At 43.0% G+C, this 115343-nt stretch carries 115 protein-coding genes, 1 tRNA gene and 1 riboswitch (1 of these 117 running past the window's edge); of the genes, 65 read left to right on the top strand and 51 right to left on the bottom strand.

All coding sequences use genetic code 11. From position 1 onward, the window contains the following. The 5 genes from L884_RS0105280 to L884_RS0105260 form a co-directional block, all read right to left on the bottom strand. Positions 1-558, bottom strand: partial view of an aromatic aminobenezylarsenical efflux permease ArsG family transporter gene (locus L884_RS0105280; RefSeq protein ID WP_245603074.1) — the 5' portion only. It extends 123 nt beyond the left edge of the window; only the first 558 of its 681 coding nucleotides appear in the window; its start codon is at positions 556-558; its stop codon lies off the left edge, out of view. A 4-nt stretch (positions 559-562) separates the two neighbouring features. Then, entirely contained in the window at positions 563-1066 is a 504-nt protein-coding gene (locus L884_RS22600; protein ID WP_051435549.1) for a nitrophenyl compound nitroreductase subunit ArsF family protein, read from the bottom strand. Positions 1067-1120: 54 nt separating this feature from the next. Continuing rightward, positions 1121-1357 (bottom strand): thioredoxin family protein, encoded by a 237-nt coding sequence (locus L884_RS0105270; protein ID WP_028766506.1) that lies wholly within the window; start codon positions 1355-1357, stop codon positions 1121-1123. 118 nt (positions 1358-1475) lie between these two features. Continuing rightward, a complete protein-coding gene (locus tag L884_RS0105265; protein WP_028766505.1) occupies positions 1476-1799 on the bottom strand; it encodes an ArsR/SmtB family transcription factor in 324 nt (107 codons plus the stop codon). Positions 1800-2111: 312 nt separating this feature from the next. Beyond that, entirely contained in the window at positions 2112-2366 is a 255-nt protein-coding gene (locus tag L884_RS0105260; protein ID WP_028766504.1) for a DUF2999 family protein, read from the bottom strand. 273 nt (positions 2367-2639) lie between these two features. Between L884_RS0105260 and L884_RS0105255 the strand changes: the two genes are divergently transcribed. After that, positions 2640-3314, top strand: coding sequence for a Bax inhibitor-1 family protein (locus L884_RS0105255; RefSeq protein WP_028766503.1), 675 nt, complete (start codon positions 2640-2642; stop codon positions 3312-3314). Between the two features lie 61 nt (positions 3315-3375). On the opposite strand, the gene L884_RS0105250 is transcribed toward L884_RS0105255, so the two are convergent. Together L884_RS0105250 and L884_RS0105245 are read right to left on the bottom strand one after the other, a co-directional pair. After that, the gene (locus L884_RS0105250; protein WP_028766502.1) at positions 3376-4407 is read right to left on the bottom strand and encodes an HlyD family secretion protein; all 1032 of its coding nucleotides are present in this window, start codon (positions 4405-4407) and stop codon (positions 3376-3378) included. Beyond that, positions 4404-4715: a hypothetical protein gene (locus L884_RS0105245; protein ID WP_028766501.1), complete on the bottom strand. Its 312-nt coding sequence runs from the start codon at positions 4713-4715 to the stop codon at positions 4404-4406. Before L884_RS0105245 ends, L884_RS0105250 begins: the two co-directional genes overlap by 4 nt. A 429-nt stretch (positions 4716-5144) precedes the next feature. After that, positions 5145-5228: riboswitch (cyclic di-GMP riboswitch) on the top strand. Positions 5229-5298: 70 nt separating this feature from the next. Here L884_RS0105245 and L884_RS23385 point away from each other — a divergent pair. From L884_RS23385 to L884_RS0105205, 7 genes are all read left to right on the top strand, one after another. Further along, positions 5299-7479, top strand: coding sequence for an immunoglobulin-like domain-containing protein (locus L884_RS23385; protein ID WP_028766500.1), 2181 nt, complete (start codon positions 5299-5301; stop codon positions 7477-7479). Between the two features lie 291 nt (positions 7480-7770). Then, a complete protein-coding gene (locus L884_RS0105230; RefSeq protein ID WP_028766499.1) occupies positions 7771-8940 on the top strand; it encodes a pyridoxal phosphate-dependent aminotransferase in 1170 nt (389 codons plus the stop codon). Positions 8941-9045: 105 nt separating this feature from the next. Beyond that, positions 9046-10134, top strand: coding sequence for a cysteine synthase A (locus tag L884_RS0105225; protein ID WP_051435548.1), 1089 nt, complete (start codon positions 9046-9048; stop codon positions 10132-10134). Positions 10135-10277: 143 nt separating this feature from the next. Further along, the gene (locus tag L884_RS0105220) at positions 10278-11156 is read left to right on the top strand and encodes an AraC family transcriptional regulator (protein WP_028766497.1); all 879 of its coding nucleotides are present in this window, start codon (positions 10278-10280) and stop codon (positions 11154-11156) included. A 339-nt stretch (positions 11157-11495) separates the two neighbouring features. Continuing rightward, entirely contained in the window at positions 11496-13043 is a 1548-nt protein-coding gene (locus L884_RS0105215) for an Ig-like domain-containing protein (protein ID WP_028766496.1), read from the top strand. 469 nt (positions 13044-13512) lie between these two features. Then, the gene (locus L884_RS0105210; RefSeq protein WP_245603073.1) at positions 13513-14370 is read left to right on the top strand and encodes a transporter substrate-binding domain-containing protein; all 858 of its coding nucleotides are present in this window, start codon (positions 13513-13515) and stop codon (positions 14368-14370) included. A gap of 4 nt (positions 14371-14374) precedes the next feature. Then, a complete protein-coding gene (locus tag L884_RS0105205) occupies positions 14375-16717 on the top strand; it encodes a putative bifunctional diguanylate cyclase/phosphodiesterase (protein WP_028766494.1) in 2343 nt (780 codons plus the stop codon). Positions 16718-16771: 54 nt separating this feature from the next. Here L884_RS0105205 and L884_RS0105200 read toward each other — a convergent pair whose 3' ends face one another. Then, entirely contained in the window at positions 16772-18172 is a 1401-nt protein-coding gene (locus L884_RS0105200; RefSeq protein WP_037410441.1) for an aminotransferase class V-fold PLP-dependent enzyme, read from the bottom strand. Positions 18173-18537: 365 nt separating this feature from the next. Between L884_RS0105200 and L884_RS0105195 the strand changes: the two genes are divergently transcribed. Then, positions 18538-19032: a peptidylprolyl isomerase gene (locus tag L884_RS0105195; protein WP_028766492.1), complete on the top strand. Its 495-nt coding sequence runs from the start codon at positions 18538-18540 to the stop codon at positions 19030-19032. 12 nt (positions 19033-19044) lie between these two features. Here L884_RS0105195 and L884_RS0105190 read toward each other — a convergent pair whose 3' ends face one another. Both L884_RS0105190 and L884_RS0105185 read right to left on the bottom strand, forming a co-directional pair. After that, a complete protein-coding gene (locus tag L884_RS0105190) occupies positions 19045-19725 on the bottom strand; it encodes a YoaK family protein (protein WP_028766491.1) in 681 nt (226 codons plus the stop codon). Between the two features lie 207 nt (positions 19726-19932). Then, a complete protein-coding gene (locus L884_RS0105185) occupies positions 19933-21087 on the bottom strand; it encodes a multidrug effflux MFS transporter (RefSeq protein ID WP_028766490.1) in 1155 nt (384 codons plus the stop codon). Between the two features lie 111 nt (positions 21088-21198). Between L884_RS0105185 and L884_RS0105180 the strand changes: the two genes are divergently transcribed. The 4 genes from L884_RS0105180 (at position 21199) to L884_RS0105165 (ending at position 23524) form a co-directional block, all read left to right on the top strand. Then, positions 21199-21990 (top strand): AraC family transcriptional regulator, encoded by a 792-nt coding sequence (locus tag L884_RS0105180; protein ID WP_028766489.1) that lies wholly within the window; start codon positions 21199-21201, stop codon positions 21988-21990. 263 nt (positions 21991-22253) lie between these two features. Next, positions 22254-22544, top strand: coding sequence for a DUF134 domain-containing protein (locus L884_RS0105175; RefSeq protein WP_028766488.1), 291 nt, complete (start codon positions 22254-22256; stop codon positions 22542-22544). A gap of 2 nt (positions 22545-22546) precedes the next feature. Beyond that, a complete protein-coding gene (locus tag L884_RS0105170; RefSeq protein ID WP_028766487.1) occupies positions 22547-23086 on the top strand; it encodes a NifB/NifX family molybdenum-iron cluster-binding protein in 540 nt (179 codons plus the stop codon). Positions 23087-23197: 111 nt separating this feature from the next. Next, positions 23198-23524, top strand: a complete 327-nt coding sequence (locus L884_RS0105165; protein ID WP_028766486.1) for a hypothetical protein — start codon at positions 23198-23200, stop codon at positions 23522-23524. A 69-nt stretch (positions 23525-23593) separates the two neighbouring features. Here the strand turns inward: L884_RS0105165 and L884_RS0105160 are convergent, their stop codons facing one another. The 4 genes from L884_RS0105160 to L884_RS0105140 form a co-directional block, all read right to left on the bottom strand. Continuing rightward, a complete protein-coding gene (locus tag L884_RS0105160) occupies positions 23594-23803 on the bottom strand; it encodes a TOBE domain-containing protein (protein WP_028766485.1) in 210 nt (69 codons plus the stop codon). 269 nt (positions 23804-24072) lie between these two features. Further along, positions 24073-25209, bottom strand: a complete 1137-nt coding sequence (gene rlmC / locus L884_RS0105155) for a 23S rRNA (uracil(747)-C(5))-methyltransferase RlmC (protein ID WP_028766484.1) — start codon at positions 25207-25209, stop codon at positions 24073-24075. Positions 25210-25664: 455 nt separating this feature from the next. After that, positions 25665-26834: an MFS transporter gene (locus L884_RS0105145; protein WP_028766483.1), complete on the bottom strand. Its 1170-nt coding sequence runs from the start codon at positions 26832-26834 to the stop codon at positions 25665-25667. 347 nt (positions 26835-27181) lie between these two features. Continuing rightward, positions 27182-28219, bottom strand: a complete 1038-nt coding sequence (locus L884_RS0105140; RefSeq protein WP_051435547.1) for a class I SAM-dependent rRNA methyltransferase — start codon at positions 28217-28219, stop codon at positions 27182-27184. Between the two features lie 164 nt (positions 28220-28383). On the opposite strand from L884_RS0105140, the gene L884_RS0105135 reads away from it, so the two are divergent. Next, entirely contained in the window at positions 28384-28977 is a 594-nt protein-coding gene (locus L884_RS0105135; protein WP_028766481.1) for an esterase/lipase family protein, read from the top strand. Positions 28978-29010: 33 nt separating this feature from the next. On the opposite strand, the gene L884_RS0105130 is transcribed toward L884_RS0105135, so the two are convergent. From L884_RS0105130 to L884_RS0105120, 3 genes are all read right to left on the bottom strand, one after another. After that, complete coding sequence (locus L884_RS0105130; RefSeq protein ID WP_028766480.1) at positions 29011-29586, bottom strand: GAF domain-containing protein; 576 nt, start codon at positions 29584-29586, stop codon at positions 29011-29013. A 167-nt stretch (positions 29587-29753) separates the two neighbouring features. Beyond that, positions 29754-31115 (bottom strand): sensor histidine kinase, encoded by a 1362-nt coding sequence (locus tag L884_RS0105125; RefSeq protein ID WP_028766479.1) that lies wholly within the window; start codon positions 31113-31115, stop codon positions 29754-29756. Next, positions 31109-31798, bottom strand: coding sequence for a response regulator transcription factor (locus L884_RS0105120; RefSeq protein WP_028766478.1), 690 nt, complete (start codon positions 31796-31798; stop codon positions 31109-31111). Before L884_RS0105120 ends, L884_RS0105125 begins: the two co-directional genes overlap by 7 nt. Before the next feature lie 130 nt (positions 31799-31928). Here L884_RS0105120 and L884_RS0105115 point away from each other — a divergent pair, with 130 nt between their 5' ends. The 4 genes from L884_RS0105115 (at position 31929) to L884_RS0105100 (ending at position 36620) form a co-directional block, all read left to right on the top strand. After that, positions 31929-32984: a glycosyltransferase family 2 protein gene (locus L884_RS0105115; protein ID WP_028766477.1), complete on the top strand. Its 1056-nt coding sequence runs from the start codon at positions 31929-31931 to the stop codon at positions 32982-32984. Further along, complete coding sequence (locus tag L884_RS0105110; RefSeq protein WP_028766476.1) at positions 32984-34402, top strand: ArnT family glycosyltransferase; 1419 nt, start codon at positions 32984-32986, stop codon at positions 34400-34402. The genes L884_RS0105115 and L884_RS0105110 overlap by 1 nt, the downstream gene beginning before the upstream one ends. After that, a complete protein-coding gene (locus tag L884_RS21790; protein WP_051435546.1) occupies positions 34387-34890 on the top strand; it encodes a GtrA family protein in 504 nt (167 codons plus the stop codon). The genes L884_RS0105110 and L884_RS21790 overlap by 16 nt, the downstream gene beginning before the upstream one ends. 209 nt (positions 34891-35099) lie before the next feature. Continuing rightward, on the top strand, positions 35100-36620 hold the full coding sequence (locus L884_RS0105100) for an FG-GAP repeat domain-containing protein (protein WP_028766475.1): 1521 nt from the start codon (positions 35100-35102) through the stop codon (positions 36618-36620). Positions 36621-36750: 130 nt separating this feature from the next. Here the strand turns inward: L884_RS0105100 and L884_RS0105095 are convergent, their stop codons facing one another. Beyond that, positions 36751-36960 (bottom strand): hypothetical protein, encoded by a 210-nt coding sequence (locus tag L884_RS0105095; protein WP_037410438.1) that lies wholly within the window; start codon positions 36958-36960, stop codon positions 36751-36753. 435 nt (positions 36961-37395) lie between these two features. On the opposite strand from L884_RS0105095, the gene L884_RS0105085 reads away from it, so the two are divergent. Further along, positions 37396-38070: a YiaD family glycine zipper/OmpA-like lipoprotein gene (locus tag L884_RS0105085; protein ID WP_028766473.1), complete on the top strand. Its 675-nt coding sequence runs from the start codon at positions 37396-37398 to the stop codon at positions 38068-38070. 236 nt (positions 38071-38306) lie between these two features. Continuing rightward, a complete protein-coding gene (locus tag L884_RS0105080) occupies positions 38307-39098 on the top strand; it encodes a molybdate ABC transporter substrate-binding protein (protein WP_028766472.1) in 792 nt (263 codons plus the stop codon). Positions 39099-39134: 36 nt separating this feature from the next. Here L884_RS0105080 and mgtE read toward each other — a convergent pair whose 3' ends face one another. The 12 genes from mgtE to L884_RS0105020 form a co-directional block, all read right to left on the bottom strand. Continuing rightward, positions 39135-40499 carry a magnesium transporter gene (gene mgtE, locus L884_RS0105075; protein WP_028766471.1) on the bottom strand — a complete coding sequence of 455 codons (1365 nt, stop codon included), beginning with the start codon at positions 40497-40499 and terminating at the stop codon, positions 39135-39137. A gap of 95 nt (positions 40500-40594) precedes the next feature. Next, a complete protein-coding gene (locus L884_RS0105070) occupies positions 40595-40870 on the bottom strand; it encodes an HPr family phosphocarrier protein (RefSeq protein ID WP_028766470.1) in 276 nt (91 codons plus the stop codon). Further along, positions 40857-41711, bottom strand: coding sequence for an RNase adapter RapZ (gene rapZ / locus L884_RS0105065; protein ID WP_028766469.1), 855 nt, complete (start codon positions 41709-41711; stop codon positions 40857-40859). The genes L884_RS0105070 and rapZ overlap by 14 nt, the downstream gene beginning before the upstream one ends. 167 nt (positions 41712-41878) lie before the next feature. Beyond that, complete coding sequence (gene ptsN, locus L884_RS0105060) at positions 41879-42322, bottom strand: PTS IIA-like nitrogen regulatory protein PtsN (RefSeq protein ID WP_028766468.1); 444 nt, start codon at positions 42320-42322, stop codon at positions 41879-41881. Between the two features lie 2 nt (positions 42323-42324). Next, positions 42325-42612: a ribosome hibernation promoting factor gene (gene hpf / locus L884_RS0105055; RefSeq protein WP_028766467.1), complete on the bottom strand. Its 288-nt coding sequence runs from the start codon at positions 42610-42612 to the stop codon at positions 42325-42327. Between the two features lie 30 nt (positions 42613-42642). Next, complete coding sequence (locus L884_RS0105050) at positions 42643-44097, bottom strand: RNA polymerase factor sigma-54 (protein ID WP_028766466.1); 1455 nt, start codon at positions 44095-44097, stop codon at positions 42643-42645. A 136-nt stretch (positions 44098-44233) separates the two neighbouring features. After that, positions 44234-44965 carry an LPS export ABC transporter ATP-binding protein gene (gene lptB, locus L884_RS0105045; RefSeq protein ID WP_028766465.1) on the bottom strand — a complete coding sequence of 244 codons (732 nt, stop codon included), beginning with the start codon at positions 44963-44965 and terminating at the stop codon, positions 44234-44236. Then, positions 44965-45498 (bottom strand): lipopolysaccharide transport periplasmic protein LptA, encoded by a 534-nt coding sequence (gene lptA / locus L884_RS0105040; RefSeq protein ID WP_028766464.1) that lies wholly within the window; start codon positions 45496-45498, stop codon positions 44965-44967. Before lptA ends, lptB begins: the two co-directional genes overlap by 1 nt. Before the next feature lie 64 nt (positions 45499-45562). Beyond that, positions 45563-46120, bottom strand: coding sequence for an LPS export ABC transporter periplasmic protein LptC (gene lptC / locus L884_RS0105035; RefSeq protein WP_028766463.1), 558 nt, complete (start codon positions 46118-46120; stop codon positions 45563-45565). After that, on the bottom strand, positions 46117-46668 hold the full coding sequence (gene kdsC, locus L884_RS0105030) for a 3-deoxy-manno-octulosonate-8-phosphatase KdsC (protein ID WP_028766462.1): 552 nt from the start codon (positions 46666-46668) through the stop codon (positions 46117-46119). Before kdsC ends, lptC begins: the two co-directional genes overlap by 4 nt. Before the next feature lie 2 nt (positions 46669-46670). Beyond that, on the bottom strand, positions 46671-47648 hold the full coding sequence (locus tag L884_RS0105025) for a KpsF/GutQ family sugar-phosphate isomerase (protein WP_028766461.1): 978 nt from the start codon (positions 47646-47648) through the stop codon (positions 46671-46673). Positions 47649-47689: 41 nt separating this feature from the next. Then, complete coding sequence (locus L884_RS0105020) at positions 47690-48649, bottom strand: calcium/sodium antiporter (protein ID WP_028766460.1); 960 nt, start codon at positions 48647-48649, stop codon at positions 47690-47692. Between the two features lie 178 nt (positions 48650-48827). On the opposite strand from L884_RS0105020, the gene mlaF reads away from it, so the two are divergent. The 11 genes from mlaF (at position 48828) to L884_RS23155 (ending at position 57880) form a co-directional block, all read left to right on the top strand. After that, entirely contained in the window at positions 48828-49640 is an 813-nt protein-coding gene (mlaF, locus tag L884_RS0105015) for a phospholipid ABC transporter ATP-binding protein MlaF (RefSeq protein ID WP_028766459.1), read from the top strand. Continuing rightward, on the top strand, positions 49627-50412 hold the full coding sequence (mlaE, locus tag L884_RS0105010) for a lipid asymmetry maintenance ABC transporter permease subunit MlaE (protein ID WP_028766458.1): 786 nt from the start codon (positions 49627-49629) through the stop codon (positions 50410-50412). The genes mlaF and mlaE overlap by 14 nt, the downstream gene beginning before the upstream one ends. A gap of 72 nt (positions 50413-50484) precedes the next feature. Beyond that, positions 50485-50955 (top strand): outer membrane lipid asymmetry maintenance protein MlaD, encoded by a 471-nt coding sequence (gene mlaD / locus L884_RS0105005; protein WP_028766457.1) that lies wholly within the window; start codon positions 50485-50487, stop codon positions 50953-50955. A 32-nt stretch (positions 50956-50987) separates the two neighbouring features. Continuing rightward, entirely contained in the window at positions 50988-51638 is a 651-nt protein-coding gene (locus L884_RS0105000) for an MlaC/ttg2D family ABC transporter substrate-binding protein (RefSeq protein WP_028766456.1), read from the top strand. 5 nt (positions 51639-51643) lie between these two features. Next, complete coding sequence (locus L884_RS0104995; RefSeq protein ID WP_028766455.1) at positions 51644-51937, top strand: STAS domain-containing protein; 294 nt, start codon at positions 51644-51646, stop codon at positions 51935-51937. A gap of 13 nt (positions 51938-51950) precedes the next feature. Further along, positions 51951-52202, top strand: a complete 252-nt coding sequence (locus tag L884_RS0104990; RefSeq protein WP_028766454.1) for a BolA family protein — start codon at positions 51951-51953, stop codon at positions 52200-52202. 21 nt (positions 52203-52223) lie between these two features. Continuing rightward, on the top strand, positions 52224-53486 hold the full coding sequence (gene murA / locus L884_RS0104985; RefSeq protein ID WP_028766453.1) for a UDP-N-acetylglucosamine 1-carboxyvinyltransferase: 1263 nt from the start codon (positions 52224-52226) through the stop codon (positions 53484-53486). 228 nt (positions 53487-53714) lie between these two features. Next, complete coding sequence (locus L884_RS0104980) at positions 53715-55037, top strand: sensor histidine kinase (protein ID WP_245603072.1); 1323 nt, start codon at positions 53715-53717, stop codon at positions 55035-55037. Beyond that, complete coding sequence (locus tag L884_RS0104975) at positions 55037-55675, top strand: response regulator (protein ID WP_028766451.1); 639 nt, start codon at positions 55037-55039, stop codon at positions 55673-55675. The genes L884_RS0104980 and L884_RS0104975 overlap by 1 nt, the downstream gene beginning before the upstream one ends. Positions 55676-55865: 190 nt before the next feature. Then, positions 55866-57533: an Ig-like domain-containing protein gene (locus L884_RS0104970; RefSeq protein ID WP_028766450.1), complete on the top strand. Its 1668-nt coding sequence runs from the start codon at positions 55866-55868 to the stop codon at positions 57531-57533. Positions 57534-57712: 179 nt separating this feature from the next. Continuing rightward, positions 57713-57880 (top strand): hypothetical protein, encoded by a 168-nt coding sequence (locus L884_RS23155; RefSeq protein WP_169731778.1) that lies wholly within the window; start codon positions 57713-57715, stop codon positions 57878-57880. Positions 57881-57976: 96 nt separating this feature from the next. On the opposite strand, the gene degS is transcribed toward L884_RS23155, so the two are convergent. The 3 genes from degS to L884_RS21780 form a co-directional block, all read right to left on the bottom strand. Beyond that, positions 57977-59059, bottom strand: a complete 1083-nt coding sequence (gene degS, locus L884_RS0104960) for an outer membrane-stress sensor serine endopeptidase DegS (RefSeq protein ID WP_028766449.1) — start codon at positions 59057-59059, stop codon at positions 57977-57979. A 117-nt stretch (positions 59060-59176) separates the two neighbouring features. Next, positions 59177-60529 (bottom strand): Do family serine endopeptidase DegQ, encoded by a 1353-nt coding sequence (gene degQ / locus L884_RS0104955; RefSeq protein WP_028766448.1) that lies wholly within the window; start codon positions 60527-60529, stop codon positions 59177-59179. A gap of 165 nt (positions 60530-60694) precedes the next feature. Then, entirely contained in the window at positions 60695-61078 is a 384-nt protein-coding gene (locus tag L884_RS21780) for a ZapG family protein (RefSeq protein WP_084221401.1), read from the bottom strand. Between the two features lie 283 nt (positions 61079-61361). On the opposite strand from L884_RS21780, the gene zapE reads away from it, so the two are divergent. From zapE to L884_RS0104910, 8 genes are all read left to right on the top strand, one after another. After that, entirely contained in the window at positions 61362-62471 is a 1110-nt protein-coding gene (gene zapE, locus L884_RS0104945; RefSeq protein WP_028766447.1) for a cell division protein ZapE, read from the top strand. 364 nt (positions 62472-62835) lie between these two features. Then, positions 62836-63267: a 50S ribosomal protein L13 gene (gene rplM, locus L884_RS0104940; RefSeq protein WP_028766446.1), complete on the top strand. Its 432-nt coding sequence runs from the start codon at positions 62836-62838 to the stop codon at positions 63265-63267. 14 nt (positions 63268-63281) lie between these two features. Beyond that, positions 63282-63674: a 30S ribosomal protein S9 gene (gene rpsI, locus L884_RS0104935; RefSeq protein ID WP_028766445.1), complete on the top strand. Its 393-nt coding sequence runs from the start codon at positions 63282-63284 to the stop codon at positions 63672-63674. 728 nt (positions 63675-64402) lie between these two features. Then, on the top strand, positions 64403-65698 hold the full coding sequence (locus tag L884_RS0104930; protein ID WP_028766444.1) for an adenylosuccinate synthase: 1296 nt from the start codon (positions 64403-64405) through the stop codon (positions 65696-65698). 184 nt (positions 65699-65882) lie between these two features. Then, entirely contained in the window at positions 65883-66506 is a 624-nt protein-coding gene (locus L884_RS0104925; protein WP_028766443.1) for a tetratricopeptide repeat protein, read from the top strand. A 40-nt stretch (positions 66507-66546) separates the two neighbouring features. Continuing rightward, entirely contained in the window at positions 66547-69036 is a 2490-nt protein-coding gene (gene rnr / locus L884_RS0104920; RefSeq protein WP_028766442.1) for a ribonuclease R, read from the top strand. Beyond that, positions 69037-69777 (top strand): 23S rRNA (guanosine(2251)-2'-O)-methyltransferase RlmB, encoded by a 741-nt coding sequence (gene rlmB, locus L884_RS0104915; protein ID WP_028766441.1) that lies wholly within the window; start codon positions 69037-69039, stop codon positions 69775-69777. A 190-nt stretch (positions 69778-69967) separates the two neighbouring features. Further along, on the top strand, positions 69968-72055 hold the full coding sequence (locus L884_RS0104910) for a prolyl oligopeptidase family serine peptidase (RefSeq protein WP_028766440.1): 2088 nt from the start codon (positions 69968-69970) through the stop codon (positions 72053-72055). Positions 72056-72120: 65 nt separating this feature from the next. Here L884_RS0104910 and L884_RS0104905 read toward each other — a convergent pair whose 3' ends face one another. Further along, positions 72121-72864, bottom strand: coding sequence for a DUF481 domain-containing protein (locus tag L884_RS0104905; protein WP_028766439.1), 744 nt, complete (start codon positions 72862-72864; stop codon positions 72121-72123). Positions 72865-73176: 312 nt separating this feature from the next. Here L884_RS0104905 and rpsF point away from each other — a divergent pair, with 312 nt between their 5' ends. From rpsF to rplI, 4 genes are read left to right on the top strand one after another with little or no spacing between them, the layout of a single operon-like run. Further along, positions 73177-73590, top strand: a complete 414-nt coding sequence (gene rpsF, locus L884_RS0104900; RefSeq protein WP_028766438.1) for a 30S ribosomal protein S6 — start codon at positions 73177-73179, stop codon at positions 73588-73590. A gap of 6 nt (positions 73591-73596) precedes the next feature. Then, positions 73597-73902, top strand: coding sequence for a primosomal replication protein N (gene priB, locus L884_RS0104895; RefSeq protein WP_028766437.1), 306 nt, complete (start codon positions 73597-73599; stop codon positions 73900-73902). A gap of 11 nt (positions 73903-73913) precedes the next feature. Continuing rightward, positions 73914-74141, top strand: a complete 228-nt coding sequence (gene rpsR, locus L884_RS0104890; RefSeq protein WP_005497284.1) for a 30S ribosomal protein S18 — start codon at positions 73914-73916, stop codon at positions 74139-74141. A 27-nt stretch (positions 74142-74168) separates the two neighbouring features. Beyond that, on the top strand, positions 74169-74621 hold the full coding sequence (rplI, locus tag L884_RS0104885) for a 50S ribosomal protein L9 (RefSeq protein ID WP_028766436.1): 453 nt from the start codon (positions 74169-74171) through the stop codon (positions 74619-74621). A gap of 148 nt (positions 74622-74769) precedes the next feature. Here rplI and L884_RS0104880 read toward each other — a convergent pair whose 3' ends face one another. Further along, entirely contained in the window at positions 74770-76989 is a 2220-nt protein-coding gene (locus L884_RS0104880) for a S46 family peptidase (protein WP_028766435.1), read from the bottom strand. Positions 76990-77112: 123 nt separating this feature from the next. Here L884_RS0104880 and dnaB point away from each other — a divergent pair, with 123 nt between their 5' ends. The 3 genes from dnaB to L884_RS0104865 all read left to right on the top strand — a co-directional run bounded on the left by dnaB (position 77113) and on the right by L884_RS0104865 (position 81062). After that, positions 77113-78519, top strand: a complete 1407-nt coding sequence (gene dnaB, locus L884_RS0104875) for a replicative DNA helicase (protein WP_028766434.1) — start codon at positions 77113-77115, stop codon at positions 78517-78519. 94 nt (positions 78520-78613) lie between these two features. Further along, positions 78614-79690 carry an alanine racemase gene (alr, locus tag L884_RS0104870; protein ID WP_028766433.1) on the top strand — a complete coding sequence of 359 codons (1077 nt, stop codon included), beginning with the start codon at positions 78614-78616 and terminating at the stop codon, positions 79688-79690. A gap of 70 nt (positions 79691-79760) precedes the next feature. Beyond that, positions 79761-81062, top strand: a complete 1302-nt coding sequence (locus tag L884_RS0104865; RefSeq protein ID WP_245603071.1) for a BamA/TamA family outer membrane protein — start codon at positions 79761-79763, stop codon at positions 81060-81062. Between the two features lie 129 nt (positions 81063-81191). Here L884_RS0104865 and L884_RS0104860 read toward each other — a convergent pair whose 3' ends face one another. Then, positions 81192-83369 carry an OmcA/MtrC family decaheme c-type cytochrome gene (locus L884_RS0104860; protein WP_028766431.1) on the bottom strand — a complete coding sequence of 726 codons (2178 nt, stop codon included), beginning with the start codon at positions 83367-83369 and terminating at the stop codon, positions 81192-81194. 428 nt (positions 83370-83797) lie between these two features. Here L884_RS0104860 and L884_RS0104855 point away from each other — a divergent pair, with 428 nt between their 5' ends. Both L884_RS0104855 and L884_RS0104850 read left to right on the top strand, forming a co-directional pair. After that, a complete protein-coding gene (locus L884_RS0104855) occupies positions 83798-84763 on the top strand; it encodes a LysR family transcriptional regulator (protein WP_028766430.1) in 966 nt (321 codons plus the stop codon). Continuing rightward, a complete protein-coding gene (locus L884_RS0104850; protein WP_028766429.1) occupies positions 84760-85707 on the top strand; it encodes a LysR family transcriptional regulator in 948 nt (315 codons plus the stop codon). The genes L884_RS0104855 and L884_RS0104850 overlap by 4 nt, the downstream gene beginning before the upstream one ends. Positions 85708-85756: 49 nt before the next feature. Here L884_RS0104850 and L884_RS0104845 read toward each other — a convergent pair whose 3' ends face one another. The 5 genes from L884_RS0104845 to L884_RS0104825 are packed head-to-tail and all read right to left on the bottom strand — an operon-like array spanning position 85757 to position 89516. Continuing rightward, on the bottom strand, positions 85757-87826 hold the full coding sequence (locus L884_RS0104845; RefSeq protein WP_028766428.1) for a heavy metal translocating P-type ATPase: 2070 nt from the start codon (positions 87824-87826) through the stop codon (positions 85757-85759). Further along, entirely contained in the window at positions 87826-88110 is a 285-nt protein-coding gene (locus L884_RS0104840) for a hypothetical protein (protein WP_037410428.1), read from the bottom strand. Before L884_RS0104840 ends, L884_RS0104845 begins: the two co-directional genes overlap by 1 nt. Further along, entirely contained in the window at positions 88103-88408 is a 306-nt protein-coding gene (locus tag L884_RS0104835) for a magnetosome protein MamC family protein (protein WP_028766426.1), read from the bottom strand. The genes L884_RS0104840 and L884_RS0104835 overlap by 8 nt, the downstream gene beginning before the upstream one ends. Then, the gene (locus L884_RS23210; RefSeq protein ID WP_211239193.1) at positions 88405-89217 is read right to left on the bottom strand and encodes a YtxH domain-containing protein; all 813 of its coding nucleotides are present in this window, start codon (positions 89215-89217) and stop codon (positions 88405-88407) included. The genes L884_RS0104835 and L884_RS23210 overlap by 4 nt, the downstream gene beginning before the upstream one ends. Beyond that, on the bottom strand, positions 89214-89516 hold the full coding sequence (locus tag L884_RS0104825) for an HMA2 domain-containing protein (RefSeq protein ID WP_156925655.1): 303 nt from the start codon (positions 89514-89516) through the stop codon (positions 89214-89216). Before L884_RS0104825 ends, L884_RS23210 begins: the two co-directional genes overlap by 4 nt. A gap of 294 nt (positions 89517-89810) precedes the next feature. Here L884_RS0104825 and L884_RS0104820 point away from each other — a divergent pair, with 294 nt between their 5' ends. Continuing rightward, positions 89811-90170 carry an HMA2 domain-containing protein gene (locus L884_RS0104820; protein WP_028766424.1) on the top strand — a complete coding sequence of 120 codons (360 nt, stop codon included), beginning with the start codon at positions 89811-89813 and terminating at the stop codon, positions 90168-90170. Between the two features lie 28 nt (positions 90171-90198). On the opposite strand, the gene L884_RS0104815 is transcribed toward L884_RS0104820, so the two are convergent. After that, entirely contained in the window at positions 90199-90588 is a 390-nt protein-coding gene (locus tag L884_RS0104815; protein ID WP_156925654.1) for a hypothetical protein, read from the bottom strand. Between the two features lie 391 nt (positions 90589-90979). On the opposite strand from L884_RS0104815, the gene dusA reads away from it, so the two are divergent. From dusA to L884_RS0104795, 3 genes are all read left to right on the top strand, one after another. Next, on the top strand, positions 90980-91996 hold the full coding sequence (gene dusA, locus L884_RS0104810; protein ID WP_028766422.1) for a tRNA dihydrouridine(20/20a) synthase DusA: 1017 nt from the start codon (positions 90980-90982) through the stop codon (positions 91994-91996). 257 nt (positions 91997-92253) lie between these two features. Further along, entirely contained in the window at positions 92254-92562 is a 309-nt protein-coding gene (locus L884_RS0104805; RefSeq protein ID WP_028766421.1) for a hypothetical protein, read from the top strand. Between the two features lie 126 nt (positions 92563-92688). Continuing rightward, entirely contained in the window at positions 92689-92889 is a 201-nt protein-coding gene (locus L884_RS0104795; protein WP_028766420.1) for a PspC domain-containing protein, read from the top strand. A gap of 169 nt (positions 92890-93058) precedes the next feature. Here L884_RS0104795 and L884_RS0104790 read toward each other — a convergent pair whose 3' ends face one another. Further along, positions 93059-93796, bottom strand: coding sequence for an enoyl-CoA hydratase-related protein (locus tag L884_RS0104790; RefSeq protein ID WP_028766419.1), 738 nt, complete (start codon positions 93794-93796; stop codon positions 93059-93061). A 33-nt stretch (positions 93797-93829) separates the two neighbouring features. Here L884_RS0104790 and L884_RS0104785 point away from each other — a divergent pair, with 33 nt between their 5' ends. Genes L884_RS0104785 through L884_RS0104775 form a run of 3 tightly spaced genes read left to right on the top strand, consistent with a single transcriptional unit; the run spans position 93830 to position 96039 of the window. Further along, positions 93830-94315 (top strand): copper chaperone PCu(A)C, encoded by a 486-nt coding sequence (locus tag L884_RS0104785; protein ID WP_028766418.1) that lies wholly within the window; start codon positions 93830-93832, stop codon positions 94313-94315. A gap of 12 nt (positions 94316-94327) precedes the next feature. Further along, entirely contained in the window at positions 94328-95299 is a 972-nt protein-coding gene (locus L884_RS0104780; RefSeq protein ID WP_028766417.1) for a DUF2333 family protein, read from the top strand. Positions 95300-95301: 2 nt separating this feature from the next. Beyond that, on the top strand, positions 95302-96039 hold the full coding sequence (locus L884_RS0104775; protein WP_028766416.1) for a TIGR04219 family outer membrane beta-barrel protein: 738 nt from the start codon (positions 95302-95304) through the stop codon (positions 96037-96039). A 66-nt stretch (positions 96040-96105) separates the two neighbouring features. Here L884_RS0104775 and tolC read toward each other — a convergent pair whose 3' ends face one another. Then, positions 96106-97422 (bottom strand): outer membrane channel protein TolC, encoded by a 1317-nt coding sequence (gene tolC / locus L884_RS0104770; protein ID WP_028766415.1) that lies wholly within the window; start codon positions 97420-97422, stop codon positions 96106-96108. A gap of 289 nt (positions 97423-97711) precedes the next feature. On the opposite strand from tolC, the gene nudF reads away from it, so the two are divergent. The 7 genes from nudF (at position 97712) to parC (ending at position 105661) form a co-directional block, all read left to right on the top strand. Then, positions 97712-98323, top strand: a complete 612-nt coding sequence (nudF, locus tag L884_RS0104765) for an ADP-ribose diphosphatase (protein ID WP_028766414.1) — start codon at positions 97712-97714, stop codon at positions 98321-98323. Between the two features lie 130 nt (positions 98324-98453). Further along, on the top strand, positions 98454-98807 hold the full coding sequence (locus L884_RS0104760) for a DUF1249 domain-containing protein (protein ID WP_371411738.1): 354 nt from the start codon (positions 98454-98456) through the stop codon (positions 98805-98807). A gap of 21 nt (positions 98808-98828) precedes the next feature. Next, positions 98829-99668 carry a 3',5'-cyclic-AMP phosphodiesterase gene (cpdA, locus tag L884_RS0104755; protein ID WP_028766412.1) on the top strand — a complete coding sequence of 280 codons (840 nt, stop codon included), beginning with the start codon at positions 98829-98831 and terminating at the stop codon, positions 99666-99668. A 28-nt stretch (positions 99669-99696) separates the two neighbouring features. Continuing rightward, positions 99697-100269, top strand: coding sequence for a YqiA/YcfP family alpha/beta fold hydrolase (locus L884_RS0104750; protein WP_028766411.1), 573 nt, complete (start codon positions 99697-99699; stop codon positions 100267-100269). Between the two features lie 55 nt (positions 100270-100324). Beyond that, positions 100325-102211 carry a DNA topoisomerase IV subunit B gene (gene parE, locus L884_RS0104745; RefSeq protein ID WP_028766410.1) on the top strand — a complete coding sequence of 629 codons (1887 nt, stop codon included), beginning with the start codon at positions 100325-100327 and terminating at the stop codon, positions 102209-102211. A gap of 40 nt (positions 102212-102251) precedes the next feature. Next, complete coding sequence (locus L884_RS0104740) at positions 102252-103394, top strand: PQQ-dependent sugar dehydrogenase (protein WP_028766409.1); 1143 nt, start codon at positions 102252-102254, stop codon at positions 103392-103394. Then, positions 103394-105661 carry a DNA topoisomerase IV subunit A gene (parC, locus tag L884_RS0104735; protein ID WP_028766408.1) on the top strand — a complete coding sequence of 756 codons (2268 nt, stop codon included), beginning with the start codon at positions 103394-103396 and terminating at the stop codon, positions 105659-105661. The genes L884_RS0104740 and parC overlap by 1 nt, the downstream gene beginning before the upstream one ends. Positions 105662-105733: 72 nt before the next feature. Here parC and L884_RS0104730 read toward each other — a convergent pair whose 3' ends face one another. Both L884_RS0104730 and L884_RS0104725 read right to left on the bottom strand, forming a co-directional pair. Continuing rightward, complete coding sequence (locus tag L884_RS0104730; RefSeq protein WP_028766407.1) at positions 105734-105925, bottom strand: bacterioferritin-associated ferredoxin; 192 nt, start codon at positions 105923-105925, stop codon at positions 105734-105736. Between the two features lie 222 nt (positions 105926-106147). Then, the gene (locus tag L884_RS0104725; RefSeq protein WP_028766406.1) at positions 106148-107074 is read right to left on the bottom strand and encodes a D-2-hydroxyacid dehydrogenase; all 927 of its coding nucleotides are present in this window, start codon (positions 107072-107074) and stop codon (positions 106148-106150) included. Positions 107075-107122: 48 nt separating this feature from the next. Between L884_RS0104725 and L884_RS0104720 the strand changes: the two genes are divergently transcribed. Further along, a complete protein-coding gene (locus L884_RS0104720) occupies positions 107123-107467 on the top strand; it encodes a DUF3392 domain-containing protein (RefSeq protein WP_037410425.1) in 345 nt (114 codons plus the stop codon). A gap of 115 nt (positions 107468-107582) precedes the next feature. Here L884_RS0104720 and L884_RS0104715 read toward each other — a convergent pair whose 3' ends face one another. The 5 genes from L884_RS0104715 to rsgA all read right to left on the bottom strand — a co-directional run bounded on the left by L884_RS0104715 (position 107583) and on the right by rsgA (position 114492). Beyond that, positions 107583-108272 (bottom strand): glycerophosphodiester phosphodiesterase, encoded by a 690-nt coding sequence (locus L884_RS0104715; protein ID WP_028766404.1) that lies wholly within the window; start codon positions 108270-108272, stop codon positions 107583-107585. 16 nt (positions 108273-108288) lie between these two features. Continuing rightward, positions 108289-111474, bottom strand: coding sequence for a mechanosensitive ion channel domain-containing protein (locus L884_RS0104710; RefSeq protein WP_028766403.1), 3186 nt, complete (start codon positions 111472-111474; stop codon positions 108289-108291). A gap of 68 nt (positions 111475-111542) precedes the next feature. Further along, a complete protein-coding gene (locus L884_RS0104705) occupies positions 111543-112421 on the bottom strand; it encodes a DMT family transporter (protein WP_028766402.1) in 879 nt (292 codons plus the stop codon). A 15-nt stretch (positions 112422-112436) separates the two neighbouring features. Next, the gene (asd, locus tag L884_RS0104700) at positions 112437-113300 is read right to left on the bottom strand and encodes an archaetidylserine decarboxylase (RefSeq protein WP_028766401.1); all 864 of its coding nucleotides are present in this window, start codon (positions 113298-113300) and stop codon (positions 112437-112439) included. Positions 113301-113427: 127 nt separating this feature from the next. Further along, the gene (rsgA, locus tag L884_RS0104695) at positions 113428-114492 is read right to left on the bottom strand and encodes a small ribosomal subunit biogenesis GTPase RsgA (protein WP_028766400.1); all 1065 of its coding nucleotides are present in this window, start codon (positions 114490-114492) and stop codon (positions 113428-113430) included. Between the two features lie 112 nt (positions 114493-114604). Between rsgA and orn the strand changes: the two genes are divergently transcribed. Beyond that, complete coding sequence (gene orn, locus L884_RS0104690) at positions 114605-115150, top strand: oligoribonuclease (protein ID WP_028766399.1); 546 nt, start codon at positions 114605-114607, stop codon at positions 115148-115150. A 116-nt stretch (positions 115151-115266) separates the two neighbouring features. Then, a tRNA-Gly gene (locus tag L884_RS0104685) sits at positions 115267-115342 on the top strand. Position 115343 lies beyond the last annotated feature (1 nt).

Here is a 115343-nt window from a genome sequence, read left to right as displayed (position 1 = left end):
TTGTACTGTGCCCACTGCCAGTAATAGGCTGACGAGTAATACAGGCATGGCTGTTCCTATGCCGTAAGCTGCTGGGATCCAAAAGCTAGATTGCTGCGCAACAGCAAGTGGCAATAACGAGGCAAAAAACAGCGCTGCGGAGGTGGGGCAAAATGACAAGGCAAATAAGGCCCCTAACGCCAACGCACCGAGTTGACCCTTTTTAGCTAACTTTTGCTGTAGCTGGTTTGAGATAGACCACTTGCTACTTGGCAAGCGGATCCAGCCGAGCAAACAAGCACCAACAAATAGCAGTACAGGCCCTAGTAACATGTTCATTTGCGTCTGCAAAAAGTTAGACAACTTAGGCGCAGACATGGCGCTATGAAGTAGCAAGGCTGCCAGTAAAATGTAACTCAGCATGCGGCCAAGGCTATATGCAGCCCCCATCATTAGCGACTTTGATGGTTTATCAACTTGTTTGCTAAGAAACGATACCGCAGCAACATTGGTTGCTAAAGGGCAGGGCGAAATGGAGGTGAGCACACCAAACCATAACGCACTGGACAGTATCAACATCCACTCAACCATGACGAGCAGACTCTATTGCTGGCAGTAAAGCCACTTGCTTGTGAGTGATCTCGCCAATTTCACGATAAATATAATTGGTGAACTTCTGCTCATCAGTAAACAACTGCCAGACAGCGTCTAAGCGGCGATAATCAACGACCTTGCCATTTTGCTCAATTGCTAATACCACTGAGCGGGTAATGAGTTGAAAATCATCAATGTAGTGATCGTTTCCTTTAGACTCTAGGTTGACCATTTGTAGCTCGACGACACCTTGTTGTAGTGACTGCTGATAACCTTGTTCAATGGCTGCTTTGGTGTATTTTTCGATCAACTTGCACGAGGTGCAACGGGCATTACCATGAAAGTAGTACACTTTTAACACTTGGTTATCGCTAAGCTTCACTGCGGGTGGTGGCAGGGCAAGTTCGCTGGCGGCTTGCGATGGCACTGACGCTAAACAGAGTAATACGGCAAGTGGCATCAGCCACTTAGAAACACGATTAACGATATTCACTGGAAATTCCTTCTCTTGAGTACGCTGAATTAAATTTGGATTCTTGGGTAATGGTTACTTGTCGTTAAGTAGCTGTTGGATTTCGGCTTTAGAAGGCACATTGCCGGCAGTGATCACAGTGCCGTCAATCACGATTGCTGGAGTCGACATCACGCCATAATCGAGAATTGCCGCCATATCGGTGACTTTCTCGATGCTAAAATCAAGCGCCATGTCCGTTGCTACTTGCTCGACATCTGCAGCAAGATTGGTGCACTTTTTACACCCACTGCCTAGGATTTCAATTTTCATTTTGTTACCTCATTAATTGTTTGATGGTTTAACACTGCTGTTTCGTTCAAGACTTTTATTTCGTTCAAGACTTTTATTTCGTTCAAGACTGTTGGTTCTACTTAGCTCAAGACAGTTGCTACGCTTTATACAAGCGCGGCTTGCTCTGGGCGTTGTTGTCGATGACGCTTTCAACGCAAGTTAATGTTTTTAATAAACAAGGCGTTTCTAAGCGGTAGTAGATCTGTTTGCCGTCGCGTCGGCTATTTACGATGCCTGCTTGGCGCAATAGTGATAAGTGCTTAGACACTGTGGAAATATCTGCATTGACCCCATCAGTGAGTTCACAGACACAACGCTCTTGTTGCTGTAATTGCTCGACTAGCCATAGGCGAGTTGGGTGAGCGAGCGCTTTTAAAACCGTTGCCCGAGCCTTGAATTTTTGTTGCTCTTGTTCATTCATCTTTTTATCTAAAAAAATGCATATATAAAAAAGTGTATATTTGGCAAAATAGCCAAATGTCATCTGCTGAACAAGTTTTTTGCTTATTAGCTATTCAGTTTCGTGATCTATGAGTCAATTTGCTTAGGCTTTGTGAGTGGCAAACTCATTGAGCAAAGTACTTAACTGAGTATTGAGTAGCCTTGCTTGGAGAGGGTGCTTAATGAAAGACATAAAAAAAACGCCTTGTAAATAGACAAGGCGTTTTACAGCGAGGTACTTGCGTAGCTGTTACTTTGGCAACAGTTACTTTTGCAACTATTACTTTTGCAGTTATTGCTTTTGCAATTGGGCTTTTGCAGCTTCAACTTTGCTAAAGTCTAAGCCTAGCTCTTCAACCGCTTCTTTAATCAACGCTGGGTTTTGCATTACCAGCCCCATCAGCTGTTGTAGCTTTTCTGGTGGGATCCCTAGTTGACCAATCACTGCCATAGCCATCATTGGGTTTTCTGTCAGGGTTTGGAACAGCTCTTTAGCTTGTTCGTCACTGACATTATGCTCTTTTAAGATCGCAAGGATCGGGTTCATTGCATTACCTTTGTGAGTATGAAAATTTAAATAGTGGCTAATTCTAACACTCATCTTTGCTTAAGGTGGAGCGTGTTTTATTGCTCTATGTTGAATGTATGTATATAGCAATGAGCAATGAGTTGAGTTTTGCATCAATTTTAATCGATTAAATCACAGTTTATTGATGTGTTTTGCAAAGTTAGATAATGATTATATTGCTAATTTTCAACCTTAGTTAAGCTGCGCAGTCGTTGGCGTATAACGTCGTATTATTGCTAGGAAATAGCTTACATGGAAAACTCACAAGCAGGCCTGAGTCATTATTTATCTGGGCTGTTTTTAAAAGATAGAAGCGTTAGCAAACGGGTGTTCAACTTAGTGATTGGTTTGGTGCTAATTTGGGGCTTTACCACTAACTACCTGACGGTTGTTTACTTTCCGACAGAGTGGATTAGTAGCATTAACCCTTGGGTTATATTGATCGGCTTTTTGGTTTTTTCGACGTTAGGCTTCCTGATAATGTTTCGTTATGAGGCGCCACTATATAGCTTTTTAGGCTATAACATACTCACGTTAAGTGTCGGTTTATTGCTTAACTTGGCTTTACAAGAATTCTCCTACAGTGAGATTTTAACCGCGATTCAATATACCGCGACGATTACCTTGTTAATGATTATTACAGCGACGCTGATGCCGAATTTATTTATTCATTTTGGTAAGGTGCTGCTAGTGATCACTGGCTGGATTTTGGTGATTGAGTTGAGTTGGTTAGTTATTTTTGGCCATAGCCATGAGACTATTCACTGGATTGTAGCAGCTTGCATGTGTGGCTATATTGGCTATTTCTGGGCGGCAGCTTGCAAGTACGGTGATACATTAGATCAAGCGATTGATTTCGGTGGCATGCTTTACATGGAGATCATTAACCTGTTCTTACGCATATTAGAGCTGATCTCAAAGAAATAAGTAGGCTTATCGCGCTAAAAGCACAGCTTAAGCTGTGCTTTTTTGTTTAGGTATTAAGCCACTATAATGGATTAAGGTAGGCTTTCACTGCGGTTAATCGTACCGTTGCCCCGCCAATAATATCGAGAAAACCTAATATTGATAGTGGTTTATCAGCACTTATCCAAGCTGAGCCGGTTGCGCCAATGGGGAGCATAGCCATGGTGGCGTCATCCACTTCTAACACAACAGTGCGGCCAACAGGCATAGAGCCTAAGTTAATATGGCGTGACACCATCTGTTCCCGTGGCAAAATATCGCCTTGAGCTTCGCCTGTGGCTTCAACCTTGCTGTGTACTTTCGCTCTGAATATTTGCCCTGGATAAGCATCAATATAAAACTCGGCAAACTGCCCTGGCTGAATGTAAGCAAATGATTGATCTGGAATGCGCATCTCGACAAACTTTCTGCCTGTATCCCACAGATGCATAGCGCCAACTCGTGAGCCATCGGCAATATAAACATGGGTCACCATGCCATCGAACGGCGCTCTAACTTCTAAACGCTTCAGCTCAAATTGCTGTTTTCGTAGCTGGGCAAATTGCACTTCTAGCTGAGCATGTTGCACCTTAAGCTCAGCTTTTATTATCTCAACATTGTCCTGTGCATTTTCTAAATCACGCTCACTAACATGCTCGCCAAGTTCTGCTTTACGCTGGTAGGTACGCTTAGCTTGGGCAAGCTTAACTTCAGTGGCTTCGATGCTGCGCTCAACCTCGGTGATTCTGGCATTTATTTCATCGATTGCGCTGCTTACCTTGTCATCGACTAAGGTGTAGAGTAATTCACCTTTCGCCACATGTTGGTTGTGGTCAATGGCAATGGTATCGATTTGTTGACCAATCGCCGGTGACAAAATGGCATGGGGCGCTCTCACAGTGGTGGAGTTGGTTAAATCGGCTGGCGAATAAAAACGGTGAGCTAAAAACAAGCTTAACGCTATGATGCAGCCAACTAAAACGCTGATAAAGTAGTTACGTGGCCTAGTTTTTATCACTTTGAACTTAAACAGTAACCAAACAATAAAAATATACGGCAGCATTATCTCTTTCATGCGCGAGTCCCTCTAATCCACTCTTGTGCTCTATCCCAGTCGGTGACGATAGCGATAACTGCAAGTACCCATAAAGGCTTCCAAAATAGACCTAACATACATAGCCAAAAAATCAGCTTGGCTTGCTGCATACCGCGTTCTTTGGCGAGGTATTTAGGCAGTGAATGTAAGTGCCAAAGTTTAAGGGCTATCCAACTAAAAATACCTAGGGTGACCAAGGTGACAAACCACATAAAAGCAACGGAGTCGAGCAGTGTCATTACACTGGGGAGGTTTTCATAAACTAGGTTGGTTTCATGGATTCTCATTCAGCCCTCTTAATCAAGTCTTGTGCCTAAATTGGAGGTCAATATTAGCGTTTGCTAGCTGAACCCAAGTTGAACTCTAGTTGGTTTTTAGAGGGGAAAGGTGTCAATAAAATCACAGGGCGAGTATTCACAGCAATAAAATGACATTTCTAATAAGAGTGATGTTTTGTTGGCACTATTTGACAAAATAAATTTAGTGGCGACTTATTAAATAACTTAATCCTATTTAATGCAGTTTTTCGTGGTGTTTATATGTATTTGTGCTGAGTTGTTTTTATTTTTAATCAGTAATTTACGTGTCAATAAATCGTCTTTTAACGGTTGTTATGTTTTTTAATTTCTAATGTGTTGATTCCCTGTGTATTAGGCTCTAAAAAATGCCAGTTGCAGATATTAATTTGCGCAATTTGCAGGTGCACTGGTTGCACTTGATGACAAAGGCAAAGCCTGTGAAAGCGGGTGACGCAAAGCTTCCAGCCTAAAGGTTATGCCTATGGCAGTGGCGCTACCACAAGTGACACAGGCTGCACATTTTGCTCGCCTGCTTGTTACTTTTCGAAAGCTAAAGAAAAGGGATAAATTGATGAAATCATTAAAACTAAACATACTCGGTGCAAGCATCGCATTAGCAATGGGCATGACTGCTACTTCAGCGGTTGCCAATGGCAACGAGATGGTAAATCCACAAGCGGGTGTGGTTGTGGGTTACTGGCACAATTGGTGTGACGGTACGGGTTATAAAGGAGGGATAGCTCCCTGCGTAACCTTAACCGATATTGATCCACAATATAATGTCATTGATGTGTCATTCATGAAGGTTTATGGCGCGGTTGGCAGCATTCCAACGTTTCAGCTTGCGCCTGAAGTCGGCTTGTCCGAGGCGCAATATATTGAGCAGATCAGTGAGTTGAATAGTCAGGGGCGCTCTGTATTAATTGCACTAGGTGGTGCGGATGCTCATATCGAATTAACTATTGGCCAAGAGCAAGCACTTGCTGATGAAATTATTCGTTTGGTTGAACGCTATGGTTTTGATGGTTTAGATATCGATTTGGAACAAGCTGCGATTACTGCTGCAGACAACCAAACTGTGATCCCTGCGGCACTGCGTATTGTTAAAGATTATTATCGTGAACAGGGTAAAAACTTTCTGATCACTATGGCGCCTGAGTTTCCATATTTAACCTCAAGTGGTAAGTATGTACCCTACATTACTGCGCTTGAAGGCTATTATGATTGGATTAATCCGCAGTTTTATAACCAAGGTGGAGATGGGATCTACATTGATGGTATAGGTTGGATTGCGCAAAACAACGATAGTCTTAAGCAAGAGTTTATCTACCATATTGCTAATGCGTTATCGAATGGCAGTAACGGCTTTACTAAGATCCCCCATGACAAACTGGTATTTGGTCTTCCAACAAATATTGACGCCGCAGCAACCGGCTATGTTCAAGAGCCTCAAAATCTATACTCGGCATTTGAACAGCTAAAAGCACAAGGTCAGCCACTGCGTGGCGTGATGACGTGGTCTGTTAACTGGGATATGGGGCGCAATGCAGCGGGTCAAGCCTATAACGAATCGTTCATTAAAGCCTATGGTCCATTTATCCATGGTCAAGAGATTTTGCCGCCAGATCCTGATAACAGTAAGCCGGTTTTTTCAGGTCTTGCTAACGCTCGCGTAAAGTTAGGCGAGCAGTTTGATGCCTTAGCAGGCGTGAGCGCCAATGACATGGAAGATGGTGATTTAACATCGTCAATTGAAGTTGAAGGTAACGTAAACACTGCCGCACAGGGTTTGTATGCACTAACTTACCGTGTATCTGATAGCGATGGTAATTTGACTGAGCAGCTTCGTAGCGTAGAAGTGTATAACACTAGACCTGAAATTAAAGGTGCTGCCAGTACGACGATTGTGCTTGGAACTGTGTTTAACCCTATGTCTGGTGTTAGCGCGATAGATGCTGAAGATGGTGATTTAACGTCGCAAATAACGGTTGAAGGCGAAGTGAATGTTAATGCTGTTGGTGAGTACTTGTTAACTTACTCGGTAACGGATAGTGCTGCGGTAGAAACTGAGGTTGTACGCAAGGTTATCGTGAATGAGCTCGGGGCTGAATGTGAAAACAGTTGGGATAGCAATCGTGTTTATCGCTATGGCGATATCGTTAATCATGCAGGGCAGATCTGGTTAGCTGGCTGGGAAACTCGAGGTGATGAACCGGGTACCACTGGCAAGTGGGGAGTATGGCGAGCCCAAGGTGATAGCGAATGTGACGCTGGTACACCGCCTGTGGTTAAGCCAACTATTGAACTTAGTGGGATCTCACCTCGGTATGTGCTTGAGCAAGGCAGTGTCACTATCGAATTTAACGCAAGCGTTAATCAAGCTATGGTGATTGAAGCTAGTCTAATACAAGGCAATAGCGTATTTGTAAACACTGAAGTTAATATCGCAAATACTGCAGTATTAACCTTGTCTGCAACGGGTTTAACAGCGGGTAGCTATGAAGTGGTGGTTAATGCGCCTGAACAAGAGTTGACGCGCCGTACGAGCGTCAACTTAACAGAAGAAGTTGAAGGTGGTGATTACCCAGCGTATGCAGCAGGCACTCAATACCAAGCGGGTGATGTAGTGACTAATGCTGGCGGTGTTTATGAGTGTCGACCATGGCCAAACAGCGGTTGGTGTAGTGGCGCAGCAAGTCATTATGCACCGGGTGTGGGGAGTGCTTGGGCTGATGCGTGGTTTGCGCATTAAGTTTACTTTTGTCTGTGCCCTTCTAAATGGCAATCACAATAAAATGAGCTAACTGTAACTCCTATTGTGTTAGTTCATCTTAGCTAAGCCCTATCCATTGATAGGGCTTTTTATATAAGTTGTTCACTGTTTAAACACATATAGATTGCAAAGCTAATTAATTGTTTATTTATATATAGTTAACTGCGATTTTAAATGTGATCTAGCTGGCAAATTAGCTTTGAAACACTGGCGATAGTGAGCAATTAATATGAATATCTATTCATATTAATTCAATAACTATAAATAAATATGCAATCAAATTCTGTTGAATCAAACTCTTTCAAATTAAGCCGTCGTCAATTTCTTTATGCAGGTGCTGCAGCATCTAGCTTAGCGACGTTAGGTTGTAGCTCAAGCTCTGTTTCTACGCAAACTCCATCCGCTGCAACAGTGAATACCGCTGAGGCGATACCGCTTAACTTTAACGAAAACCCATTAGGGTTAGCACCGAAAGCGCAACAAGCTGTACTTGAAGCGTTACCAAATGCTTGGCGATATCCTGATGCGGCACGTAGCGAACTGATGGCAACGATTGCTAGCAATCTATCATTAGATACCTCGCAGTTAATCTACGGTAATGGTTCATCTGAAGTGCTAAAAATGGCATTAGATGCACTGGTGCAAACTAATACCCAGTTAGTGATGCCAGATCCAAGCTACGGTGTGATTATTGATTACGCTATGGCCCGTGGTGTACCCGTTATGAAGGTAAAGCTTGATGGTAATTGGCAAACTGACCTTGCCACTATGAAAGCTAAAGTTGCAGCGCATAACGGCCCATCGATTGTGTACCTATGTAACCCAAATAATCCGACGGGGTTATTGCTACCGCAAAGTGAGCTAAACCAGTGGCTAGATCAAGCATCAAGCAAACTGAGTTTTATTGTGGATGAAGCTTATGTGGAATATGTGGCACAAGCTGACTTTGTTTCTGCTATCGAGCGAGTTAAGCAAGGGCAAAAACATATTGTAGTGTGCCGTACCTTTTCAAAAATCTATGCCTTAGCGGGTTTACGTGTCGGTTATGGTGTGGCTCATGCTGAGCTAATTAAGCAGATGCAGGCGCAAGCGAGTATTGATAACGCCAACTTAATTGGTTGTGTAGCGGCCAAGGCCAGTCTTGAAAGCCAGCAATGGCTCGAGTTGAGTATCAAATCAAATCGTCAGGCTAAAGAGCTGGTGTATCAGCAGCTAACTGCATTGGGTTTAGATTACCTACCAAGTGAAACCAACTTCATCTTCCATAAAGTGAACGGTGATAGTGAAAAGTATATGCAGCATATGCAACAGGCAGGGATTTTAGTGGGGCGACCATTTAACCATGGCGATGGCTGGAACCGTCTTTCAATTGGCACACCTGCACAGATGCAGTATTTCTGTAAAACCTTAGCTAAATTCCGTGAGTTAGGTTGGGTGTAAACTAAGTTTGTATGGCCAAGTTCAGCAGTTTGATGAACTTGGCTTTAGGCATATCTATGGCTAGTATGGTAATAACAAAAATTAAGACCATAAAGAGTCCGCCCTATGCCTACAGAACTTAAACCAGCCTCAAGTTTTGCAACTAGCAAAGCAGCTATTGCCAACAATGTCACCGATCTTATTGGTAATACGGATCTGCTTAGGATCAATAGTTTAAGTGAATTGACTGGCTGCGAGATCTTACTTAAGTGCGAGCAACAAAACCCAGGTGGTTCCATTAAAGATCGCGCAGCATTGCAGATGGTGAAAGATGGGATCGCCTCAGGCAAATTAACACCCGGAATGACTATCGTTGAGGGCACGGCGGGTAATACAGGAATTGGTTTAGCTTTAGTTGCCAAAGCGTTAGGTTTTAAGATGCAAGTGGTGATGCCTAAAGGCCAGGCGCCTGAAAAAGAGCAAATGGTTAACCTGTATGATGCCAAGCTTAAACTTGTCGATCCATGTCCGTTTGCTAATCCTGATCATTTCTATCACACCGCGAGAAGAATCGCTGAGGCAAATAGTGATTGCTGGTGGGCGGATCAATTTGAGAACACCAGTAATTTTAGGGCTCATTATCTCAATACAGCTCCTGAGATCTGGCGGCAAACTCAGGGCAAGATCGATGCGCTAGTCTCTGTTGCTGGTACTGGTGGTACTATAGCGGGAAACTCACGTTATTTATCTGAGCAAAACCCACAGTTACAGACTTGGCTGGTGGATCCTGATGGTTCTGGGATCTACGCATATTTGAAAACAGGCCAGTACCAATCAAGCGGTAGTTCATTCACTGAAGGTATTGGTATCATGCGCTTAGTTGAGAACTTCCGCCAAGCTAAGGTAAATAAAGCGATTACTTTGCCAGATCGTGATCTGATCGCCATCGCGCGTCATGTCAGAGAGTATGACGGTATTACACTTGGCAGTAGTGCTGCCCTCAATGTTGCTGGAGCGCTTTATGCGGCAGCAAAAATGGGAGCGGGTAAGACTATCGTGACTTTTTGGTGTGATATTGCTGAGCGCTCCTCATCTAAATTATATAATAAACAGTTTCTTGCTGATAAAGGCTATAGTGAAACTAGTGAGCCGATAACCGAGATGTTTCACCGTTATCAATCTCAGTCAGATCCAGCTGTGGTGACGGTAAAATAGAGTGAGAGCTGGGTTCTAGTTTTTAGTTAACTTTATTGATTAATACTCTACTGCATTCCATAGTTCGCTAAAGTAGGTTTATCGCCTGTATTCATGAAAAGGGGGCGGGTAGGCTGTGGTTTTAGTAACTTGGCGTGTAGCTGATGCAAAGTGTTCCCAATGTAGATTTTAGAGCGCCGAATATTAATAAGTCTGGCGTTGAAATATTAGATTTAGAGCATTTTTATAGCAAATTGGCTAGATGCAAATTCTGTCCCTCTAAACCTCATCGGATCAATTACTTCTGTTTTATCTATATCACTGAAGGACAGGGGGGACATTTTGTTGACTTCAAATATCACCCTTTTCAAAGTGGCAGCTTTATATTTATCAATAAACATCAGGTGCATGCTTTTGATTTAGAGAGTCGGCCTAAAGGTAAGATGATTAATATTACCGAAGACTTTTTAAATACGATTTTAACCAATATCCGTATTCCATTTTTTACCCCAACCCATTTAGTGAGTTCGCAGCAGCCTTTAATGAGTTTAAGCGGGGCGTTAATCGAAACCTGTGAGCATTTACTATACGAAATTAATAAGGCGCAGGAAGCTGAAGTTAGCTCTAACTTATTAGTACAATTGTTATTTTCTTCATTACTGGTCGCTTTAGCAACGGAGAGGAAAACCGAGAGTTTGCACTTAAGTGAGGCTCAAGCTTATCGTTTTCAGCAGTTTTTATTACTCATTGAAAGTAAGGCCGCTAGCACCCGCGAGGCTTCTGAATATGCGCAAATGCTGCATGTTTCATACAAGTCTTTAAATTTGTTGTGTAAACAAGCTTGCGGGCAAACGGCGAAACAATTAATCGATGCCCATGCGATTTTAGAGATCAAGCGACGCCTGATTATTGGTAGCGCTAAGATCCAAGAGATCGCTTTTGATCTTGGTTTTGATGATGTGACCTACTTTGTAAAATTTTTTAAGCGTCATACTCAACTCACTCCCTCACAATTTAAAGAGTCACGTGGGTTAAGCTGTTAATTTGGTCGTGACGTTAAAATGCCTTTGAGTTCACATTGTGATTACTCGGTACGAAAATCACCATTTTTGGGATGATAAATCCATTACCTCTGCTCGGCTTATTGTCTATTTTCTGCTTTGACATAAATCGCCCGCAATCAACTGGCCTGTTGGCTTTTAAGCATATCAATTCATCTGATGAGCTGCTTTTGTGCACCTTAAATTTAGCAGTGATGAATTTTTTATATCGATTGCAAGGGGCTATCTAAGGCTCGACTTATTGGTCAATAAGAGCCATGGCTAGTGAATAGCCAATATAAAAATCTAACGATAAAGAATGATGACTTTGCAGGGAATATCATGATGAACAATAAAAATGCGCCATATAAAAAAGCGCTGATCGCCAGTATGGCTGCGTTATTGGTTGCTTGTGGATCTGACAATGATGAGGTCTCTCCACCACCAAGTGACAATAAGCCTCCTATTGCTAACCCTAACACTGTGACAGCGATTGTTGGTACAGAGTTACTAATCGATGCTCTTGCCAACGATAGCGATCCCGACGGTGACGAATTAACTTTAAGCCAGATTGAGTTAATTCAGGGCAAAGGTGATGGCAAGATCAAAGACAATCAGTTGCAGTTTACTCCAACTCATACAGGGACTGTGATATTTAGCTATACCATTGCCGATCCTGATGGGGCAACGGCCAAATCGACAGTGACAATTAAAGTGAATGCTCAAGCTGAGACTGGGAATTATGTGGGCACCCAAACCTGTTTGAGCTGTCATAGCGACAAAGACACCTTTTTAGAAACGGGTCATAACTTTAAGTTGAGCAAAGTTGAAAATGGTGAGGCGCCTAAGTTCCCATTTACTTCGATAGAGGGTTCAGTTGAGCTGTTATATGGTGCTGATAATAGTGCTGGTACGCCTAATAGCTGGGAAGAGGTCAGTTATGTGATTGGCGGTTATTATCGTACAGCAATGTACTTAGATAAGAATGGTTATATTTTATCGGGCACAGGAGTGCGGGCAATTTTGCCTGAAAATGGTGAAGACTTTAGCATTGACCATATTGCTGCTTATGCACCGGGTGGCGAGCCTGACTCACATCTGTTTGATTGTGGTCACTGTCATACAACAGGCTGGAAGGATTACACGCCTGGCTCAGATCTAAACCCGAACCATCAAGATGGTCTTGTTGGTATCGACGGTACATTTGAGATGACAGGTATTCAATGTGAAGCTTGCCATGGCGCAGGTGGTAAACATATTAAGAGCCAGTCTGCGGACGATATCGATCGTATTGCCAAAGGACGTTACACCTCAGATTTAATGCAAGCAGATATGGGCTTTGGAAAAGCGATTACCTGTAGTGAATGTCACAGTAAAAAGACTAACCGTAAGTTCCCAACTTTTGTGAGTGAGCATAACCAAGACTTTGGTGGCGATAGCATTGGTGGCCGTACTATTCCTTATGATATTGGTGGCCGTGTAGCGGGCGACGCATTATTAGGTATGGATGCCAATACTGGTGAAATTACAGGGAAGAAAGCAGATATGGCTTGTCACACTTGCCATAACCCACATCAGTCAAAGATTAATAGTGATAAGCCGGGCCATGAAAATGCCATGATAAAAGCGTGTGTAGACTGTCATGGTGACAAAGAGTTTGTGGACGATTTAGCCATGCATAGTTTTGTCGCTAAGTGTGAGACCTGCCATATGCCTAAAGATAAACACTTCTTTAGAATTAACTTAGATTATGCGGCAGATAGCCCAGAGAATTTCTCAAAAGATGGTAAGTATGTACAGCCTTGGAATACTTCGAAAGATAGCTGTTCAAGCTGTCATGAGAAGGACTATGACGAGCGCGCATCTTGGGTGAAGAAGATGCACCGCTAGTGTGATGCTAACTTTTCATAGATTAAAGCCCCTTTTAGGGGCTTTTTTTTATGCTATTTGAATATTTAATTGAGCTCAGATTGCTTTGCTTGCTGCACATAGTTTGCGACCCCTTTATTAACTGCAAAGGGAGCTTAAAATAGCCTTGGTCTATTTGTTGACATTAGCCATTTTATTGGCGTTTTTAATGTGTTTTTTGTGAATTTATAGTTGTTTTAAGGTTTGTATCTTGCTGTTTTTATGAGCTTATTTGTTTTTAATCATGATACATGCTGAAATATTATCATGATTACTTAAAGTGCTGTCTAAGTCGTGGATTTTGCCGCTACTGTGAGTATACTTCTCGACCTCATACCCTACCTAAACCATGCTAAATACGCAGGGCATTATCAAGAGGCTTATTGTGAAAGTAAGGCTTATATTGCAATTTACCCTATTGCTACTCTGTGGCATCTCAAGCACTAATCTGATGGCAAGGGATCTGGCTGAGATCCAAGCCGAAGGTGTACTACGTCATTTAGGCGTGCCCTATGCTAATTTTGTGTCGCAATACGTCGAGGGCAATAAAGTTAATCATAGCGGCCTCGATATTGAGCTGATGCAGAACTTTGCTGAATATATTGGCGTGAAATATGAGTTTGTTCCAGCACAGTGGACCAGTGTATTTGGTATGCTGACAGGTCGAAACGGCCAGTTTATCGATAATAAGGTGGTGTATTCACCGCCAGAGCCCATTGTTGGCGATATCATTGCAAATGGCTTGACCATTTTAGACTGGCGTCGAGAGTTAGTAGACTTTTCTGACGACTATTTTCCTTCAGCTGTTTGGTTGGTTGCACGTACTGAATCTGAACTGAGTCCTATTAAGCCAAGCGATTCACTGTTTGATGATATTAGAATGGTGAGGGAGCTATTAAAAGATCGTGACATTTTGGCGATGAAGCAATCCTGTTTAGATCCCGATCTTTACGATCTTGAAGGTGCCCAAGCCAATGTGATTTTACCTGCCAAACAGTTACAACTTAATGAAATGGTTCCATTTTTACTAAATATAGAAGCTGAAGCTACCTTACTGGATGTGGCTGACTCTTTAATTGCTATCGAAAAATGGCCGAATAAGATTAAAGTGATTGGGCCGATCTCTGAAGATCAAAAAATGGCAATAGGTTTTAGAAAAGATTCACCACAGCTGCGTGCGGCCTTTAATGAATATCTTAAACAGATCCGCGCAGATGGCAGTTATAACCGCTTAGTTAAAAAATACTACCCTACAGTGTTCCATTACTACCAAGACTATTTTGAAACTACGGCGGTAGGCAGTAATTAGGAATATGAAGTACTTAAAATGGTTTAACAGTAAGACTGCAATTATCATTGCTGGTGTACTCCTCAGCGCCTATCTAATCTTGATCCTTACTGTCACTAATTTAGGCCAGAGTCGCCTAAAAGAGTCACAAAATAGCGCTTTGGATCTAAGGGTGACTAATTACACTGAGAACTTGAGCTTCTTTATCGCTGCGAATGAAAAAAATGTCGCTAATTTAAGCCAAAAAAGAGACGTTAATACTTACTTTTCTAATTTAGCGGCAGGGATGTCGTTACGATATGGTTTGAGCTCGAGTCTATTTAGTTTAACTCGGACTATTGAGCAGTTTAGTTTATCTAATAAGATGGATAACCAGCAGATCTACTCTCGAGTGCTGATTGTTGGACTTGGTGAAAGCATAATTGTCGATTCTCAGCCTGGTGCTAGCTTTGATGTGAGCCAATTGCCGATAAAGCAGATGGAAACCTTGGGGCAAAAGGTGCACTTAGTCAAAGGCGCCCAAGGCATTGAGGTACAGTTATTACAGACTATCTATCATCAAAATAAAGCGGTTGCTGTGCTAGTTGCTAGTCTAAATACAGCCGTTATTACTCGGTTGTTGTCGACTCAAGAGCGACCTGATAGTGGCAGTTATCTTGCCTTAGAGTCACGACTTGGCGACATTTTGGTTTGGAATTCGCTGCCAAGTAGTATGGTCAGTGCTAAGTTTGGCAGTGTTAACTACGCTAAGGCGAGTCCAAAAACTATTCATTTCGAAAATGATGTTCAAGGGACACCTTTTATCCTAAAAAGTTGGTTTGAACCTGTCAGTGAAGAAGATATTTTTACTTCTGCGTGGTTCATTGCAGGGATCTCACTGCTTGCTTTACCGGTATTTTTAGGTTTGATTTACTTGATGCGGGTGAACAATAAAAACTTAGTTTTAATAACCCAAGTGGCATTATCTTCTGAGCAGCAACAAAAGTTAGCTAAACAAAACGGCCTACTACAGCAAGAGATCGCTAAGCGTATAGAATCTGAAAGTAAGCTCGCTTATCAAGCAACCCATGATGAGCTAACTAATTTAGCTAACCGAACTCATGGAATGACCAAACTTCAAGCAGCAATTCGTAATGCTCAGGCTAAAGATAGTCAAGTGTTATTACTGTTTATCGACTTAGATAACTTCAAGCAAATCAATGACACTATCGGACATCATGCTGGTGATGAGCTGCTGAAACAAACCAGTGATAGGCTACTTAACTCTGTACGAAGTACTGATATTGTTGCTCGTCTTGGTGGAGATGAGTTTTTAGTTATTGTGCCAGATATTCAACATCAAGACGCGGCTAAGTTAGTTGCCACTAGTATCTTGTCGTTGTTTGAGTTGCCGTTTTATATTGAACAACAAGAGTTTTTTGTTTCTACCAGTATCGGTATGTCGATGTATCCAAAGGATGGTGATAATGCGGCAACCTTGCTCAAGCGGGCGGATACTGCTCTGTATAGAGTGAAGGATATGGGACGTAACGGCTTTGGTTTTTACGACTCGAGCATGAACTCAGATGTACAGCGAAACTTAATGTTAAATATGCGCTTACATCAAGCCATTCAGCAAGGTGATATTGAGATCTATTATCAACCTATTTTGGATCTGCAAAGCCGCAAGATAGTTGCAGCTGAAGCGTTGATGCGTTGGTTTGATCCTGAGCTAGGCTTTATTTCACCTGAGGACTTTATACCATTAGCTGAAAAGAATGGCTTAATCCACAAGCTTGGCGACATGGTACTACTTGAAGCTTGTACACAAGCTGCGAGTTGGCAAAGCATTAGTCCGATTACGGTAGCAGTTAACTTCTCTAGCGTACAGTTTAGATACTGTGAGCAGTTGCAGGAGACCATAGTTGATGTGTTACTGAAAACGGGTTTGCCAGCCAATCAACTTGATATGGAAGTGACTGAGAGCTTGTTGATAGATCAAGGCCACAGTCTGATGAAGATGCTAGCTTACTTAAAGCAACTTGGGGTTGGGTTATCGATTGATGATTTTGGTACAGGTTACTCGGCATTAAGCTATTTACAGAAGTTTCCATTTTCGAAATTAAAAATTGACCGTGCTTTTATCAATAAGATGGCCACGAGTTCGTCAGATGAATCCTTGGTATCGGCTATTTTAGCTATGGCGAAATCCTTAGGGCTAAAGGTGGTTGCAGAAGGCATTGAAACTGAACAACAAGCAAGGTTTTTACAGCAACATAATTGCGAATTTGGCCAAGGTTACCTGTTTAGCAAACCTATACCAGCTAAAGAGTTCATGTCGTTATTGCAGCGGGAGAGAGACAGGAAAAGACTGTTACTGACGTCATAGTGAGAAATTAAAAAGACCGACTTTGTAGTCGGTCTTTTGCTTTAGTTTCGCTGTTTATCTCATTTCACGGTAAAGTTGTTTCATCGCTTTGACTAAGCCTTTTACATCTTCGTTGTCATGGAATAGATGAGTTGAGATGCGTAAAGCTACAGTTTTGACCGTGTCATTCGGATCAAGGTAGAAAGAGGTGGTTCGCACTATATAACCATATTCTTGATGCAAGCGATCGCGGAACTCGGTTAACAAGGCGCTGTCAGTTAGATCATCAAAAGGGTTAAAGGTCGTGAGGCCACTTGATAGCTTGCGCACGTTTGGCGCAAATATCATGGCATCAGGGAATTTCTTCGCTAATTCATGTTTACACAAAGCACTTAGATCTAAAATGCGATCTTCAATTGCATCGCGACCAATTTCATCCCACATTTCGCACGCTTTAGCTAATGCACGTTTAGCTGGATAGTTATCTTGACCCACAGACTGTAGTTTAGTTTGTACAGCTTCTGCAGTTGAAGAGGTGTTGATAAACCAAAGTGGGGTTGCGCGATCGCTCCAGAATTCAAATAATCGACTGGCATTGTCACGCACATATAAGAAGCCTGTAGCACCCGGGCCACACTGCCATTTATGGCCTGCTCCAGAGTAAAAGTCACAATCAATGTCGTGGAAGTTAAGGTTAAACATGCCTGGCGTATGAGCGCCATCGACAATAGTGACAATACCATTTGGGATAGCCACTTTTTTGCAGATCTGTTTTGCTGGTAACGTCGTACCTGTGGTAAAGGTTACGTGAGAAAATACCATCAGACGCACGCGATTTCCGTAGAGGTTTACCGCATCGCTAAATACTTGCACAAAGTCATTTACGCTAACGTCATTGCCGGGAGTATAAACAGGTAGAGCAAGCTCAATGACTTCTGCACCATAACGCTCAGCGACATGCTTTAACGGTGTGGTGACGCCATGATGTTCATGATTAGTGGTAAGAATAATATCGCCATATTCAAGTTGCAGACCGTTAATAATGGTACAAAGGCCATCGGTGGTGTTACGACATAGTACTAGCTCATGAGGATCGGCACCGAAGCTTGGCGCAATCTGTTTAGCATAATCTAAGGTTGGAATATTACTGTTCCATGGGTTTATCGAAATTTGCTCATTGGCATGATGATAATCTTGCAAGACACGCTTAGGCATAGTGCCCGCGGTACCAATGTTCATGTAAGTAGTGCGCTTATTTAAGATGAACTCTTTACGTACTTTGTTCCAAAAGCCATGTTCAGAGCGGCGGCCTGTAAGTGGTTCATTAAACTCTGTAGCAGATGCTTGGGCACTCACTGGAAGCAAACTTGCTCCTGCGGCGGTAACGGCTAAGCCTGTAGTTGTTTTTAAGAACCGGCGACGTTGACTATCTTGTAATGGATTATTTATCGATGAGTGTTTTTGTTGATTATTCATGATTGATTCTCAAGTAAAGTTTACTTTTTGCTGTCTATGTTTATACATTTAATTAAGCTGAGGTATTCTATTGCTTAAGTTATTGTTTAAACGTGATTTACGCCGCATAAGTCTGTTGCTTGTAGTGACATAAAATCTTTTAAATCAATGGGTAAGTCATTTTATTGGCGTTATATGTTGCTAGGATGTTTTTTGCCGTTGTAATTGAGGTATTTCAAGGTTTATATCGGTGGTTTAAACCTGATTGGCGCTGAAGATTTGATATCGTCTATATTGTAAACTGAACATGATAATTGGCTATTATGGATAGGCTTTAGTTGGCAAAGGTGGTACCTTCGCGGCCAATTCTGATTAGGGGACGAGTGATGATAATTTTTACAACTAATTTGGGTGATATCGAGATAACACTCAATTTTGACAAAGCACCGGTAAGTTCGAAGAATTTTTTGAAGTATTGCCAAGATGGCTTTTTTGAAGGCACGATTTTTCACCGCGTGATTAAAGGATTTATGATCCAAGGTGGCGGCTTTACTGTGGATATGGATGAGAAGCCGACTCGAGCGGCGATCGTCAATGAGGCTAATCGTGGTTTGAAAAATGTCCGTGGCAGCATTGCTATGGCGCGCACCGACGCACCACATTCCGCAACAGCTCAATTTTTTATTAATTTGGCGGACAATGACTTTTTAGATCACACGGCAACGACCAACGCAGGCTGGGGTTATGCGGTATTTGGTCAGGTGACTAATGGTATGGATGTGGTTACCAAAATTGGCCGTGCAAAAACAACCTCAGTTGACGAGCATGATGATGTGCCAAGAGAAGCGATTGTTATCGAAAAAGTCACCATCAATCTATAGTGAGTTAACTGGCTATCTGTCTATTTGATTTTTGGGGCGGGTGTAGATTTTATAGAAGCGGTAGCTAATGGCTAGCGCAATACAAATTGCTGCTGGTGCCAGCAGAGCGAAAAATTGCAACTTGGCAAATAGCAAAGCGCCTAAGGCACCGCCAGAGACAAAGCCTGCGATAATCAGCATAAATAAAATGGCTTTACGCTTATCAAATTTTTCACCTTTGAATGTGCCACCTAGCATAATGCCGAGATCGGTAAAGATCCCTGTAACATGTGTGGTGCGCACAATAGCACCGCTGTAGGTTGTAGCCAGGGCATTTTGTAAACCACAGGCGGCAGAGGCCATGTAATGGCCGTAATAAGTGCCACCTTGCAGTAGGTATATTGCCAATAATAAAAAGCCAGCTTCAATCAGCAGTAAAGTGTCGTAATGACGACCTAATTTGACGCTGCTGCCTGATAGGAATGCCCCCGAGAGGGTCGCACCAAGCATAAAGCTGACTAAAATACCGAGCAGGTGAAACAGTACCGTGGGTGACGAGCTAAATAACTGAGTACCAACTAAGGTTGCTGTGCCTGATAGGTGAGAAACAGATTGATGCTCAAAACCGAGCAATCCGATAGCATTTACGCTACCAGCAGTAAAAGCCAGAATGAACGCACCATATTCAACCCATCGAGGTAGTTTAGAAATCACGGTTTTGCCTTAGTTGCTCTCAATGATTAGCGCCACTGACAAGGAGAAAGCGTGCCAATCATTGAGTGTGTTGTTGGTGGATATGTAGCTGCAAAAACTTAATGTATAAGCGCTATATTTTGCCTCCGTTTAACATACTAAACTGCCATCTAGATCGCAAAAGTACTGGGTTTTATCTGGTTCACTCACCTTTGACTAGAAGTTAAATTAGCCGTTATTAAAATGAGTTACTGCTCTGGATGACTGCTTTTTTAGTGCCAGCAAGGTACTCAGTAACGCTGTGACCAAAAGTAAATTGGCTAGGTTGTGACTGATAGCGGCAAGCGCTAACCCCGCACCTAGTAGCAAATAGTAGGCTAAGCCAAACAGTGCTCCTGCAGTACCTGATGCTTGCCTATAGTCGGCTAAAGCTAAGCTTAAAATATTAGGTATGCCGATACCAAATCCGCAGACGACCAACATCATAGGCAGTAAGAAAAGCCAACTAGACTGAGTTAGGTATACTCCAACAGCACCGACTAATGCGATCATGCAGGCAATGGAGATTAAGGTCTCTGCTAGTAACCCTTTACTGAGTAGATGTTTATTAGTCGCGCTACCAATTAGCACCCCTAACGCGAGTACTATACCGCTGGCGCCAAAATGCTTTTCACTCAGTCCAATTTGGTTAAACATAAAGGGCGCAAGGGCATAGTAGCCAAATAACATCAGGTTAAAGTTCGCCACTAACAGCGCATTGCGCCATAGCATGCTGTCTCGGCACATTTTTAGTACTAGAGGCTTAAGCTTGCTGTGTTGTACATTTGCTGGTTGGGTTTCTGGCAATCGCCAACTACAGGCGAAAATTAACAGTGCAGCGATAACAGCAAGGGTTAGAAATACACCATTATGGCCAAATTCACTGGCAAGTAAGCTGCCTAAAATCAGTCCCAGTGCTGGGCTTACACCTATCCCCATCCCCACTACTGAGAATATTTTGCTTAATGCCGCCCCTTCAAAGCCATCTCTGAGTATGGTTTGTGTCACAATTGACCCCGCCGCTGCACCAAATGCACTTAAGCTGCGAGCAAGCAACAGGTATTGAAACTCTGTACTTGCAAGAGCAATCAATGAGCCTGCTGCATAGCAAGTCAGACCAAGTAACATCGCAGGTCTGCGACCTAGCTTATCGGCCAAGTAGCCCCAGGTTATAACGCCTAACGCAAATGCGACAAAGTAAATGGATAGCGTTTGTGAAGCGGCCTGCGGGCTAACGCTAAACGCCATTGCTATCTCTGGAAGTACTGGGCTGTAGATGGTTTCTACGATTTGTGGAAACATCATCAAACTGATGATCAGCCAGATATTGGGTTTATTTTTCATGATAATTGCCATTGTTTAGTTTGGTCTCTGATGCGGCAGAGTGTAGAGATTTTGTTTTTGGACTATTACAATGATAAAGACTAAAAACTGCTGAAATCGGACAACCAATTAATGGCAATCATTGATCATACAACGGGCTTTGACGCAGACAGTATTCCCGCAAGTGTTGTTGGTATTGCTGCCGATGTGGGTCAACATGACTCAGGAATGCACCAACATCAAAAGGCGCAGCTTTTGTATGCGCCGCGTGGATGTATGTCTATTACCGTCAATGATGCTAAGTCCGGTTTGCTTGAGTGTGTTTTGCCACCCACTAAGGCTGCGTGGATCCCAGCTGGAGTAGAGCACTGTGCAAAGATGCGTAATGTAGTGGCTTATCGATCAATCTATTTTGATACCGAGCTGTTCACCGATCTTCCGTGTTCGCTAAAACTAGTCGGGGTTAACCCTTTACTCGCTGCACTGATTGAGCGCATGGCTATGTGGCCATGGACTATGCCGAGCCATCAGCAAACTAAGCTTACGGCACTATTTATTGAAGAGTTTAACTTAGCTGAAGAGTTAAAGCTGTTGTTACCAATACCAAGTGATAAGCGTTTACAAGCGTGGTTACAACGTTTGCAGAGCGGCAAATATCAAGCTGAACAGTTAAACAAGATGGTCAATGAGATCGGTGCCAGTGAAAAGACGATTTCGCGAATTTTTAGTAAGCAAACAGGTATGAGCTATCAGGCTTGGCGACAGCAGTGGCGTTTGCATTCAGCCATCGAGAAGCTAGCTGAAGGTGCAAGTGTGTCGACGGTGGCATTTGCACTTGGATTTGCCAGCGATAGCGCATTTATCAGTTTTTTTAAGCAGCATATGGGCAGCACGCCAAGTCAGTATTTTAAGCTGCGTAATTAAATTTAATTACTATTGGTTAAGTGTCTGTTTTACAGTGTTTTTTATCTATCAGTTCGACGATTTCCTTTATTCTCATCTGTTTGTGTACTGACGCTTATTTAGGCTTTGGCAATATTTCCTAGTGTGACTTAAGCCACTGTTTAGTCGTTAAGCTTGGCAAATAATATAGTTATTGGCGTAGGCCATAAACTTATACTGATTGGTATTACTACCAGTACAGTGAGTTGCTGATTGTGTCTGATGAAATAACTAAGGCGATTTATATGTCTAGACCTAAAAAGTGTCGTCATTTATCGAGTTGCGTGCCTTGTAGCCTATTTAAACCTAACGGCATTCCTTCTACTGAGCTTGAAAAAATTCAATTAGAAGCCGATGAGTTTGAAGCTTTACATTTAGGTGACGTGAAGAAAATGAGTCAGATAGAAGCAGCGGCTTCTATGGGGATCTCTAGGCAGACTTTTGGTTATTTATTAGCGAGTGCCCGTAAGAAAGTGGCAACAGCAGTGACACAAGGGCAAGCGCTTTTATTACCCCAAAATATCAACAAGGAATAACCATGATTATTGCTATCCCTATGAGCCGAGATCGACTCGCTACGCATTTTACCAAAGCACCTGATATCGCCTTTTATGATGATAGCCAGCAATTGCTTGCGCGCTATCCTAACCCCGCTGTAGCTGGCAATGGTGGATGCAGTGCTAAAAAGGCCATGTTAAACCTTATTACTGAGCAAAAGGCTGACATTGTTGTGGTGCAGTTTATTGGTGAGCGTATGCTTGGCAAGTTACTTGATGCGGGTGTCAGTGTTAGTCAGGCGGATAACTCTCTGACTATTAAAGAATTACTTACTACAGCTAAAGATTTAAATTCCCGCTTACTCGATGCGAGCCAGGGAAGAAAATCAATTAACCATGATAAAAAAGGTGGTTGTTGTGGTGGCTCCAGCGGTGGTTGTGGTTGTGGCGGTAAAAAAGCGGCTTCTAGCGTATTAGAGCCAAGATTGTTACATGTTCCTCAGCACCTATCGGCTGTTGATTCTGTAAAGGGGCAAGCGAGTGCCAGCGTGCAGTACGCGGGCTTTAGAGTGGTAAAATAGCCTTTAAAGGCTAGATAGTCGTTTGTCGGGCTTTACATTGTGTGCCAAATATTTCATGTTAGTGCTTAATTAATGTGCATTTAAAGGCTGTTCTCGTCAATGGAGGGCGTTATGGCTGTACTCGTTATTGGTATGGGACTGATCGTTCTCGGGTTGGCCTTGATGGATTTACCTGAATTGAGACGAGCATTAAAGCGGCATGATGTTGAATGTTGGCAAATGCTCACCAAGCAAAAAAGTCGCTCACGGCTGTCATTTAAGCGAATGAACTTATTTGCATGGACCTTGAGCCGAGGCTTTGAGCGATCTGAAAATATCGATATTCAGTATGCTGGGTTATTGGCTTATAAACATGCAACACGTGTGAAATACATTATTTTATTTGGCGTGTCTTTGATTATTATTGGCTCGATAGTTGCGTTGATTAGTCCGCAGTAGAATCGTCTCTCTTAGATACAAAAAAGCCGCAAGCACTGAGGTGTTTGCGGCTTTCTTTTAAGCAATAGCTTAGTCAACAGCAACCATTACGTTGCTTGCTTTGATGATAGCGTATGCAGTGCCACCAACAACTAGACCTAGTTGCTCACAAGATTTTTTAGTTACTACAGAAGTGATTTCAACACCTGGAGCTAGTTCGATAACAACTTCGTTGTTTACTGAACCTTCGTCGATTGACTTGATAGTACCGTTAAGAGTGTTACGTGCGCTGATTTTCATAAGTATATCCTTAGTAGTTAAGTCATTATTATAATTGGCTTATTTTTATAATGATATCGAAAATGGACAATATGTCGCGTTATCTTGGTTTACATCACATTTGACGGTTCTGTGAAGCGTTTTTTGTGATGTTAGTCTCATTATGTGTACTAATGTTTAATAAATGCTAATAAAGCTGCTGGTGATTTTAGTTGGATTATTATACGAGTTTGCAGAAATCAGGCAGCAAAAAGGCCTAGCAAATCTGCTAGGCCTTAATAGATTTAGATTTAGCTTTGTTTTATTAGCATGACGAGTACTTCGAAATGCTCTGTATGTGGGAACATGTCGAAAAGCTGCACCTTGTGAATACGGTAGCCTTTAATATGGGCTAAGTCTTTAGCAAGGGTATGTGGATTGCAACTTGAGTACAAAATGGCATTTGGAGCAAAAGCGGTTAATGACTCACATAAAGATTGGCCGATCCCGCGTCTTGGCGGATTGACTATTACAACATCTGGCTTATCTTCGGCATCATGTCCCGTGGCGAAACTGGTTGAGTCTAATGCTGTAAATTCAACTTTGTCTAAGCCCATTGTTTGTGCCGAAATTTTTGCACAGGTAATGGCTTCAGCTGAGATCTCAATGCCAGTTAAGGCGATCTCTTTTGATGCACAATGTAAACCGAAGCCGCCAACACCACAAAATAGATCCCATAATGAATCAGGGGTTAACTCTGCGACCCATTCTCGAGCCGTTTGATAAAGTTGCGCAGCAATGTGCGGGTGGGTCTGGAAGAAGCTTTTTGGGCGAATAAACAAAGGTACATCGTTAAATTGTTCCGCTAGGCGTGTTTCTTCGCTGAGAAAGATCTCCTCTTCACCTTCCAAAATAGCCATATGAGTTGGCTGTATATTTACTGAAACAACCTTAATTTGTGGAAACTCAGATAATAACTTAGGTAGCTCACGTTCAATACGTTCAATAGATTTGTGTGATTTAAGCACAAAGCGTAAAAGGTACTCACCTTTAATTTGGCTACGAGTGAGTAGAATGAATTTGAGTTCACCCTTCATTTTTTCAACATTGTAAGGCGGTATCCCAGCCTGACGTACAAACAACTCAAGACGATGCAGCAATTGCTGCATATCAGCAGGGTATAACTTGCAGTCACACAAGCTAACAGGAGTTCCGTCTGGGCTAACAATGCCTAAAATGGGTTGATGTGCAGCGCCAAGTACCACCATTTTGGCTTTATTGCGAAAGCCACTATCAGGGCCAAAAACAGGTTGATGCCACTGCTCGACCTCAAAGTCACTGAGTAGTTGGGTTAATACTTGCGACTTAGCGTTAACTTGCTCGGGCATTGGCTGCTGAATATTGACACAAGAAAGACACTGTTGTTGATCAAAGTAGGCACATTTCACTGATTGGGTTCTCTAAAGCGTTAGCTGCACGATATTGGACGATGATTTTAGCGTGTTAAAGAGCACAGGGCTTGAATAATTGACCACGCTAAACATCTAGACATATTTTATACCAATTAGTATGAGAAGTTGATCTACTCAGAGCTTTTTTGGCAAACTAATTCAAGGCGGATAACTGAAAGAATGGTTGCTCCCTTGTGAAGTTATTCAACGAAGAAGTAGGCAGCCAAAAACGCTCCAGAATGGCGAGTTTTAGCGGCGCTGATCCTGCTACTCTTGATAATAAAGAGGAAGCTTGAACCTAGTTCAACTATGCTCTTCACTCGTTGCACTTGTCTAAGTGCCGCTAAACTCTCGCTGAGCGAGCAAATCTTTATACTAATTGGTATTAGTGTTTTTTTATAAAAAAGCGCAGCTATTGCTGCGCTTTTAGATAATGATAATACCAGTAGTGGTTATCCAATCGCTGGTGTATGTCCACTGCGAGTGTTTTGTACGCTCTTAATCAACATATAGATAGAAGTGGTTAACAATACCACAGCTAAATAGGTGATTAACGAGTGTGCCGATGTACTGCTATGTTCCGCAATAACAGGGCCAAATACTGAGCCTACGCTATAGCTCAACAACATTAATTCGGTTGCGGCGACGATTTTCTCTAATGCCATCGTTTCACAAGCAAGTGAAATGGCAATCGGATAAAGCGCAAAGCAGCTGGCACCTAATAAAAAGTAACTTACTGTAATAAATGCAATCGAACTACCATCAGCGATACCGACAATACCGATAGTACCTAGTAAGCAAAATAGCGCCATTAATAGGCTTTTACCAATTCGAGTTGATAGGTAGCTGACCAATGGTTGCACTAACATACCACCTAAAATGATCACCGCCATTAAAAATGCTGTTCGCTCAGTGCTATCAAATTGACCGTTAATATAGCTAGGCATTAGGCCATAAATAGGGCCTAGTAGCATGCCTGACACAAGGCAGCCAATGACAGCAGGCAAGCTAATTTTACGCACTTCTCTTAAACTGATCTTTTTATGCTCTAAGCTTTCAGGTTGGCCTTTTTTAATTAAAAGTGGTGGCAAAATGGCTAGCATAAGTAAACCGATAACCCAAAGGAATGGCGTTACACCATTAACACCTAGCGGTCCAATAGCTAGCTGGCCAAGTGCACTACCGCCATAGAGTGACGTCATATATAGGCCAAGACGTTTTGCTCTTTGTTTAGCGCTATCAGCCATTAGTAGCCAAGACTCTACTACAACAAATACACCGGCCACGGCAAAACCTGCAATAAAGCGTGCCGCTAACCAGACTTTAGCTGTTGGCATAACGAGCATGGCTGCGATAGTTAAAGTAAGTAATGCTAAAAATAGGATCAACGAAAAACGATGACCTAGTTTTGCCACAATTGTTTGAATACAGCTCGTACCAACTAAAATGCCTAAATAGAAGATGCTCGCCAACCAAGCGACCAATGAACTATCCATGCCAAATGAAGCAAGTGACAATGGAATAAGACTCATTAAGAAACCAGATGCGATAGCAAAAAACGATAAACCAGTAACAGGTACGAACGTACTGTTTTTATGTGGTTTGCAGGCAGAAATGTCCACCTTTATCTCCTGTAGATTGATACTTTTGAAAGTTTGAGTGTTGGTCTGATTTCGCGGATTTTATGCTTTTAAATTGGAAAGTAAAGCTTAATTTATGTACGAATGAATAAAAAAAATAATTACAGGTTTGTTTGGTTTTAAGTGTTTGTATTTGTTGGTTTTTAGTTTGTATTGGTAGTCGGGTGAAATTTGCTCTCACTGTGATTTTTGCAATCACTTTGACCTAAGTGTTTGATGCTGTTCGTCTAATAAACTAAGTGTTAATTATTGTGTTTTATTTTGGTTTGGTGCTTATATGGTTAACAGGTGGTTAAAAAGCGACGTTAACGTCGCTTTTTTTTGCCGAGCTAGCTTAACTGTAGCGCCACAATCTTAAGCGGATGATTACCGTCAAACGAAGGGAAATCCTGGTGGCAATCTAACCAAGTGTGCTCTGTTACTTTACGGCCCTGTTTTTCTACACAGCGAACTAAGCTGTTAAACCAAGCTTCACGGTCAACTTTGGCAACATTGTTACAGCAAACTATCGTTCCACCTGCTTTAGTGGTGAGTAGGGCTGGTTTGAATAGGCTTTGGTAATCATTGATTAGATCAACGATACCAAACGGGCTTTTTGCGTATCTAGGTGGGTCGAGAAACACCAGGTCGAACTGAGTCGCTGCTAATTTGGGATAAGCGGGTAGCCTTTGATTACGTCTACCGCCAACGTTAAGGCCTGCAAGCTGTCTTAAGGCAGGGAAAGCGTCACTCTGGATAAACTCGCACACATCTTCCGCTTGGTTTAGTGCGGCATTTTTACGTCCAGCAGCCAATGCAAAAGAGGAGAAATCGACATTAACGACGCGTTTTGCTCCGCCAACCGCCGCCGCTGTGCCAATGCCGCAAGTGTAGGAAAATAGGTTGAGTACGGTTTTGCCTTCACTATTGGCTGCGACATATTCGCGGCCTATGCGCATATCTAAAAACAGTAATGGATCTTGGCCTTCATGACGTAGCTTGCTGGTAAATTTAATGCCATTTTCCTGCATTTGCTGCTCACTTGTCGCAAACTCTTGTAGCTCATCGACTAAGGTATTGAGTACCCTTGAGTTTTTATTGGAGCGATCGTTATAGATCACCGCTAACTCGGCAACTTGATTTAGTTGTGCTGTTAGCTCTGATAACTCTGATTCTGTAAGTGATTGATGAAAGCTTTGGATCAGCCAAGCATTACCGTAGCGATCGATATTGAGCCCATTACACCCCTCGACCGTACCGTGAAATAGGCGAAAACAATCCGTTTGTTGATCTGCGGCTTGCTGTAAAAAGTCAGCGCGTTTATTTATAGCTTGGCTTAGCGCTTGAGAAAGAGGCAAAGTGTTTTGCTCCGATGAAGTGATCGACATAGATATTGAGCTCATTTGAAATAGTGTCAGGATGACCGAGTAATAATAGCAAAAATGCGTTAATAAATACTGCTAATCTTGCTTAATTACTGTCAGTGACTATCCCTTAGGGTATTATTCACTTGAGAAGTGCGGTTGTTAATTTCTAACTTAAGGGTCGCAATATGAAAGTTGTCTTAGTTCACGGCATCTTTAATACTGGGCATGTTATGCGCGTATTACAAAAGCGCATACAGGCAGCAGGGCATGAGTGTTTTAGTCCGACTATTAGCCCTTTTGATGGTCGGCTTGGTATTGAACATGCGGCTGCTAATTTGAGTGAGCAAATAGATGCTTTTTTTGGCTGCGATAGCGAGATTACATTAATCGGCTTTAGTATGGGCGCGATTGTGAGTCGTTACTATTTACAATATTTAGGGGGTGCTACTCGGGTTAGGCAGTTTTTTAGTCTTGCTGCGCCTCATCATGGTAGTTATTTAGCTTACCTACCTTACCCTTCAAAAGGGATTAAACAGCTAAGGCCAAACAGTGAGTTATTGCTGCAACTTGCTAGTTCGGAATCCCAGCTAAAGAAGGTAAAACTTTATTCTTATCGTACACCTATCGATTTTACTATCGTGCCTAGCTCTAGTTCCATATGGCGAGTTGCTGATAATCAAAGCTTTATTATTGTGCTGCACTTATCGGTGATTTTTAGCCGACGTATTGCGCAGACTATTTGCTCTAAGTTGGTCGATGATAGTGCTCACGAGTGCTAAGCGAACTCAATAACGTTAAAGCTGCTGTAACAATTAAGCACTGTTTTGCTGGGTGTGACTATTACGGAGTAGTTCTAACTCGCGTGTTTGTTCGGCAACTTTTTTTGACAGCTGCTTATTTTCATTAGCAAGTATAGCTTGTTGATAAACCTTGTTCAGATCGGTTTCTATAATTGCTTGAAAACGTCGCAGTAACTGTTTGGTTGGGTTATCAAATTGCTGAGGTTGGTTGTCTAACATACAAATAGTGCCAAATATGTCACCATTTGGCCAATGTAGTGGCATACCAAAGTAGGCGATCATGCCGAGTTTTATATCTGGATTATGACACCAATCAGGATCTTCAAGTGCGTTATTGACGATAAGTTCTTTGCGTCCGTTGATGACGGCTTCGCAATATAGCCCTATTCCTATACGTTCTCTTTCTCTGGGAGTGTAGGGGTTATTAGGTGTTTGACTACGAGTAAATACCTCAATTTCGCTACGGTGTAAGCGCATGATTAATGTCGCAGGAATGGCTGAGATCTCTGAAATAAGATTCACAATCTCTTGCCAGCTCTCGCCTATATCCTCATGGATGTAGATCTCTTTAGTGTCGATTAGGGCCATACTTGCCTTCTTTTTATCTTAATTTCTTACACTTATACCGATTGGTATTAGCACAGAAATATTCCTTGATATGTCTTTAAAACTTAATAGAGTTTGGCGATTAACGCGAATTTTTATAATAAAAATAACGTATTTGCTAGTGAGTACCACAGCCACTATTGCGTTAGTTAAGTGTTATCGAGTTGCGGAAACGTGAGCTTAGCTTGACAGCCTCGCGGTTCAATCTCTTTGAGGCTGAACTGCCAGTGATAGCGTTGGCATAAACTGTCTACAATCAGCAAACCTAGTCCGTGGCCATTATATTGCTCACTATGCTGTTCGAGTTGTGATGAGGTTAAACCACGACCATTATCGTTTATTGAAATATAGTCAGTATCTACGATTACCTGGATTTGCCCTGAGTCACTGGCATTAATGGCATTGGTAACAATATTACTGAGCAACATGCGTAAAACCGCTGGTGTTGGCTTGATAAGTGGTGCTTGTTTAAAGTCGATAGTCAGTGCTATTTTTTTTGCTTGAGCAAGTAAGATGAGTGGCTGAATGATTTGTTCTATCTCGGCACGCTCTAGTCGCCTTGCTTGATGGCTAACGGTACCTTTCTCTTGTTTAACAATGCTCAGCAGTGCATCAACGGTATGCTGCATCTCATGTGCTGCTCTTTGTATTCTATCTCGCTGCCGGGCTTGAAATGCTGGGGCATCATTTTGTTCTTGTAGCTTAGCGGCACCGCTAATTACGGTAATAGGGGTGCGCAACTCGTGACTTGCGTAGCGAGCAAAAGCTTGTTCTTGTTTGATCATCATTTCATTTTGCTGGCGATAATCATTTAGGCTCTGGCTAAGTTGACTAAACTCAGCTGCAGACTGTTTTGGCACCGAAAATTTAGGGTGCTCTGCTGGCGACTTTAATTGCTTAACGAGCTGATCGACAGGCTCGACTAAACGTTGACTCAGCTTATGAATCGCAAAGCCAAATAATAAGAAAAGTACCCCAATAAAGATTAATACAAATAGATTGATAGATTGCCACTCAGCATCGCTTAGCTCGACATTGTCTGCTGGCATAACAAGGTAGAGCGGCTGCACTTTTCCATCGAGTAAGAATTCACTACGATATAAAAATAGCTCTTTTTCCGCGTTTAATTCGTCTTTATTAAATAGCTTAAAACTAAATATTTCATAGAATAATCCGGTTTGGTTACGATCAACGACTTCACCTGAGAAACCTGCGGGGAATTGGCTAAGATCGCCATAAGCTTCAGGGATAAAGTCATGGGAGTAAAATGCTTGAACGTGAAGGCCTATTTGCAGGGGCTGTCTTGCGCCTTGCTGAAATAAACTAATAGCAAACGGTGCACTGGCTTCAAGTTCGTGCTGATTAACTTCATCTTCGATCCACTGCATTATGCTTAGCATAAAGACATAAATAGTCAGGCCAATCATTAAGGCTATCGTACTAAAATAGATAAGCAGCTTTTGTGGCAGGCTAACTGCTAATGGTGCACGATTGAAAAGGCTGCTTAGCACGCGTTTTCTCCAAGTTGTAGGCGAAATCCTACTTTAGGTACAGTAGCAAGCATAGGTTGCTTAAAGGGTTTATCTAGCTGGTTACGCAGTTGATACATATGACTACGCAAAATATCGCTACTAGGTGGTGATTGCCCCCAGATTTCTTCGATGATCTGTTCTCGCTTAACAATATTGGGAGCGTTTTTCATTAGCAACAGTAAAATCTGATAGGTGATTGGAGTGAGTGCCAATAGCATATTCTGACGCGATGCTTGATGTTTGGCGATATTGATCTCGATATCACCGAATTTTAATAGGCCTTGGGCGACTTCTCCACGATGGCGTTTTACTAGTGCTTGAACACGTGCATCAACGACATCTAAATCGAATGGTTTGCCAAGATAATCATCGGCGCCACAGTCAAAGCCTGTTAATAGATCGGTTTTGTTGTCTAGTGCAGTTAACATTAAGATTGGAGTGCTGCAGCCCAGTGAACGCAGTGCTTTACAAAGGCTCAGACCATCGAGCTTTGGTAACATGAGGTCAAGAATGATGGCATCAAAGTCAAAGGCTTGTGCCAATGATAGCCCAAGCTCACCATTATCCGCGAAATCCAGCTCCATCCCTTTTGCTTCAAAGTAATCACCAAGGATCCCTGCGACATCGCTATTATCTTCAATTATCAGTAGTTTAATTGTCATCACTTCTGGACCGTAACTGCAGTTTAGAAAGTTGATTTTAGCATTTTTATGTCGAAAAAATGTCAATGACATTTTGTTCACTTCAACTTAGGCATGCTATCGCGAAATATAGTCGTTTTAGGACAAACTTATGCCTTATTCTTCGCCGAGTCAAAGCGCTAGTAGTACCGAGATTTGTTTATCTGTTGTCGTGCCACTGTTTAATGAATCACTAATGATTAAACCACTGGTTGAGCGGTTGACTAAGGTGTTGTCGACTCTCGATGAGCGCAGCGAAATTGTTTTTGTTGATGATGGCAGCAGTGATGACTCATGGCAGCAGGTAAGTGAGTTACCACTGGTCGATAATGAATATCAATGCATTAAGTTAAGCCGGAATTTTGGCAAAGAGGCTGCAATGTCTGCTGGTATTGAGCAGGCTAGAGGGCTCGTGGTCATCATGCTAGATGCGGATCTGCAAGATCCACCTGAGTTGATCCCTGACATGCTTGTTCAGTGGCGGGCTGGCTATGACATTGTCAATATGAAGCGTAAACGACGTTTGGGCGAAACTTGGTTTAAACGCTTTTCTGCGGCATGTTTCTACCGATTAATGAACTGGGTATCAGACTCTCCTGTTCCGGAAAATGTGGGCGATTTTCGTTTGATGAGTCGTCAAGTCATCGACAGTATCAAACAACTTCCTGAGCGTAATCGCTTTATGAAAGGCTTATTCAGTTGGCCGGGCTTTTCACAGAAAACCTTGGAGTTTGATCGTGATCCGCGCTTTGTTGGTGAAACCAAGTGGAACTACGGCAAGTTATTTGGCTTGGCAATGGATGGCATTACTTCGTTTAGCTTTAAGCCATTAAGGTTGGCGACATGGTGCGGCGTGTTTACTGCGTTAAGTGCTTTTGCATATGGCGGCTGGATTATTGCTAATACCCTGATTTTTGGTGAAAGCGTTGCCGGATATCCATCGTTGATGGTGGTGCAACTAGCACTTGCTGGGATCCAACTTCTGGCGCTTGGGTTAATTGGTGAATATTTAGGGCGAGTGTTTGTTGAGGTTAAACAGCGGCCACTGTATTTAATTGAAGAGGTCGCTTATAAGCAGTCCTTGGCGCAAGTTAAAGCCCGCAACAATGTATCACCTGTGCCGGCTGCCGCTAAACATTCCAATGTTAGTTACTTGGAGGCCAAGTAATGCTCAAGGCTGTAGATACGCGAGTAGGCCTAGGGGTTCTGCTGGTTGTAGTGTTAACCAGAATGTTGCTATTGCCTTGGTACCCGCTAATGGATACCACGGAAGCTAGGTATGGTGAGATGGCAAGGTTGATGGTTGAAACAGGTAACTGGATCACGCCATTGTTCGATTATAACGTGCCATTTTGGGGCAAACCGCCATTGCATACTTGGATGAGTGCTAGCGCTATCACGTTATTTGGTGTCAATGAATTTGCCGTAAGGTTTCCACATTGGTTAGCGGCAGTACTGACTTTATTGTTAGTCGGCCTGTTTACTAAACGAGTTAACTTACCGGTATTGCCAATACTGATTATTCTGGCGTCAACAGTGGTATTTACTATCAGTGCAGGTGCTGTAATGACTGATATGGCGCTCACTTTAGGCCTAACCTTGGCAATGATAGGCTTTTATCTTTGTTGGCAGGGTGACAAGTTGTGGGGATATGCAGGCTTTGCTGGTTTAGCCATTGGCCTATTGGCTAAAGGTCCTGTCACCATAGTGCTGTTCGCACTTGGCAGCGGCTTATGGTTACTTTGGCATTATGGGCCGTTAAAGTTGTGGCGTGAGCTATGGCGCAGGATTCCGTTAGTGGGCGGCTGTCTACTCATGTTAGCAATCGCTGCACCTTGGTATGTGATTGCTGAACAAACAACACCGGGTTTTTTAAATTACTTTATTATTGGTGAGCATTTTTCACGTTTTGTTGATAGTGGTTGGCAGGGGGATCTGTACGGCAGCGCCCATGATGAAGTTAGAGGTACGATTTGGCTCTATTTCGTTATGGCTGCAATGCCTTGGTCGCTGTTTTTGCCTTTTGCTATCTACAAAGTGGTTACCGAAGACAAGTCAAAGCTGAATGTCGATGAGTTGCAGCAAGCAGACGTTGCTAGCAACAACCAGCAAGGCTTAGCCAGTTTTTTTATCTGTTGGATGATAGCGCCAATGGTGTTGTTTACCTTTGCAGGTAACATCTTACCCGCTTATGTGTTACCGGGGATCCCAGGGCTTGCGCTATTTTTAGGTTATGCGTGGCGTAACAAAGCGCTACCTGGCCTGAATGTCATCGCGCTTTGTATTCCAGCATTATTATTGCTGACAGTCGCAGTGCTGCACTTTGATGTGGGGAAAGATAAAAGTGAGCGTTGGTTGTTAGCCCAGCGTAGCTATGATTTACCGACTTATTATTGGCAACAGCAACCCTTTTCTGGACGATTTTATAGTGCAGGTACAGCCGACAAGATCACTAATATGGCGGAGATAGACGCATCAGGGTTTTATCTGGTCATTGCCAATCGATTAGAGCCATCGAAGTTTGGCAGTTGTCGAGTCGTAGCGAGTAATAGCAGAAGAGATCTATTGCAATGTCATCGCGATTAAGCCCGTTGCAGCGCTTTGATAATGCAGCTCAACCTCACGGAGGGCGACCGCAATCTAGTCTTAGGTTAAGTTGCAGTCGCCTTGAAAAAATTCGTTTTTTACTGGTTGGTGCTGGCGTATTTGTTGTTGATTTTAGCCTGTTCTTAATCTTGACCAATCTGCTTGAGTTACAGTTGATGCTTGCCAGAAGCATCGCATTTTTAATTGCTGTCGTTGTATCTTGGCTAGTTAATCGTTACTGGACGTTTAGCAGGCGCCTTGCTCAACCGAAACTTAAGCAGTTAACGAAATCTTTATCTGTAGCAATTGCCGCAGCTTCAATGAACTTATTAACGTTCTATGCTGTCAATACCGTGTTGTTTGAGCAAGTTGCTAATTTAACAGTTGCTAATTTTATTGGTTTTGCGTTAGGTGTGTTAGCGGGATTAATTGTTAACTGGTTAGGTGCTAATTATTGGACTTTCAATAATATTGAATCGCAACAGTAGGTTAATCATTGCTTAGTATATGCAAGCCTAGTGCTAGATTTCGTCTTTAAAGGCCTGATTGCAACAAAGGTTGTTGCAAATGTGTTGCAAGATGTTAATTGAAGGTTTTGCTCTCGCTCAAAAACCGCTAGTCTCGATAGTCTTTAGTTTCTAGATTAGCTGTGTTGAATATACCCAAGGATTAATGGGGTGACACAAGGAGTGAGGTTATGCACAGTGCATATAAAGGATTGATTGGTGTCGCAGTAGGCTTTACGGCTTGGTCTTTATCTGTTGATGGAGCTTATGCTGCTGAGCTAACTTTTAATAAGTCGACAGTTAACGCGCCTTTTGAGCTAACCCACCCTATCATTGCGGCTGATGTTTTGCCGCAATCGGGTAAAGAGCTAATTGCTTTTGGCATCGATGATATGAAGCAGCGCCAAATGGCAATTTATCAACTTGTTGAAGGCGAGTATAAACTGCTACATCAATATCAACTGCCATTGGCAGTGCATAGTTTTGATATTACAAGTTCGACGACTAACGGTTTACAACAGCTGTATTTTTTATCGCAAGATGAGCTGTTATTGATGCAACCGCAACCAATTGATACATCGCTTAATTTAGCGTCTGTGGCGCAGATTAACTCTTTATCGTTTAAAGAGCGGCCAGATTTTATTAGTCGTGGTGAGTTTGTAAAAGATCTCAATGGCGATAGCCGAGATGATATTCTGATCCATGATTTTACTCAGGCACACCTTTTTCTAGCCACAGAGCAAGGTTTCAATCGCCAAACCTTACCGATTAAACCACAATCGCGCTTATTTGAAGATGGTGCGACTTACACTCAGTCAATTGTTTATATTAGTGATTTCGACCTTGATGGCTTAGCGGATATCGTCAAAATTGGCGAAGGCGAGTTAGAGGTATACAAGCAGACAGATGCTAAGGGTTTCGATCCTGTTGCACAGTATGTTTCAGTGAGCCAGCCTATCAGTGGCATAGACTGGTGGAATAAGCGAGACGCCTATGGTGAGCCACTTGATCAAAGTGAATTGATCTATCGTAAAGTTGAACACCTTAAAGATCTTAATGATGATGGCATAAGCGATATGGTGATCCGTTATACCAAAAGCACCAGCGTATTTGATCGGGTCAACGATTATGAAATCTATCTTGGTGAGCCCAAAGAAGGTCGAATTAGCTTTCCTAAAACACCTAGCAGTGTGGTGCGCGCGGAAGGAACGTTAACCGGTTTAGAGTTTGTCGATATTGATAGCGACAATAAAGATGAGGTCATGGTTGCGGGCTTTGATATTGGTGTAAGTCAAGTGGTGGGCGCAATACTGTCTGGCAGCATAGCGCAAGATGTGCATCTGTTTAAGATGGATGCTAATAGCCGCTATAGTGACAAGTCTAATGTGACTAAAGAAGTTGAACTTAACTTCAGCCTTAGCTCGGGCCAGTCGGGTAACCCAGTGGTGAAGCTTGCAGATCTCAACGGTGATGGTTTGAAAGATCTATTATTATCGGAAGATGAATCTACTTTGAGGATTTATTTAGGTAAAGCTGGCAATGGGTTATTTAGCCGTAAGGCGCAAGAGCATGAGTTACAACTACCAACTGATGGCGAAATGATCATGGTAGAGGATTTAAATGATGATGGTCGTGAAGATTTACTGATTAAGTATGGTCGCCAAGACGATAAGTCATTAGCTAATCAATTTAGGGTCTTTTTTGCTGGCTAGCTTGGGGTGCAGAGGCGAAATTCACATTAAGCGTAATATTATTTTATAGAGTTAGCGCGTTAATTTTTGTATTTCGTTTGGGCGAAAATTGTGTTTCTCGCCTCTGCTTAACAGGGTACAGCCTGTTAAATTAGTGACGAGTCCATAATTGCTTTAGACGCAAGCCGAGAGATTTTGTTTGTTGCACCATCGCGAGACGGCTTTTATTCGATTTCTGCTCATTCTGCTGCACAATCTGATACACACTCTTAGTGGTTAAACCATAGTCTTTAGCGACATCAGATAATAAGCGGCCTTTGATTTTAACTTCGTTGATAACATTAAGCTTGATAGCATCCATCGGTATTTTCTCTTTCAATTCTAATGTGTAAACATCTGCTGTTGGTGCGTTTTTGAGTGTGCTGACGCCATGCCTTTGCCAAGGTGCTTATGCTCACCTTGGTGTCACTCTTGGTCTTTTTTATTGGTTAGTTTTAATGCCCTAGAGTACTCAATATTGGGTATGCTTAAGTTGTGCCAAATTGATAAATTAATTTAAGTCATTATATTTCATGTGGTTATATAACCATGCAAGATTAAAGGGCATTACAATGGCTTTTTTGTGCACCAGTTTGGGGCGTAAATGATCAAATTTGGTGCAAATAAAGCTGTGTATTTTTAACGCACTTAAGCGCATAAGCATTGTTTAATCCGATCTGCTTTATATACTGCTAAAAAAATACAACTTATAAGTCGTCGCTTTTGCGCATCGTGAAAGCAGTTAGGAGTGGTAAATATGAGTGTAAAACGTAGTTCTGTACTGGCTGGTGGCTTAATTGCTGTTATGCTGATTTCTGGTTGTCAAACAACGAATCCGTACACCAATGAATCGCAAAATGGCAAGGCGACTAATGGGGCGCTAATTGGCGCCATTGCAGGTGCAGCGATTGGCGTGGCATCTTCAAGTAAGAGTGATCGCGGTAAAGGCGCGTTAATTGGGGCCGCCTCTGGTGCAGCATTGGGTGGCGGTATCGGTTATTACATGGATGTGCAGGAAGCTGAGTTACGTAAGCAACTACAGGCATCAGGTGTTAGCGTAACCCGTAGCGGTGATAATATTATTCTGAATATGCCAAATGATGTGACGTTTGGCGTAGATCAAACCGATTTGAGTCAACGTGCGCAGCAAGTATTAGACAGTGTCGTGTTAGTTGCACTTGAGTTTGATGAGACTAAGTTAAATGTTATGGGACACACCGATAGTTCAGGTGCCGAGTCATATAACTTAAGATTGTCGCAAGTACGCGCCAGTGAAGTAGCTAACTATTTAACTCGCCATAAGGTACCCGCTATGCGAGTTGCTGCACATGGTATGGGCGAATCAAAGCCAATCGCCTCTAATGAGACCAAGCAAGGTCGCGCAGAGAACCGTCGAGTAGAGATTATTTTAAGCCCAATGCCAAAAGCATAGATTTTTCTATTGCTCGCAAAACTTATCGGTTTGCGATAAAAGCCATCTGCGGATGGCTTTTTTGATCTTTAAGTATTGGTTTGGACTTTTTGTCTTACCTGACTGAGTAAGGCGTGATACACCTCTCGAGATTACATACCAAGTTCATTAGCAAGGGCTTAGGCATTGTGATTTGCAGAGGGATGTTTTCTCATTAGGAGTAATAATGATAGATAACCCTAATGAGTATAAAAATCATGAAAAAATGGCTGTTAGTTTCACTGTTAACCCTACCTATGGCAGTACATGCCGCGCCAGTTGAATTAAGAGCTGCTGGTAGTCTTAAAAATGCGATGACCGATATTGTTAGTGCTTATCAGCAACAAGCGCAGCAACAGGTACACGCAGATTTTGGTCCATCAGGCTTACTGAGAAAACGTATTGAAGGCGGTGAGCAAGTTGGTGTGTTCGCTTCGGCAAATATGAAACATCCGCAAACACTACAGGCTGCAGGCAAAGGCGATAATGTGGTGATGTTTGCTCGCAACCAGATGTGTGCACTAGCGCAAGCTGATGTGAAAATTGACAGCGAAGGGTTACTAGCTGTGATGCTTGACCCGAAGGTTAGAGTGGGAACATCAACGCCAAAAGCCGATCCTTCAGGTGATTACGCGTGGAAAATTTTTGCTAAAGCTGATGCGCTAAAATCAGGTGCCAAAACCACATTAGAGCAAAAGGCATTACAGCTTACTGGTGGTGCAAAAAGTGCTAAGGCGCCTAAAGGCCGTAACACTTACGGATGGGTGATGGAAAATAAGCGTGCTGACGTATTTTTAACTTATTGTACCAATGCCGTTTTAGCACAAAAAGAGGTGCAAGATTTACAAATTGTCCAGATGCCTGAGCCGTTGGCTGTCGGTGCAAATTATGGCTTAATCGTACTTGATGATGCGCACAATGATGCCTGGAAATTAGCGATGTTTATTCTGTCTGAATCGGGACAGGAAATATTAGCTGACTATGGTTTTGATGCGCCGTTAAAGCAGTAATATTAACAAGGCCGCAATTGCGGCCTTTTTTATCGCTTAACTCATTAAGAACAATGTTGCTAAACCGAGGAAGGCAAACAGGCCAATAACGTCTGTTACGGTAGTTAATACCATACCGCCTGCTAGAGCAGGGTCGATATTCATTCGTTTTAGGATCAGTGGAATGGTCGCACCAGCAAGTCCTGCAACAGTCATATTGATAAGCATAGCTCCCGCAATCAAGCCACCTAAGGCGAGATCACCTTTCCAGACCCATACTGCGGCAAATACTAAAATGGACCACAATAAGCCGTTGAGGAAGCCAATGGCCAGCTCTTTACCAATTAACCAGCGAGAGTTACTTTGGCCAATTTGCCCGAGGGCAATACCGCGGATCACCAATGCCAAAGTTTGATTACCGGCAACGCCGCCCATACTAGGTACAATGGTCATTAAAATAGCGATAGTTGCAAATTGCTCAATGGTGCCTTCAAACATGTTACTGACGGATGCTGCTAATAGTGCGGCAAACAGGTTTACCGTTAGCCATAGTGAACGACGAAAAGTACTTTTAAGCACTGGACCGAACGTATCGGTGTCATCATCCATACCGGCCATCCCCATCATTGAGTGCTCAGCATCTTCACGAATAACGTCAACCACGTCATCGATGGTGATACGTCCAAGTAACTTGTCATTCTCATCGATAACCGGGGCCGACACCCAGTCATGACGTTCAAACAGCTGTGCCACTTCGGTGTCAGACATACCTACTGGGATGGCTTCGAGCTCTGAGAACATGATTTCACGTACTGATGCATTCGGGTCGCAAGTCAAAAGATCCGCAATGCGCACGCCGCCTAAAACCCGATCACGTTTATCTACGACGTACAGCATATCGGTGGCTTCTGGTAGCTCTCCGCGAATACGCAAATAACGCAAGATCACATCGATATTAACGTCAGGTCTTAAGGTGACGGTATCGGTATTCATTAAACTACCGGCAGTGTCATCTGGATAGGACAGGGCTTGCTCTACACGTACCCGATCTTGCTTACTCATAGATTGCAACACCTGCTTAAAAACGCTATCAGGTAAGCTACGTAAAATATAAGCTAAGTCATCGGTATCCATGCTTTGAGCGGCTTTTGCAACCCGCTCTGGGCCCATTTGTGAAATAAGGGCGTCTTTGAGTTCTTCGCCTAGTTCATCAAGAATTTCACCAGTATGTTCTTGATCAATCAGTTGCCACAAAACTTGGCGGGTACGTGGTGGTGAGGATTCAAGAATAAAAGCGATATCTGAAGCCGCCATATCTTGCAACATGTTACGCACATGGACAAACATGCCGCTTCCCAGCGCTTTTGTAAGCTGATTGAGGCGTTGATCTGTTGTTTCGTTGTCTAGAACTTCAATCGGCATGTTTCCCTCACTGGGTCGTTTTAAAGGGCGCTTACTAAATGTTAAGTGCTGATGATTTGATTATGATTAGAACGCAGAAGACTTGGAGTAAGCAGTTAGCTGTCTTCGTCAAATTTAGCATCGATTAGCTGGCAGATTGCATCGAGTGCAATTTGTGCATCGGGCCCAGTCGCAACAAGCTGTACGCATTTACCCATGCCAGTTTCTAGCATTAATAAGCCTAGTACACTGGTAGCAGAAGCTTGTTTTTCACCTTGAATAATAGTGATTTCGGCATCGAACTCTGATGCTAACACCACCAGTTTTGTTGCTGCGCGCGCATGTAGACCAAGTTTATTGCATATGGTCACTTGGCGCTCAATGGTCGGCATTTTTTAACTCTCGGTGACGCGCTTGTACTTTATGCTTACCATTTTTAAAGTGAGCTGCGAGGCGCTCAGTAATGTAGACAGAGCGATGCTGGCCGCCAGTACAGCCAATCGCTATGGTGAGGTAACTGCGGTTGTTACGCTCTAGATCCGGTAGCCAAGAGCTAAGTAAATCTTCGATCTGTTTTATGAATTCATTAACCCGTGGGCGCTCATTTAAAAAGTCTTGTACCGGCTTGTCTAGACCTGTCATTGGTCGTAGATCTGGCTCCCAATGAGGGTTCGGCAAAAAGCGCACATCAAACATGAAGTCTGCTTCAGTCGGCATGCCGTGCTTAAAACCAAATGATTCGAAGTTAATCATGAGTTCTTTATCGACATTACCAAGTAAGATCTCGCGTACCTGATCGTTTAGATCATAAATATTCAAGCTTGAAGTATCTATGTAGTGATCAACGATATTAGCTAAGGGCTCAAGTAAGCGTCCTTCTAATTCGATGGCTTCTTTTAGTGAAACATTGTCATGAGATAGTGGGTGTAAACGACGTGTCTCGTTGTAGCGTTTTAGTAGGACTTCATCGCTAGAGTTTAAAAAGAAGCTTAGTAGCTCAACCCCTTCCGGCAGAAACGTAAGATGCTTAACTAACTCGGCCTTATTTTCTGGCAGATTACGAATATCTACACTGATAGCCACAAGCTTGGTATTACCAGATAGCTCTTTCAGCAAGCTGCCCATCATAGGCAGTGGCAGGTTATCGACACAATAATAGCCGAGATCTTCTAGCATTCTGAGTAACACTGATTTACCTGAACCGGATCGACCAGAGACTAAAACAAGCTTCATTGTATGATTACCTGATGAAATATGAGGTTTATGACTATCTTTAATATTGATATAGATTAACTTTTTTAAGCTCTAAAGCAAGAACTTAACAAGCTACTGCAGAAGAAATCATCTAGCTGTAATAATTGCTAAGGCCTTTAAAGATCACTTAAAGGCCCGTTTAGTAATTATTGGGTAATGACTTGGTAAAGTTCTGACTCGTTACTGGTCTTTCTCAACTGCTTAACGACAGCTTTATCATTGAGTTTTTCAGCCATAGAAGACAGTGTCGCTAAGTGTTGCTCGCACTGATCTGATGGCACCAATAGCGCAAAAAGAATATCAACGGGTTGTTTGTCGATGGCGTCAAATGGAATAGGATCTTCACATTTAACTAGCACCGCAACCGGATGTTCTATATTGGCCAGCCTTCCATGCGGAATAGCGATACCGTTACCTATACCCGTGCTACCCATTTTTTCTCGCGCCAAGAGGCTTTCAAAGATCTCTTGCGAAGAAAGGGTAGGGTACTGGACAGCGGCAATATCACTGATTAACTCCAATACCTTTTTCTTACTGCCCGGAGTGGCACAGGTAGTGCACTCCGGCTGCAGGATGGTACTTAGTTCCATCGTTAGTGTTTAGTTAGCTTCTCTTTGTGTTTAATTACCTGACGATCAAGTTTGTCGATCAGGGAGTCGATTGCGGCATACATATCCGCATGTTCCGAGGCGGCAAATACTTCGCCTTTTTTTAGGTGAATTTTCGCTTCGGCAGTTTGCTGCATTTTCTGCACATTCAAAATAACGTGCACATTATTGATCTGATCGAAATGCCGTTCAAGCTTTGTGAATTTCTCTTCTACATAGCCACGTAATGAAGCGGTAATTTCAATGTGATGTCCTGTTAGGTTGATTTGCATATATCGATCCTCCAAATGCTTTTTATTGAGTTATAAACTCTTGCGTTGGTTTGAGGGAGGGATCAGCATCGCTTCTCGATATTTAGCGATCGTACGTCTAGCAACTTTAATCCCTTGTTCAGCCAAAAGCTGCGCCATTTTGCTGTCGCTTAATGGTTTCTTTTGGTTTTCAGCAGCAACGAGCTTTTTAATAAAGGCCCTAATCGCTGTTGATGAACACTCTCCGCCATCATCGGTTCCGACATGGCTAGAGAAGAAGTATTTAAGTTCGAAAATGCCCCGTGGGGTATGCATATATTTTTGGGTCGTGACTCGCGAAATCGTAGATTCATGCATCTCAACGGCTTCGGCAATGTCATTAAGTACCATAGGTTTCATCGCCTCTTCCCCGTACTCAAAAAATCCCTGTTGGAATTTGACAATACAGTTGGCGACTTTGAGTAAGGTTTCGTTGCGGCTTTCTAAACTTTTAATAAACCATTTAGCTTCTTGTAAGTGACCACGAATAAATTGACCATCAGCTTGGTTTGTTGTGCGAGCCATTGATGCATAGTGCTGATTTACATTGATTTTAGGCATGTAATCAGGGTTTAACTCAACAACCCAACGGCCCTTTTTCTTGCTAACCGACACATCAGGAATGACGTATTCATCTTTGCTACGAGCAATCGCAAGTCCCGGTCTCGGGTTCAGAGTCTGGATTAAGCTGATCGCCTCACGTAACTCGTCTTCTTTAAGCTTAGTTTTACGCATTAACTGCCTAAAATCACGGCCGGCAATAAGATCTAAATAGTCTTTAATTAACAGCTTGGCATTATCGATATGCGGTGTATCTGCTGCATATTGAGCGAGTTGGATTAATAAACACTCGCTGAGATTGCGTGCTGCCACCCCGATAGGATCGAAGTGCTGGATGCGTTTAAGTACGGCTTCAACTTCGTCTAACTCTGTATCAGGATCGCCCATTGCCTCTAGGATATCTTCACAGCTTTGAGTGAGATAACCGCGTTCATCAATGGCGTCGATAATAGCGGTAGCAATGGCGAGATCGTTATCTGAAAATGGCGTGAGGTTTTTTTGCCACTCAAGATGTTCATATAAGCCTTCGCTAGTCTCGCCTTGAAACGGCATATCATCTTCGCGGCTAACACCTGAGCTGGAGTTGGAAGAAACGGTATACACCTCATCCCAAGTGGTATCCATCGGTAGATCATCAGGCATGGAGTCTTGGGTTAACGCATCAGAGGTCTCGACGCTAGCACTATCTTGATTGGTATTGATGTCATTGCTGGACGGATCGTCAGATTGCTCTAAATCGCCATCAGATTGCTCTTCATCTAGTTCCAATAACGGATTCGATTCTAATGCTTGTTGGATCTCTTGTTGCAGCTCTAAAGAAGACAATTGTAACAAGCGAATTGCCTGTTGCAATTGGGGAGTCATAGTGAGCTGTTGACCCATTTTGAGCTGGAGTGACGCTTTCATCGTACCGCTATTCCCTACACTGTAGTTAAACGTTAAAGCTGGCTGATCTAGCTAATAAAGCTTAAAAACTTAATAGTTTGATTTTATTCTAAATTGTAATTGCTATTAAGTTATAAGGTTTGAAACTGTGAATTAACTATAGCCTGAATTGTTCACCTAAGTACACTGCTCGAACTTGCTGGTTGTCTAAGATCTCTGCTGGCGTGCCTTCTGCGATGAGGTTTCCGTGACTAACGATGTAAGCATGTTCACATACATCTAAGGTTTCACGTACGTTGTGGTCGGTGATTAACACCCCTAAACCACGGCCTTTTAGTTGTTCAATAATTTTCTTAATATCGATAACTGAAATAGGGTCAACACCGGCAAATGGCTCATCTAACAAGATGAACTTAGGGTTAGCTGCTAACGCTCTGGCGATTTCAACACGACGTCGCTCACCACCGGATAGCGCCATACCTTGGCTATCTCGAATATGGGTGATATGGAACTCTTCTAACAGGTGTTCAAGTTGCTCTTCACGTTGCTCATCATTGATATCACTGCGTGTTTGCAATACCGCCATAATGTTGTCGCGAACAGATAGCTTTCTGAAGATACTGGCTTCTTGTGGCAAGTAACCAATGCCTTTTCTGGCGCGCAAATGCATTGGATCTAAAGTTAAATCATCATTATCGATGAAGATCTTACCTTTATCGCTTTGGACTAGACCAACCACCATGTAAAAGGTTGTGGTTTTGCCTGCACCATTAGGGCCGAGCAAACCAACAATCTGTCCGGTTTTTACGGTTAAGCTAACATCCTGTACCACGGCACGGTTTTTATAGCTCTTGGCCAGGTTGCTCGCTTTTAAAGTAATTTGGCTCATTATTGTTCCTGTTTGCTAGGCGTTTCAGGTTTATCTTCTTGATAGGTTTCAGGTTGAATAATCGTGATAACTCTATCGTCGCCTTGGCCAGTACTTTCGGCAATCAGTTGTTGCTTGCTAATGTTATAACGAATGCGGTTACCGGTGACTTGGCTACCATCTTGCTCAAGCGTGGCATCACCCACTAAAGTCAGTGTGCGGGTGGCAAGCTCGTAGCGGATCTCTTTGGCGCTGGCTGTTGCTGGGCGGCCATCGTCCATGGTTTGGGTGTAGGTTGCAGGCTTACCTGTTGCCACAAGGGTTTTACCGCTTTTATCGGCTTTAGAAAATACCCGTAGCTCATCAGCATTCATCTTAATTGAGCCTTGAGTAACTTCAACAGGGCCAAAGAAAATCACCTGGTTATTCTTGATGTCAGCTTCTTGGCTGGCGGCGGCGATTTTAACCTCTTGCTCTAGGTCATTAACCTTAGCAATGGTATTAAAACTTAACAGGCAAAATAGACCGGCTAAAATGGTTTGGTTGTATTTCATAGTGTCCTTCTACTCAGCTAATACGTTAGTAGCTGCGGTATCAATATGTGCAATATAAAGCGTATTATTTAGCTTCGTAAGTACCTTCAACTTGGCTGATAAGCTTTACACTTTGGGCATTCAGGTCGGCATATAAGCCAACACCTTGAATGACAAATTCGTTCCCCGTGACATGAATGGTGTCATCAGAGGTCATGATCATGGTATTTAAATCGAGCTCTAGATACTGCGTACTGACCGTCTGTATTGGTTCTTCAGGGCTAATAGAGTCGATAATAACATCGTTTTCTAATGTTACCTTACCGGTTATTTTATTATGGCTACCTTTTGCGCTTTTTAGTTGCCACTGGGCTTGACCGTCATCTGGGTAAATAAGATAAACAGGCTCGGTAAAGTAGGTCATGCTGGCACTATCGAAGTGCTCCATGTGCTTAGCGGTTACTTCGCTATTGACTAAGCCTTGCTCGTTATATTCAACACTACGTAAGTCATCGATGATGTAGTCGGGACGTTGACTTACGTCGATATCTAGCGCTTGTTCACTCTTTTTTGATTGCACCTGCCAGTAAAGAATCAAAGCTGTGCCAAAAAATAGGATTATCGCTAGCGTAACCCGGTTCATATGCTCATCCCGTGGGCTGATTCAAACTTATTTTGGCTGAGAAGCAATAAGTCGGTTAGCTCTCGTAATGCGCCGTGACCGCCCTTTATGTGTGTTGTCATTTTGGCGTGTTGTTTTACATATGGATGACCGTCAGCCACGCATACTGATAAACCTACCTTTTGCATTACAGGTAAATCGACCATGTCGTCACCAATGTAGGCCACTTCTTCAGGGCTAACATTGTAAAGTGACAGCAGTTGCTGATATGGAACCAATTTGTTATCTACGCCTTGGTAAATATGGGTTACACCCAGTGCAGTAAATCTGTCCTCAACAATTTGCGATTTACGGCCAGTAATAATGGCAACTTGTATGTCAGCAGATAGCACTGAGCGCACACCATAGCCGTCACGGGTATGGAATGTTTTAAGCTCTTCGCCACTATTGCTCATGTATACAAGTCCGTCAGAAAACACGCCGTCAACGTCACAGATTAGCAATTTAATCTTGCTTGCTGCTTGCCATACGTCAGCACTTATCGGGCCGTAAAATCCTTGATGCGACATATTTAGATGACTCCTGCTTTAACCATATCGAGCATATTTAATGCGCCCACAGGCTGTTGTTGTTGATTAATCACTATTAAGCCATTGATACTTTTAGTATCCATCACTTTTAATGCTTCGGCGGCTAGAATATTCTCGGTAATCGTGACGCAACCTTTGGTCATGACATCCGCGATGGAAGTCGTTCTTAGATTGACATCAGCATCGATAACGCGGCGTAAATCGCCGTCGGTGAAAATACCGACCAAGGTGTTAGTATCATCGACAACTGCCGTCATGCCTAAGCCTTTTTTAGAGATCTCATAAAGTGCTTCGGTAATACAAATATTATCTCTAACGCTTGGTAATCCATCGTCTTTATGCATCACATCACTGACTTTTAGCAGTAACTTTCTACCTAAGCTGCCACCCGGATGAGACAGAGCAAAATCATCTTGAGTAAAGCCGCGCGCCTGCAGCAGTGCAACGGCTAAGGCATCACCCATTACCAGTGTTGCTGTGGTGCTTGAGGTTGGTGCTAACCCTAGTGGGCAGGCTTCTTCAGGTACTTCAATGCAAAGGTGCAGTTGCGCCAGTTTTGCCATGCTTGATTCAGGTTTCCCTGTAACTGAAATCATAGGCAACCCCATGCGTTTTATCACGGGGATAAGGGTCAGAATTTCACTCGCTTCACCAGAGTTTGAGATTGCCAGTACGATGTCATTTTCGCTAAGCACGCCTAAATCACCGTGGCTAGCTTCGCCTGGATGAACAAAAAACGCTGGTGTGCCCGTGCTCGCTAATGTGGCTGAGATCTTATTACCAATATGGCCGGATTTACCCATGCCCATGACAATCACTTTACCAGTGCATTGCAAGATTAACTGGCAAGCTTGAGCAAATGCTGAAGAGTCGACGTACTGATACAGATTATCGAGCGCTTGTTTTTCGATGTCGATAACTTTAGTGCCCCACTGGCGTAGTTGATTTTCATCTACCATTTCTAGGTCTCTCGTTAAACTGCGTGGCATCTTGTTTTGGCTTAAGACAGAAACAAGATTGCTTGATATGCAATAAATGTAATAAGTAATACTACGCCATGCCAAGGCTTTAGCTGCTTGGCGCGTCCTGACAATAAGATCAGTACTGCCAACGCACTGCTTGTGGCAAGCACCATATAAAAGTCTCGTGTACTCGCAGCAGCATCGACTGCGCCGGGAGCAATGATCCCTGGAATGGCAAGTACAGCTAGAATATTGAATAAGTTTGAACCAACAATGTTACCGATAGCAAGATCGTCTTCCTTTTTTAAGACGCCAGCCACACAAGCGGCAAGTTCTGGTAGGCTGGTGCCCACTGCAATAATCGTTAAGCCAATAACTAAGTCTGACAGATGATAGGCTTTCGCGATGCCAACGGCACCTTGTACCATCCAGTCTGCAGATAAGGGTAATAATACCATGCCCACAACCAACCAAAAAATGGCTTTAGCAGTGGGGACATCGGCAGGAATTTCTTCAGCAGCTTCTTCAGCTAACGCATCAGTATTTTTATTGTGAAAACCGTGCCAAATCAGATAGCCCATTAAACCGATAAATAGCACCAGTAAACTAATGCCTTCGACGCGGGTTAAAAAGCCGTCATAGAGAAAGTAACCGACGATTAATGTTGCCACTAACATCATTGGAATTTCGCGCTTCAGAGTTTGTGAGCTAACTGAAATCGCTCCAAGAAGGGCGGTCACACCAAGGATCAAGGTAATATTCGCAATGTTAGAGCCAAGCACGTTACCAATTGCAGTATCAGTCATGCCCTCTAGCGATGCTGTTGCTGCAACAAACATTTCCGGAGCTGAGCTGCCCATAGCAACAATCGTTAGACCGATTAACATTGGCGGTAAGCCAAGGTTGCGAGCAAAAGCGGCAGCGCCGTATACAAACTTATCAGCACTCCAAACTAGCGCACCTAATCCGGCGACTAACAAAAAAATATTAAATAACATCGATTCTTAGTATTTGTGGGTATAACGAGGTATTTTCGCCGTAATTGAAGAAAAATGAAAGTATTGCGGCAAGATAGTCTGTATTTGGTTGTACCTATAAGGTCAATTACGTACAATTTCTCCCTTTCCGGTACGGAAAATGGATGTTTCCACTAGATATCAAATGCAGGGTGCTTGCATGACACTGACCTCGAAAACATTGGTTGAAATCCAGAATATGGCCTTTAGCCGCGGTGAACGCGTCATTTATGAAGATGTGAGCCTGTCGATCCCGCAAGGCAAAGTGACCGCTATCATGGGCCCGAGTGGTATCGGTAAAACCACGCTTTTAAAATTGATTGGTGGTCAGCTCACTCCCGACAGCGGCACTGTGTTATTTGACGGTATCGATGTACATAAGTGTGGTCGTAGTGAGCTTTTTGCGCTGCGTAAGCGTATGAGTATGCTGTTTCAAAGTGGCGCACTTTTTACCGATATGAATGTGTTTGATAATGTTGCCTTTGCACTGCGAGAACACTCTGGTTTACCTGAAGAGATTATTCGCAAAATTGTGCTGATGAAGCTAGAAGCTGTCGGTTTAAGAGGGGCTGCTCAGTTAATGCCAACTGAGCTATCGGGTGGTATGCAACGCCGTGCGGCATTGGCACGAGCAATTGCATTAGAGCCTGAAATGATCCTCTACGATGAGCCATTCGCAGGGCAAGATCCCATTTCGATGGGGGTACTGGTAAAGCTTATTCGTGAGCTTTCAGATGCACTAAATCTGACTTCTGTGGTGGTATCGCACGATGTGGCTGAGGTGCTAGGAATTGCAGATTATGTTTATGTACTTGCAGATAAACGCATTATTGCTCATGGCACACCTGAAGAGCTGCGATTAGCTGCTAACCCGCAGCTGAAGCAATTTATTGGCGGTGAGCCTGATGGTCCGGTACCGTTTCACTATCCGGCGCAAGATTATAAGAAGGAACTTCTCAGTGAGCTTGATTGATGCGGTTGCTCGCCTTGGGCGCAGTGCAATTGATTTAGTTGTAGGCTTAGGAAAAGCGGGTTTAATGCTATGGGGAGCTATAGCTCATAGACCACGCCTGCGTAAAGGTACGCCGCTGCTTATTAAGCAGTTGTATGTCATTGGTGTACAGTCGATGGTGATTATCATTGTCTCAGGCCTGTTTATTGGTATGGTGCTGGCGTTGCAGGGCTATAATATCCTTGTAGGCTTTGGCACTGAAGAAAGTCTTGGGCCTATGGTGGCGTTGAGTTTACTGCGTGAACTTGGGCCTGTTGTCACCGCGCTCCTCTTTGCGGGGCGTGCTGGCTCGGCACTGACCGCAGAGCTAGGACTCATGAAAAGTACCGAGCAGCTTTCGAGCCTTGAAATGATGGCCATTGATCCACTTAGACAGATCGTTGCACCAAGATTTTGGGCTGGCGTAATTAGCTTACCTTTACTTGCTTTGATGTTTACTGCCGTAGGCATTTATGGCGGCCACCTTGTTGGTGTTGAATGGAAAGGTATTGATAGCGGTAGCTTTTGGTCGATTTTACAAGCCTCAGTTGAGTGGCGTCAGGATATAGTGAACTGCATGATCAAGAGCTTGCTGTTCGCGATCGTTGTAACATGGATTGCGTTATACCGGGGCTATCATGTGACCCCTAATCCAGAGGGAATTAGCCGCGCAACAACGCAAACTGTAGTGCAATCGAGTCTTGCCGTATTGGCCTTAGACTTCCTACTTACAGCGATGATGTTTGGCCAGTAATTTATCGAGTTACAGGGAAGAGTTCGTGGTTAATTATTGTTTAGATTTATTGAATAGAGTGGTAAATGCGTTATGTTGACAAGGAAGATTGAGATTTTAGTAGGTCTATTTTTATTGTCTGGCCTCGCAGCGTTTTTGGTTTTGGTATTTAACGTTGCTAATGTCGAGGTAAAAAGCGGCGATAGCAGTTATACCCTACATGCTAAATTTAGTAACATTGGCGGCTTAAAAGTGCGCTCGCCAGTGAAAGTGGGGGGGGTTGTTGTTGGCCGCGTGAGTGCCATTAACCTTGATCCAGAGAAGCTAGAGCCGGTTGTGAGTATCGCGATGGATAAGCGTTATCACTATTTTCCAGAAACAAGCACGTTATCGATTTTGACGTCAGGTTTGTTAGGTGAGCAGTTTTTAGGGTTAACGCCTGGCTTTATGGATGATGATGTCGAATTATTAGTTGATGGCGATAGCATTGAAGACACTCATTCAGCACTCGTTCTAGAGGAGTTGATTGGACAGTTTTTATATAGCATGGGTTCAAAGGATTAACCTTTTCAGGATGAGCAGTAGAGGATTTAAGTATGTTTAAAGGTTTGTATCGTCAAGCAGTATTAGCCATGATTGCACTGTTGAGCATTGGAGCGCAGGCTGCTGAGGTTGAGATTGATCAAAGCAATCCTTATACATTAGTAGAGCAAGTTGCCAACAAGACTTTTGCACGTTTTGAGCAAGATAAACAATTGATTGCTGACAACCCAGATCATTTGAAAGTGATTGTCGCTGAAGAGCTAATGCCTTACATCGATTATAAGTATGCATCTTATAAAGTATTAGGTCAGTACCTGAGAGATACTAGCAAAGATCAGCGAAACCGCTTTGTTGAAGCGTTTAAAGGCTATTTGATCTCAACCTATGCTCAGGCTTTTACTGAATATACCGATCAAAAAGTTGAGTACGGTAAAGCACAAGACTTTTCTGGGGAGAAGTTTGCTAACGTATACGTGCAAGTTGTTGAGCAGGGACGTCCACCGATTAAATTGCAGTTTAAGGCGCGTCGATTAAAAGACGGTAGCTGGAAAGCATTTGATTTGGTTGCTGAAGGTGTGAGTTTGTTATCCTCAAAGCAATCTGAAATTACTAACCTTGTGCGTCAACAAGGTATTGAGTCGGTGATTGATATGCTTAATGAGCGCACCGAAAAACATATTGATGTGCAAGCGACTAAGAAGTAAAGCTTGTGGCTGAATTTAAACAACAAGGACCAGTTTGTATTGTTTCAGGTCTATTAGATCAACAAACAGTGCGCAGTTTATGGAATGACCGCAGCAGTATTTTAGCGCCAGAAACAGCTGCTTTGCAGTTGGCTGAAATTGAATATTGTGACAGTGCTGGCGTGGCATTTTTACTTGAGCTAGTCAGTATTTTTGCCGCGAAAGGTATTAGCCTTAAGTTAGTCTCGCCTTCAGAGCAGCTTAAGAAATTTATTACATTATATGATTTAAATGACTTCTTTATTGAAGAAGCTAAGTAAGGTGAATAGTTCCATGGAATGCAAAGAAATTGAAACAATCCTTTTAGATGCGCTTTCTTTAGAGGAAGTTAAAGTGACCCAAGAAGGGACACACTATAAAATTGTTGCAGTAGGTGAATGCTTTGACGGTATGGGACGAGTCAAGCAACAACAGACTATTTACGGCCCATTAATGGCTCACATTACTAGTGGTGAGCTACACGCAATTACGATTAATGCATTCACGCCAACTCAATGGAAGCGTGAAAAAGTCTTTAATATGTAAGTGCGGATTTAGAGAGTTAAAGTGGATAAATTAAAAATTGAAGCAAGTGGTGCACTTGCTGGAAACGTGGTTATTTCTGGTGCTAAAAATGCTGCGCTGCCTATTTTGATGGCTGGCGTATTAGCGGAAACTGACTTTAACGTTTCTAATGTACCAAACTTAAGAGACGTCAACACTAGCTGTGAATTGCTGCGCTGTTTAGGTGCTGAAGTGACTCGCTCTGGTACAGATCAGGTCTGTATTTCTACAACTAATCTAAATGAATTTTGTGCACCGTATGAGTTAGTAAAAACCATGCGCGCATCGATCTTGATTTTAGGTCCGCTATTAGCGCGTTTTGGTAAAGCTGATGTGTCTTTGCCTGGTGGCTGCGCAATTGGTGCTCGCCCAGTGAACTTGCATTTGCAAGGACTTGAGCAGATGGGCGCTAAGATTGAGGTTAAAGAAGGTTACATTAAGGCACGTGTTGATGGGCGCTTAAAAGGCGCGCATATCTTTATGGATATGATCAGCGTAGGCGCAACTGAAAACTTACTTATGGCTGCGTCGTTAGCTGATGGTGAGACCATCATCGAGAATGCTGCACGTGAACCCGAAGTGGTTGATCTCGCTAACTGCTTGATTGCCATGGGCGCTAAAATTGAAGGTGCAGGTACTGATACCGTGCGTATTCAAGGTGTCGAATCATTGCAAGGCTGCGATTATCAGGTGATGCCTGACCGTATCGAAACGGGTAGCTTCCTTGTTGCCGCTGCGGTAACTCGCGGTAAAGTACGTTGCACCAAGGCAGATCCAAAATCCCTTGAAGCGGTATTAGCAAAGCTTGAAGATGCGGGCGCTAAAATCACTACGGGTGATGACTGGATTGAGCTAGACATGCAGGGCAAACGCCCTAAAGCCGTTAATATTAAAACGGTTGCATACCCAGGTTTTCCAACTGATATGCAAGCACAGTTCTGTGTGCTAAACGCATTAGCAGAAGGTACAGCAACAATCACTGAAACGATTTTTGAAAATCGCTTTATGCATGTGCCAGAGCTTAGCCGTATGGGCGCTACAATGGAGCTTGAAGGTAATACTTGTATTATCCATGGCATCGAAAAGCTAAATGGCGCGCAAGTGATGGCAACCGATTTACGTGCGTCAGCAAGTTTAGTGATTGCAGGGCTTGTTGCAGAAGGGACAACAACGGTTGATCGCATCTACCACTTAGATCGCGGCTATGAACATATCGAAGATAAGTTTAAAGGCTTAGGCGGACAAGTCGTACGTGTGAAGTCTTAATTTTTACGCAGATAAAAATTAGCAATAAAAAGCCATTTAAGTGAAAACTTAGATGGCTTTTTTGTGTCTTTGAATTATGAACTAGCGCAAACTCTGCGCTAACGGAATTAGAACTAGATCAAGTTGCTAACAATGGCTAAATGTTAACGTTAGCCCATGCCTGTATTCGTCACATTTAATATTTATCTTTTTTACGGCCTAGTGTTTTTTTCTGTAGGCTGCGCAGTCTTGTTTCGAAACTTTCGTTTTAGTCAGCTAAAAATAGCCCCAACGTTATGGGCACTTGCGGTGTTTGGTTTTTCCCATGCATTTCATGAGTGGTCTGAACTTTATGTACTTATATTTACTGGGCATATTGCTGAAGAATATAAGCTATTAACCTTGTGGCTATGTTTGGCTAAGCTATTTTTGTCTTATCTCGCGCTAATGATATTTGCATGGCAGATCTTAAGTATCAGCAATAAGCGCCTTGCCGTTATTGGTCATAGTCTTATCGTTTTGATTATCTTGCTTTATGGCTATTTGGTGATCCCAGATCTTCACCATTTATCTGTTAACCGCAGTGGTTTTGTCGAAGCTAGCCAATATACACGAGTTTTGATTGGCTTTGGCAGTGCGCTTTTAGCGGGGATTGGCATGATGGTTTATGGCTTTAACCTTAGGCAAGAGCAGCATAGTTATGGCAATTACTTTGCCTTATGTGGTGTGGGTTTGGTGATTTATGGTGGGCTTTCGGGTCTTGTGCCGACAGATTATCACTATAGCGTGCCTATTTTCCGAACGTTAGCTGGAGCCTTAATTTTAGTGGCTTTATTTAAGGCGCTTAAAATTTTTGACTTGGAAAAAGAGCAAGCAACAGCTGCTAAGCTCAAGCGGGCAATTGAAGCTGATAAATACAAAGCCATAGGTCAGCTGGCCATGGGGGTGGCACATGAAATTAATAACCCTTTAGCCTCATCAACCCTTGCTCTTGATTTATTAGAACGTAAACACCCGACTTTATCCAGCTCTCAAAGTCATTATTTAGCTCGTGTACGTTTAGGTGTTGAGCGTGCATCTTCGATTAGTCAGGAGTTATTGAATTATGCTAGGCCTGCTAGCGGCAAACGCAGCTTTGTTGCGCTTACAGAGGTGCTCAATTCAGCAGTAAAACTATTATCCCATCGAACTAAACAGCATCATATAACAATCTGTTGCAGCGATAGCATAGTGTTATGTGCAGAAAGGATTAAGTTAGAGGAGCTCTTTATCAATCTGCTATGTAATGCCATTGATGCTTGTGAGCCGCAAGATAGTATCAAGGTCACAGCACAACAAGATGAAACTCAGGTTCAAATTACAGTAGAAGATAGTGGCAGTGGCATGACAACAACACAATTAGCTCGAGCCACTGAGCTATTTTACTCAACAAAAGCGGTTGGTCAGGGCACTGGGCTGGGCTTAGCGATTTGTGAGCAAATCGTTGCCTTACATAATGGCAAAATGCAGATTGCCAGTAAGGAAGGGATAGGGACTCAGATCACGCTAACATTTTATCGAGGACATGATTAATGACACGGGTATTGTTGGCTGAAGATGATATTGAACTCAGCGAGAGCATAGTGGAAATACTAGAGCTTGAAGGCTTTGATGTTACCGCTGTAAATAGTGCGGAAGATGCGATAGAAGTCAGCTTGCATGAGCATTTCGATATTGCATTACTTGATCTGTTAATGTCAGGCATGACTGGCGTAGAGGCGATATCTAATCTTAGGCACAATCAGCCTTTTCTCGCTGTGATAATTATTACTGCTTACGCAACTGTAGATACTGCCGTGGATGCGATGAAAAAAGGTGCTGATAGTGTAATGACTAAGCCTTTTAAAGCAGATGAGTTAATAGTGACTGTGAAGCGCAGTTTAGCCGAAAAACAGCTGTTAGAAAGCAGAGGGGATTTAGATGCTGACTTGGTGTATAGCGCGCTAGCAAACCCCTATAGACGCAAAGCGTTACGGGTATTGGCTGGACAAAAAGCACTTAAGTTTATGGATCTGTGCCGCTTAGTTGAAATAGATGATCATACTAAGTTTAATTTTCATATTAGACAGTTAAAGAAAGCAGGGCTTGTTATGCAAAATGCGAACAAGCTCTACATTTTGACAAATAGTGGTCGATTTGTGTTAACAAACCATAATTTATCAAGTGACTAAAAGTTTAAATAAAATAGTACGTTAAGTGAATTCTGATAACTAAAGTTCACAGTTTACTATTGGCTGTGAATTCTGGTTATCTATCCCTTTATTAATAAGTTTCTGATACTTGCTTCATGCCCAAAGAGGCATATCAATCGCCGATCCCTGCAATGTTGGCGATATGAAAAGCAATGTTGAGGATGAACTTATGAACGCAAAAATTCCATGTAAAAAGCTTATGTTGGCTAGCATGATAACCATGTTAGTTGCCTGTGGAAGTGATAATGATGAGCCAGTTCCACCTATTGAAAACACGCCGCCAGTCGCAGTCGCAGATTTCGCCAATGTCTTAGTTGATGAAGTTGTGGTCATTGATGTATTGGCTAATGACTCCGATGCCGATGGGGATGAGTTAACCATAGTGTCAGTCGATTCTGATAAAGCAGTGGTTAAAGATGGCAAGGTGAGTTTTACCGCAGCAAGCACAGCGGGAGAGGTAAAGTTTAATTACACAATCAGCGACGGTACTGCGCAAGCATCGGCTCAAGTTACCGTCACCGTTGACGCTGCGCCAACTCCTGAACCTTTGACATACGTTGGCTCTGCTACGTGTGCAAGTTGTCACTCAGACAAACATAAATCATTCGCTAAAACAGGCCATAACTTTAAAATCCAAAAGATAGCCAATGGCGAGCAGCCAAGCTTCCCTTACACCCCAGAAGAAACGATTACAGGTGCAATTGATCTGTTGCAGTTTGCTGGGCCAGATGGTGATGGTACCACCAACAATGCCTTGGGGGCACCGACTAGCTATGACCAAGTGAGTTACGTTGTGGGGGGCTATAACTGGAAGCTACGTTGGTTAGATGCCGATGGATATATCGTCACAGGTAAAAACGTGCAGTATAACATTCGTAATGCTGATGGTAGCTTTAACATTCCTGAAAACCACTTAAATGACCCTGATGTTATGGGGGACTACAAAGCGGGTGATATGAACTACCAGTATAAATGTGGTAACTGCCATACAACTGGTTGGAAGCGCACCACAACTGAAGATAGTGATCTGCGCAATCTGCAGCGTCAAGATGATCTGCCTGGAATGGGGGGGACTTTTGCTGAGCAAGGGATCCAGTGTGAAGCTTGCCATGGTGCGGGCAGTCAACACATCAAAACGATGTCTGCAGATGATATTGTGCGCGTTGCTAGTGCACGTACAACTGCTGACTTCTTAAATGAAGATATGGGATTTGGTTTAGCTGTGACTTGTGCCGAATGTCATACCCGTGACGGTGAGAAAGACTACCCAAGCTATGTGAGCGCTTATAATGAAGCCTTCCCTAATGGTAGTCAGTTAGGAGGCCGAATAGTATCAAGCGGAGGGCTTTCAAAGCATCATCAAACCGGTGATGAACTCTTAGGTGTCGTGCCTGAGGATCATGCTGACTACAAGGCTGGCGATGAGATTGGTCCTAAAAAGAACATGAGTTGCTCAACTTGCCACGATCCACATAAATCTACAGTTAATAAAGGTAGCGCAGATGGATTACATTCTGGGGCAGTAAAAGAGTGTAGCACTTGCCATGATATGGAGTTTGCAGAAAACACGTGGGCGGCAGGGCCTCATAAAGCGGCTGAGTGTACGACTTGTCATATGCCAAAGCTTGCTAAGAGTGCGGTAACAAAAGAGGTTAATGGAGTCGTATTTGGCGATGTGAAATCCCATTTATTCAATATTGACTTAAGTGCTGACGCAAAACAGTTTACAGATGATGGTAAGTTCCAGATGCCGTGGTCTACTGCTGAGTTTGCTTGTGGCAGTTGCCATGCAGATTATAGCGATAGAGCTGCAGCGTTGCCTAAAATCCATAAATAAAAATAAGCTCATCACTATTTAGTCCCTCCTGATAAGCCACGCTAACCTATTTAGCGTGGCTTTTTTGTCCCCCTAAGGTTGAACTGCTAACGGTAAACCTGAACAAAGCTTAATCTGAAATAGGTGAGTAATGGGCAGCCTTTTGCTAGTGTTTGAGGAAATCAGAAATGGAGAGCGTTATGGCATTATGGAAAAGAGTCGCTATTTTAGCTGCATTAATTTGCGCTGCAATTGGGTGTTATGCAGCGGGAATGGCGAAAGGTGCTACCGGCCTGATTATTTTAGGCGTGCTTTTTGAATTAGGATTTTGGCTGGGCTTGTTTAAGAAGGAAAGAGGCTGTTGCTAAGAAAAACCCTTGGAGAAGCAGGAGCTAGGCAAGCGAATTAAAAAAGGCAAAACAGCGAAATCTGTTTTGCCTTTTCGTTTCTGCTTTTCCTAGCACCTAATTATAGTGTACCGGCTTTTCACCTATGATTACCGGTACTTGGTAAGACTTGCCTTCACGGATCACTGTCATTGTGATCTTAGTGCCTGGTGGTGTTTCTGCAATTCTATCCATTAGCATTTCAACACCCGGTATCGACTCGCCTTCAAATTCAGTGATGACATCGCGAGGCCTTAATTTTGCTTGTGCGGCAGGGCCGTTAGGGTCGATTTCAGTAATTACCACCCCCGTCAAATCAGGGATATTTAGAATTTGCGCCATCACCGGGCCAACTGCTTCGCCACCAATGCCTAATGCACCACGAATAACCCGGCCATTTTTGATCAGTTTACCCATAATGCTATGGGCCAGTTTGATAGGAATAGCGAAGTTAATTCCGTGGCCGCCGCCTTCACCGCCAATTTGAAACGCCGCAGTATTAATACCAATAAGCTGGCCTGTTGTATCAATCAGTGCACCGCCTGAATTACCAGCGTTAATTGCTGCATCAGTTTGTAAGAAGTCTAAATAACCGGAGCTTAAGCCGTTACGGCCGGTGGCGCTAATAATGCCTTGAGTGATGGTTTGGCCTAAGTTATACGGGTTACCAATTGCCAGCACGACATCACCAACTCGTGCTGGAATATTGAGGTTGAGTGGTACAACAGGCAGGTTGTCACCTTCAACCTTTAACACTGCTAAGTCCGTTTCAGGATCTGAGCCGACAACTTCAGAAGTGAACTTACGACCATCTTGTAGGGCCACTACAATTTCATCTGCACGTTTAATGACATGGTAGTTAGTCAGGATATAGCCTTCTTTGCTCATGATTACGCCAGAGCCTAATCCTTGCAATGAGCCGGGGTTCAACGGTTTTGATTGATCAATACTCAAACTATAAATATTAACAACAGCAGGCGCGGCGCGGCGCACGGCTTTTGAAAATGACAGCTCGCTACTACTAGTCGATACTCGACTGGTGATGCCGTTTGTGAGGCTTTGTCCAGTAATAAGCGGCAAGATAAAGATGATGACCGCAGCCATGATAAGGCCGAATAATACGGCTTTGCCGACATAAATTAGAGCGTCTTTAATGATCATGGTCTGAGAATAAATGCTGAAAAGATGAAATATATTAACATGTTTAGATTAACTTGTACTCTAATGATAAAAATAGCCGAGCAAAGTGCTCGGCTATTAAGTTATACCACTAAGTGTTTATCTCAAAATAAGGTATAAGCTGGTACTATCGCGCTTAATTTTTAGTGCCACTGTACCTTTTTGATCCTCAAGTGCTGACTTAAGTGCTTTTAGGTTTTTCACCTTAGTGCGGTTTACGCCAACAATCACATCACCTTTAATCAGGCCGCTCATGGCTGCAGGTGAACCTTGCGCAACTTCAGTGATCTCTACACCTGACTTGGTTGATTCAAGTTTAGCGCCTTGTAGCATAGGGTGCACAGCGCCCGCTGCCGCTTCAGCTGCTTGAGTTGATTCGCCAAGTACTGCGGTAACGGTTTCTTTATCACCATCGCGTATTAAACCAAACTCAACTTCAGAACCTGCTCCCATGGTAGCGACTTTCGCACGTAGCTCTTGGAAGCTCTTAATGCTGCGGCCATTGACACTTACGATGATATCACCGACTTTAATGCCAGCTTTTTCTGCAGCACTGTCAGGCATGACTTCATTAATAAAGCCACCGTGTTGGGTTTCAATACCAAAACCTTTAGCGAGTTCACTGGTAAGATCTTGACCCATTACACCTAAAACGCCACGGCGCACTTCACCATGCTCAATAATCTGTTGTACCAAGTTGTTTGCCATATTGGCCGGTATCGCGAACCCAATGCCGACGTTACCGCCCCCAGGCGCCACAATCGCTGTGTTAATACCGATAAGCTCACCGTTTAGGTTAACTAGCGCACCACCGGAGTTACCGCTGTTGATCGCGGCATCAGTTTGAATGAAGTTCTCTAGCATTTCGATGCCAAGACCACTGCGGCCCATGGCACTGACAATACCTGAAGTGACGGTTTGCCCTAGTCCGAATGGGTTACCAATAGCAACCGCAAAATCACCGACTTGTAATTCATCTGAGTCAGCTCGTTTTAGCGCAGTTAGGTTTTTAGCTTTAATCTGTAATAGGGCGATGTCTGATTCAGCATCTGCACCTATGAGCTTAGCTTCAATCTCACGACCATCGTGTAGGCCAATTAGGATTTCATCGGCTCCTTCAATCACGTGGTTGTTAGTAACGATATAGCCTTCTTCGGCATCGATAATAACGCCTGAGCCTAACCCTTTAAATGGACGCTCTTGTACCTGTTCACGTGGTGCGTTTGGGCCAAAGAAATAACGAAATGCATCAGGCACTTTTTGTTTTGATACGTGAGTGCCTGATACCGCAACGGCTACAACCGCAGGGGTTGTTTTTTGCAGCATAGGTGCAAGGCTAGGTAGCTCTTGTCCATCAACTGCTAGTGGAATGGCGGCTTGTGATACCGCGGGTGCCATAGTGAGTGTGGCACTTAATAATGCTGCAGAAAGTATGGATAATTTGGTCTTCATTTATATTGCTCCAATTTTTCAAAACTAAATTGAACTAGGCTCAAATGATTGCTGCGCTAGGCATTCATGTTGTTTTCGAGCGCTTTCATTCATTATTGATTCGGACTCAAGTGAGTATCAAAAAGTTCATCAATCATTAACAAAGGTTAATTTATCCTTAGGCGGTTATGCAGCCTCTGTTACTTTATCTTTAACATCATTGTCGATACCGCCCAGTGCATTTTCAGTGTTCGCTTTATCTGTTACTTCCAGTGGTTTTGTTGCTAACTCTGGTAGTTTTTTATCTGTAACGGGTGAAGTGAAAACCGGCGCAGCGTTATTCCACTGTTGATTCACTTTATTAAGCTGTGCGGTTAATTCTGCGAGTTGCTTAAATTGATCGTCAAAGTGATCTGAGACCTCTTGCTTATACTGGCTTAACTCGAGCTGAGTTTGCTCCAATTGTTCATTATTACTTTTATGGCGACTGTTTTTTGCCAATAAAGTATGGCTTACATAGCCAAATACGCCACCAATGACGAATGCGGCAAGGGTTAATGCCCACTCCATATAGACTCCTAGATATACTTATATGTCGATTGCCCCAAATATACCTCGCAGATTTATGCCGCGGTACTGTTTACTACAAAATAAGTCTGTAAATAACCTAATTTGAATTGATCTGTCGTTATCGGTATCAAGTATTGAAGACTTATGTATCCGCGCGGTTGATGCATTGTGGCTTTCTTGCATGATAGTATTCGTATCGCTCAATAATAAGACTTCAAACAGCTCTTTCATTTTATTACTGGAGCTGATTTGTGTATCACCCTATAAATAGAGAAGTATTTCAGTGTCGCAATTAACTCCATGGCAGCATTATCAGCAAGACTTAACTCGAGATGATTTTTCACATGATGCGGCGCAAGAACATGCCGTAAAGCAATTGCAGCGTGTTTATGATGATCTGATTGCTGCAAACTCCCAGACTACAAAGAGTGGTGGGCTGTTTTCATTTTTTAGCAAAAAGCATAAACCAGCGGTACAAGGCCTATATTTATGGGGTGGAGTCGGACGCGGTAAGACGTATCTGATGGACACGTTTTTTGATGCCTTGCCGGGTGAGAAAAAATTGCGGGCACACTTTCACCGTTTTATGCATCAACTGCATATCGATCTTGCTGAGTTACAAGGTCAGCGTGATCCGCTTATTAGTATTGCTAAGAAAATGGCCTCACAATACCAAGTCATCTGTTTTGACGAATTCTTTGTGTCAGACATTACTGACGCTATGCTGCTTGGTACCTTATTTGAGTCGCTATTTGCTGAAGGGGTGGCTTTAGTGGCGACCTCTAATATTATTCCTGATGAGCTTTATCGTAATGGCTTGCAACGAGCTCGTTTTTTACCTGCGATAGCAGCAATTAATAAGCACTGCGATGTGGTGAATGTTGATTCGGGGATAGATTACCGTTTACGAACACTTGAACAAGCCGAGATTTTCCATTCGCCACTTGATGAGCAGGCTGAGCTAAACTTAAAACAGTATTTTGCCAAACTGGCGCCAGAGTCTGAAGTCTCAACACGCGGGCTAGAGATAGATGGCAGAAGCATAGATATTCGCCAGCAGGCGCAGGGCGTGTTGCTTATTGATTTTAGAGCTATGTGTGACGGTCCACGTAGTCAGCGCGATTATATGGAGATAGCTCGGCTATACCACACCGTATTATTAAGTCATGTGGAGCAAATGGGGGAGCAGTTAACAGGCGACGATATTGCTAGACGCTTTTTGGCTATGGTTGATGAATTTTATGAACGTAATGTAAAGCTCATCATTTCTTCGGCAGTGTGCCTTGAAGATATCTATAGTGAAGGCTTGTTGAGCTTTGAATTTAGACGCTGTCGCTCCCGATTGATAGAGATGCAATCTCACGATTATTTAGCGTTAGAGCATATCCCTTAGATTTTCTGTCTAAAAAGAATAGAAAACTTGTGCGTAATGGCTTATTGTTCGCGACCAAAATTTTCTATAACAACTCTAAAGGCCTTTATTTGAAGGATCTTTTACTTGTTTGTTTGGTTATTTTTGAAATGAGGGCGCATTCAAGGTCGGAATAAATTAAAACAGTTAAGAATTAAACTAAAATATTAGGTGATTTTTAACTCAGCTTTGTCTATAATCCGCAACCTGCCCTCGTTATTCACCAATAAGGTGGAAGTTGTAAAGCTTATTCTTTGCTCGAAGGGGCGGGGAATGGCACTTTTTGTGTTTTTGCCAATAGTGGCACGAACATGTGAGACAGAATTTTAACATTGGGTTTTTGTAAATGAAGACTACTTTTACTGCTACACCTGAAACAGTCACTCGTGATTGGTTCGTCGTTGACGCCGAAGGTAAAACTTTGGGTCGTATCGCTACTGAAATTGCTACACGTCTACGTGGTAAGCATAAGCCAGAGTATACGCCTCATGTAGATACTGGTGACTACATCATCGTTATTAACGCTGAGAAAGTTGCTGTGACTGGTAACAAAGCTAAAGGCAAAGTTTACTACTCACATTCAGGCTTCATCGGTGGCATTAAGCAGATCACTTTTGAGAAGCTACAAGACCATAAGCCTGAAATGATCATCGAGAAGGCTGTTAAGGGTATGCTACCTAAAGGTCCATTGGGCCGTGCCATGTTCCGTAAGCTTAAAGTTTACGCTGGTTCAGAGCATAACCACGCTGCACAACAACCTCAAGTTCTTGATATCTAAACGGGATTATAGCAATGGCTGCAACTCAATACTACGGCACTGGCCGTCGCAAAACATCTACTGCTCGCGTATTCGCTAAAGTAGGTACTGGTAACATCATCGTTAACAAGCTACCTCTAGACGAATACTTCGGTCGTGAAACTTCTCGCATGGTTGTTCGTCAGCCTCTAGAGCTAGTTGAAATGACTGAGAAGTTAGACATCATGGTAACTGTTAAGGGTGGTGGTAACACTGGCCAAGCAGGTGCTATCCGTCACGGTATCACCCGTGCGTTGATGGAACTTGACGAGTCTCTACGTCCAACTCTACGTGCTGCTGGTTTCGTTACCCGTGATGCTCGTCAAGTTGAGCGTAAGAAAGTTGGTCTACGTAAAGCACGTCGTAAGCCACAATTCTCTAAGCGTTAATATTTCGCTTTCAGAATACAAAAAACCCAGCTATATGCTGGGTTTTTTCTTATCTAAAATCGGCTTAATAGCAAATTAGTATTAGCTCTACTTAGAGCGATAGTTAGCGCCTCAGATACTGCGACTCTTGATAATAAAGAGGAAGCTTGAACCTAATTCAACTATGCTCTTCACTCGTTGCGAGTTGCATGGTCTTGTATGTTCCAGACATGCATAAGACATTCCCTCCATTCATGAAGGTCAGATGCAGCGAATGTCATTAAAGCAGGATCACTTAATGACCTTGCCTCAAAACCACTAAACTCTCGTTGAGTGACTAAATGTTTATACTGATTGGTATTACACCTTGTTGATATGGCAGCCGTTAAAAATTAGTCGCTCAAACTGGCCAAAATAAGTAAGAGTGGATGCTCAATTTAATGAGAAAATAGTCTTGATAACAGGTTATTGTTCATTAAAAAAAACACTATGTTATCCCGTTTGGTTTAATGATCTGCAAGTAAAGTTTTAGCTTTAATATTGAGCAAATTTAGTCAAATTTGTTTAGAAATAGTTTAATGATTTTTCTGATGCTACTTTGTATTTAAAATCAGTATTTTGCACTGTATATTAAGGGCTGATTGTTGTTTGTATGAGGCATTTAGTTGATTATTTTTTCATAAATCACTTGCCTACCGCCCCCATAGATCTGCTAAAATCCCGTTTTAACCACTACCGTGCAGCAAATAATGGGCAAAAACGTTGTAGTTCTCGGCACCCAATGGGGTGACGAAGGAAAGGGTAAGATAGTCGATCTTCTTACCGAACAGGCTAAATATGTCGTTCGTTACCAAGGTGGCCACAATGCTGGTCATACTCTAGTTATCGATGGCGACAAAACCGTTCTTCATCTTATTCCATCAGGGATCTTACGCGATAATGTGAAATGCATTATTGGTAACGGCGTGGTGTTAGCACCAGACGCGCTGATGGCAGAAATTAACATGCTTAAAGAGCGTGGCGTACCTGTAGAGGAACGTTTATTAATTTCTGAAGCATGTCCTCTAATTCTACCATTCCATTGTGCTCTTGATATTGCTCGCGAAAAAGCGCGTGGTAATAATGCAATTGGTACAACGGGTCGTGGTATTGGTCCAGCATACGAAGATAAAGTTTCTCGTCGTGGTTTACGTGTAGGCGATCTGTTTGATGCAGAATTGTTTGCCGCTAAACTAAAAGAAGTCATGGCTTACCATAACTTCATGCTGACTGAATACTACAAGTGTGAAGCTGTTGATTATGAAGAGACATTGAAAGATGCTCTAGCAATCGCTGACTACTTGAAGAGCATGTGCACAGACGTTTCTGAGCTTCTTGATCAGGCACGTAAAGCTGGCGAACCAATTCTATTTGAAGGTGCTCAAGGCACGTTACTAGATATTGACCATGGTACTTATCCGTTCGTAACCTCTTCTAATACTACAGCTGGTGGTGTTGCAACAGGTTCTGGATTTGGTCCTCGTCACCTAGATTACGTTTTGGGGATCATGAAGGCTTACACTACACGTGTTGGTGCGGGTCCATTCCCAACGGAATTGAAAAACGAAATTGGTGATTACTTAGGTACTAAGGGTCACGAGTTTGGTGCGACAACGGGTCGTAAGCGTCGTCCAGGTTGGTTGGACGTTGTTGCGATGAAGCGCGCAGTACAAATTAACAGCGTTAGCGGTTTCTGCTTAACTAAACTAGACGTGTTAGACGGCCTAGAAGAAGTTAAGATCTGTGTTGGTTACCAGTATCCAGATGGTACTGTTGCAACGACTACACCACTAGCAGCTGAAGGTTATGAGCAGGTTACACCTGTTCTTGAAACTATGCCTGGTTGGAGCGAATCAACTTTCGGCGCGACTTCTGTTGATCAACTGCCACAAGCAGCATTGAACTACATTAAGCGTTTAGAAGAGTTGTTAGAAACTCCAATTGATATTATCTCAACGGGTCCGGACAGAAACGAGACCATGATTCTAGTGAATCCGTTCAGTTAATAATAAGAGGCCGCAATTAGCGGCCTTTTTATTGGCTTGCTATGGCTGAGTTAACCGTTGCAGGTAACAGCTAAACTCAAGAAATACGTTATACTGCCGATGACTTAAAATAGAGTATATCCAAGTTAGCTATATGATTGCTGACTTGTTAGCCAACTTAACCTATTTGTCATAGAGAACCCTTATGTTGCGTTTTGTATTGATTACGATTGTTTCAATATTATCTTTACCTAGTTTTGCTATGCCTAAAGCTGTTGATGTCTATACTCAAGAGCAGTTGGTGGAGTTAATTCGCAGCAAAAGTTATTTAACCCAAGTAAAAGGTGATGATTGCCAAATAGTTGAGGATATTGAAGCAAGGGCTGAGGTGCTCCAGCAGCCTTTGTATCAGTATCTTTGGGCGGAAATGCTCAACTATGGGATCTGCGTGAAGGCGAATCCGCCACGCGGTATTGCCATGTTAAAAACCTCTGCAGAGCAGGGGAGTGCTGAAGCCATGGTAAGAATGGCTGAGTATTATCACGATGGTAAGTTTGTCATCGAAGATAAACAGCGTGCTGTGCAATATACCTTGCCAGCCGCCGCGACAGGTGACTTACCTGCTCGCATGATGTTGGTTCGGTTATTTGGTGAGGGCTATGGTAGTCCTCGAGATTACGAAGTGGCTTTTCATTGGCTATACAACGAAGTGTTTAGTGATGAAGCGACGCAAGCCGAAGCAATTAACTTGTTAAAGGTGTTAGAGGCCAAAATGCCACCTAGCGCAGTTGCTAGAGCGAAGAAAGAACACCTTATAACGCCACAATAAACATAACCTCATTGGGTTATGCCAATAATTTGGAAAATGAATGATACAAGATCCGCATATTAAGCGTGAGCAAGAAAAGTACGAAAACCCAATTCCTAGTCGTGAGTATATTTTAGATTACTTGCGCTCACAAAAGTCCCCGCTAACCCGTGAACACATTGCTAAAGCCTTGAAAATTGAAGGTGAAGAGCAATTAGAAGCTATTCGCCGTCGCCTACGTGCAATGGAGCGCGATGGTGAACTTGTCTTTACTCGTGGCCAGTCATACGGCTTACCTGAGCGTATGGATCTGCTAACGGGTACCGTTATTGGCCACCGCGATGGTTTTGGTTTCTTAAAGTTAGAAGAGGGTGGCGACGACCTTTATATCAATAACCGTGACATGCTGATGTATTTTCACGGTGACAAAGTGCTAGCACAAAAAGCCGGTGTTGACCGCAAAGGCCGCCGTGAAGCGCGTATAGTACGCTTGATTGAAGAGCGCAGTGCGGCTTTAGTTGGTCGCTTTCACTTAGATGCCGGCATGGGCTTTGTGATTGCCGATGACCGCCGTATTACTCAAGAGATTCTCGTTCCAGAAGAAGATCGTAAAGGTGCTCGTCAAGGCGACATCGTTGTGATTGAGCTAACTCGTCGCCCTGGTCGTTATGTAAAAGCAGCGGGTAAAGTGACTGAAGTGCTTGGTAAAGAGATGGCGCCAGGCATGGAAATTGAGATCGCATTGCGCAATTACGATTTGCCACATACGTGGTCGGGGTTGATTGAGAAAAAGCTACGCAAGATCCCTGATGAAGTAACAGAAGCCGATAAACAAGGCCGCGTTGATTTACGTAATTTGCCATTAGTGACTATTGATGGTGAAGATGCTCGTGACTTTGATGATGCTGTTTATGCTGAGAAGAAAAAATCAGGCGGTTGGCGTTTATGGGTAGCGATTGCCGATGTGAGTCACTACGTCCGCACTGAATCTGCACTCGATAAAGAAGCACGTTCGCGTGGTAACTCGGTGTACTTCCCATCGCAAGTGATCCCTATGCTGCCAGAGAAGATCTCTAATGGTCTGTGCTCTTTGATGCCTAAGGTCGATCGCTTATGTATGGTGGCTGAGATGACAATTTCGGCTGCAGGTAAGTTGTCTGGTTATAAGTTTTATCCAGCTGTAATGCACTCACATGCGCGTCTGACCTATACCCAAGTTGCTGACATGCTTGAAGGTGGCGAAGTTAGTGATGAGCTTAAGCCTATTTATCCTCATTTAGAGACATTGCAATCGCTCTATTTGACGCTAGAGCAAACCCGCGCAGAACGTGGCGCAATTGCTTTTGAAACCGCTGAAACGCAGTTTATTTTTAATGAACAACGCAAGATCGATAAGATCGTGCCGCGTCACCGTAACCAAGCGCATAAGATTATTGAAGAGTGCATGATCTTAGCCAACGTCGCTTCGGCTAAGTTCGTTAAAAAGCATAAAGGCGATATATTGTATCGTGTGCATGAAGCACCATCTGAGCAAAAGCTAACTAACTTTAAAGATTTTCTTAAAGAGCGCGGCTTAACTTTAGAAGGCGGATTGGATCCGGAGCCAAAAGACTATCAAGCAGTAATGGAACAAATTGCTGACAGACCAGATGCAGAGCTTATTCAGGTGATGCTACTGCGCTCGATGCGCCAAGCAACTTACACCCCAGATAATGAAGGTCATTTTGGTTTAGCGCTTGAAGAGTACTCACACTTTACTTCACCAATTCGTCGTTATCCTGATTTGGTATTGCATAGGGTTATTCGCTATCTGCTTGCTAAACAAGAAAATGCAGCGATTACAGATAAATGGACACCTGATGGTGGCTTCAATTATCAGATTGAAGAGTTAGATCTACTGGGTGAAGAGTGTTCAACTACAGAACGTCGAGCAGATGAAGCGACTCGTGATGTTAGCGATTGGCTCAAGTGTGAGTTTATGCAAGATCATGTTGGCGATACATTTGAAGCGGTTATCGCCTCAGTAACTCATTTTGGCATGTTCGTTCGTTTAAATGACTTGTATATCGATGGCTTAGTGCATATCTCAAGTTTAGGTAGCGACTACTATCAATATGACAATATGCGTCAGCGTTTAGTGGGTGAAACTTCAGGTCAAGTGTATCAAATTGGCGACACGGTAACGGTTAAAGTTGCCGGGGTTAATCTTGATGATCGTCAGATTGATTTGATGATGGAAGGCGATTCAGCAGGCGGACGTCGCCGTCGATCAACTAAACCATTAACTGCAAGAGAACGAGTTAACCGAGAAGGCGCAAAGTTAGGTAACCGACGTGATTCATCACGCGGTAAAGCTGCTGAAGCAGATGCGGAGTCTGAATCTAAATCAGGCAAGCGTAAGCCGCGCAGTAAGAGTCGTTCTGGCGGTAAGTCGAGCGGTAGTAAATTTAAGAGCGGCGCCGCCGCTAAAAAGTCTAAGACAAAAGCTTCGGCAAAAAAATCTTCAGCAACTAAAGCTAAGTCTGCCAAGCGCAAAGCGAGTAAGAAATAGATGAAAAAGCAAGATATGACCTTTGGGTTACATGCTGTTGAAGCAGTACTAAAAAACAGCCCTGAGCGTGTGATTGAAATGTGGGTGCTGCAAGGTCGTGATGACGCAAGACTAACCCCAATCCTTGAGATTGCAGCTCAGTGGGGCGTGTCGGTACAGTATGCTTCCCGTAAAGCCTTAGATGACAAGTCAGATGGCGGGCAGCACCAAGGTGTAGTGGCTAAGGTTAAGCCTGCTAAAATCTTAAGTGATAACGAACTTGCTGCAATGCTTGATAAGACTGAAGTGCCTTTTTTGCTTATTCTTGATGGCGTGACAGATCCGCATAACTTAGGCGCATGCTTACGAAATGCTGATGCAGCAGGTGTACATGGGGTTATTGTGCCAAAAGATAACTCTGTTGGCTTAACGCCTGTAGTAAGTAAGGTTGCTTGTGGTGCTGCAGAAGTGATACCGCTATACCAAGTGACTAACCTAGCCCGCACTATGCGAAGCTTACAAGAGAAAGGTGTGTGGATTATTGGCGCAGCCGGTGAAGCTGATTGCGAGCTTTATCAAGCTAGTCTAACAGGCCCTTTGGCTATTGCTATGGGGGCTGAAGGTAAAGGTTTGCGTCGCTTATCTCGTGAAAGCTGCGACACATTAGTGTCGATTCCTATGGCTGGTAGCGTGTCGAGCTTAAACGTTTCTGTTGCAACAGGTATTTGTCTGTTTGAAGCTGTGCGTCAGCGCTTAGCTTAACCGCTGGATCTCTTTAAAACGTAAAAAATGCCGATAAAGTTGATGCTTTGTCGGCATTTTTGTATCTGCGATTTGAACGGTAAAACATGCTTTGTTACACCATAAAAGCCGCTAGCTGCTGTCTCTTATTCAACTTTTTATCAAAATACAGTAATTTGTACCAATCAAAGTTTAATAACAGGATGTTTACATGCGTAATCAACTTTTATCTATGTGCGTGCTAGGAGCTGTGACAGTCGCTCAAGCAAGTGCGGAAGAAGATAAGTACCTTTGGCTAGAAGATGTCGAAGGCGCCAAGCAGATGGAGTGGGTAAAGCAACAAAATGCGTTATCAGCGAAAGAGATTAAGGCTTATGAAGGCTTTGATACTTTAGTTAGTAATAGCCTATCAATCCTCAATGACAAAGAGCGCATTCCCTACGCTAGCAGAATAGGTGATTACCTGTATAACTTTTGGAAAGATGAAAACCATGTTCGTGGGATCTATCGCCGTACCACCATGGAGGAGTATCAAAAAGCATCTCCTAAATGGGAAACGGTATTAGATATCGACAAGCTAGGTAAAGATGAAGGGGTCAACTGGGTTTATAAAGGGTTTAACTGCCGTTATCCAGAAAATGACCGTTGTTTTGTATCACTCTCTCGTGGTGGTGCCGACGCTACTGAAACTCGAGAGTTTGACCTAAATACCCTTAGTTTTGTTGAGCAACAGAGCCAGCCATTCTTTTTAGCGGAAGCAAAGTCCAGTTTAAGTTGGATTGATAAAGATAACGTGTTTGTTGGCACCGATTTTGGTGATAACAGCATGACAGACTCTGGTTATCCGAAAATCGTAAAGCAGTGGCAACGTGGTACACCGTTATCAAGTGCTAAAACGGTGTTTACTGGCGCCCAAAGCTCTGTGGCTGCATCAGGTTATGTATTGTTTGATGGTGATAATACCCTTGAAGTCGTAACAGAAGCACTGACATTTTATACGGCAGATCACTACGTATATCGTGATGGCAAACTCACTCAGTTACCGCTACCTAAAGATGCAGATATCAAAGGCTTCTTTAATGGTCAGTTGTATGTTGAGCTAAAGAGTGATTTGCAACATAAGGGTAAGCAGTTTAAGCAAGGCAGTATTATTTATACGCCAGTTGAGCAGTTGATTGCTCAAAAGCCGACATTTAGCACCTTAGTTGAACCATCGGCAACAGCTTCTATTTCGCAAGTTAGCTTTACCAAAAGTGCCATTTTGGTTACTTGGTTGGACAACGTTAAAGGCAAACTGGTGCGTTACACTCAAGCAAAAGATGGTCAATGGAAAAGCATGCAAGCGCCATTTGATCCAAACGGCACCATTAGTGTATTTGATGTTGAGCGCGATAGTGATGAGTTCTTTGTGAATTTTACCAGCTTTTTAGAGCCCTCAAGTTTATATAGCTTTAATGCTGTAACCATGAAGGCTGAAAAGGTAAAGGGAATGAAGCAGCAATTTGCTGCGGATAAGTTTGAAACTAAGCAGTACTTTGCTACCTCTAAAGATGGCACTAAAGTGCCTTATTTTGTGGTGATGGCAAAAGATCTTAAGCTTGATGGAAGCAATCCTACTTTGCTCTATGGCTATGGTGGATTTGAAGTTTCACTGCGACCATATTATTCAGCGACCATAGGTAAAAACTGGTTAGAGCAAGGTGGTGTATACGTGCTGGCAAATATTCGTGGTGGTGGCGAATATGGCCCGGCTTGGCATCAGGCTGCACTGAAGCAGAACCGTCATAAAGCTTATGAGGATTTTGAAGCGATAGCGGAAGATCTTATCGCTCGAAAAATTACCTCAAGTGAGCATTTAGGCATCCAAGGCGGGAGTAATGGTGGCTTATTAATGGGGGCTGCTTTTACTCGTAGGCCTGAACTTTACAATGCGGTTGTTTGCCAAGTGCCTTTGCTTGATATGAAGCGCTATAGCAAACTTTTAGCTGGTGCCAGCTGGATGGGTGAGTATGGCGATCCGGATATTCCTGAACAGTGGGATTATATTAAGACGTTTTCGCCTTACCATAACCTAAAAGCGAATACGCACTATCCAAAGGTGTTCTTTACCACTTCTACTCGAGATGATCGGGTGCATCCTGGCCATGCGCGTAAGATGGTCGCGAAAATGGAAGGAATGGGGATTGATGTTTTATATTATGAAAACATCGAAGGTGGACATGCTGGCGCGGCTGATAATAACCAAGTGGCTGAGTTAAGCTCTATGGTTTATGCCTATTTGATGCAGCAATTAAAGTAAATTTGAGTTGGGAAAAGTAAAGGGCAAGCTCGATGTAGCTTGCCCTTATTGTGTAGCGTTAGCAATTACTGAAAAGTATAAAGCAGATTGAAAGTGGTGATAGTGTCAGTTTGTTTAGAACCTTCTGGTACCACTTCGGTGTACTTGACGTTGACACCGATTTTAAATGCCCAATCTTGGAAGAGGGTATTTTTGTAACTCATGTCTAAGGTCAGCGTATTATTATCTTCGCCAGTTTCAGCGGTAAGGTCGGCGTTGAGACTGGTATACTCTTGCAGCTTCATTTCAAATTTGGCCGCTGTACGCAAAATGATATCTTTATTGGCTTCAGGGATCGGCTCATCGTCAGTTGCTATGGGGAGGTTATAACGATAACCGGGACCAATTTCTAAACTCAGGCTCGTTTTGGAAGTGCTGATAGCATCAAAGCCGTAACCACCAGAAACCGTCGATATGCGGGTGTAACTACCAAACTGATCCCAAGTAAAATCGCCACGGCCAAAAAAGTAGCCGCCACTGACCTTATAACTTGACTGTAATTGTAGGTCGTATTTTTCAGCAGTGGTTTTTTCATTATCCGCAGCAAAATAAGCCTTAACCGTGCCTTCTTGTTTGGTTTGCTCTGTGTCGTAAACCAGTTTAGTTCGGCCGTTAAAGCTGCTTGATTCAGTGTTACCTGTATTGAGCTGGAAACCAGCTTCGATTTCTGCAGTTAGATCACTAGGAGGCTCTTGGTAATCCGGAGGCACCAATGCGAAGGCTGCCTGTGGAAACGATAGCGCAAATACAGCAGTGAGTTTCTTTAACATTATTCTTATTCTTGGTATTGACTCTAATTGGAATGTATTACGTACAGTGAGCAACATAATACCTAGATTCAGCTGGCACGCAAACTAGATTACATTAGCTATTTGCGCGATAACGCCACAGTTGTAAGGCTTTTAAATAGTGCAGAAGATCCCTGTGAAAAATGCAGCGAGATTTAGCTTACTTATTGCTTGAATTATCGCTTGAGTTTATGTAATATTCCGCGGCTTAATTCAGTCACTTTAATTAGTTCCTTGCCTCTATTAGGTCTGACTGAGCCAACAACGAGGCTAGATAACCGTAAGGAGCAAAAAATGCGTCATTATGAAATCGTATTTTTAGTTCACCCTGATCAGAGTGAACAAGTGCCAGGTATGATCGAACGTTACACGGGTATTCTTACCCAAGCTGGCGGTCAAATCCACCGTTTAGAAGACTGGGGCCGTCGTCAATTGGCTTACCCAATCATCGAATTGCATAAAGCTCACTATGTTCTTATGAACGTAGAGACTACTGCAGAAGCGGTTGAAGAACTTGAAACAGCTTTCCGTTTCAACGACGCTGTTTTGCGTAGCATGGTTATGCGTACTAAAGCTGCCATCACTGAAGCATCTCCAATGGCTAAAGCTAAAGACGAGCGCGACACACGTCGTTCATCTGAAGAGCGTGCACCACGTGCAGAAGCTGCTGAAGAAGTAGAAGAAAGCGCTGAAAACACTGCTGAGTAAGTTTTTTTGACCACGAACAATTTGGTACTAGCAGGAACCATTACGCGTTCTAGGCAGTTTGATAGTCCAGCAGGTATTGCCCATACGGTAGTGATGTTGGAACACAAATCGCAGCGTTACGAAGCAGGAATGTTACGCAACGTTTATTGCCAAATCCAAGTTGTATTAAGTGGTGAACACTTTAATAGTGTTGCAAAAGATCTGAAAGCTGGCGTGGAAATACAAGTTGAAGGCTTCATTAATCTGCAACAGAGCAGAAATGGTCAAAATCGCTTGGTTTTACACGCTGAAAATGTCGAATTGAAAACTTAGGAGACTGTCACATGGCACGTTATTTCCGTCGTCGCAAGTTCTGCCGTTTCACTGCAGAAGGCGTTACCGAGATCGATTACAAAGATATCGTTACTTTGAAGAACTACATCACTGAAAGTGGTAAAATTGTTCCTAGTCGTATCACTGGTACAAATGCTAAATATCAACGTCAACTAGCTCGCGCTATCAAGCGTGCTCGTTATCTTTCTCTACTGCCGTACACTGATTTACATCAGTAATACTGCATAAATTCAGAGGAATATATAATGAACGTTATTTTACTTGATAAAATCGCTAACCTAGGTAACTTGGGTGACCAAGTTTCTGTAAAAGCTGGTTACGCTCGTAACTACCTTTTACCACAAGGTAAAGCTGTTGTTGCTAACGCTGCTAACACTGAAGTTTTTGAAGCACGTCGTGCTGAATTAGAAGCTAAGTTAGCTGCTGACCTAGCTACTGCTACTGAGCGCGCTGAGAAGATCAACGCACTTGAGTCTGTTGTTATCGCTTCTAAAGCTGGTGACGAAGGCAAGCTATTCGGTTCAATTGGTAACCGTGATATCGCTGATGCAGTTACAGCTGCTGGTGTTGAACTAGCTAAGAGCGAAGTTCGTCTTCCACTAGGTGCTATCCGCACTACTGGTGAATTCGAAGTTGAAGTTCAAGTTCACACTGAAGTTAAAGCAATCGTTAAACTATCTGTAGTTGCAGAAGCTTAATAATTTGCTTTAAGCAAATGCTTTAATGAGAAACGCCGCACTTAATGTGCGGCGTTTTTTTATGTCTGCAATTTAGAATTATATAAATAGGCTAATAAAAAGGCATATAAGCGAACCTATATGCCTTTTAGTGAAACGTAGAGTGGAATTAGTTACGGACTAAATCCAGCTCTTCAATTAAGTTTTGCGCATTATCGACTTCATCCATCATCCACAGGATGTAACGAATATCCACATGTACAGCGCGAGTGATAGTCGGGTTAAAGAACCAGTCTTTAGTAATGGCTTCGTAAGTTGAGTCGAAGTTTAGGCCGACCAACTCGCCTTTGCCATTAAACACCGGTGAGCCAGAGTTACCACCTGTGGTATCAACACTCGATAAGAAGTTGACTGGCACTGAACCAAATTCTTCAGGTTTATCTAAGCAAGAAAATAAACGGCATAACCAAGATGCAGGGTCTTGGTACACGCTTTCAACTGCATGAGTGCCATAACGCTTAGCTTTTATAGCTTCTAAAAGCTTGGCTGGTGCGTTAAAAGGTTCTATGCCAGTGTGCTTAGCAGTAATACCCTCTAAACGTGTAAATGGCTGCTTATAAAGCGCGTCTGCTGATTGGTAGCCATCTACCATACCGTAGGTTATACGCAGCGTACCGTTAGCATCCGGGTATACAGGCCAGCCATTGGCTTTGTTATAGGCAATAATGGCTTTCATGTAGTCAGGACGAGCCTTAGATAATTTGCCTGCTAATGTCTTAGCATCTTTCTCTGCCTGCATATTTTGCGGATAAAGTGCTACAGCAAGACGGATAAAAGGATCTGCGCTCGTTTCAAAGGCTTCTGCGTCAGCATCCATCCATGCAAGACGTTTTTGCTTATCTGTAAGCGAGCTGAGGGCGTACAAGGCATCAAGTTTTTCACTTAAGCTGACTTCACTGTCGCCTTCGTTCAGTATCGCATCAAGTTCAGCGACGCGGTTGTCTTGGGCAAGATAAGCTTCTAAATCTTGCATCCATAGAGTTTTATCAACGCTAATAGCAAAGCTTGAATCTAGACGCTTAAGGCGAGCCTTAAACATCTTCATGTCACGCTGTTGATAACCTTCTTCACGCTTAGCGTCTGGCTTTTGCTTTTCTTTAGCTAGACGATATAGCTTGTTTGCCGCCGCCAACAAATCACTGCTTTGGGCATTCTCAAAGTAATAACGACCTTGGCGCTGCTGACGTTGCTCTACAAGTAGATCTTCAAGTGCAGCAAACTGACCTTGGAATGATTTATACTCAGCATCTTTTGCTAGCCATGCAAGAAACTCATCTTCACGACTTTGTTTGATGCCGATAATATCGGTTGCTTTAAAACCATCTAGCAGGCCGTTGTACTTTTTCATACGGTTGGCCATGCCTGCTAATGTACCTGCATATTTGATTTTGACATCTTTATCGTTAGCGCTCATGGCTTCGATAGTGTCAATGCGCAGCTGGTAGCGCTTTGCAAGCGTTGGATATAGCCAGTCGCTGGCAAATTTAAGCTCGCTAGTTAAGCGGTAGCGGCTGGTGGAACCTGGGTAACCGGCTACAAACACGCCATCACCGGCTTTAACGCCGTCAGCATTAACCTTTAAATAGCTCTTAGGCACGTATGGCACGTTATCTTCAGCATAGGCAGCTGGCTTGCCATCTTTACCGACATAAGCACGCAGGAAGGTAAAGTCTGCTGAGTGGCGTGGATACTCGTAATTGTCGATATCACCACCAAAGGCACCAGCACTTTCAGGTGGTGCGTATACTAAGCGAACGTCACGAATAATTAACTGTTTAATCAGGTAGTATTCTAGGCCGCTGTGGAAGCTTCTTACTGAGCAGCGATAGTTATCATCGCTTTCACACTCTTTAATTAGTGCTTTGCGATTAGCTTGAATGTTTTCGTAACGCTTTAGTGGATCGTCACCGATATCTTTTTTAACTTGGGCTGATACATCCGTTACGGCTTCAGTGATATAAAGACGCTCGTTAGGGCCGGCGCTTGGCTCTTTATCTTTACTGGTTGCTAAAAAGCCATCTGCAAGATAGTTATGTTCTTTTTTGCTGTTATATTGAATAGCACGGTAGGCGCAATGATGGTTTGTCACAACTAAGCCTTGGGGCGAAACAAAACTGGCGGTACAATAGCCCAGACCAACTACAGCATTCATTGGGTAGCTGGTTAGATCGGCTAGTTGTTTAGCTGGAATATCGATACCACGTTCGCTGAGCTTATCGGCGATAGATGGCATTTGATAGGGTTGCCACTGTCCTTCATCGGCTAATGCTACGGCTGATGGCAGCATCCCTGTTGAAAGGGCAACGGCAGCAATCAATGCATTGCGCATGTTGTTTCCTTAATATTGTTATAGTTTATTTTTAGTTGCAGGGCTTTAGATGTTAAATCCCTGCTTTGCTTGACCCCAGTTTTATACCACATTTTGCTTAAACGTTGGAATTTTGGAGATTTAATGTCACAACAACGCGCCTTTAAGGGCAAAGAGAAACCAAGAGATCTTCAGATGGATGCGCTGAAGATGCCGCCACATTCAATTGAAGCTGAGCAATCGGTTCTTGGTGGTTTAATGTTGGACTCTGACGCTTGGGACAAAGTGGCTGAAGCGGTGGTGAAAGAAGATTTCTACTCTCGCGCCCACGGCACCATTTTTACGGCGATGGAAACTTTGATCAGTGCGGGTCAGCCAATTGACTTAATTACTGTGTCAGAGCAGCTTGAGCTTGAAGATCAGCTTGAAGATGTTGGTGGTTTTGCTTATATCGGTGAGATAGCGAAAAACACCCCAAGCGCCGGTAATATTCACTCCTATGCCGATATCGTGCGTGAGCGTGCTGTTGTGCGTGACATGATCAAAGTGGCCAATGAAATTGCCGATGCTGGTTTTAATCCAGAGGGGCGTAACTCGAGTGAGCTACTGGATTTAGCCGAAACCAAAGTTTTTAAGATTGCTGAGCAACGTGCTAATGCTAACGAAGGCCCTGAGGGCATAAAAGCGATTCTGGAAAAGACCGTCGATAAGATTGAAGAGCTGTATAACAACCCTACTAGTGGTGTTACAGGGGTATCGAGTGGTTTTAATGACTTAGATAGAATGACCGCAGGTTTCCAGTCTGGTGACTTGATTATTGTGGCAGCACGTCCGTCTATGGGTAAAACGACGTTTGCGATGAACTTGTGCGAGCAAGCAGCATTACATGAAGACAAACCTGTGCTCATTTTCAGTTTGGAGATGCCTTCAGAACAGATCATGATGCGTATGTTGGCCTCTCTAGGCCGCGTCGACCAAACTAAAATTCGTACTGGTCAGTTAGATGACGACGATTGGGCTCGTGTATCTTCAACCATGGGGATCATGCTTGAGCAAGGTAAGATGTATATCGATGATGGCTCAGGTTTAACGCCTACTGAAGTGCGTAGCCGTGCACGACGAATTGCCCGTGAATATGGTGGCTTATCGATGATTATGATCGATTACCTTCAGTTGATGCAGGTTCCGGCACTGAAAGATAACCGTACTTTGGAGATCTCGGAAATTTCGCGCTCGCTTAAGGCGTTGGCGAAGGAGTTAGAGATCCCGGTTATCGCACTATCACAGCTTAACCGCTCGCTTGAGCAACGTGCAGATAAACGTCCTGTTAACTCGGATTTGCGTGAATCTGGTGCGATTGAGCAGGATGCCGATTTGATCATGTTTATTTATCGCGATGAAGTGTATAACGATGACTCTGAAGATAAAGGCACCGCAGAGATCATTATTGGTAAGCAGCGTAACGGTCCGATTGGACGTGTGCGATTAACTTTCCAAGGTCAATTCTCTCGTTTTGATAACTACGCTGGTCCACAATTCGAAGAAGATTAATTATTGTCCATCATCACTTATTTTACACAGTGATTGCATACAATAGAGCCTCATAGAGGCTCTTATTTTTAGACTAGATAGAACAAGGTTAGTTTTGAAACCATTTCCACGTGCAGAAATCAGCCGCCATGCATTGAAAAATAATCTGGCTCGGCTGCATGAACTTGCCCCATCAAGCAAAGTGATGGCGGTTGTAAAAGCTAATGGCTATGGTCATGGCTTACTTAATGTTGCTCAATGTTTAGATAATGCAGATGGTTTTGGCTTGGCGCGTTTAGAGGAGGCGCTAGCGCTTCGAGCCGGCGGTGTAAGCGCTAAATTGTTATTGTTAGAAGGCTTCTTTAGGGCAACAGATCTTGCAACCTTAGTAGAAAATGATATTGAAACTGTGGTGCACCACGAGTCACAAATTGAGATGCTCGAGCAAGCTCAATTATCTAAGCCTGTAACGGTATGGATGAAAGTTGATTCAGGCATGCACCGTTTAGGTTTTGTGCCCGATGAGTTTCATGCAGTGTATCAGCGGTTGTTAGCCTGTAAAAATATCGCCAAGCCAATTAATTTGATGACTCATTTTGCTTGCGCTGATGAACCTGAGAATAATTACACCGCAACGCAATTAGCCACATTTGAAGCGTTAACTCAAGGTTTGCCGGGGGAGCGCACATTAGCGAATTCTGCTGGCGCATTGTTTTGGCAACAGAGTCAAGCTAACTGGATCCGCCCCGGAATTGCGCTTTATGGGGTTTCACCTGTAGTTGGCGATCTTGGGACTAAGCATGGGCTTATTCCGGCAATGGAGCTCGTTTCCCAGCTGATAGCGATACGTGATCATAAAGCGGGTCAGCCTGTTGGTTATGGTAGCCATTGGGTTGCAGATAAAAATACTAAGCTTGGCGTCGTCGCGATTGGTTATGGCGATGGCTATCCGCGTAATGCACCACTGGGCACTCCAGTGTTAATTAATGGCCGCTTAGCACCGATTGTTGGTCGAGTATCGATGGATATGTTGACCGTTGACCTAGGTGCTGATGCTGGCGATAAAGTAGGTGATAAAGCTGTGCTTTGGGGCAAAGACCTTCCAGTAGAGGAGGTTGCTGAGCATATCGGTACTATCGCTTATGAATTGGTGACTAAGTTGACACCACGAGTAGCAGTTTGCCTAGATTGAGCAAATAAACTTATTTATGTTGATACTGCAGTTGAGGCTGGAAGCCCGTTGCAGTAGAAGATGTCTTAAATTGAACACAAATCCACTCATTTTATTTTTCACTTTAGGGTTAATTTCTCCATTTGCCAGTGCGACATCGGCAACAGACCGACTAGAGGGGCAATCATCAGCGCAAGAGCAGGTGATTATAGATCCAGTTGAATCCAGCAGTAGCAAGAAATCACAGCCTAATTCACAGCAACTCCCTAGCTATGACCCAGAGTTTGTTGCTGTACCGTTTGCATTTTCTACAGAAAGCTTAAGCACAGCATTTGGTGCTGCAGGTGTACTGAAGCATGCAGGCCAAATCCAATCTTCTATTTTAGGTATCGGTGTATACAGTACTAATGGCAGTTGGATCAGTTATTTAAGGTTTAATGACTACAAAGCGCCTGGCATCGACCAATGGTTGTTTTCTGCTGAAACTTATCAAGCTCGTTATAAAGAAGGGGTGTATTACATTCCAGGGCAAACTGATATTTACGGTGAAACCGAGAAAGTTGTTGCCCTTGGTGATGAGTCTTATACCAAACTACACGCTAAATACATTTTACCAATAGGGCGTGGTAGCCAAGGGGCGGTACGCAGTCTTGGTCGTGCCCGTGGTGATATTAGTTGGAATCCACTGCAATCGGGTGTCACCAGCGTTAAGTTCAGTCCGTTTATCCAAAGTCGAGAGTTAGAAGGTTATGATTATCTGCCTGAAGAGGCGAAGGGGCTCGCGCTAGAACTTGATTGGGATAACCGGGATAACGGTAAAAACAGCACTCAAGGTGGACAAACTAATTTTAAACTCACCCGAGATTTTGGTAGCGGATCACGTAATAGTTGGACAACGTGGGAGTTTGAACAAAGTGCATTTGTATCGTTAGATTCAAGCGATTGGTTTGGTCAGCAAATTATGGCGTTTAATGTTTACTTAGCTGATACACCAACTTGGACGTCAGACTCGAATGGTGACTTCCATCGTCCACCAAGTTTTGCTGGTGTGAGTTTAGGTGGTTTCGAGCGTTTGCGTGGTTACACAAGTAAGCGCTTTACCGGGCGCTCTGCGGTTCTGTATAGCGCAGAATACCGTGTACAGCCTAAGTGGCAACCTTTGCAAGAATGGCCTGTGTTTAACTTGTACGATATCCCATGGTGGCAGTGGGTTGCATTTGCCGAGGCTGGACAGGTTAGTGATGAATTTAGTGCCAGTGCATTGCATGAAGATTTAAAGTGGTCTGCAGGTATCGGTGCACGCTTTGAGGTAGAAAGTATCGTCGTGCGTGCAGAGCTTGCTTTTAGTGAAGAGTCTAATCAGTTCTGGATTATGGTGAATCAGCCATTTTAAGTTGTCATCTGAGTTAGTTTGTTTGAGAGCAAAAAAGGCACCATTGGTGCCTTTGGTTTTTTGCAGGGAGTAGAGGCGTTAGTGATAAAGTAACGCCTCATTTATTGCTAGGAATAGACCTGTTTTAGCTTATAAACTAAAGCCGTGGTGCTCCATTACTTTCTCTGGGCTATGACAAGTCGCACATGCTTCTTTAGCATCTTTAGCGTTACCAGCATCATTGACATCGACCATGTGGTCGGCGTCTTTGTTAGCACCAAAGTAGCCGCCGTTACTTCTCATGTGTGACATAGCTGCATCAGACATGTATTTCTGGTGACAACTCATACATGCAGCAACATCAGAAGAGGCATACCAAGTTTCGACTACTTCACCTGCAGCAGGCTTTTGAGTACTAGGTAGCGCATGCGCTTGACCTGAGTTACGACCAAGTTCAAAGCCGTAGTTTTTACCACCCCAACCCTCAACTGCTGAGTGACATGTTGTACAGTCCGTTTTCAGAATCGTACCGCTGCCACCGTGACCATTGTCATGACCTTCAGCTTTGTGGGCTTTATACATAAAGCTGGTAGATTTGAGTAAGGCCACACCGTTATCTGCTGTACCATTGCCTTTGAGGCTCTTATCATTGGTATGACAAGCAATACAGTTCACTCCATTTGAGTCATGGTAGAACTCTTTGCTGTGACAGCCAAAACATGTTGCTTCGTCTACAATAGCGCGTCTATCAGCCACTACAGCGTCAGGATCACTCAGTACTGCACGATAAGCATCGGTTTGCACATAAGCAGGGTAAGCGTTATCGGCATCGCATGCGGTGCGAGTCATCGTGCCTTCTTCAAAGCAAACCTTAAGTACCGGTAACACTTCTAAAGAACGTGAAGCGATATCAGTTGGGAAGTTCATTGTCGCAACTACACTGACTGTATTATCAGCATTCCAAGTGGCTTTAGTATCATCTTTTATGTCGATACGGCGCTCACTGTATGGTGATTGGTTATAGTCCGGATAGTCTTTTTCAACATCCCAGCTGACAACCATGTAAGGCTTACTATAGCCTTGCTTATAAACCTCTTCTTTGGCAACAAGCTCACCGTTAGTATCGATGATTTTTGCATCAAAACGGATTTCATTGTTGTTGATAGTGACGTTACTGACTTCAACATCATAGGCTTCAGCCGCTTCATAAGGTTTTTTATGGTCAGTATGTACTGCTGCACTATGGCAATCTGTACAAGTGAGTGCTGGGTTCTTATCAGACTTGTGCTGTGCCGGAGAGTCGGTATGACAACCAGTACAGGCGTTAGCGTTAGCGTTTGCTAACCATAGGTCTTTATCTGCCAGATTTTCATCATCAACATGACAAGTTGCACAGTCCATGAAAGGTTTCGTTGGGAAAGCTGGGTAGTCGAATGCATGATCGCCACCGTAGCCTGCAATGGTGTAAGGCATAGGGACGACATTACCCTCAGCATCCTTACCTTCACGATTAGGCCCCATATGAATCGCGTGAACCATATGGCCTAGCTCTACAGAAACAGCATTTGGATCGGTCACAATACCATTGTGACATGATTGACAGTTTTCCATGTCTAAGCGACGGCCACCGTGTGCCTTTAGGCTATCTGGTTGGTGACAGGTATAGCAGGTCTCTAAGGTAACTAGATCTCGGGTTTCAACGCCTTCAGTAGAGTTTGTTGCTGGGATCCAGTCGTAGTGTGCATTCTCGGCTAACTCATGACCAGAGGCATATTCAAATTGCATTTCAATCGCAATGCGTTGAGTTAGTGCAGGTTCAAATACCACTCCAGCAGGATCTGTTGCGGTGGTTAAATTGGTGCTGAAGGTATAAGTGTAGCTACCATCTTTATGGTCAACTAAGCACTCGGCACAGTTTTTTATCTGCTCAAAGCCTTGTTCGAAAGTGGTTCCTTCATCGTTAGTTGTTTCATTGAGTAATGAAATCCATTGCTTTAGCTCTGAACCTTGAGTGGTTTCTAGCTGGGCCAAAGAAAAGCGAAAATCGTGATATTGGTTTTCTGGGCTTAAGCCAAATAGTCCAACGCCTTGTTGGTTTTCTAATTCAAAATCTACTGTAATAATGCCATCGGCATAACTGGCATTGTTGATTGTTGCAATGGCTTCATTCGCCATGTCGATATGTAAACCTGAAGTACCCGGATCGCCATCACCACCTGGCTTACCGTCTTCACCATTTTTGCCATCCTCACCATCTGAACACCCTGAGATTAATATTGCTGAGCCAATCAACAGGGCTAACGATGTTTTTCTTTTCATTATCATCATCATACGTTCCTTAAAACTAACCATTTTTGGTTATCTAGATGTTATTAATCGTAATTCGATGTTGATATGAGGTTGATCACCTTTTGCTTTGGTGTACCCAATTGGTGGTATACACCCTTATCTTGAGTGGTATTGGTTTTATGTATCGTCGAGGTGGTGGTGTTTGACATTTTAAATTAATTTTCGATGCGGTTTCAGTTGTATGTGGTTGTTTTTAAAATTTGAAAATGTAAATTTCAAATTTTGCAAATCCAAAATTCATCAAGTTATGAATGGTGAAAAAGAGTGTACATAAGTCACAAAATTACGTAATGGCTAATATACTGCTCACGAAAATCGATGAGTTTGATATCTGAGGTGTAAAGATTGAGCTAGATTAATGACTTAATGATTAGTTTGTGAGCTGCTGCAGTAATAATAGAGGGCAAATGAATAAGTTAAGTACTAACAATCTTTTTGATATTCAGGTGTTTGTTCTCTTATATGAATCACTTAACGCCACAGCTGTTAGTCAAGCTTTAGGCGTCCCAACTTCTAAAGTCAGCCGAAGTTTAAAGTCATTAAGGCATTCTTTGAATGCATCATTGTTTGTACGTAAACAACAAGGATTTGAACGAAGCCAGTTGGCCGATGATATTTATCCGAAAATGAAACGCATTGTTGAGTTAGCTAAGCGATGTGAACAGGCAGATCTTGGTTATCAATCCGCTAGAAAGCGTGAGCTGGTGATTGCCTGTCCTTCATCGCTATCGCTTAATTTACTGCATGCTCTGCAGCAAAAGGCATGCGCTCAGCAGCAGGATTTCCTCTTTCATCTAACAGCTTGCAGCAGTAATACTGTTGATTTGTTAAAGCAGCAACATGTCGATATCGCAGTGACATGTTGCCCTTATAATACTGAGCAGATCTCGTCAGACTTAATCACAAAGTCTGACTCCTATGTGTTAATGGCAAGAACTGAGCACCCTTTATTTACGGGCAATAGGGCAATTGATATTGATGCAATATGTGATTATCCCTATATCAGCTTTTCGAGTAATGAGCTCCACGATGCAATCGATCCGTTAGCTTCCTATGCGCTAGATACCCAACGAAAATTAGATATGGTTTTGAAAGTGTGTTTTCTAGCAGATCTGATGCTTGAGTTGGAGCAAACTAATGCAGTTGCTTTGCTCAACCATAGCGATGCAATTGAGTTCCTTTGTAGGCGTGGTGACATCAAAGCAGTAGCATTGGACAATGGTTTTAGCTCACAGATCTCTCAGCGCAGTGGCCAAAACCATTATTATTTAACCCAGATGCGCAATGATAGAAATTATCCACAGTGGGTAAGTGAAGAGATCAAAAAATATATTCAAGCGAATGTCATTGTAAAATCGGGGGACGCATTGTGAAGAAATTATCTAGTGTTCACCTGAGTGCTATTGAGATTTTTTGCCAGTTATATCTCAAAAATAGCACAACAGATGCCGCCTCAAGTTTAGGTCTATCTCAACCAAAGGTGAGCAGGGCACTGAACGGTTTGAGGGAAGTCTTTGATGATCCATTGTTTATTCGTAAAAATAATAAACTGGTGCCTACAGAGCTTACACATGCTTTATATGATGACTTTGCTGAAATGCTAGCTTGTGCCAATAGTATAGAAAGTGATGCGATTAATAGTATTTGTGCGGCTGAGTCGTCAATCGTTATTAGTACTGTTCCGCAATTAGAAATTGGCTTAGCGCAGTGCGTCATCGAAGAGGTACAACATAGTATTACGCCAAACGTTGCAGTTTCAACTCAAGCTTGGTCTGAACGCAGTGAACAGCAGTTAGTTGATGGTGAAATTGATGCTGCAATTTGCTTCAGGCATTCGACCAAAAAAGAGCTGTTATCAAAACCGATTATTCAACATCGAGGAGGGCAATTAGTTGCGCGAGAAGGGCATCCGATATGGCAAAACCCGACTATTGATAACATGATTGACTATCCTATGGTCAAGTTAGTTACCATGCCATTTCCCGCAAATAAGTCGCCAATAGGGGTATATGCAAAGGCGCAAGATAAGCCTATGCAAATTTATGCAACCGCTCCCGATCTTGGTAGTGCAGCAAGCAGTTTGCTCAATTCAGATGCGTTTATGATTGTTGGTGTAAAGGCGGCGGTAGATTTTCTATCGAGTATTAGTGGGTTACGCGCGCAAAAAATGGATTACGCTGAAGATAAGTTTTTATTGCAAGGCTTCTGTCACCCAACGGTCTATTTGTGGTTGAAGCGATCTTTAGACGGGAAAGTTATCGCGCCTTTGTGGCTGCAGCAAAGTTTAGAAACTTATATAGTGTCATCGCATAAATAATTGTGTAATAAAAAACTCCTAGTGGCTCAGTTTTGCCACTAGGTTAGTATTATTGGTTTTTTATGGCTAATGATCGGGCCAAGATCCCGAGAGTCGTTCCATTATGCAACAGCGCACTCATGGCTGGGTTAAGCCAACCAAGCGCTGCAGCAAGCATAATGCCGCTATTTACATATTCTGCAATTTTTATATTGTTATTAATCATCCTCATCGCGATTTTAGCAAGGTGATAAGTTTCAGATACACCAGCTAATTTGTCTTGAAGTAGAACCACATCTGCAGCCTGTCTTGCCAATTCGGTACCTTTACACATGGCAATGCCTACATCTGCTTTAGTTAAGGCTGGTGCATCATTAACTCCGTCACCAATAAACATCACCTTGTGTCCTTGCTGCTGCAGTGAATCGATAATGCTGGATTTAGATTCTGGAGTTGCCTCTGCAAATACGTGATCTAACTTAAGCTCTTCACCTAACATATTCGCTTTATAGATACTGTCACCAGAGATCATCATGATTTGCTGGATCCCTAATGCTCGTAGTTCGCTTAAGGTTTGTTTGACATCTTCACGTAAGTGGTCGCGTAAGCCTATCATTCCCATTAATTCTCCTTTGTGAGAGATGAAAATAAGGTGACGTCCTAGCGCTTCATAGTGACGTATTTCAGGCTCAAACTCGTTAAAGTTGACATTTTCATGGGCTTCTAAAAAGTGACGACTGCCCATAACAAGGCAGTGCTCATTGACCGTACTCTTTAAACCATGAGCAATAACATACTCAACTTCTCCGTGGTCTATGTGGGGTAATTGGTGTTGCTTTGCAGCATTGACAACGGCTTGTGACAATGGGTGATTACTATGTTCTTCAACAGAGGCTGCGATGGCCAAAAGATCTTTAGCACAGCTTATTCCAGAGCAATTAAATGGCACAACATCAGTGACCTCCATATCGCCGTAAGTAAGAGTGCCGGTTTTATCAAATACACAGACATCGATTTCAGCTAATTTTTCTATAGCGCTGCCGCCTTTGAGCAAAATACCTTGTTGGGCTGCTCGATACATAATCGACTTAAACGTTACCGGAGTACTTAGCTTAAGTGCACAGGAATAATCGACCAGAAAAACTGATGCGACTCGATTAATATCTTGAGTCAGAGCAAAGACTGCAGCTCCCATAGCAAGAGTGATTTTGACGCGTCGATTAGCCATATCTTGGGTGACTTGTTGAATTTCGCTCTTTTCACTTAGAGAGTCGTAAATCAGCTGGGCGATTTTGGCTGTTGTTGCTTCGCTACCTACTTTATCCACACGTACTTTTATAGTGCCTTCATGCACGCTAGTGCCAGAATAAACATAAGCATCGAGTTCGCGACGGACGGGCACACTTTCGCCTGTTAAGCTAGATTGGTTTATTAGAGCTGTACCAGCAATAACGATACCGTCAACAGGAATAGCGCTGCCGGGGGACAATTCGATGATGTCGCCCACGACTAAGGAGTCGGAATTTACTTGCTGTTTACAGCCGTCTTCAGTGATACGCCAAACGGTAGTTGCTTGTGGAAGCATTAGCTCGGCAAGTAACTTGTCGCTTTTACGACAGGTTTCTTGTTCCATGTATTCGCCAAGACTAATCAAAGATTGCGTCATCATTGCGGTACGGTAGTCACCGCGATATGCAGATAACCCAACAGCGATAGCATCAAGTACCTCAACGGTTATCTGTTTATTTTTGAGCTCTGCAACACCGTCAAAAATTGTCGGCGCAATCAGGGTTGCAGTTGAAATTGCCCCCCATTTACCAGGAAGCAGTGCCGCAGATAAAGTACCAATTATATTCATGGCTATGTCGCCACGAGTGTACTGGTGCTCAGAAGGTGTAAGTTCAGCCTCGTCCAGATTAAGCTCTATTAGCCTTGCCTCAATAGTGCTTGGAGTAAGTAAGCTATCGTCATACTCTATAACAATAGAGTAAGCGTCTTCGTTAACTCTTACAGCTCTAAGTCCTTGAATAGCCATGAGGCTATGCTTTATCCAATCACCACAGTCAGTTAGCGTTTGCGAACGATCCAGTTTAAAGCGGATCCGTCCTGGAATATGATGCTTAATTCGCAATGAAAGCATTAATCACCTTTATGTAGATTACGGTAATAGTCGAGTTCGGCTTGAGTGTCTTCTAAGCGCTCTTTTAACTCTTCTAGCTCGCCCTGTACTGATGACCAGGCTTTTTCTCCTGTAGAAGCGACACTTTGTTGGATTTTTTTGTTAGTTAATAAGTATGCCACTGCCGCACCAGCAGCTAACCCCATAGCAAAGTGAGTTTTGCTATTTTGTGTCTTATACCGGGGCTGATGCTGTTCTGGGGGAACATGGTAATGTCCATAGCCGTAGTGAGGGTGATTATTCATGGGGATTTCTCTCTGAAAGTTGATCTACGAGGTAAAGGCTAGCAGCGCCTGCAGCAAGGATAGTCATTAAGGATAGCGCAGAGCGACCAGCCATTTTTTCTGCGGCATAGGTGGTGATACCACTAATAGCGGCGGCTTGTAAGGCAGATTTAGTGCTATGCCAGACTAATTCATTAATAGCCAGTTCACCTTCTTTATAGGATTGCCAACGTGTTGCTACTGCTGCGCCACCACCAACCATGGCGCCAACGAGTGAAGCTCGACTCGCTGGGCACAATAGATTGCTTGAGTTACTCATGCTGGGGTAACTTCTTTTGTGGCTGTAGTGGTATCTTCTGCTTGTTCTTGTTGCGCTGCTGGTATAGCTTCTGCGGGGTGATAGTGACGCTCAACAGACTCATTAAAACCTTGCTTGCCTGCGCTATAAGTATCTTTGAAAATTTCACCACTGTTAGTGACATTTTCTTTTACGTTTTGTGCAGTATGACTTGCAGCATCTTTCACTTTGCTGCCGCCGGTTTTCAACATGTCACCAGCGCCCGACACAACATCAAACAGTTTGCCACGAACTTTATCGTTACTCAGTAATAGAGCAGCAGCTGCGCCGATCATAGCGCCTTTCCAAAATTCTTTATCGTTCATACCTAAACTCCCTAAAATATCTTTAAACATACCAGCATCTTCTCCAAGCGCTTGCTCAAGCATCGCTTGTGCTTGTTCCATAAACTGACCGTTATCTTCAGTCGTAGAGCTTGGTTGTGTTGGTGGTACCTGAGGTGGAACATATGCAGGATGCATCATATGTGGATGGTTACACATAGGGTGATATCCTTGGTGAGCCGCATAGTAGTGTGGTGGGTAATATTGCGGTGGATACGGGTAATGCCCATGACTAGGCGTCATATGCGGCGGGTAAAAACTTGGAGGGGTTGATTGGCCTGCAGTACCATGCGGCTGCCCGTAATAAGCTGGTGGCACATAACCTGGAGGGAATTGCGAGTTATGGGGAGCAAACTCCGCTTGCTGCTGTTGTTCTGTAGCTGCTTCGCTGGCAGAAGTTGCTTGGAATTGCGGCTGATATCCCTCTGGTGAATAATAGTGACTCATTGAGTTATTCCTTCAGCTTGTAAATATTCAGCAAGTAGGTGATAAGCGTCCGTGGCTCGCTCGTCTGACTCACCAAAAAGATCATTTATGACGGCAGCAGATATGAGCTCCGGATTGTATTCAATGACGATGCTACCGGTTGATTTATTGAGCTTGTAACTTAAGAAGGCTGGTATCTGTGCAACCACATCATCAACATCCTTTAAGTTATACTGCATGAGTTGGGCCATTAACCCGACTTTGTATTTAAGACGAATACGACCAGGTATGTGGTGTGCTATTTCCACCCAACGTCTCATCTTCAGCACTTTAGTTAGATATTTATCCATTCAATCATTATACGAATGTCGTAGTCGTATATTTTGTTTGAGATCACGCTTTTACCGAGTTATTTACACCATTTATACTGTGTGATAATTAATTTATTTAATTGATAACATTAGCAAATCCTTAAGTTTTCTACAGGTTGATAGTTTTGCGTAGATTTTATTGACCAAATTGATAGTAATGGCATTTGTATACTTTACGTTCACAGTATAGCGGTGATAATATCTCTTACTGAATGATAATGATTATCAGTTATAGGTGTGCTAATGAGTGTTTATATTCATAAAACAAAGCAAAGATTGAGGGTTCGCTCAGCTTTTATTCGTAATAACAGAGCCGAGGTAGAGGCACTGCTGCATCAATTACAGCAGATTGAAGCTGTTAAACATATTAAGCACAAATTACACGCAGGCTCGGTTGCAATTACTTTCGATGATAAAGAAATTGGTTGTGAGGATTTACTTAAAATCGTAGAGAGCCACGGTTGGTTAGAGCAAGATCAACCTCGGAACTTTATAGAGAATGCAGCCATTATTGGTACAAAAACCTTAGTCAAAGGGATCGCTGGAATTGCGTTATCGCGCCTTGTAGGGCCATCGGTTAGCCGAGTTATTATGAGTGCCTAAAGTCGGATTGACTAGAAACGAATTTTAGCTAAAGGCTAATATTGAGTTTCTTAGCGGCGCATTTGCAGTTGCCTCCCATTTTGGCTGGGCAACGTTTACACGGCGGGGATTTTAATGGGATCTGCAAAATCGAGACAGATTTCTTAGGCATTATTTTTATTGATTTTACAACTGCTGCATTATCCAGCGTTGTTGCCGGACCTGTAGACTTTGATGAAGTGTTAGCTTGATTGGCTGAGCGCCCCTCGTTGAACCATGAAAGGATAGGAGATAAAGGCGGCGTTAGCTCCTGAACAACATTACCAATAACTTTGTATGAAAGTTGATTAAGCTCGCTGGCTAAACTTGATGAAACCTGCTGGCTATTATCCCCATTGGCGGCAAGTGAGTTTAGATGTCTTAGAGAACTATTAGTCACTTTTTTGCTTTTCTTGATTAGCTTTTTTAGCGCGTTTTTAGAGCCCACTATGACCACCAATGTGTTTATGTTTTCAGCATAAAATAGCAAATTTTACAAAGTAAATAAATACCATTCTCATTTAGGTTGGCGCTTAAGCTTGATTTTTTTAGAAAACTTAATACTGATACCCAAGAGCGGTTTGGTTTTTTGGAAATGAAGCATACGAGTGTATAATAGCTGTCCTTTTTCTACGCGAATATCCCATAACTCTACAAAGCTGACTCTTCATTGAGTATTGAGTGTATCAAATGATTTGACCTTGTTTGAGTGAGCGTTACAGCTTGCTAGCGGTTAAACGTTGAGGAAAAGCATCGCTAGATTGAATCCAATATTGAAAATGAAGAGCCAAATGAAATCACAAGTAAGTCAAAAGGTAGGTTCAAAAATTATGCCGATTAATCGCACATTTAGCGTCGCGCCGATGCTGGATTGGACCGATAAACATTATCGTTATTTCGCGCGCTTAATGTCATCGCAAACCCTACTTTATACCGAAATGGTGACCACAGGTGCGATATTACACGGTCGTGGTGATTACCTAGCTTATAACGAAGAAGAGCATCCTTTGGCATTACAACTTGGTGGTTCAAATCCACAAGATTTGGCTGCGTGTGCTAAGTTGGCTGGCGAGCGTGGCTATGACGAAATTAACCTAAATGTTGGTTGCCCGTCAGATAGAGTGCAAAACGGTCGCTTTGGTGCCTGCTTAATGGCAGAGCCAGAATTAGTTGCAGAATGTGTATCTGCAATGAAGCAAGTGGTTGATATTCCGGTTACAGTGAAAACACGTATTGGTATCGATGAGCAGGACAGTTATGAGTTTCTGACTCAATTGATCGATACCGTTAAAGCTGCAGGCTGTGAAGAGTTCATTATTCATGCGCGCAAGGCATGGTTACAAGGCTTAAGTCCTAAAGAAAACCGTGAAATCCCGCCATTAGATTATGAACGTGTATATCAGCTCAAGCGTGATTATCCACAGTTGAATATCTCGATTAATGGTGGCGTAAAAACGCTAGAGGAGTGCAAAACCCATTTAGCCCAACTTGATGGTGTTATGGTTGGTCGTGAGGCTTACCAAAACCCATATATTCTTGCACAGGTAGATCAGCAACTATGTGGATTGAACACACCAGTGCTTAGCCGTGATCAAGTATTAGAGAGATTACTGCCTTATATTGAAGTACACCTTAAGCAAGGTGGGCGCTTGAACCATATTTCTCGCCATATCATTGGTCTTTTCCAAGGTGAAGTCGGTTCACGGATCTGGCGCCGTCATATTAGTGAAAACGCTCACAAGCAAGGTGCGGGTATTGAGGTGATCACTCAAGCTAGAGCTGCAATGGATAATATAGTCAGCTTGTAATTTAGCGCGATTAGTGAAATTCACCAGTGCTTGGTGAGTTTCACTAATATCTTACTTTGTTTAAATCTTCGACAACTCTTCTTTTTAAATCACTAGTGGTTATTTTCATTAAAATACAGTTGCTTAGCTATAGTTTTAAAAGTTGGCACGCTGCTTGTATTAGTCTAATTGTAATTTAGGAATGTGTAATTAAGACGATAAATCTGAGCGTCGAGTACACAAACATACAATTAAGCGAAAGTGAAAAGGAATCCATTATGTTTAACTCAACTGTATCTAAAACTCTTAAAGCTTCTTTATTAACGGCTGTAATGTTTGGTGTAAGCGCAACAGCGAATGCCGACAACTCTTTAATCACCGATGTTGCGAATAATATTGAGCAAAACATCTCTTCACAAATGCAGGAGATGATTAATTCGGCGCAAACGGAGCTGAGCCTTTCAATCCAATCGCAGATGTCTGAAATGATGTTTGATATGGGCCAAGAGCGTGAGCTGGCTAACAAGCAGCAGATCGCAGAGAAAAGTGAACAAGCACTGGTAACAACTGCAATTACCAAGGACTAGTTATGTGGTTCTTTGCTCAATTTATTGCAATGTTGCTGCTACCTATCATTAGCTTAGTGATGTTTGCTTGCTTAGTGTGCTCACTTGATTGGCACAAATTAGAAGACTAAAAAGAAGGAGTATGAGATGGCAAGTTTTGTTGAACGTTTGAAAGATCCTCGAACGTTAGTATGTGGTGTCACAGCCGCGATGGCTGATAAGTTCGAGTGGTCTTGCCTATGGACACGAGTAGTATGTGCAGTGGCAATATTTTGTAATCCTGCAATGGGATTGTTGGTCTACTTTGTATTAGCTTTGGTACTGCCTAAGTGGCAAAAGCCTTGCTAGTGAGTTGCTCTAATAATGAAAACGAGGACACTCATATGCAGATTGAACCCTCTAACCGTTATCAAGCAAGTCGTAGATTTTGTGGTGATAATATTACATTAATGCGGATGCTAACCTGTAACTTGCTAGCATCCGCGTCTAAAAGCTGATTAAGTTTAGTCTTCTATATTTAACGTTTTAAAAATGCCGCGAATTTAGCTTTAGCCTCATCACTTGCAAGCCTTTGTTCGAACTCTTTAAGTTCTCTCTCCATCTGCTTACGAACTTCTTCTTTGTTGTAGCGAATTAGTTTTTTTGTCGATTGCAATGAAATAGGTGGTTGGGATGCTAGTTGATGTGCCCGTTTTAAAGTGTAATCAAAAATAGATTCAGAGCTCACCACTTTATTGATGAGCCCATAGGTAAAGGCATCATCAGCATTAAAACTTTCTCCTAGCATTAATAACTCGCTGGCTTTGGCTTGACCAATCGCTAGAGGGAGCAATAAGCTTGCACCGGCTTCGGGGACGAGGGCCAGTTGTACAAAAGGAAGCTGAAACTTAGCACTATTGTCGGCATACACTAAATCGCAGTGTAGCAACATGGTTGTGCCAATTCCGACTGCAGCACCTGTTACGGCTGCAATGACAGGTTTTTGCAGATCGAGCAGACAAAATAGAAAACGAAATGCGGGATGTTCGACACCTAAGCCACTATTTTGCAGGAAGTCGGCGACATCATTTCCTGAGGTAAAACAATCCGCTTGACCGCGAAACATAAAGGCTCGAATTTCATTGTCCGATTCACCTTGGATAAGGTATTCTGTTAGCTGTGTATACATTTGTAGGTTAATTGCATTACGCTTATCCGGGCGATTAAAGGTAATGATCCTTACACCATTATCGTCCCTAACTTGAATCGTGCTCATTCGTTATGTCCTCATTCTGCGAATTGGGTTTACATGGAGTTTATGACATTGAAACGAATATTCAAACAACTGTTTAACATCGCTCTGTTGAGTTGCTTGTCCTTCACAACTATGGCGCAAGTGGTACTTGTTGATGGCTATGTTAGGGCTATGCCTGCAACAGTACCGAATACTGCGGCATACCTCACTTTAGAAAACCATGGTGACGCGACTCGTCTTGTCGCAGTTGAGGCGCCATTTGTTAAAGAAGCTCAGTTACACACCTTAATTGAAGAAAATGGCATGATAAAAATGCGCCAAGTAGCAGGCTTTGATATAGACTCTCATGCAAGTTTAGTTCTGTCTGAATCTGGAAATCATATTATGTTAATGGGATTACGGTCGCCTTTAGAGGTGGACTCTAGCGTTGCATTGACATTGAAGTTTGCTGATGGCACTGAGCAACAGATTAATTTACCAGTAAAAAAGCAAGCCAACACAAGTGAATCGGAACAACACCATCACCACCATCACCATTAAGGAGTAAATTCGATGCAAGTGACATGGAAAAAGGTTTTGGCCGCGGTAGCAGTCGTGTTCTTAATTGGTTATCTCATTAGTATTTGGTGGAGTATCGAACCTGACCCGATCGAGCAAACTGTTTATAGCCAAGATAATGGGCAACAGGTTGTAGGCTATGCCACAACAACTTCACTGATTTTAACGGTAGAGGCTTTACTCGATAAGTCAGGTGGTTGGTTATCTAATGATGTCACACCACCGTCAATCTTTATGGATAATATGCCTGCGTTCGAGTTTGGTGCAATTGAGCAGGCTCGTGATTTAGCGCTTATTATGCGCAAAGAGTTTAGCCGCTCACAATCACAATCTACCGCAGATAAAGATCTATTAGCTGCGCATTCAAAGCTAAATATTGAGCATACAAGCTGGTTAGTGCCGAGTGCAGAGAGTGAGTATCGTGATGCAATAAAGCTACTTAAATTATACCGCGCTCGTATGATGGCGACAGAGAATGCTGACGCACAGTTTTACGCCCGTGCCGATAACCTGAATGAGTGGCTAAAAGAAGTACAAAAACGTTTAGGTAGCATGTCACAGCGTTTATCGGCAAGTGTTGGCCAAGAGCGTTTGAATACTGATTTATCAGGTGACAGCTCAGCCAGACAGTCTACGCCGGGTTTTGGGGTACAAGAGATCAAAACCAGCTGGTGGAAGATTGATGATGTGTTTTATGAAACGCGTGGTGCGACATGGGCACTGCTTAATTTCATGAAAGCCATTGAAGTTGATTTTGCTGATGTTTTACAAAAGAAAAATGCTCAAGTTAGTCTGCGTCAGATTATTCGTGAGCTAGAAGAAACACAACAGCCTGTATGGAGCCCTATGATCCTTAATGGTTCTGGTTTCGGGGTTGTTGCCAATCATTCTTTAGTGATGGCAAATTATATATCCCGCGCAAATGCCGCGGTTATCGATTTAACTAACTTATTGACTCAAGGTTAATTATGAAAAAGACGTTATTGGCGTGTGCACTATTAGGCTCTTTAGTGGGCACTTCAGCTCAAGCTGCAACTGTTGTTGGCTTTAAAGTTGGTGGCGATTATTGGAAAGCTGATACTAGCGGTTCTTTTGCTGAAAGAGGTCGTGCTCAGCAAGAGTTCAATTATGACTCATCTTCTCAAGGCAGCATTTGGGTTGCAGTTGAGCATCCAATCCCATTAGTGCCAAATGTTAAGATCAGACAAAACAGCCTAGATGCAGACGGTAAGATGAGCGATGCAGACTTCATTTTTAACGAGCATAATTTCAAAGGCGATGTAAATGCTAATGCTGATCTTAGCAACACAGATTTCGTACTTTACTATGAGATCTTAGATAACGATATCGTATCTTTAGATCTAGGTGCGGCATATAAGAAGATGGACGGTCATTTCCGTGTATCTGATGCCGGTCACCCTGAAAGCAAAAATATCGATAGCGGTATTGTAATGGGTTATATCGACGCACAAGTTGGTATTCCAGGTCTTGGCTTATACGGTTTTACAGACATCATGATGGGCGTTGATGAGTCTAACGTGTATGACTACTCTCTAGGTTTAGGTTGGAACTTTGATGGTACAGCATTAGATTACCGTATTCGTGCCGGTTACCGTGACTTTAAATTTGACGTAAACGGCTTTGATGGCGTGACTGCTGATATGCAGTTTAAAGGCTACTTCGCTGGTGTGGAACTCGTGTTCTAATAAAGTGATACAAGCATAAAAAAACCGCCGTTAGGCGGTTTTTTTTATGGTGTTTAAGAATGGCTTTTAGTTTGCTGGTGGAGCCATAAGACCATTGTTAATTGCCATAATATCATCTTCATTCAATGTACCTGCAGCCTGTTTAAGGGCTAGGATTGAATTGATGTAACCATAGCGAGCATCTGATAGCTTACGCTTTGAATCATAAAGATCACGTGTACGGTTTAGTACGTCAACAATAGTACGGGTACCGACTTCAAAGCCTGCTTGTGTTGCTTTAAGAGCACTTTCTGAAGAGATAACAGATTGCTCATAAGCGCGGATAGAGCTAATTGAAGCACCTACGTTGTTGAAGTTATTACGTACATCTTTAACCACTTTACGGTGAGTCTGCTCAAGCTTCTCACTTGCTTCTACGTATTGATATTGTGCTTGGTTAACTTTTGAAGACACTTTGAAGCCTTCAAAGATTGGGATACTAAGTGTTACGCCAAGTGTACCATTATCAAAGTCTGGTTGATTGACACCGCCACGATCTTGCTCGATGCCTTTTTGGTAGCCAGCATTTAAGCTAAGTGATGGCATGTGGCCAGCTTTGTAAAGTGTAATGGTTTCTTCGGCAATATCTTTACCAATGCGTGTTGTCATCAAGTCAACACTATTGGTTTCAGCCATTTTGATCCAGTCTGTAGAAGACGCTGGAGCAACCGCCGTAGCAGAGAAACGACTAGTATCTAAGATGTTGATGTTCTTATGATCAATACCTGTAATTTCACGTAGTGCTTCATAGCTGTTTGCTAATGTGTTTTCAGCTAGGATTTCAGTCGCGTTTGCTAAGTCGTATTGAGCTTGTGCTTCATGTACGTCTGTAATCGCGGTTAGACCCACAGCAAAGCGTTGCTTAGTTTGCTCAAGCTGACGCTCAATTGCGCGTTTCTCAGAGCCTTGAAACTCGTAGTTATCTTTGGCTGTTAATACGTCAAAGTAGGCGTTCGTTACGCGAATGATTAGGTTTTGCAGTGCTGAAGCATAAGCTGAGTCCGCTTGAGATGCGGCCTTTTCAGCTAGGCTTAAGCCAACCCATGCACTGTGATCGTAGATAACTTGATTAAGGGTTACGCCACCAACAATACCGCTACTGTCATCGCTTGGATCGTTCCATGCTTTATCGTAACCAACGTTTGCACTGATTGTTGGTAGTAATGGTGCACGGTTTTCTTCAATCTGTTCGTATAACGCGTCACGCTGGGCTTTAGCTTGAAGCGCAACAGGATCACTAGTCAATGCTTGTTGATATATTTGCAGAAGGTCATCGGCATGGGCGACTTGTGCAGTCGCTGCTAATGTCAGTGCGGCACATAGAGAACGGATCTTGAATTTCATTTGCTGTCCTTTTAGACAAAATTCTCCACTGAGGAGCGAATTTAACTTGTTATGTTTAGCTATGCCTTACATATAACAAAATGTAAGACGGTTTGCGCTTCCCGACGCTTCCCAATACATCTAAACTTAGTGGGTTAAATAGTAAAAACCTACAATTTCTAAGTCAACTCAGAAGTGTAACAGTTTTTAATGCTTATGATTAGTACTGCTTTCATCATAGTATTAATATTTAGACTTGGCTTTATTGTGGCATAAATACCTTTATAAACAAGTATGTTTAGGACATAAAATGAACAGTACTTTTACCCGTGATGACGTTGAGCTTTTGAGTAAAAAAAACCTATATAAAGGCTTTTTTAAAATGGAAGAGTACCGCTTCAAGCACCGTCTATTTGCAGGAGGCTGGAGTGACGTTGTTACTAGAGAAGTATTTGAGCGCGGCCATGCGGTAGTTGTGTTGCCTTATGATCCCATTACTGATCAAGTGGTGTTAATTGAACAGATCCGCATTCCGGTCTTTGAGGCTGCTACAACGCCTTGGATGTTAGAATTAGTCGCTGGCATGATTGATAAAGGGCAAACATCCACAGATGTAGCACATCGTGAGCTGCAAGAAGAAACAGGTTTAACTGCGCAAGAACTCACTAAAGTGAATGAATATTTCTCAAGTCCGGGTGGCACCAGTGAGCGCTTTGATTTTTATTGGGCAAAGGTGTGTGCTGCAGAAGCGGACGGACTTCACGGGCTCGATGCCGAAGATGAAGATATTCGAGTGCATGTTTTAAGTCGTGAGACTGCCTATCAGCTGGTACTTAATGGTAAGATAAATAATGCCTCTACCGTGATCGGCTTGCTCTGGTTGCAACTTAATTACCAAACTATCATCGAACAGGCAGGTTGAGTCGTCTAAGCGTTAAAAAGTTATCAGTAACATTGCGGAACTTATCGTTGTGTCAAATGCAGTATTAAACAGTAGAAATAGATATCAGCCTAATGTGAGCCAGTTTTTGGCGCTTTGCGGGCGCAACTATATGCATATTCAACGCTGGTTGACTCTTGAGCCTAGTGAAGGCAAACAATGGCGCGTGACGGGTGAGTTTGGCCAGCTTGATGTTTGTTTATTGGAAAACACGAAATACACTCAGTTGGTGCAGATCTCGCGTTGTGTTGGTAATCACGAGTTAGTGACTACACCTAAGGTGTCGGTGCGCATCTATCATGATGCTAAATTAGCAGAAGTGTTAACTAGTCAACAGATTTACCAATTGCGACCAGTGTATGATTATCCAAATATACATATGCATCACCGGGATGAAAAGTACCAAGTTAATGCTTTTCTAGAAGAGTTATTAAGGATTGATAACTTAACTAAATTTATTAGTTGATATCATTATTGGGTAATTAATTTGCTAAAAGCAGCTGTCTCTTATTCAATTTCTGAAACAAAAAGTGTGCGAATTGTGCAAGTCACAGATCCACATTTGTTTGCCGATCCTGAAGCGCAGCTACTTGGTGTTAATACTGCTCAAAGCTTAGGTGCTGTGCTTAATACTATCTCTGCGGTTAATTATCCTGCCCACTTTATGTTGGCGACAGGTGATATTAGCCAAGATTACTCCATTCAATCATATCATAATTTTGTTGATGCTATCTCGCCGCTAGGACTACCTTGTCATTATCTGCCGGGAAATCACGACGATCCGCGTATAATGAATTTACATATGCAAGGGCCAAACATGTTTGGCCAGAAGCGTATTTTAGCGGGCAACTGGCAAATCATTATGTTGGATTCAACGGTGCGTGGTCGTCCAGGCGGGCATATGTCTGAATCTGAATTGGCACTGATAGAATCAGCTATCGCGGCAGAGCCAGAGCGTCATGCTTTATTAGTCATGCACCATAATCCAATTTTGGCTGGTTGCGCATGGTTAGATCAGCACTGTATGGATAACGGTGAAGAGTTTATTGCGGCTGTTTCTCAATATCCTCAAGTGAAAGGCTTATTGTGGGGACATATCCACCAAAACATTGAAAGTGCTCATCAAGGACCTCACGGGTTAATTAAATTAATGGCAACGCCGTCGACCTGTATTCAGTTTAAGCCCAAGTCACCGTACTTCGCGCTTGATGCTTTGCAACCTGGATACCGTTTGCTGGAGCTTAAAACCGATGGTAGCATTCTTACTAATGTTTACCGGGTGCCGGGTGAAACATTCTCTCCCGATAAAGATGCAGGCGGTTACTAGCTAAGATACGGCTGCAGTGTGAGGAAATATGCTGCTTTATATACATGGATTTAACAGTTCTCCTTTGTCAGAGAAAGGGGTGATTACCGCGCAATATATTGCGCAGCATCATCCAGATCTTAATTTTCAACAACCACAACTTCCTACCGAGCCGCTGGCCGCGATGGCGTTACTGATCTCGATTGTGGAGAAAGCCAAAGCGAACGGAGAGCCTCTTACTTATATTGGGTCATCGTTAGGCGGCTATTTCGCCAGTTATTTAGCTGAAACTTATGGTGGGCGCGCAGTTTTAATTAATCCTGCAGTAAAACCCTTCGAACTGTTTGATGAATTCATTGGCACTCAGTACAATCCCTATACGGATGAAACCTACCAAGTCGTCGCTGAACATAAGCAAGATGTTGCGCGTTATAATACGCCTGCGATTTTAAACCCCGATCGCTTTTATGTACTTTTGCAAACAGGTGATGAAGTGCTCGACTACAAACAGGCCGTACAGAAATATCACTGTTGCAAACTATTAATAGAGCCTGATGGCGACCATAGTTTTATTGGCTATGAGCAGCAACTCGCTTCTATCTGTGAATATCTGTTTTCTTGACAAATAGACCCGTAGGGCCGCAACATGGCCTGAATAACAACATAATATGTGTGCCATGACAAACCAATACACCTCAGATGCTATTGAAGTCCTGAATGGACTCGACCCAGTAAAACGTCGTCCCGGTATGTATACCGATACCAGCCGTCCAAACCATTTAGGTCAGGAGGTCATAGACAATAGTGTCGATGAAGCATTGGCGGGACATGCCAGTAAAATCGATGTGATTTTACATGCTGATAATTCACTTGAAGTGATTGATGACGGTCGTGGTATGCCAGTGGATATTCATCCTGAAGAAGGGATCCCTGGTGTCGAACTGATCTTAACTAAACTGCATGCCGGTGGTAAGTTTTCTAACAAAAACTACCAGTTCTCTGGTGGTCTTCACGGGGTGGGGATCTCCGTTGTTAACGCACTTTCAAGCCGAGTAGAAATTACAGTTCGTCGTAACGCCGAAGTGTATGAAATGGCTTTTGAACACGGCGAGAAAGTTGAAGACTTGCGAGTAACTGGTACTTGCGGCCGCCGTAATACCGGTACTAGTGTGCACTTTTGGCCTGATGCGAGCTATTTTGATTCCAGCAACTTTTCAACGACTAAGTTAGTTTATTTGCTAAAGGCAAAAGCTGTACTTTGTCCGGGTCTGAGAATCAAGTTCGTTAATAAGCAAACCAACGAAACCCAAGAATGGTTTTATGAAAGCGGTCTTGAAGATTACCTAAAATCGTCAGTCAATGGTGTGCCAACATTACCTGAAGTACCGTTTGTTGGAAGTTTTGCAGGCAATTTAGAAGCAGCTGATTGGGCGATAACTTGGCTACCAGAAGGTGGCGATTACCTAAACGAAAGTTACGTAAACCTTATTCCTACACCACTTGGTGGTACTCACGTCAATGGCTTTAGGCAAGGCTTATTGGAGTCAATGCGTGAGTTTTGTGAATTCCGCAACTTAGTTCCACGCGGCATTAAGCTAACTCCTGAAGATATTTGGGATCGCTGTACTTTCATCTTATCTATTAAGATGCAAGATCCGCAATTTGCTGGACAAACTAAAGAAAAGCTTTCTAGCAGGCAGTGTGCAGCGTTTGTGTCGGGTATTGTCCGTGACGCGTTTAGCTTATGGCTAAATACGAATACTGAACAAGCAGAAGCCTTAGCTGATATGTGTATTAATAATGCACAGAAACGCTTAAAGGCCGCCAAGAAAGTTGCGCGTAAGCGGATCACTTCAGGGCCTGCATTGCCGGGTAAGTTAACCGATTGCAGTGGTCAAGACCCAATGCGAGGCGAGTTATTCTTAGTGGAGGGTGACTCTGCGGGTGGCAGTGCTAAGCAAGCTCGTGATCGAGAGTTTCAGGCGATTATGCCGCTACGTGGTAAAATCCTAAACACTTGGGAAGTAGATGCTTCACAAGTATTAGCATCCCAAGAAGTGCATGATATTTCAGTCGCAATTGGTTGTGATCCTGATAGCGCCGATATTTCAGAATTACGTTACGGAAAAATTTGTATTTTGGCCGATGCAGACTCGGATGGTTTGCATATTGCAACACTGCTTTGTGCTTTATTTATGAAGCATTATCGCGTCTTGGTAGAACAAGGGCATATCTATGTCGCTATGCCGCCACTGTTTCGAATTGATATAGGTAAAGAAGTATTCTATGCCCTCGATGAGGCAGAGAAAGATGGCATTCTAGATAGAATTGCCGCAGAAAAACGGAAGGGAAAAGTCCAAGTAACACGATTCAAGGGATTGGGTGAAATGAATCCGCTGCAACTACGTGAAACGACGATGGATCCAAATACGCGTCGATTAGTGCAATTAACCATAGATGATGCCGATGACACTTTGGCTATCATGGATATGTTGCTTGCCAAGAAACGTTCTGGAGACAGAAAAACTTGGTTAGAAACTAAGGGTGATCTCGCCCAGTTCTAGTCGGTAATTTGTGATTAAAGATCAGACTAAAAGAATAATAATGACGTTTGAAAACTATCGAAATCAAATAGCCGCATGGATATCGCTGCTTTGTGCTCAGTTAATATTTAGCTGTAATGCGCAAGCAGCGGATCCTATGATGATTACTGTGTCTAAAGGCTTCGGCCTGACTTTGTATGCGTCTAACTTAGGCGATGCTAAGCAGCTGGCGGTTGGAGACAAGGGCACCTTGTTTGTGGGCTCTTTTCGTGAAGGTACGATAACTGCATTAGTCGATGCTGATAATGATGGCCGAGTTGATAAGCGTTACGTTATTGCTAAGGGGTTAGAATACCCTGAAGCTATCGCATTTCACGACGGCGCATTATATGTCGCTGAAGATGAGCGTATTCTTCGCTTTATTCAAATTGAGTCGCGACTTAAAAGGCCGGGTAGACCAAAAGAGGTTTATAACAGTTTACCGAGCCAAGCGAAAAAGAGTCGCCGTGCAATGCGTTTTGGCCCAGATGGACGTTTGTATGTAGCCATTGGTGCGCCATGTAATGTTTGTGAAGCTGAAGCACCGTTCAGCAGCATTATTGCGGTTGATGTCAATACTGGAGAGAGCGAACAAATCGTTACTGGTGTGCGCAAGGTACTTGCGTTTGATTGGTCGGTGGATGAGCAGCAGCTTTGGTTTGCCGATAATGGTCGCGATTGGATGGGCGATCACCTGCCGCCGGATGAGATCAATAAGGTTGATGTGAGTGGCAGTCACTTTGGTTTTCCTTATATCCATGCCACGGACATTATTGAGCCTGCATACGAAAAGCCAAAAAACTTAAAGGTTGTTGCACCCAATTACGAGTTACCCGCACATGTCGGTGCGAAAGGATTGCATTTTTACCGTGGCAGCCAATTCCCTGAGCGTTTTCATAACCAGATGTTTGTCGCTGAAAATGGTTCGTGGAATCGCTCAAGTAAGGTCGGTTATCAAGTGGTGATGCTCACAATTGAGAGCGGCCAAGTGATAAAACGTAGTACTGTTGTAAGTTTTCTCGACGGAGAGTTTCCCGTCGCCAGACCATATTCCTTGGTCACAGCACCAGACGGTGCTATGTATATCTCTGATGATCTAAAGGGCAATATTTACCGTTTGTTCTATAAAGACTCAGCAAAAAATCAGTCACAGGATAATGATTAATGAGTGATGCGATAGATTTAAGCCTTGATGGCGTAGAGCAAATGCCGCTGCGCCGCTTCACGGAAGAGGCATATCTGAACTATTCCATGTATGTCATCATGGACCGTGCATTGCCACATATAGGTGATGGACTCAAACCGGTTCAGAGACGTATTGTCTACGCCATGAGTGAGCTTGGCTTATCTGCTCAATCTAAGCATAAGAAATCTGCTCGTACAGTGGGTGACGTACTGGGTAAATATCACCCCCATGGCGATAGTGCTTGTTACGAAGCTATGGTGTTAATGGCACAGCCATTTTCATATCGTTATCCCTTGGTCGATGGCCAAGGTAACTGGGGCGCGCCAGATGACCCTAAGTCATTTGCAGCGATGCGTTATACCGAAGCAAGATTATCTAAGTTCTCTGAAGTACTACTAAGTGAGCTTGGACAAGGAACGGTTGACTGGGGCGTTAACTTTGACGGTACCATGAAGGAGCCGCTGGTTCTGCCTGCCCGTTTACCGCATATTCTGCTTAACGGTATTACCGGTATTGCCGTAGGTATGGCAACCGATGTGCCACCACATAATGCTAAAGAGCTTGTAGGTGCCTGTGTTGAGCTGCTAGATAATCCAAAGGCGGATCTTGAACGTTTAATGGAGTTTGTTCCAGGCCCTGATTATCCTACAGAAGCTGAGATCATTACCTCTAAAGCTGATATCGCCAAAATCTATCAAACAGGTCGTGGCTCAATTAAGACTCGCGCAGTTTATAGCGTAGAAAACGGTGAAGTGGTAATTACTGCGCTACCACACCAAGCCAGTGGTGGTAAGATTTTAGAGCAAATCGCCAGTCAAATGCAGGCTAAAAAACTGCCTATGGTGACCGATTTACGTGATGAGTCTGATCATGAAAATCCGGTGCGAATTGTGATTGTTCCGCGCTCAAATCGTGTCGACTGCGACCAAATGATGGCGCACCTGTTTGCGACAACCGATCTAGAGAAGAGCTACCGGGTTAACCTTAACGTATTAGGCTTAAACGGACGTCCGCAAGTTAAAGGTTTACACCAGTTATTAACTGAATGGCTTGAGTTCAGAATGACCACGGTTAAACGCCGTTTAGAATTCCGCTTAGACAAAGTGTTAGCTCGCTTGCATATTCTTGATGCATTAATGATCGCATTTTTGAATATCGACGAAGTCATTGAAATTATTCGTTATAACGATGATCCAAAAGCTGAGTTAATTAAGCGTTTTAATTTATCTGATAAGCAAGCGGATGCGATCTTAGATCTTAAATTACGCCACTTAGCTAAGCTTGAAGAGTTTAAGATTAAGTCAGAGCAAAGCGAGTTAGAAGCTGAGCGTGATAAGCTTCAGCTGTTGTTAAGTTCTGATCGCCGTATGAAGACGCTGATTAAGAAAGAACTGATTAAAGACGGTGAAGATTATGGTGATGCACGTCGTTCACCATTGGTTGAGCGCAGTGAATCAAGAGCGTTGACAGAACAAGAGTTAGTGCCAGCTGAATCTGTTACTGTTGTTTTATCTGAGAAGGGCTGGGTGCGTGCAGCTAAAGGTCATGATGTCGATGGCCAAAACCTGTCTTATAAGGCAGGTGATAGCTTCTTACGCTCCGCTCAAGGTCGCAGTAATCAGCCAAGTGTGTTTATTGACACTTCGGGTAGGGCATTTGCTACTGAAACTCATACTTTGCCATCTGCGCGCTCTCAAGGTGAACCTATCACCACCCGCTTTAATTTAGCCCCTGGCGCGACCATGGAGCATGTTTTACTGTCTGATGAGGAGCAATGCTACCTATTAGCGTCAGATGCCGGCTACGGCTTTATCTGTGCCAATAAAGATATGGTATCGCGTAATAAGGCGGGTAAAGCGCTATTGAGCTTACCTACTAACGCTAAAGTGTTGCAGCCAAGAAAGGTTGACAAGTCAAAACCAAGTTCAATATTAGCGATTACCAACGAAGGGCGGATGTTGCTGTTTTCACTTGATGCCTTGCCGCAGTTGTCTAAAGGTAAGGGTAATAAGATTATCGGCATTCCAACTGAGCGGGCTAAGAATCGTGAAGAGTGGTTGCTACACCTAAATGTTGTGCCAGAAGATATGTCGGTAACCTTGTGGGCCGGTAAGCGCAAACTGACATTAAAGCCTAGTGATTTAGAGCACTATCGCGGCGAACGTGGCCGTAGAGGCGCTAAGTTGCCGCGTGGGTTACAACGTGTAGACAGTGTTGAACTCGGCGAGGGTGAGCCAGTGCTTTAAAACGCACTTATAGAAACAGAAAAATGCAGCCAATTGGCTGCATTTTTTATGTGAATAGGCTGCTTATTTTTATTAAGCAACTTCGTAAAAATTCGGCTCGATAGCAACTTGCTTTTGGATGATTTGTGTTGCCATTTTTGCGCACTTACCGCATTGATCTGCCACTCCTAGACGCTTTTTTACATCGGCAAGCGACATGTCGCCTTGGCTAACAGCTTCTTTGATTTGCGTATCAGTAATAGCATGACATAGACAAACGTACATGGAATATCATCTCTAAATCGAATATGCAACGAAGTATAAATGAAAATAATTCTCAATGCTAATAACTGCTAAATATAATTATTGGCTAATTTAACAACTGCAGTTATTAAAAAGCGTGCTTAGTTCACGCTTTACTGATGTTTGTGTACGATGTCAGTATTCGGCTCCGTTGCTGCTAAATCATTTTTCATTGAAATCAATCGCAGTTAACTGAATAAAGAATTAGTAACCTCGTTCAAAATGGACTCTATGGGACAGTTTCTCTCCTTTAATCCACTTGTGAAAGTTCTCTGAAAAGATCTCTACCACTTGTTCGGGAAAGCTCGGCGCCGCAATATGTGGGGTAATAACCACATTATCTAATGTCCAAATTGGATGCTCTTCAGGTAATGGCTCTTGGTTGAATACATCTAAAATGGCTTGTTGCTCAGGATGCTTAACTAACTGCAAATACAGTGCGTCCAAGTCGAGTACATCCCCTCGGCCTAGATTGAACAGTACAACTTCTTCCTTTAGTAGCGACAAGGTTTGTGGGTTCAATGCACCTTTGGTTTCTGGGGTACTCGGTAAAATGCTGGCCACTGCATCAGCGCGGGGAAGGTAATGAGTTAAGTTAGCTAAGGTGTCGACTTCGTCGAAGCCTCGAGTGGGTTTAGCACCACGGTTAATACCAATGACATGCATGCCGAAGTGCTTGGCTGTTTGTGCAATATGCTTAGCGATAGAGCCTGTACCAAGTAATAATAAGGTTTGCCCTTGTAGGGTTTTAAAGCTACCGGGTAACCAGACTTTTTGATCCTGCTGAGTCTTATACTTTCGATGCTCACGTTGATAAGCTAGCAAGTAGCCAAACAAATATTCACTCATTAATGGCCCAAAAATACCTCTAACATTAGTGAGTTCATAATCTTTGCGTTGTCTAGGTTTGACTAGTGCATCCACACCGGCAAAGGTCGATTGCATCCATTTCAAGTTAGCGGCATGGGGTAATAAAGGGGCTGCTAACTTTGGCTCAGCTAGCCAAATATCGGCGTTGAATATCCCCTGAGGATCATCATCCAAAATGATGGTATCTGGCAGGTGGCAGGAATTTAATAGTTGGCGATAGCGCTCATTCTCTCTGGTGAGCAAGAGTAACTTGTGTCCCATACTAACTCCCTATATTCTACGTTTACCTGAGATTTAACTGGCTGAAAAATGTCTGATTTTATTGCTAAATTAATTTCGCTTTTAAACTACTTAGGGGGACTGATTACCCCTTGGCTTTCCGAAGTCGCCACAGCTATTATAGCTTGTTGTTTGGTTGTTTTTGGCGCAGATATTAATCGTTTTCTACGTCGCTATTTTGCTGGTCGCTCGTTTTTATTGCGCACGTCGATCTTTGTTATCGTTAATGCATTTGGTTATGGCCTAATGATTATTCATTTAAGCCCATTGTTGGCGCAATATATGGCTAAAATACCTGCGCATTGGTTATTTGTGTTAGTGGTTGCCATCTTCTTTGCGATAGGTAGCTGGGCGCAACGAAATCGACAGGTGTAAATAACGTTAGTTATGGTCGGCAAAATCACTAAGCTATTAATTTCAGTCTAGTTTATATTGTCGTATTTACGCAAATTAGCTCAATCTTATACTAATTGGTATTAATCACGAGTTCTTACCGTAAATGCTGAATCGCTCTATCTGGGTAATTGGTAAATATGCCGTCTACACCCATGCGCTTTAGCATATCAATATCTTGCAGATTATCGACGGTATAAACATACACTTTAGCACCGCGTAGGTGAGCATCATCAACCATTTCTTGAGTGGTAAAGCTCAACCCAAGATGGATGGAGTAAGCGCTTAGTTGTGTTACCACAGCTGCTAAATCGAGTGGCACCCCTTCGATAAGTGGTGCGATTAAGACGCCGGGGAATTGTTGTTTTACCTTAGCTAAAAATGGGTGATTAAATGAAGATATCAGTAGTTTATCCGCTGGGTAATTGAGCTCGTTGAGCAGTTTTGGATACAGGGCAATAAATGCCTCTAAACAAGCCAAACCTTTAAGCTCGATATTAACCAAGGTGTTATGGGGCCTGAGTAATTGCAATACCTGTATTAAGGTCGGTATTGGCTCTCCATCAACGCTAAGCTGCTCTATCTGTGCCTTACTCATCATTTCGATTAGGCCAAATCCAGAGCTTTTAGGTTCTAGGCGTCTGTCATGAAATACGTAGAGCTCATCTTCAACCAGATGAATATCTAGCTCAACTGCTGTCGCGCCTAACTCGATTGATTTGGCAAATGCTGCCAAGCTATTTTCAGCAACGTAACCGCTGGCACCTCGGTGAGCAAAAATCTTCATAATGGTTCTATTACCTCTAGCTTCTTATCAGGTTCTGTACATCTTTGCTTTGACTCGGTGATAAATGCACTTCAAGTTGAGGGTAAGCCAATACTAAGTTGTTTTCATTTAGCTTCTTAGTGATCTGCTTGTGCAACTTGTGTTTTAGCGGCCAACGCGCTCCCATATCTTTAGCATAAGCTCTTACTTCAAAGTCTTGTGTGTGTTGACCAAAACCTGCAAACCAGACCTCAGGCTCTGGTGAGAGTAAAGCATCATCACACTCTTTTACGGCTTGATAAAGCGCGGCTTCTACGCGAGCTGGATCGGAATCTCTAGCAACTGATACATAGACAATCACACGAGTAATTGGATCAGATAGCGACCAGTTAATTAATTGCTCAGTAATAAATGCTTTATTTGGCACGATAATCTCTTTGCGATCCCAGTCTACAATAGTGGTAGCACGGATCTGAATTTTACTCACTGTACCTGTTAGATCGCGTATGGTGACGGTATCACCAATGCGCACGGGTTTTTCAAATAAGATAATCAAGCCAGAGATAAAGTTAGCGAAGATCTCCTGCAGGCCAAAGCCTAATCCGACCGATAAAGCGGCAACAAGCCACTGTAGCTTTGACCATTCCATGCCTAAGGTTGAGAAGCCACTTAACACACCAAAAAGCACCACTAAATAGCGACTGACAGTTGTGAGTGCAAACCCAGTACCTTGGCTTAGATCCAGTCTTTGTAAGATAGTTAATTCAATAAGACCGGGTAGATTCGTGGCAATCATCATCGAGAACCCAACGATGATTAACGATAAGAGTAGCGACTTTAAGGTAATTGGGATCTGCTGCTCAATACCATTAACTGTGGTATTACTCGACCATAACGTGACGCCATCAAGCAGCGAAAACAGGGCGGTATGAGTTTGCGTCCATAAACCGACTATGCTGGCTAAAAATGCCAGTAACAATAGTGAACGCACTAAACCTAAAGACTGGCTGGAGATGGTCTCGAGATCAACAACTGGCTCCTCGTAAGTTTCTGTTTGCTCGCCGACAGTTACTTCACCTTTTTCGCGTTGCGCCAAGACTTCTGCGCGTTTTGCTTTAGCACGTTCAAAGGCTATTCGGCGGCGCTCAATCAACATCCAACGTTTGATCAAGTGGTACAAGAGTAGAAAGCCTAAGCCAAAGACTAAAGACAGTTGTAACTGCAGGAACATCTGGAACGCAGTGTAATAATAACCTTGGAAGGCTAATACAGCGCAGGCTACTGGCATAATAATCAGCATTGCCCAAAGTAGCTTTTGGATGAGCTTTTTATTCTTGCTGTGCTCTTCTGTTGCTTGCTTGTTGGATAAGCTGAGCATGTCTTTATAAAACCAAAACAGCATTAAACAGAAAATAATAAATGCACCACGACCTAAGCTATTACGTACTAAAGATGTATCGATGATCTCTGTGAATGCCATGATGGCAAAAAAAGGCATTGCCATCAGGGTAAACTGCTTAAAACGCACTTGAGCGGCACGTACAACGCTTTGTGGTGCCTTGAAGTGATTGATCAGTAAGCCTCGGTCTAATGCCAGCAAAAAGATAAAGCGGTATAGCTGGTACAAAATACCAGACGCCATGATCCCCATACCAACTGCGGAGACAAAGTTATGGCTCGATTGATAGAAAATGATGCCAGCCAATACAATAGGTAAGGGTTTAAGTAAGCTGTAACCCAACGAGTTAATTAATACGTGGAAAGTATAAATAAATTTATCTTGGGTAACGTTGCCAACAAATGGCAACTCACGGCGCATCGCTGATTTAAATCTCGGGGTTAAAATGTCCTGAGCAAGCATGCTGACGACAAACAAGATCAACCACCATGACCAAAGTGTACTTTGCTCATTAAAAGAGCTTTGCATCTGGCTCCAAGGTGCTTGCTGCAGCATCCATTGAATGCTCTGATGTAAATCGGTGATCCATAACCCACCAATACTATTAGCGTTAGGTACCCAGAATAGATGCTCGTTTAAAATGCTCTTTAATGTCAGGTATTGTTGATTAAGTTGCTCATAACTCACTCTAAGATCGGCGAGCTCACTTAAGTACTGATCGTAGCTTTGAATAAGCTGTTGTAGCAACAAAGCTTGCGATGATAATAATTTCGCTTGTAGAGAGTTGGTGTCGTCTAAATCTGTCACTAATTGGCTATTGAGTGTTTGCGCCTGCTCAATTTGATAGCGAGCTAAGCGGGTATCGGCAATCTCGCTTTGTACTGGATCTTGGCTAGGTGGTTTAGGTAGCGCTTGTAGCATCTGCAAAAAGCGCTCACCAAAAGCTGAGTTTAGCTTTATCCAGCCGATTTGTTGCTCAATTGTCGTGAGTTGTTTAGCTTGGGCTTGGTATTGCGCCTCGGCTTGTTCTTGCTGGCCCAAGACTTGACTAATTTTGTGGTTTAATTGTTTAAGGTTTTCACCATATATCAAGTTGCTATCACTAAGCTCTTGTGCAATTGGATCGTGGCTTTTATCGTTAGGTAATAAACTACCAGCGATTGCGGCTTCGGTTTGCACTTGCCTTTGCTTAACAACTTGTTGGTTTAATTCTTCAATTAGCAACTCTTGCTGAGCGAGTTGTTCACGAACGAGCTGCAGTTGTAGTTGGTTTAAATCAATCTCTTTTTGGCTGCTGGCTAGCAGTGCTTCGAGAGTGACAACATGTTGCTGATAGAGAGTTCCTTGGGCTAATAAGATTTGCTCTGCAATAGTTTGCTCGTCAGGAATGCGGATCTTTTTATGTTTTTGCAGTGTAGCCCTAGCTTCTACGAGAGCATCAGGTAGCGCATTATGCGACTTGATTAGGCTATTTATCTTTTGACTTAAACTGATCTCAACTTCTTTTAATTCTGACAGGCGCAAATAAGCCAGTGAAGCTTGTTGCTGCACATCTTGCTGCTTAGAAATACTCAAGCCCTGTTTTGCATCTTCAATTTGCGCTAATAGATTTTGCTTATGCTCGTCAAAATTACGCAATAAATCTTCAGCATTAGTGGCGGTTATTACTAAATCCTGTGTTTTGTCTTGTAGCAAAGCTAACTGTTCTTGAGGTGTTGACTCAGTGTTAGTTGCAGCAATACCTAAACGCTTTTCAATTTGCAGCGGATTAGCGTTGGTAGAGGTGATAAATAGGCACAGAACGAGCAGTAAAAAACGATACATGGTAAGAGTGTGAGCAGGCAAAAAAGACCTGTTTATAGTAGCCAAGTTATCCTGATAAATAAATCGCTCTAAGCGGTCTTTTTTACGCTATTTGATCTATGACTTTGTTGGGTTTCAAATAAAGCGGTAGCAACAACCAAAGTGCCACCTATTACCGTGTTGATTGCTAAGTCTTCTCCGAGCAGTATAAGTGCTAACACTGCGCCGTAAAAAGGTTGTAGACAAGAGACTAAACCAACGGTTTTTGCACTTAATAATCTAAGGGCTGAAGTGAATAATGCATGGGGCGCAGCGGTAAATACCACACCTAGGAGGACTATCAACCACCATACATTCTGCTCAATAGTACTTGGATCTACGCTAAGCCAAGGGGCAAGAAAAATAACTGCAACTGCAGTTTGGTAAAGCATGGCTTGCTGACCGCTATAGGCAGAGAAGTAGCGTTTATGCAATAAGTTGCGAGCGGTAAATAATGCCGCAGAAAAAATCCCGATAACGATGCCTAAGGTGACATCATTGCCTAAGCTTGCCTCAGGGATTAATAAGTACACGCCAAATAATACGGTAATGCCACTAATGATATCGGCAAACTTGAGCTTAGTGTTGGTTACCATAGGCTCGACCAATACTGTCATAACCGGATAGGTGAAAAACGCGATCATACCGATTGCTACAGATGACAGCTGCATTGAGGCAAAATAGGTAACCCAATGTAGACTGACGATGATGCCGAGTCCTATAGCGATGAGATAATCTTTGGGGGCATTAAGGCGGATAGATTGCTTACTGAGTTTTACGATAAGTGCTAATACAGTGGCGGCAACCACGCAGCGAAGTAACGTGATATCGAGTGCACTGAGCGGGATAAGCTTGGAAAATAATGCGGTACCGCCAAACAGCAGTACCGCGCAGTGAAGCTCTAACAGCCCTGTCTTTTTACTATCCATGCCTTCCTTAAGAAATTAATCTTCGATTTTTGCAAAAGGTTGACCCATACGAGTCACGCTTTTTGGCTCTACTCCATCAGCAAATTCATCAAGTGCATCTTTAGCAAACAACATGACTACTGTGCTACCTAGCTTGAAGCGGCCCATTTCAGCGCCTTTTTCGAGTGTTAATGCATTTGGGCCTTCAGTTGGGTAGTCCCAAGTGAATACCTTTTTACCCGTTGGCGGTGTTACTGTGCCTGCCCATACAGTTTCGATACTAGCAACGATAGTGGCGCCGACTAACACCATTGCCATTGGACCGATTTCTGTTTCAAAAATAGCTACTACACGCTCATTACGAGCAAATAAACCAGGAACATTTTCAGCCGTTAACGGGTTAACGGAAAACAGCTCGCCTGGCACATAGGTCATTTTAGAAAGTGTGCCTTTAATTGGCATATGAATACGGTGATAATCTTTCGGTGCAAGGTAAATCGTTGCAAAGTCACCGCCTTCAAAGCGTTTAGCATCATCAGCTTGATCGCCTAATAGCGCAAGTGAAGAATAGTCATGGCCTTTAGCTTGAAAAATGCGTCCCTCTTTGATTGGACCAAGCTGGCTGACTGCGCCGTCGACTGGGTGAACGATATAGTCTTGGTCTTCACATAATGGGCGTATGCCCGGTTTTAGTGCGCGAGTAAAAAAGTCGTTAAATGTACGGTAAGCGCTAGCTTCAGGTGCAGCAGCTTCACTCATATCGATTTTATACTGCTTAATAAACCAGTTGATTGCTGCTGTAGTTACAGCGCCCATTTCAGCGGCTGCTAGCTTACCGACAAGACGAGAAAGTAAGTGCTTTGGCATAATATATTGCAGCGCAATTTTGACTTTATCCAATTTCAATATCCTTTAATCTTTACACTTTGAGGTGTTATCTATTTACTATAAAGCTGCATGCCGATTTTAGTTTATGTAGGCGATTGTGCAGCTTATTGCTAAGTTGTGTTTTTACCGCAATATCGCGTTATTCGTCAGGACCAGCTCTAAAGTGGCGAGCATGTCTTTGCTCATCTAAGCTGGCAATAATGCGATGATAATTATTGTATCTGTCTTCGGTGATCTCACCGGCTTTATAAGCTTCAGTGATAGAGCAACCGGGATCGTTGAGATGCTTACAGTCTCTAAACTTACAGGTACCTAAGTAGTCTCTAAATTCAACAAAACACCAGCCAACGCGGTCTGCAGGTAAGTGCCATAGAGCAAATTCGCGTACACCCGGAGAGTCAATTAGATCTCCACCGGTTTCAATATGCAGTAATTTTGCGGTTGTGGTGGTGTGTTGACCAAGGCCTGAGTTTTCAGAGATATCACCAGTAAGCAATTCTGCATCAGGCATCATAGCGTTGATCATTGAAGACTTACCTACACCTGATTGACCGACAAATACGTTTACCTTGTCATTCATTAGTGCATGTAGCTGTTCTACGCCTTCACCAGTTTTGCTACTGACTTTATACACTTCATAACCAATCGCTTGGTAGCGAGCCAATGCAGCATCGATTTCAGGTGCTTCTTCAGCAGTTATTAAATCAACCTTATTGAGAATGATGATTGGCGTAATGCCTGTATCTTCAGCGGCAACAAGATAACGGTCAATGATCTGAGTTGTAAATGCAGGTTTGACTGAAGTGACAATCAAAATCTGGTCAATATTAGCGGCAATAATTTTTACGCCATCATATAAGTCTGGGCGAGACAGTTGTGAGTGCCTTGGGTGAACGGCTTCGACCACGCCCTCAATACGACTTGCTCCTGACTCACTGGTTAGCGCCAAGCGCACAATCACTTTATCACCGGTGACTAGGCTCTTAATATTACGACGAATATTACAGCGAGCAAGATGGCCGCCGTCGGTTTCCACATCAGCGTGCTGACCGAAACGGGAAATAATGGTGCCTTGCTGCTCTGGTCCTAACGTACTATCTTGTAAGTCCGTTGTGGTGCCCGCATCGTGGCTCTGCAATTTCTTTCTTTGATTGGTCCGCATTCTGCGTAATTGACCATGGCTTAGTGGTTTCTTTTTACTCACGTATTAGTCTTCAATGATAAAGGTGATTTTGTGTTGCTTAAAAAACCAGTATGATACACGGTCTTAAACAAAAAAGCCTGATTTTAGGCTAACAGGAATAACAGGTCCCTTTATGGCAATAGATGAAAACAATCTGATTTGGGTCGATTTAGAAATGACAGGACTTGAGCCTGCCGTTGATAAGATTATAGAAATGGCCACAATTGTGACAGATAAAGAGCTAAATATTATCGCTCAAGGGCCGGTTATTGCGATTCATCAATCTGATGAGCAGTTAGCCTTAATGGATGATTGGAACCAAAAACACCACGGTGAGTCAGGATTAATTGATCGCGTTAGAGCAAGTACTGTTACTGAAGAGCAGGCAATTAAAGAAACTATTGCGTTTTTATCACAATATGTTCCGGCAGGTGCTTCTCCTATGTGTGGTAATAGTATTGGTCAAGATCGCCGCTTTCTAAATCGTTATATGCCAGAGCTTGAAGATTACTTCCATTACCGCAATATCGATGTGAGCACGATTAAAGAGTTGGTTCGTCGCTGGGAGCCGACTGCAATGGAAGGCTTTAAGAAAAAGAATACTCATCAAGCATTGCAAGATATCGAAGAATCTATCGCCGAATTGCAGTTTTATCGAGCAAAGGTATTTACTATTTAACCAATCAGTCAGATTATTTAAAAGAAAGGGTTGCAGAGTAAGAAAATTTTCATATAATGCGGCCTCAACTTTTCGCTAAGCACCAAACTTAGTGACTAGATAATAAAAGTTGAAATGCGACATTAGCTCAGTTGGTAGAGCGATACCTTGCCAAGGTATAGGTCATCGGTTCGAACCCGATATGTCGCTCCAA

Source organism: Shewanella fidelis ATCC BAA-318 (genome assembly GCF_000518605.1).
GTDB classification, from domain to species: Bacteria; Pseudomonadota; Gammaproteobacteria; order Enterobacterales; family Shewanellaceae; genus Shewanella; species Shewanella fidelis.
Note: the sequence above shows the minus strand (reverse complement) of the source record. Positions and strands in the feature narration are given on the sequence as shown.

Coding starts and splice junctions, on each gene's coding strand:
- L884_RS0105210 (WP_245603073.1), top strand. CDS start 13,513: ATGGCAAGGGATCTGGCTGAGATCCAAGCCGAAGGTGTACTACGTCAT.
- L884_RS23155 (WP_169731778.1), top strand. CDS start 57,713: ATGGCATTATGGAAAAGAGTCGCTATTTTAGCTGCATTAATTTGCGCT.
- L884_RS0104705 (WP_028766402.1), bottom strand. CDS start 112,421: ATGGATAGTAAAAAGACAGGGCTGTTAGAGCTTCACTGCGCGGTACTG.
- L884_RS0105180 (WP_028766489.1), top strand. CDS start 21,199: ATGGCAATCATTGATCATACAACGGGCTTTGACGCAGACAGTATTCCC.
- L884_RS0105020 (WP_028766460.1), bottom strand. CDS start 48,649: ATGTTATTTAATATTTTTTTGTTAGTCGCCGGATTAGGTGCGCTAGTT.
- lptC (WP_028766463.1), bottom strand. CDS start 46,120: ATGAACCGGGTTACGCTAGCGATAATCCTATTTTTTGGCACAGCTTTG.
- L884_RS0104835 (WP_028766426.1), bottom strand. CDS start 88,408: ATGAGTAACTCAAGCAATCTATTGTGCCCAGCGAGTCGAGCTTCACTC.
- L884_RS0105220 (WP_028766497.1), top strand. CDS start 10,278: ATGCAAAGTGTTCCCAATGTAGATTTTAGAGCGCCGAATATTAATAAG.
- L884_RS0104970 (WP_028766450.1), top strand. CDS start 55,866: ATGAACGCAAAAATTCCATGTAAAAAGCTTATGTTGGCTAGCATGATA.
- L884_RS0104880 (WP_028766435.1), bottom strand. CDS start 76,989: ATGCGCAATGCATTGATTGCTGCCGTTGCCCTTTCAACAGGGATGCTG.
- L884_RS0105095 (WP_037410438.1), bottom strand. CDS start 36,960: ATGGATGCTATCAAGCTTAATGTTATCAACGAAGTTAAAATCAAAGGC.
- L884_RS0105135 (WP_028766481.1), top strand. CDS start 28,384: ATGAAAGTTGTCTTAGTTCACGGCATCTTTAATACTGGGCATGTTATG.
- L884_RS0105050 (WP_028766466.1), bottom strand. CDS start 44,097: ATGAAAGCGTCACTCCAGCTCAAAATGGGTCAACAGCTCACTATGACT.
- L884_RS0104855 (WP_028766430.1), top strand. CDS start 83,798: ATGAATAAGTTAAGTACTAACAATCTTTTTGATATTCAGGTGTTTGTT.
- L884_RS0105175 (WP_028766488.1), top strand. CDS start 22,254: ATGTCTAGACCTAAAAAGTGTCGTCATTTATCGAGTTGCGTGCCTTGT.
- rpsF (WP_028766438.1), top strand. CDS start 73,177: ATGCGTCATTATGAAATCGTATTTTTAGTTCACCCTGATCAGAGTGAA.
- L884_RS0104750 (WP_028766411.1), top strand. CDS start 99,697: ATGCTGCTTTATATACATGGATTTAACAGTTCTCCTTTGTCAGAGAAA.
- dnaB (WP_028766434.1), top strand. CDS start 77,113: ATGTCACAACAACGCGCCTTTAAGGGCAAAGAGAAACCAAGAGATCTT.
- L884_RS0105230 (WP_028766499.1), top strand. CDS start 7,771: ATGCAATCAAATTCTGTTGAATCAAACTCTTTCAAATTAAGCCGTCGT.
- L884_RS0105000 (WP_028766456.1), top strand. CDS start 50,988: ATGTTTAAAGGTTTGTATCGTCAAGCAGTATTAGCCATGATTGCACTG.
- degS (WP_028766449.1), bottom strand. CDS start 59,059: ATGATCATTAAAGACGCTCTAATTTATGTCGGCAAAGCCGTATTATTC.
- L884_RS0104820 (WP_028766424.1), top strand. CDS start 89,811: ATGAGTGTTTATATTCATAAAACAAAGCAAAGATTGAGGGTTCGCTCA.
- L884_RS0105185 (WP_028766490.1), bottom strand. CDS start 21,087: ATGAAAAATAAACCCAATATCTGGCTGATCATCAGTTTGATGATGTTT.
- L884_RS0104845 (WP_028766428.1), bottom strand. CDS start 87,826: ATGCTTTCATTGCGAATTAAGCATCATATTCCAGGACGGATCCGCTTT.
- L884_RS0104710 (WP_028766403.1), bottom strand. CDS start 111,474: ATGTATCGTTTTTTACTGCTCGTTCTGTGCCTATTTATCACCTCTACC.
- L884_RS21790 (WP_051435546.1), top strand. CDS start 34,387: ATGTCATCGCGATTAAGCCCGTTGCAGCGCTTTGATAATGCAGCTCAA.
- L884_RS0104715 (WP_028766404.1), bottom strand. CDS start 108,272: ATGAAGATTTTTGCTCACCGAGGTGCCAGCGGTTACGTTGCTGAAAAT.
- L884_RS0104905 (WP_028766439.1), bottom strand. CDS start 72,864: ATGTTAAAGAAACTCACTGCTGTATTTGCGCTATCGTTTCCACAGGCA.
- rpsR (WP_005497284.1), top strand. CDS start 73,914: ATGGCACGTTATTTCCGTCGTCGCAAGTTCTGCCGTTTCACTGCAGAA.
- L884_RS0104930 (WP_028766444.1), top strand. CDS start 64,403: ATGGGCAAAAACGTTGTAGTTCTCGGCACCCAATGGGGTGACGAAGGA.
- rplM (WP_028766446.1), top strand. CDS start 62,836: ATGAAGACTACTTTTACTGCTACACCTGAAACAGTCACTCGTGATTGG.
- degQ (WP_028766448.1), bottom strand. CDS start 60,529: ATGAAGACCAAATTATCCATACTTTCTGCAGCATTATTAAGTGCCACA.
- L884_RS23210 (WP_211239193.1), bottom strand. CDS start 89,217: ATGAGTCACTATTATTCACCAGAGGGATATCAGCCGCAATTCCAAGCA.
- L884_RS0104720 (WP_037410425.1), top strand. CDS start 107,123: ATGTCTGATTTTATTGCTAAATTAATTTCGCTTTTAAACTACTTAGGG.
- orn (WP_028766399.1), top strand. CDS start 114,605: ATGGCAATAGATGAAAACAATCTGATTTGGGTCGATTTAGAAATGACA.
- L884_RS0104990 (WP_028766454.1), top strand. CDS start 51,951: ATGGAATGCAAAGAAATTGAAACAATCCTTTTAGATGCGCTTTCTTTA.
- L884_RS21780 (WP_084221401.1), bottom strand. CDS start 61,078: ATGGAGTGGGCATTAACCCTTGCCGCATTCGTCATTGGTGGCGTATTT.
- L884_RS0104790 (WP_028766419.1), bottom strand. CDS start 93,796: ATGAGCACGATTCAAGTTAGGGACGATAATGGTGTAAGGATCATTACC.
- L884_RS0105205 (WP_028766494.1), top strand. CDS start 14,375: ATGAAGTACTTAAAATGGTTTAACAGTAAGACTGCAATTATCATTGCT.
- L884_RS0105265 (WP_028766505.1), bottom strand. CDS start 1,799: ATGAATGAACAAGAGCAACAAAAATTCAAGGCTCGGGCAACGGTTTTA.
- L884_RS0104860 (WP_028766431.1), bottom strand. CDS start 83,369: ATGATGATAATGAAAAGAAAAACATCGTTAGCCCTGTTGATTGGCTCA.
- L884_RS0105270 (WP_028766506.1), bottom strand. CDS start 1,357: ATGAAAATTGAAATCCTAGGCAGTGGGTGTAAAAAGTGCACCAATCTT.
- rlmB (WP_028766441.1), top strand. CDS start 69,037: ATGAAAAAGCAAGATATGACCTTTGGGTTACATGCTGTTGAAGCAGTA.
- tolC (WP_028766415.1), bottom strand. CDS start 97,422: ATGAAATTCAAGATCCGTTCTCTATGTGCCGCACTGACATTAGCAGCG.
- dusA (WP_028766422.1), top strand. CDS start 90,980: ATGAAATCACAAGTAAGTCAAAAGGTAGGTTCAAAAATTATGCCGATT.
- L884_RS0105245 (WP_028766501.1), bottom strand. CDS start 4,715: ATGAGAATCCATGAAACCAACCTAGTTTATGAAAACCTCCCCAGTGTA.
- lptA (WP_028766464.1), bottom strand. CDS start 45,498: ATGAAATACAACCAAACCATTTTAGCCGGTCTATTTTGCCTGTTAAGT.
- ptsN (WP_028766468.1), bottom strand. CDS start 42,322: ATGGAACTAAGTACCATCCTGCAGCCGGAGTGCACTACCTGTGCCACT.
- mlaD (WP_028766457.1), top strand. CDS start 50,485: ATGTTGACAAGGAAGATTGAGATTTTAGTAGGTCTATTTTTATTGTCT.
- L884_RS0105120 (WP_028766478.1), bottom strand. CDS start 31,798: ATGACAATTAAACTACTGATAATTGAAGATAATAGCGATGTCGCAGGG.
- L884_RS0104760 (WP_371411738.1), top strand. CDS start 98,454: ATGCATATTCAACGCTGGTTGACTCTTGAGCCTAGTGAAGGCAAACAA.
- L884_RS0105080 (WP_028766472.1), top strand. CDS start 38,307: ATGAAAAAATGGCTGTTAGTTTCACTGTTAACCCTACCTATGGCAGTA.
- L884_RS0104740 (WP_028766409.1), top strand. CDS start 102,252: ATGACGTTTGAAAACTATCGAAATCAAATAGCCGCATGGATATCGCTG.
- L884_RS0105215 (WP_028766496.1), top strand. CDS start 11,496: ATGATGAACAATAAAAATGCGCCATATAAAAAAGCGCTGATCGCCAGT.
- L884_RS0105140 (WP_051435547.1), bottom strand. CDS start 28,219: ATGTCGATCACTTCATCGGAGCAAAACACTTTGCCTCTTTCTCAAGCG.
- L884_RS0105195 (WP_028766492.1), top strand. CDS start 18,538: ATGATAATTTTTACAACTAATTTGGGTGATATCGAGATAACACTCAAT.
- L884_RS0104795 (WP_028766420.1), top strand. CDS start 92,689: ATGGCAAGTTTTGTTGAACGTTTGAAAGATCCTCGAACGTTAGTATGT.
- L884_RS0105170 (WP_028766487.1), top strand. CDS start 22,547: ATGATTATTGCTATCCCTATGAGCCGAGATCGACTCGCTACGCATTTT.
- L884_RS0105085 (WP_028766473.1), top strand. CDS start 37,396: ATGAGTGTAAAACGTAGTTCTGTACTGGCTGGTGGCTTAATTGCTGTT.
- L884_RS0105130 (WP_028766480.1), bottom strand. CDS start 29,586: ATGGCCCTAATCGACACTAAAGAGATCTACATCCATGAGGATATAGGC.
- L884_RS0105115 (WP_028766477.1), top strand. CDS start 31,929: ATGCCTTATTCTTCGCCGAGTCAAAGCGCTAGTAGTACCGAGATTTGT.
- L884_RS0104805 (WP_028766421.1), top strand. CDS start 92,254: ATGTTTAACTCAACTGTATCTAAAACTCTTAAAGCTTCTTTATTAACG.
- L884_RS0105200 (WP_037410441.1), bottom strand. CDS start 18,172: ATGAATAATCAACAAAAACACTCATCGATAAATAATCCATTACAAGAT.
- L884_RS0104925 (WP_028766443.1), top strand. CDS start 65,883: ATGTTGCGTTTTGTATTGATTACGATTGTTTCAATATTATCTTTACCT.
- L884_RS0105255 (WP_028766503.1), top strand. CDS start 2,640: ATGGAAAACTCACAAGCAGGCCTGAGTCATTATTTATCTGGGCTGTTT.
- L884_RS0104840 (WP_037410428.1), bottom strand. CDS start 88,110: ATGAATAATCACCCTCACTACGGCTATGGACATTACCATGTTCCCCCA.
- L884_RS0105225 (WP_051435548.1), top strand. CDS start 9,046: ATGCCTACAGAACTTAAACCAGCCTCAAGTTTTGCAACTAGCAAAGCA.
- L884_RS0104730 (WP_028766407.1), bottom strand. CDS start 105,925: ATGTACGTTTGTCTATGTCATGCTATTACTGATACGCAAATCAAAGAA.
- mgtE (WP_028766471.1), bottom strand. CDS start 40,499: ATGCCGATTGAAGTTCTAGACAACGAAACAACAGATCAACGCCTCAAT.
- L884_RS0105260 (WP_028766504.1), bottom strand. CDS start 2,366: ATGAACCCGATCCTTGCGATCTTAAAAGAGCATAATGTCAGTGACGAA.
- L884_RS0105250 (WP_028766502.1), bottom strand. CDS start 4,407: ATGAAAGAGATAATGCTGCCGTATATTTTTATTGTTTGGTTACTGTTT.
- nudF (WP_028766414.1), top strand. CDS start 97,712: ATGAACAGTACTTTTACCCGTGATGACGTTGAGCTTTTGAGTAAAAAA.
- L884_RS0104975 (WP_028766451.1), top strand. CDS start 55,037: ATGACACGGGTATTGTTGGCTGAAGATGATATTGAACTCAGCGAGAGC.
- L884_RS0104780 (WP_028766417.1), top strand. CDS start 94,328: ATGCAAGTGACATGGAAAAAGGTTTTGGCCGCGGTAGCAGTCGTGTTC.
- hpf (WP_028766467.1), bottom strand. CDS start 42,612: ATGCAAATCAACCTAACAGGACATCACATTGAAATTACCGCTTCATTA.
- lptB (WP_028766465.1), bottom strand. CDS start 44,965: ATGAGCCAAATTACTTTAAAAGCGAGCAACCTGGCCAAGAGCTATAAA.
- mlaF (WP_028766459.1), top strand. CDS start 48,828: ATGACACTGACCTCGAAAACATTGGTTGAAATCCAGAATATGGCCTTT.
- L884_RS0105070 (WP_028766470.1), bottom strand. CDS start 40,870: ATGCCGACCATTGAGCGCCAAGTGACCATATGCAATAAACTTGGTCTA.
- L884_RS0104910 (WP_028766440.1), top strand. CDS start 69,968: ATGCGTAATCAACTTTTATCTATGTGCGTGCTAGGAGCTGTGACAGTC.
- L884_RS0105110 (WP_028766476.1), top strand. CDS start 32,984: ATGCTCAAGGCTGTAGATACGCGAGTAGGCCTAGGGGTTCTGCTGGTT.
- L884_RS0105160 (WP_028766485.1), bottom strand. CDS start 23,803: ATGAAAATCAGCGCACGTAACACTCTTAACGGTACTATCAAGTCAATC.
- L884_RS0105025 (WP_028766461.1), bottom strand. CDS start 47,648: ATGGTAGATGAAAATCAACTACGCCAGTGGGGCACTAAAGTTATCGAC.
- L884_RS0104825 (WP_156925655.1), bottom strand. CDS start 89,516: ATGAGACGTTGGGTGGAAATAGCACACCACATACCTGGTCGTATTCGT.
- L884_RS0105165 (WP_028766486.1), top strand. CDS start 23,198: ATGGCTGTACTCGTTATTGGTATGGGACTGATCGTTCTCGGGTTGGCC.
- L884_RS0104725 (WP_028766406.1), bottom strand. CDS start 107,074: ATGGGACACAAGTTACTCTTGCTCACCAGAGAGAATGAGCGCTATCGC.
- L884_RS0104785 (WP_028766418.1), top strand. CDS start 93,830: ATGGAGTTTATGACATTGAAACGAATATTCAAACAACTGTTTAACATC.
- rapZ (WP_028766469.1), bottom strand. CDS start 41,711: ATGAAGCTTGTTTTAGTCTCTGGTCGATCCGGTTCAGGTAAATCAGTG.
- rnr (WP_028766442.1), top strand. CDS start 66,547: ATGATACAAGATCCGCATATTAAGCGTGAGCAAGAAAAGTACGAAAAC.
- L884_RS0104775 (WP_028766416.1), top strand. CDS start 95,302: ATGAAAAAGACGTTATTGGCGTGTGCACTATTAGGCTCTTTAGTGGGC.
- rplI (WP_028766436.1), top strand. CDS start 74,169: ATGAACGTTATTTTACTTGATAAAATCGCTAACCTAGGTAACTTGGGT.
- L884_RS23385 (WP_028766500.1), top strand. CDS start 5,299: ATGAAATCATTAAAACTAAACATACTCGGTGCAAGCATCGCATTAGCA.
- kdsC (WP_028766462.1), bottom strand. CDS start 46,668: ATGTCGCATCAAGGATTTTACGGCCCGATAAGTGCTGACGTATGGCAA.
- rpsI (WP_028766445.1), top strand. CDS start 63,282: ATGGCTGCAACTCAATACTACGGCACTGGCCGTCGCAAAACATCTACT.
- parE (WP_028766410.1), top strand. CDS start 100,325: ATGACAAACCAATACACCTCAGATGCTATTGAAGTCCTGAATGGACTC.
- parC (WP_028766408.1), top strand. CDS start 103,394: ATGAGTGATGCGATAGATTTAAGCCTTGATGGCGTAGAGCAAATGCCG.
- L884_RS0105100 (WP_028766475.1), top strand. CDS start 35,100: ATGCACAGTGCATATAAAGGATTGATTGGTGTCGCAGTAGGCTTTACG.